Genomic DNA, 83,246 nt, shown 5'->3' on the forward strand with positions numbered 1-83,246 from the left:
CCACAGTGCCCGGTCCACTGAGGCACGTCCGCAGGCGCCCTTGACGTCAAGGGCGAAAGCTAGCCGCGGAGGGAGCGGGTCAGCACCAGGCGGTCCTGCCCCGGCCCGGCGCGGTCGCGCGACAGGTGCGCGCTCGCGCCCAGCGCGGTGGCGAACCCGACCGCGGCGACGTCGTCCGGACGCGCCGTGGCCTGGACGACGCGCGCCCCGGTCTCTCCCGCCAGCCGGTCGAACCAGCCCACCAGGCGGCGGCCCAGGCCGGTCCGCCTCCGGTCGGACCGCACCGCGAGCAGGTGGAGGTAGGCCAGCCGGTCGACGGTGACCACGCCGAGCAGGTAGCCCGCGTCGGTTCCCTCGGCGCTGCGGGCGAGCACGCCGAAACCGCCGAACTGGTCGAACCACACCGGGTCGTGCAGGGCCCGGGTGTCGGTGTCCCAGAAGTGCTCGTGGGCGGCGAGCAGCCGGGCCCGGACGACGGTCGCCGAGAGCTCGGCGAACCCGACGAGGGCCACCTCGTCGGCGGCGGTCACCTGCGGGCTGCCGCCAGCTCGTCGCGGGTCGGTGGGTCGGCGCCCACACGGGTGCAGTTGAGCGCCGCCACCAGCGCGGCGTCGTCGACGATGGGCAGCAGCCGCTCGTCGGGGAGTTCCTGCAGCGCGGTCCGGGTCGTGACGCCGGCGGCCAGGAGCCCGGCGAACAGCCCGGCGGCCAGCGAGTCGCCGGCGCCCACAGTGTCGACGACGTCCACCGGAGGCGGCTCGCGGTGCAGCAGCGCGCGGCCCGGCCGGGCGATCCGCAACGGTGCGCCGCCGTCGGTGAGCACCACCAGCGCCGCTCCACGGTCGGCCCAGCGCAGCGCGGTCGCGTCCAGGTCATCGCCGGCGTCGGGCTCGAGCCAGTGCAGGTCCTCGGCGCTGACCTTGACCACGTCGGCCCGGGCGAGCAGCCGGTCCAGGCGGGCGCGGACCTCGGCGCGGCTGTTGCCCAGCGCGGTCCCGACCGGCCCGTCGGCGAGCATCGGGCGGACGTTGGGGTCGACGCTGATCAGCGCGCGGTCCTCGGCGGCGACCCGCTCGACCAGCCGGGCGATCGCGTCGCAGCCGGGCGGGGTCCAGCTGGAGATGGAGCCGACGTGCAGGATGGCCGTCCCCTCGGGGAGGACGGCGGCCAGCTCCTCGTCGGTCCACTGCCAGTCGGCCGCGCCGAGGACGTGGAAGCCGTAGTCGGGTGAGCCGTCCGCGCCCAGGCCCACGACGGCCAGGCTGACCGGCTCGTCGGCGGCCACGAACCCGCCCGGGTCGACCCCGGACAGCTCCGCGTGCCGGCGCAGCGCCGGGGCGAGGGGGCCGGTGCCGAGCCGGGCCAGCAGCCGCACCGCCACCCCGAGCCGCCCGGCCGCCACCGCGACGTTGAGCGCGTTGCCGCCGGGTCGTGCCACGTACCGCGGCGCGGTGCCCTCCGGCCCGGCGTCCGCCGTGGGATCGGGCAGCAGATCGACGACCAGTTCACCCAGGACGCTCAACACCGGGCTCTCGGTGGACACCCCGAGACCCTAACGGGGGAGGGCCGGGGACGTCCCTGGTGGCTCACGGCCCGGCAGACCTGGGACGATGACGGGGACGACCATCGCTGCGGCCCGCCGGCCGGGGGATGACCGGTGGACGATCCGCGCCGATCAGGAGGACCGATGCCCAACCCGTTCGTGAAGATGTGGAAGTACCTCACGGCCTCCGCCAACGCCAAGATCGACGAGAAGGCCGATCCGAAGATCCAGATCGCCCAGGCGATCGAGGCCGAGCAGCAGCGGCACCAGGCGCTGGCCAACCAGGCGGCCGCCGTCCTGGGCAACCAGCGGCAGCTGGAGATGCGGCTCAACCGGCAGCTCGGTGAGGTGGAGAAGCTGCAGGCCTCGGCCCGCCAGGCGCTGGTGCTGGCCGACCAGACCCGCGCCGCGGGGAACGGGGGCAAGGCCGCGGAGTACGAGAACGCCGCGCAGGCCTTCGCCACCCAGCTGGTGGCCGCCGAGCAGGCGATGGAGGACCTCAAGCGCAGCCACGACGAGGCGCTGCAGGCCGCCGAGCAGGCCCGCGGTGCGGTCGAGCAGAGCCGCATGCGGCTGCAGACGACGCTGGCCGAGCGCACCAAGCTGATGAGCCAGCTCGAGCAGGCCAAGATGCAGGAGCACGTCGCCGCGTCGCTCAAGCAGGTCAACGAGCTGTCGGCACCGGGGAACACGCCCAGCCTGTCGGAGGTCCGCGACAAGATCGAGGCGCGGTACGCCAACGCCCTGGGGCAGGCCGAGCTCGCGCAGACCTCGGTCGAGGGCCGGATGCTCGAGGTGCAGAAGGCCACGCTCGACGTCGCCGGGGCCTCCCGCCTCGACCAGATCCGGGCCTCCATGGGCCAGCCCTCGGGGCCGGCCGCGGTCACCGGCGGATCTGTCGGGCCGGCGCTGGAGAAGGGCTCGCCGACGGTCGAGACCCCGGCATCGCAGCCGGTGGCCCAGCCCGCCGAGCGCCCGGAGCAGCAGTAGAGGACCCCCTCCTACCCACCCCTCGCACGCTCGGGGGGCTGGAGGGGCCGCCTCAGGGCGCGCTGGGCAGCGGTGGTGGCCGGCCGGGCTCGCCGGTGCGCGCGGACGGGTCGATCGGCGAGCGTGCGGCCTGGCAGCGCGGGCACCAGTAGGTGACGCGTTCCTGCAGGTCCGGGCCCTGGTCGCCGCGCAGGATCGCCGTGCCGCAGCGGCGGCACGGGCGGTCCTTGTGGCCGTAGACCCAGTGGTGCCGGCCGCGACGCAGGTCGCCCGTGGTGCTCTGCTCGGGGTGCTCGCGATTGGCCAGCATCAGCGTGCGGGCGCGCTCGACCAGTCCGCCGAGGTCGGCGACGTCGGCCACCCGCGCCCACGGGTGGACGCCGCAGAGGAACAGCGACTCGACCTTGTAGAGGTTCCCGATGCCGGCCAGGTTGCGCTGGTCGAGGAGGGCGACCCCGATCTGCTCGTCGGGGTGGGCCCGGAGCCGCCGCAGCGCCTCCTCGAGATCCCAGTCGGGAGCCAGGACGTCGGGGCCGAGGTGACCGACCAGCTGGTCCTCGTGGGCGGTGCGGACCATGGCGATGTCGTGCAGCCGGTAGCCGACGCACTCCCACTCGTCGGTGGCCAGCACCGCCCGGACGGCGAACGCGGGGCCGCCGCGCCACTTCGCGCCGGGCCGGTAGATGTGCCAGCTGCCGTCCATCCGGAAGTGGGTGCGCAGCGTCCAGCCGTCGGCGAAGCGGACCAGCAGGTGCTTTCCGCGGGGCACGACCTCGGTGACGGTCGAGCCGGCGAGGTCGGTCGCGGCCAGCTGGGGCACGCGCAGCTCGCCGCGGCGCAGCGTCGAGCCGGCGAGGGCGGTGTTCATCCGCTTCGCCGCCAGCCAGACGGTGTCTCCCTCGGGCACGCCGCCAGTGTCCCCTCCGGGCCGGTGAGCTGCTGTGACACCGCCGACAGCCGGGATGACCGGCGGGTCTCTCAGCGCTGAGGTGTCCGTGGCCGTGACAACCCTGCTCCGCTCCCGCCTGTCCCGCCAGGAGGTCGCGGGCCGGACTCCCGAGCCGGTGACCGTCACCGTCGCCCGCGTCGTCCGCCCGCACCGGCGGCAGGCCTTCGAGCGGTGGGCCGCCGACGTCCTCGCGCTGGCCGCGACCTTTCCCGGCAACCTCGGCGGCACGCTGCTCAAGCCCGGGCCGGGCAGCTCGGAGTACCACCTGGTGTACCGGTTCACCGACGACGCCTGCCTGGCCGCGTGGGAGCGTTCCGAGGAGCGCCGGACCGCCCTCGAGCGGATGCAGGAGATGGTCGACGAGGAGCGGTACGCGCGGGTCGCCGGGCTGGACAGCTTCTTCACCCGGCCGGCCGCACCCGGCCCGCGCTGGCGGTCGACGGTGCTCACGATCGCCGCGGTCTTCCTCATCACCTCGACGCTGCAGCTGCTCTTGATGCCGCACCTCGGCGCCTGGCCGTGGCCGGCCCGGCTGCTGCTGTCGGCGTGCCTCGTGGTCGTGCTGCTCGGCTACGTCGTGATGCCGACGCTGACCCGCGTCTTCGCACGCTGGCTGCACCCCGCGCGCGACTGACCGCTGCTCCGGGCCGCATCTGCCGGCCTCGGATCAGGCGCGCAGGCGCAGCCCGCGGGGGGTGGCCGCGAAGCCGGCGGCCTGGAGCGCCGAGGACAGGGGTGTCGTCTCGTGCACCGACGCGCCGTCGGCCTTCTGCACGACCATCCGGCCGAGCGCACCCGCGGAGGCCGCACCGGAGAGCGCCGTCGCGGCCTCCTTGAGCAGCGTCTCGTCCTCGGTCCAGGAGAGCAGCGTCTTGCCGCCCCGCTCCACGTAGAGCACCAGGTCGCCGTCGACCAGCACGACCAGCGCCCCGGCCTTGCGCCCGGCGCGGTGGCCCGCGGCTCGCCGTCCGCCGCCGCTGCCCTCGCCGACGTCGACGGCGTCCTCCGTCCCGGCCGTGCGCTCGGGCCACGGCAGGGCCGCCCCGTACACGTTGGCCGGATCCGTCGCGGCCAGCACGATCGCACCGCCGGGTACCCGGTCCGGTGTGGCGAAGCTGCGCAGCCGGTCGACCGACCCCGGCGTGCCGAACTGCGCGGCGCCGAGGGTCTCGACGAAGTAGCCGCGCCGGGCCCGGCCGTTCTCCTCGAACGCCCGCAGCACCGGGTAGACGGCGGAGAAGCCACCGGGGACCTGCTCGGCCATCACCGCGCCGCGGGTGAGCACCCCGTGCCGTTCCAGCAGGGCCTCGGCGCGGGCGGTCGTCCGCTTCGTGGGGTTGGCGTCGCGATCGGGCAGCCGTGACCAGCGGCCGGCCACCGTCGGCGGACCGGTGCGGGTCGGCATCGCCGGCCGGCCCAGCCGGGTGCGCCCGTACCGCGTGCGGTCCATCCTGGCGCGCGGCGGTGCCGGCTGCCGCTTGTGGGTGCCGCCGCCGGTCAGCCGGGTGCGGAGCGGGGCGAGGGTGTCGTTGGTGAGCACGCCGGCCCAGACGAGGTCCCACACGACGTCGGCCAGCGCGGCGTCGTCGGTGGCACCCACGAGGTCGGACAGCCCGCGGAAGAACACCGCCTGGCCGCCGGCCAGCCGCTCGAGCACGGCGGCCCCGGCGCCGCCCTCCACGGGCAGCTCCAGCGGGTCGGGGAGCAGCAACGGCGCCACGTCGGCCGGCACCAGGGTGATCCACCCGTCCCCGCCGGGCAGGCCCCCGGCCCCGGCCCACAGCACCTCCCCGGCGCTGGTCAGCTCGTCGAGCATCGCCGGGGAGTAGTCGCGGACCCGCGCGGGTAGCACCAGCGACTCCAGGGCGCTCGCGGGCACCAGGGCCCCGGCCAGCTGCTCGACCACGGCCAGCACGCCGTCCGGGCCCCGCATCCGGCTGCCGACCGACTGCCAGGACGGGGTGAACCGGGCGAGGGTGTCGATCGGCACCGGCTCCACCTCCTGGCGCAACCGGGCCAGGCTGCGCCGGCGGATCGACCGCAGCACGTCGGCGTCGCACCACTCCTGGCCGGTGCCGCCGGGGCGGAACTCGCCCGTGACCAGCCGGCCGGTGCCGACCAGCCGCTGCACGGTCGCGGTGACGACGGCGACCCCCAGCCCGAGCCGCTGGGCCACCTCGCCGGGCTGGAACGGGCCGTGGGTGCGGGCGTAGCGGCCGACGAGGTCGCCGAGCGGGTCGGGCACCGGCTCGGTGAAGACCTCGGGCACACCGACCGGCAGCGCGGTGCCCAGGGCGTCGCGCAGCCGGCCGGCGTCCTCGATGGCGACGTGGCGCTCCTCGCCCGCGATCCGCACGACCAGCGCGCGCCGGGCCGCGACCAGCTCCGCCAGCCACTCCCCGGACACGCCGCGGGCGGCGGCCTCGGCCGCGGTGAGGTCGCCGACCAGGCGCAGCAGGTCGCCCGCGCCGTCGAGGTCCCGGGGGTGGCGGGCGGCCGGCAACCGCTGCAGCTCGGCCTCGACCTCGGCCAGCGCCTCGGCGTCCAGCAGCTCCCGCAGCTCGGACCGGCCGAGCAGCTCGGCGAGCAGCCCGGTGTCGAGCGCGAGCGCCTGGGCCCGGCGCTCGGCCAGCGGCGCGTCGCCCTCGTAGAGGAACTGGCCGACGTAGCCGAACAGCAGCGACTGGGCGAAGGGGGAGGCCGACTGCGTCTGCACGTCCACGACCCGCACCCGCCGGGAGCGGACGTCCCGCATGAGCTCCTCCAGCCCGGGCACGTCGTAGACGTCCTGCAGCACCTCGCGGGCTGCCTCCAGCGTGATCGGGAAGCTGGAGAACTCGCTCGCCACCGAGAGCAGCTGGGCGGCCCGCTGCCGTTGCTGCCACAGCGGGGTGCGGCGGCGCGGGTCGCGGCGGGGGAGCAGGAGCGCGCGGGCGGCGCACTCGCGGAACCGGCTGGCGAACAGGGCGGAGCTGCCGACCTCGGCGGTCACCTCGCGCTCCACGTCGTCCGGGTCGAGGACGGCCAGATCGGCCTCGGGTGGCTCCCCGGTCGTGTCGGGGAGGCGGAGCACGATGCCGTCGTCGGAGTGCATGGACGCGACGTCCACGCCGTAGCGCTCCCGCAGCCGGGCGGCCAGCACCAGCGCCCAGGGGGCGTTGACCTGGGCGCCGAAGGGGGAGTGGACGACCAGACGCCAGTCCCCCAGCTCGTCGCGGAAGCGTTCCACGAGGAGCGTCCGGTCGTCGGGGAGGTGGCCGGTCGCCTGCTTCTGCTCGGCGAGGTAGGCCAGCAGGTTCGCCGCTCCCCACTCGTCGAGCCCGGCGGCCCGTGCGCGGTCGAGGCCGGCCTCCGGTGCGGCCGCGCCGACCTCGCGGAGGAAGGCGCCCAGTGCCCGGCCCAGCTCCAGCGGGCGGCCGGGGGCATCGCCGTGCCAGAACGGCATCTTGCCCGGCTGCCCGGGGGCGGGGCTGACCAGGACGCGGTCGTGGGTGATCTCCTCGATCCGCCACGAGGACGAGCCGAGCAGGAAGACGTCGCCGGTCCGGGACTCGTAGACCATCTCCTCGTCCAGCTCTCCGACCCGGCGCCCGCCGGTGCCCTCGCCGCCGACGAGGAAGACGCCGAACAGGCCGCGGTCGGGGATGGTGCCGCCACTGGTGACCGCCAGCCGTTGGGCGCCGCTGCGGGCGGTGAGGGTGTCGGTGACGCGGTCCCACGTCAACCGCGGCCGCAGCTCGGCGAAGGCATCGGAGGGGTAGCGGCCGGCCAGCATGTCGAGGACGGCCTGGAGCGCGGAGTCCGGCAGGGAGGCGAACGCTGCCGACCGGCGCACCAGGTCGGCCACCTCGTCGACCGTGCGCGGCCGTTCGGAGACGATCGCGACCACCTGCTGGGCGAGCACGTCGAGCGGGTTGCGCAGGTAGCGGATCGACTCGATCGCGCCGGCCTTCATCCGTTCCGCGACCAGCGCGCACTGCACCAGGTCACCCCGGTACTTGGGGAACAGCACGCCACGGCTGACCGCGCCCACCTGGTGGCCGGCCCGGCCGACTCGTTGCAGCCCCGAGGCCACCGTCGGCGGCGCCTCCACCTGGACGACCAGGTCGACGGCGCCCATGTCGATGCCCAGCTCGAGGCTGGAGGTGGCGACCACCGCGGGCAGCCGTCCCGACTTCAGCGCCTCCTCGACGACGGCCCGCTGCTCCCGGGACACCGACCCGTGGTGCGCCGCGGCCACCGGCTGCACGCCCTCGGGCACGCCGTCCCCGGAGCCCGCCTGTGCCATCAGGGCGGCGGCGTTCGTGCCCGGTGGGACCGTCTCCCCGGTCGCCCGCTCGTAGGCCAGCTCGTTGAGCCGGCTGGTCAGCCGTTCGGCCAGCCGCCGCGAGTTGGCGAAGACGATGGTGCTGCGGTGCGCCTGGACGAGGTCGAGCACACGTTCCTCGACCGCCGGCCAGATCGACGTCCGGGGCTGGTTGCCCGCCGCGGAGCCGTCCAGCTCACCGGTCGGCTGGCCCAGCGTGCTCATGTCCTCGACCGGGACGACGACCGACAGGTCCCACTGCTTGACCGATCCCGGTGCCACCACCTGCACCGGACGGCCGCCGGCCAGGAAGGTGGCCACCTCCTCGATGGGACGAACGGTCGCCGAGAGCCCGATCCGCTGGGCGGGGCGCTCCAGCAGCTCGTCCAGCCGGTCGAGGGTCACCGCCATGTGCGCGCCCCGCTTGGTGTCGGCGACGGCGTGCACCTCGTCGACGATCACCGTGTCGACACCGCGCAACGCCTCCCGGGCCGCGCTGGTGAGCAGCAGGAAGAGCGACTCGGGAGTGGTGATGAGGATGTCGGTGGGGCGGCGGGCGAACGCACGTCGCTCGTCGGCGGGGGTGTCACCGGAGCGGATGGCGACCTGGATCTCGGGGCGGGGCAGGCCCAGCCGCGCGGCGGCTTGACCGATGCCGGCCAGCGGCGCCCGCAGGTTGCGTTCGACGTCCACCGCCAGGGCCTTGAGCGGGGAGACGTAGAGCACGCGGCAGCGGGCCCGTTCGTCGGCCGGGACCGGCGTGCGGGCCAGCCGGTCGAGGGACCAGAGGAACGCGGCCAGGGTCTTGCCGGACCCCGTCGGCGCCACCACCAGCGCGTGCCCGCCACTGCTGATCGCCTCCCACGCACCCTCCTGCGCGGCAGTGGGCTCGGCGAAGGCGCCGGTGAACCACGCCCGGGTGGGCTCCGAGAACCGGTCGAGTGCGGTCACGGACCCAGTCTCCACAGGGGTACGACAGTCCGCTGGCGTGCGAGGACCACGAGGCCCGGCAGTTCCCCGCCGCCCGGCTTCCGCCGGGGACCGCACCCCGGCGGGTGCGAGGACCGGCGCTCGGGTGAGGACGGTCGCGTCGGGCACACTGACGACCATGCGCCGTTCGCTGTACGAGGCCGAGCACCAGGACTTCCGGGAGATGGTCCGGGCCTGGGCCGAGAAGACGATCGTCCCGTTCCACGCCCAGTGGGAGAAGGACGGCATCGTGCCCCGGGAGGTGTGGACCTCCGCGGGTGCACAGGGCCTGCTCGGCATCGACATGGACGAGGAGTACGGCGGCGGCGGGGTCCGGGACTTCCGCTACCAGGCGGTCATCGACGAGGAGCTGATGCGCATCGGCGCGACCGGCGTCGGGTTCGCGCTGCACAACGACGTCGCCGGGCCGTACCTGCGGGACCTCGGCACCGAGGAGCAGCGGCGGCGCTGGCTGCCCGGCTTCTGCAGCGGCGAGCTGATCACCGCGATCGCCATGACCGAGCCGGCGGCCGGCAGCGACCTGCAGGGCATCCGGACGACGGCCCGCCGGGACGGCGACGCGTGGGTGCTCAACGGCTCGAAGACGTTCATCACCAACGGCATCAACGCCGACCTGGTCATCGTGGTGGCCCGCACGGACCCCGATGCGCCCGGCTCCAAGGGGATCAGCCTGCTGGTCGTGGAGCGGGACATGCCCGGCTTCACCCGCGGTCGCAACCTGGAGAAGGTGGGGCTCAAGGCCCAGGACACCGCCGAGCTGTTCTTCGACGGCGTGCGGGTGCCGGCGGAGAACCTGCTCGGCACGGAGAACCGCGGCTTCTACCACCTGATGGAGAACCTGCCGCAGGAGCGGCTGTCCATCGCCGTCGGCGCGGTGGCCTCGGCCGAGGCGGTGCTCACGCACACCGTCGACTACGTCACCAGCCGGACGGCGTTCGGCAAGCCGGTGAGCAGCTTCCAGAACACCCGGTTCGTGCTTGCCGAGCTGCAGACCGAGGTCACGATCGCGAGGACGTTCGTCGACGAGTGCCTGCGCCTGCTCAACGCCGGCGAGCTCACACCGGTCGATGCCGCGATGGCGAAGTACTGGACCACCGACCTGCAGAACAAGGTCGCCGACCGCTGCCTGCAGCTGCACGGCGGGTACGGCTACATGGACGAGTACTTCGTCTCCAAGGCCTGGCGCGACGCCCGCATCCAGCCGATCTACGGCGGGACGAACGAGATCATGCGGGAGATCATCGGCCGCTCCATGGGCCTGTAGGCGGGGTCCCGCGGTGAGGACCGGGGCGGCGACCGTCCTCGACCCGGTGCGGGTCCAGCGCCGGACCCTCGGCGTGCTGGGCGGCGGAGTGGCGCTCGGAGGCCTCGGCGTGACCGTCGGCATCACCGTGGGCGGTCTCCTCGCGCGGGACGTCGCCGGCACCGACACCGCGGCCGGGCTCGGGCAGACCGCGGGCGTGCTGGGTGCCGCCGTCATCGCCGTCCCGCTCGCCCGGATCAGCGACCGTGCCGGCCGTCGCACCGGGCTGGCCGCCGGGTACGCCGTCGCCGTCCTCGGCTCCGTGCTCACCGTCGTGGCCGCCGTCCTCTCGTCGCTGGCCCTGCTGCTGGTCGGGCTGTTCGCCTTCGGGGCATCCACCGCCTGCGGGCTGCAGGCGCGGTACGCCGCCGCCGACCTCGCCGAACCGGAGCACCGCGGACGGGCGCTGTCCCTCGTGGTGTGGGCGACCACGGTCGGCTCGGTGCTGGGACCCAACCTCGCCGGCCCGGGGGAGGTGCTCGGCGAGGCGCTGGGGCTGCCGCCACTCGGCGGGGCGTTCGCCATCTCGGTCGCCGTCTTCTCCCTCGTGGCGCTCGGCTTCCTCGTTCTGCTGCGCCCCGATCCGCTGCTGCTGGCCCGGCGGTTGCGCGGTGCGGGTGCGGGGTCGGGCGTCCGGGCCCGGCGCGCCACGTCGGCGGCGGTCCGGGCGGTGTGGGCCGACCCCGGGGGTCGACTCGGCCTCACCGCGGTGGTGGTGGCCCACTCCGTGATGGTCGGGGTCATGGTCATGACACCGGTGCACATGGGACACGGCGGCGGGACGGAGGGCGCCACGCTGCGCGTCATCGGGCTGGTCATCAGCGTGCACGTCGCCGGGATGTACCTGTTCTCGCCGCTGGTGGGCCTGCTCGCCGACCGCGCCGGGCGCCGGGCGACGGTCGCGGTGGCCGCCGCCCTGCTGCTCGCCGCGGCCGCGCTCGCCGGAACGGCCCCGCCGGGGGCCGCCGTCCAGCTCGGGGTGGGGCTGCTGCTGCTCGGCCTCGGCTGGTCGTGTGGGCTTATCGCCGGCTCGACGCTCGTCACCGAGGCGGTGCCGGAGGACCAGCGGCCCACCGCGCAGGGAGCGACCGACCTGCTCATGGGACTGGGCGCGGCGCTGGCCGGAGTGGCCGGCGGACCGCTGCTCGCGCTCGGGGGCTACGGCCTGGTCGCGGCCGTCTCCGCCGCCCTGGTCGCCCCGCTGGTCGCGGTGTGGGCCCGGCCGGGTACCGCAGCGGCGGCTCAGCGACCCCGGTAGTTGCGGTACAGGAGCACGAGGGAGACCAGCAGGCACAGCACGATGCCGATCTCGAGGACGAGGTCCCACGTCGACGACCCTGTGCTGGGAAACACGCCGCCAGCGTAGGAGCGGACGGCGTCCCCTGCGGGCGCGTTAACGTCGACGGCGTGCGCCTGCAGGAGTTCTGGTCCCGACTGGCCGACCACTTCGGCTCCATGCGTGCCGAGAGCGTCGCCCGGGACCACGTCTTCGCCTCCCTGGGCGGCCGGACCGCGGTGGAGGCCATCGAGGCGGGCCTGTCGGTGCGACGCGTGTGGCTGGCGATCTGCGAGGAGTACGAGGTGCCACGCAAGGAGCGGTGAGTCGGCAGACCGGGGCGTGTCACGCTGGCAGTCGAACACACGTTCGGGCTAGATTGGACGGCGCAGTCCACAGGCCGGGCGTTCCTCCACAGGTCCACCGCTTCCCCCGGAAGTGTCGGACCTCCGCCCTAGCGTCGACACCGACCCGCTTCCCCGTGATCCGAAGGTGAACACCATGGCAACGCTCGACCGCGACAAGGCCCTCGACATGGCCCTCGCCCAGATCGACAAGCAGTTCGGCAAGGGCTCGGTCATGCGGCTGGGCGACAACCCCGCGCAGGCGATCAAGGTCATCCCGACCGGTTCGATCGCCCTCGACATCGCCCTCGGCATCGGCGGCCTCCCCCGGGGCCGCGTCATCGAGGTGTACGGCCCCGAGGCCTCCGGCAAGACGACGGTCGCCCTGCACGCGGTGGCCAACGCCCAGGCGGCCGGCGGCATCGCGGCGTTCATCGACGCCGAGCACGCGCTCGACCCGGACTACGCCCGGGCCATCGGCGTCGACACCGACGCCCTGCTGGTCAGCCAGCCCGACACCGGCGAGCAGGCGCTCGAGATCGCCGACATGCTGATCCGCTCCGGCGCGCTCGACGTCATCGTCATCGACTCCGTCGCCGCGCTCGTGCCGCGGGCGGAGATCGAGGGCGAGATGGGCGACAGCCACGTCGGTCTGCAGGCCCGGCTGATGAGCCAGGCGCTGCGCAAGATCACCGGCGCGCTGAACAACTCCGGCACCACGGCGATCTTCATCAACCAGCTGCGTGAGAAGGTCGGCGTGGTCTACGGCTCACCGGAGGTCACCACCGGTGGCCGCGCCCTGAAGTTCTACTCGTCGGTCCGGCTCGACGTCCGGCGGATCGAGACCCTCAAGCAGGGCACCGACGCCGTCGGCAGCCGGGTCCGGGTCAAGGTCGTGAAGAACAAGGTGGCCGCGCCGTTCAAGCAGGCCGAGCTCGACCTCATCTGGGGCCTCGGCTTCAGCCGGGAGGGTGGCCTGATCGACGCCGGCGTCGAGCAGGGCTTCATCCGCAAGTCCGGTGCCTGGTACACGTACGAGGGCGACCAGCTCGGCCAGGGCAAGGAGAACGTCCGCACCTTCCTGCGGGACAACCCCGACCTCGCCGACGAGATCGAGAAGAAGGTCAAGGAGAAGCTGGGTATCGGTGCGCAGCTCGACGCGCCCGCCGCCGACCCCACCGACCCCGTCGACTTCTGAGCCGGTGAGCGGTTGGCCCGAGGCGCGCCGGCGTCAGGCTCCCGGCAGCCGACGCGGGCGGCGCTCCGGAACGTCCCCTGACCCGGACGGTCCGGACGTCGCCCCGCCGGACGGCGGTGCAGAGAACGAGGACGAGGCGGGCGATCCCGAGCAGGTCGCTCGGTCGATCTGCCTGCGGGCGCTCACCGGTGCGCCGAAGACCCGTCAGCAGCTGGCCGATCTCCTGGCCAAGCGGGGAGTTCCCGACGACGCCGCCGAGCGGGTCCTCGACCGCTTCGGCGAGGTCGGACTCATCGACGACGCCGCGTTCGCCTGCGCCTGGGTGACGTCGCGGCAGTCGGGTCGCGGCCTGGCCCGGCGAGCGCTCAAGGCCGAACTGCGGGCCAAGGGCGTCGACGGGGAGGTCGCCGAGCAGGCGGTCGCCCTGGTGGACGACGAGGACGAGTGGGCGGCGGCGCGGCGGCTGGTCGAGCGCCGCCTGGGCAGTGTCCGCCGGGTCGACCGCGCCACCGCCGAGCGGCGGTTGATCGGCATGCTGGCCCGCAAGGGCTACGGCTCCGGGCTGGCCGCCTGGGTGGTGCGGGAGGCGCTCGACCAGGACGGGGCCGAGGAGGACGACGACGCCCCGGCGCAGCACAGCGACCTCGGCCTCGACGCCTGGCTTCCGTGAGCGCCTCCTGCGTCGTCGCCGCGCAGGTCAGGTGGGATCGGGGTCGTTCGGGCCCTGGCGGTGCCCCTCGGTGAGGCCGACCTCGCTGACGTACGGCTCGTGCCGCTTGCCGGCGTGCGCCTCCATCTGCAGGCGCTCGACCAGGTGCGGGTAGTGCGCCTCGAACGCCGGCCGCTCGGAGCGGATCTTCGGGATCTCCACGAAGTTGTGCCGCGGCGGCGGTGACGAGGTCGCCCACTCCAGCGAGTTTCCGTGGCCCCACGGGTCGTCGCGTAGCGCCAGCGCACCGTGCCGCCAGGACCTCACCACGTTGTAGAGGAACGGGATGATCGAGGCGCCGAGCACGAACGAGAAGATGGTCGAGACGGTGTTCAGCGTGGTGAACCCGTCACTGGGCAGGTAGTTGACGTACCGGCGCGGCATGCCCTCGTTGCCCAGCCAGTGCTGGATCAGGAACGTGCCGTGGAAGCCGATGAACGTCATCCAGAACTGCAGCTTGCCCAGCCGCTCGTCCATCATCCGGCCGCACATCTTGGGGAACCAGAAGGCGATCCCGGCGTTGGCGGCGAACACGACGGTGCCGAAGACGACGTAGTGGAAGTGCGCGACGACGAAGTACGAGTCGTGCATGTGCCAGTCCAGCGGCGGACTGGCCAGCAGCACGCCGGTCAGGCCGCCCAGCAGGAAGGTCACCATGAAGCCGATGGACCACAGCATCGGCGTCTCGAAGGTCAGCTGGCCCCGCCACATCGTGCCGATCCAGTTGAAGAACTTCAGCCCGGTCGGCACGGCGATCAGGTAGGTCAGGAAGGCGAAGAAGGGCAGCAGCACCGCGCCGGTGGCGTACATGTGGTGCGCCCAGACCACCAGGGAGAGGAACCCGATGGCGAGGGTCGCGCCGACCATGCCCTTGTAGCCGAACAGCGGCTTGCGGCTGAACACCGGGACGACCTCGGTGATGATGCCGAAGAACGGCAGCGCGATGATGTAGACCTCGGGGTGGCCGAAGTACCAGAACAGGTGCTGCCACAGCATCGGCCCGGCCATCTCGTCGGAGTAGACGAGCGCGCCGAGGTTCCGCTCGGCCAGCAGCGCGAACAGCGCGGCGGTGAGGATCGGGAAGACCAGCAGCACGAGCATGCTGGTGACCAGCGCGTTCCAGGTGAAGATCGGCAGCCGGAACATCGTCATCCCGGGGGCCCGGAGGCAGACGATCGTCGCCATGAAGTTGACGCCCCCGAGGATCGTGCCGAGGCCGCTCACGGCCAGCCCGGCCATCCAGAGGTTGCCGCCGACGCCCGGCGAGTGCTCGACGGTCGACAACGGGGCATAGGCGGTCCAGCCGAAGTCAGGTGGTCCGCCGGGGGTGAGGAAGCCCGAGACGACGATCGTGCTGCCGAACAGGAACAGCCAGAAGGAGAACGCGTTCAGCCGCGGGAAGGCGACGTCGGGAGCGCCGATCTGCAGCGGCATGACCAGGTTGCCGAAGGCGAAGAACAGCGGCGTCGCGAACATCAGCAGCATCACCGTGCCGTGCATGGTGAACAGCTGGTTGTACTGCTCGGGGGAGAGGAACTGCAGTCCGGGCCGGGCCAGCTCCCCGCGCATCAGCATGGCCATCAGGCCGCCGAGGATGAAGAACACGAACGAGGCCGCCAGGTACATCAGGCCGATGACCTTGTGGTCAGTCGTCCGCAGCAGAGCGGTCAGGCGGGATCCGCGCTTGGGTGGGGGCAGGTCACTCGGGCGGCTGACGATCGGCTGCGGTGCGAGTGCGGTCATGCCGACTCCCGGGACGCTGACGAGCTCCGCCGGTGGTGGCGCTGCACCGTCCATGGTGGCCCATCGAGGGCCGGGACGGAACGGCTGAGCCGATCCGCCCGTGCGCAGGTCAGCCCGCGGTGCGGGCGACCGCCGACCAGGCGGACACGTCGACGGCCACGCCGTCCGGCGCCTCGTCGTCGGGCACCAGCCAGCTGCCCTCCGTGCCACGTCCGTGCGCGAGCCACGTCTGGATCTGCAGGTCGAAGGCGCGCTCGGAGGAGGCCGCCGAGCGGCTGACCGGGCCGAGGAAGGTCAGGTCCGACTCGTTCCCGCCGGCGAAGCGCAGCACCACGCGGCACCGGGATCGGCGGTGCCGGGCCGGCGGCACGACCTCGCGGACCACAGCGGTGGCGGCGCCCGCGGCGGCGGCGAAGTCGGGAGCGGCGGCGCGCATCCGGGCCACGAACTCCTGGGCGGCGTCCGTGCGACCGTCGGTCAGGCGCGCAACGGCGGGCAGCGGCGGCACGGCGGGTCGGAGAGCGGTGTCCACGTCGCAGATCTCGGCAGTCCGGGCGACGGACGTGACCGCCCGGTGCACAGGAGTCCCACCTGCGTCACGTCACACCGGGACGGCGCCGCCACCCCCGCCCATCTGGACGTCGGCCGGCAGCTCCGGCTCGGCCACGGCGGCCGCCTTGGCACTGCGCCGCGTCCGGCTCTCGACGTACCGCGCCAGGGCGGAGAGCAGCACGTTGACCACGATGTAGATCACCCCGGCCGCCACGTAGAGCTGGAAGGTGTACATGCTGCCGAACTGGAAGTTGAAGAACTCCACGAGGCTGCGCGCGGTCCGCAGCAGCTCCACGTAACCGACGATGAAGCCCAGGGACGAGTCCTTGAGCAGCACCACCAGCTGCGCGACCAGGACCGGCAGCATCCGGCGCACCGCCTGCGGCAGCAGCACGAGCGTCATCACCTGCGTCTTGCGCATGCCGAGGGCGAAGGCTGCCTCCTGCTGCCCGCGGTCCACCGACAGGATCCCGGCCCGGAAGATCTCCGCCAGGACCGCCATGTTGTAGAGCGTCAGGCCGAGGACCAGCGCGCGGAACGCGGTCATGGGGACGCCGATGGTGGGGAGGAACAGCAGGCAGAACAGGATCAGGATCAGCAGGGGAACGGCGCGGAAGAACTCGATCACCACGCCCACGGGGGCCCGGACCCAGGCGTGGTCGGACAGCCGGCCGACCGCGAGCAGCGCACCGAGGACGGTGGCCAGCACCATGCCCACGGCGGCCACCGCGAGGGTGTTGACCAGTCCGTTCCACAGCGCCTGCGGCACACCGGACGCCGGGTCGAACAGGATCGCCCATCGAGCGGGGTCCAGCTGGCCGTTGGTGCCCAGCCGCCACAGGGCCACGCCGATGAGGCCCAGGACCACCAAGGCCCCGATGACGGTGCCGACGCGCTGCCGGCGCCGGGCCTTGGGGCCGGGCAGGTCGAACAGGACGCTCGTGCTGCTCATCGGACGATCGCCACCCGCTTCTCGATGGTCCGGATCACCCAGGCCGAGGGCAGCGTGATGACCAGGTAGCCGAGCACCACCGCGGCGAAGACGGCGAGCAGCTGGTCGGCGTTGAGGTTGGCCAGTCGCTGCAGCGCCGCGGTGAGCTCGGTGACGGCGAAGCCGGCGGCGATCGAGGTGTTCTTGGCCAGGGCGATCCACACGTTGCCCAGCGGCGGGACGACGGTGCGGAAGGCCTGCGGCAGCACGATGGTCCGCAGGGTCTGCCCGAAGTCCAGGCCGAGAGCGCGGGCGGCCTCGGCCTGTCCCGGGGGGACGGAGTTGATGCCGGAGCGCAGCGCCTCGCACACGAACGCGGCGGTGTACAGCGACAGCGCGGCCACCGCCGTGATGAAGCGGGTGGGGAACTGCAGGTCGACGTAGACGAGGCCGAAGAAGAGGAAGAAGAACACCACCGTGAGCGGGGTGTTGCGGAAGACCTCGACGTAGAAGGTGGCCAGCCCGCGCAGCGGCGGCACGGGGCTCACCCGCATGCCGACGAGCACCGTGCCGAGCACGAGCGCGCACACGCCGCTGACGACCGAGAGGGAGAGCGTCGTCAGGAACGCCCGCCACAGCAGGTCGAAGTTGTCGCTGAGGAACTGCACCGCGGCCTCTCCACGTCGGGGACGAGGCGGCGCCGCCGGGCGGGATCGGCCCGGCGGCGCCGCGGGGACTCAGTAGCGGTCGACCGCCGGCGGCTCGGGGGCCTCCTCGCCGGTGATGGCGCCGGCGGTGCGGTCCCAGGCCTCGGCCCAGCGGCCGTCCTCGTAGGCCTCCTCGAGGACGTCGTTGATGAAGTCGCGGAACTCGGTGTCACCGAGCGCCAGCCCGATGCCGTACGGCTCCTCGGTGAACGGGTTCCCGACCAGCTCGAAGCCCTCGGGGTTGCCGGCCACCAGTCCGGTGAGGATGACGTTGTCCGTCGTCACCGCCTGCACGTTGCCGTTGGCCAGGTCGTCGGCGCACTTGGAGTAGACGTCGTAGGTGACCAGGTTGGCCCCGGCGTAGTTGTCGCGGATGTTCTGCGCGGGGGTCGAGCCCTCGACCGAGCAGACCGTCTTGCCCACGAGGTCCTCGGGGCCCTGGATGCCCTCGGGGTTGCCCGCGGCGACCATGATGTCCTGGCCGGCCACGTAGTAGGGCCCGGCGAAGTCGACGACCTGCTTGCGGGTGTCGTTGATGGTGTAGGTCGCCACGACGATGTCGACCTGACCGTTCTGGATGAACGGCTCGCGGTTGGCCGAGACCGTCTCGGTCCACTCGATGGCGTCGGCCTCGATGCCCAGCTCGCCGGCGACGATCTTGGCGATCTCGACGTCGAAGCCCTCCGGGTCCTGGGTCTGCGGGTTGAGCAGGCCGAAGCCGGGCTGGTCGTACTTCGTGCCGACGGTGATCGCCCCGGCCTCGCTGAGCTCGGCCATCGTGGTGCCGGGCTCGAAGTCGACGTCCTCGGCGACCTCGGCGGTGTTCTCGGCGGCGTCCTCGGCCTGCTGTCCGGCCTCGCTGGAGCAGCCCGCGAGGACGAGGCCGAGGGCCCCGACGGCGGCGGCGTAGCGGGTGATGCGCATGTGTGTTCCTTTCCGCCGGGCTCAGTGTTCGAGGATCTTCGAGAGGAAGTCCCTGGCCCGGTCCGACTGGGGGTTGGTGAAGAAGGTCTCGGGGTCGGCGGACTCGACGATGCGGCCGCCGTCCATGAACACGACCCGGTTGGCCGCGCGGCGGGCGAAGCCCATCTCGTGGGTGACGACGACCATGGTCATGCCGTCGCGGGCGAGCGAGATCATGACGTCGAGGACCTCGTTGATCATCTCGGGGTCCAGGGCGGACGTCGGCTCGTCGAAGAGCATGACCTTGGGGTCCATCGCCAGCGCCCGCGCGATCGCCACGCGCTGCTGCTGGCCGCCGGAGAGCTGAGCGGGGTACTTGTCGGCCTGAGCGCTGACGCCCACCCGCTCGAGCAGCTCCCGCGCCCGCGCATCAGCCGCGGCCTTCGACTTCCCGCGCACCTTGGTCGGGCCCAGCGTGACGTTCTGCAGGATCGTCTTGTGGGCGAACAGGTTGAAGCTCTGGAAGACCATGCCCACGTCGCTCCGCAGGCGCGCGAGCTGCTTGCCCTCCTCGGGCAGCCGCTCGCCGTCGATGCTGATCTCGCCCTGCTCGATCTTCTCGAGGCGGTTGATCGTCCGGCACAGCGTCGACTTCCCCGAGCCCGACGGGCCGATCACGACGACGACCTCGCCGCGGTCGACGGACAGGTCGATGTCCTGCAGCACGTGGAGTTCGCCGAACCACTTGTTGACGCCGGAGAGGCGGACGAGAGGTCCTCCCGTGGTGTGGGCGTCGCCCTTCTCGAGGCTGGTCACGCAGGGGACCCTAGGGCCGGGAGACGACGGCGGCCGAACCGAGCGATCACGAAGGCGTAACGAAGCCGCAGGTGGTGTGAGCGGCGGAACACCCGGTGGAGCGGCCGTACCCTCGCAGTCGTCATGGGAACCGATCTGCAGGCTGCCGCGCGGACCTACCGGGTCCGTACCTACGGCTGCCAGATGAACGTGCACGACTCCGAGCGCCTGTCTGGGCTGCTGGAGGCCGCCGGCTACGCCCCCGCCGCCGAGGGGGTGGACGCCGACGTCGTCGTCCTCAACACCTGCGCCGTGCGGGAGAACGCCGACAACCGGCTCTACGGCAACCTCGGGCACCTGCGCCCGGTGAAGGACGCCCACCCCGGCATGCAGATCGCCGTGGGCGGGTGCCTGGCACAGAAGGACCGCGGCGAGATCGTCCGCCGCGCGCCGTGGGTGGACGTCGTCTTCGGCACGCACAACGTCGGCTCGCTGCCGGCTCTGCTGGAGCGGGCCCGGCACAACGCCGAGGCCCAGGTGGAGATCGCCGAGGCCCTCGAGGTCTTCCCCTCCACGCTGCCGGCCAAGCGGGACTCCGCCTACTCCGGCTGGGTCTCGATCAGCGTCGGGTGCAACAACACCTGCACGTTCTGCATCGTCCCGGCGCTGCGGGGCACGGAGAAGGACCGCCGACCGGGAGAGATCCTGGCCGAGGTGCAGGCGCTGGTGGACCAGGGCGTGCTCGAGGTGACGCTGCTCGGCCAGAACGTGAACGCCTACGGCGTCGAGTTCCGCGACCGGGGGGCCTTCGCCGACCTGCTGCGTGCGACCGGCCGGATCGAGGGCCTGGAGCGGGTGCGGTTCACCAGCCCGCACCCGCGCGAGTTCACCGACGACGTCATCGCCGCCATGGCCGAGACCCCGGCGGTCTGCCACCAGCTGCACATGCCGCTGCAGTCGGGGTCGGACGAGGTCCTGCGCCGGATGCGCCGCGGCTACCGGCAGGAGCGCTACCTCGGGATCATCGACCGGGTCCGCGCCGCCATGCCCGACGCCGCGATCACCACCGACGTCATCGTGGGCTTCCCCGGCGAGACCGAGGCCGACTTCGCGCAGACCCTCGACGTGGTCCGCGCCGCCCGGTTCGCCAGCGCCTTCACCTTCCAGTACTCCAAGCGCCCCGGGACACCGGCCGCCGACATGGACGGGCAGGTCCCGAAGGACGTCGTCCAGGAGCGGTACCTGCGGCTGACCGCGCTGCAGGACGAGATCAGCCTGGCGGAGAACCGGGCGCAGGTCGGCCGGACCGTCGAGCTGCTGGTCGCGGCGGGGGAGGGCAGCAAGGACGCCCGCACGGGCCGGCTGTCCGGCCGGGCCCGCGACGGGCGGCTGGTGCACTTCACGGCGGCCGACGGCGTCCGGCCCGGCGACGTGGTCGAGACGGTGGTCACCCACGCGGCGCCGCACCATCTGGTCGCCGACGGCCCGCTGGTCTCGCACCGCCGCACCCGGGCCGGGGACGCCGCCGAGGCCGGTACCCGCCCGACCACCCCCGGCGTCCTGCTGGGCATGCCCCGGATCGGTGCCCCCGCCTGAGGGACCGGCTCCGCGCTACGCCAGCTCGAGCAGCAGCTCGGCGAGCTCCCGGGGCCGGTTCTGCGGCACGAGGTGGGTGGTCGCGATCTCGCGGTAGGCCCAGGCGTCCGACGCCCGCGCCCGGGCGGCGGCGGCCTCGAACGCCGGGTTCGGCGGCACGCCTGGCTCGTCGGCGGTGGCCCGCACGTAGGTGCGCGAGAACGGCCACTCCTGCAGCGGGCGGGACAGCCGCACCGGCTCGGTGAAGCAGCCCACCGGGTGGAGCGTGCGGCGGGGCCGGGAGAACGCCGCCTCGGCGGGGTCCTCGTAGGTGCGCTCGGGGCCCTCGACCAGCCAGACCGTCGCCAGGCCGACCGGGGCCGGGCGCACACCGAGCAGCCCGTACAGCGAGTCGCCGTCCCCCGGCACGAACGCGTCGAGGTAGACCAGCGACCGCACCCGGTCGCCGACGGCGTCGAGCGCGCCGGTGACCACCATGCCGCCGTAGGAGAACCCGAGCAGGACGACCTCGTCGAGGTCCTCGTAGAGGAACTGGTGCACGACGTCGGTGACGTGGGTGGTGAGGTCCACCTGCGGGCTGGCCAGGTGCGAGCGCTCACCGATCCCGGTCAGGCCGGGGGTGAAGACCTCGTGCCCCGCCGCGGACAGCAGCCGGCGCACGTGGCGGAACCCGTGGGCCCCGCCCCAGGCGCCGTGGACGAGGACGTAGGTCGTCACGGTCGGCCGGTCAGCGGCGGGACGCGGCCTTCTCCGCCTCGGCCAGCCACTCCCGGCGGGTGGCGAGGTTGGCCTGCGCGTCGGCGATCCGCCGGGCGTCGCCGGCCGCCTCGGCCTTGGCCAGCTGCTCCTCGGCCTTGGCGACCGCCTGCCGCATCGAGGTGACCATCGGGTTCTCCGGCGCCACCCGGGCCCGCGTGGAGTCGACGGCGCCGCGGATGCGCTGCTCCACGGCTTGCATGCGGTCCTCGAGCTGGCGCATGACCCCGCGCGGCACGTGGCCGATCGCGTCGTAGCGCTCCTGCAGTTTGCGCAGCGAGTTCTGCGCCCCGCGCAGGTCGGACGTGGCGTCCAGCTTCTCGGCCTCGGCGAGGATCTCCTCCTTGGCCTGCTGGTTGGCCACCTGCTCGCTGGTGCGCTGCTTGTCCGACTCCGAGCGTGCGGTGAAGAAGACGTCCTGGGCGGCGCGGAACTGCTTCCACAGGTCGTCGTCACCGTCGCGGCCGGTGCGGGGGACGGCCTTCCAGCGGTCCATCAACGACCGCATCGCCGCGCTGGTGGCGCCCCAGTCGGTGGAGCTCGACAGCCGCTCCGCCTCCTTGATGAGCTCCTGCTTGGCCGCCCGGGCCTCGCCGCGCTGCTGGTCGAGCGCGGCGAAGTGGGCGCCGCGGCGGCGGCCGAAGGCGTCGCGGGCGGCGGCGAACCGGCTCCACAGCGCCTCGTCGGTCTTGCGGTCGATGCCGCGGATGGTCTTCCACTCCTCGACGATGGCCTTCAGCCGGTCACCGGCGGCCTTCCAGGAGGTGGACTCGGCGGCGATCTGCTCGGCCTCCGCGGCGAGCGCTTCCTTGCGGGCGACCTGCGCGGCGCGCGCCGCGGCCTTCTCGGCCCGCGACTCGGCGGCCGCCGAGTCGGCGGTGTCGACCATCGCCAGCGCACGGGCGGCCAGGCCGTCGAGGTCGCCGACCGCGGTGGCGGTCGGGATGGAGTCGGCGAGGGCCTGCGCCTTGGCCTTGATCTCGCTCGGGTTGCCGGTGTGCGCCTTCAGCCGCGCCTCCAGCAGCGACACCTCGGTGGCGAGGTCGTCGTAGCGGCGGGCGTAGTGGGCCAGCCCGGCGGCGGGGTCACCGGCCTGCCAGGACCCCACGACCCGCTCCCCCTCGGCGGTGCGGACGTAGACGGTGCCCTCCTCGTCGACCCGGCCCCACTCGGCCGGGTCGGACGCCGGCACCGACGGCTCGGCGGGCGTGGGGACGGCGTGCTCGCCCGGGGGCGGTGCGGGCACGTTGTGCTCGACCGGGGCGGCGGGCTCGGTCCTGTCGGTGGGCTCTGCCGGGGCGGCGGGCTCGGTCCTGTCGGTGGGCTCTGCCGGGGCGGCGGGCTCGGTCCTGTCGGTGGGCTCTGCCGGGGCGGCGGGCTCGGTCCTGTCGGTGGCCTCGGCCGGCGCGGTGAGCTCTGCCGGCGCGGTGGGCTCTGCCGGGGCAGTGGGCTCTGCCGGGGTGGTCGGTCCTGCCGGGGCGACGACCTCGGGGGCGGTGGCCTCCGGCCGCACCCTGTCCGTGGGGTCCTGCGGTGCGGCGTCCGGCGCGGGAACGGGCGGAGCCGGGTCGGCCGACGGGTCGGCGAGGGCGGCGTCGCCGGGGGTGGGCGCCGCGGCCGTCCCGGCCTCGGGGGTGACCGCCTCGGACCCTGCCGTCTCCGACGAGGGCTGCTGCTGCCAGGGGGTTCCGGCGTTCTCCGTGCTCGACACGTCCCGGAGTGTCCCACGCCGCATCCGGGACACTGCTCCGGTGAGTCCAGTTCCGCCCGTCCACCGCGTCCCGCACGCCAGTCGCCCCGCCCCCGACGCGGGTCGTCCGGTGTCGGTCGCCTTCTGTCCCGGCCCGCCGCTCCTGCTGCCCGAGGTGGCGGGGCGGGCTGCGGCCGACACCGCGGCGCTGCGGGCCGCCTGCGCCGAGGCGGTCGGCGCGATGCTCGGCGTCGGCCCGGACGTGGTCGTCGTCGTGGGCGAGGGCGGCTCCGGGTGGTACGGCGACGGCGACGGCGGCGACCTGCGCGGCTTCGGGGTCGACCTCGACGTCCCGTTCTGCGGCCCCGTCCGGCCCGGCGGGCGGCGCACCCCGCTCGCGCTCACCGTCGGGGCCTGGCTGCTGGACCGGGCGGGGCACACCGGCGCCCGGCTCGGCGTCGTCCCCGGCGACCTGGCCGGCGCGCTGACCGCCCTCCCGGGACCGGTCGGGGTGCTGGCCGTCGGTGACGGCTCGGCGCGGCGCACCCTCAAGGCCCCCGGCTACCTGGACGAGGCCGCGGCGCCGTTCGACGCCGCGGTCGCCGCGGCGCTGGCGGCGGGGGATGCAGCAGCCCTGGCCGGGCTCGACGCCGCGGAGGGTGAGCGGCTCTTGGCCGCGGGCGTGCCGACCTGGCGGGCGGTCGGGGCGGCGCTGTGCGGCCGGCGGGTCGTCGCCCGGCTGCACGCCGACGAGGCGCCCTTCGGTGTCGGCTACCTCGTGGCCGACTGGCTGGCCCCATGAGGTCGTCGCCTCCGGTGGTCGCCCTGGTCGGTCCCACCGCCACCGGCAAGACCGCGCTGGGCGTCGCCCTGGCGCAGCGGCTGGGCGGCGAGGTGGTCAACGCCGACTCGATGCAGCTCTACCGCGGCATGGACATCGGCACCGCCAAGCCGTCGCCCGAGGAGCGGGGCGGCGTGCCGCACCACCTGCTCGACCTCTGGCACGTGCGCGAGGCGGCGTCGGTGGCCGAGTACCGGCGGCTCGCGCGGACCGAGATCGACCGGCTGCGGGCGGCCGGCCTCGTCCCGCTGCTCGTCGGCGGCTCGGGGCTGTACGTGCGCGCCGTCCTCGACGAGCTGGACTTCCCCGGCACCGACCCCGCGGTCCGGGCCCGGCTGGAGGCGGAGCTCGCCGAGGTCGGGCCGGGCGAGCTGCACGCCCGGCTGGCCGCCGTCGACCCGGTCGCGGCCGCGGCGGTGCTGCCCAGCAACGGACGGCGGATCGTGCGGGCCCTCGAGGTCGTGGAGGTCACCGGCGGCCCGTTCCGCGCGACGCTGCCCGAGCCGCGCCCGCACTACCCCGCGGTGGTGGTGGGGCTGGACCGGGACCCGGCCGAGCTCGACGAGCGGGTCGCGGTGCGGGTCCAGCGCATGTGGGCGGCCGGCTTCGTCGCGGAGGTGGCCGCCCTGGCCGCCGACGGGCTGCGGGAGGGCCCCACCGCGTCCCGGGCGCTCGGCTACGCGCAGGTGCTCGCCCAGCTGGACGGCGACCTGGCCGCGGACGAGGCGCGGGAGCGCACGGTGACGGCCACCCGGCGGTTCGTCCGCCGGCAGCGCTCCTGGTTCCGCCGCGACGCCGCCACGACGTGGCTCGACGCCGCCCGGCCGGACCTGGTGGACGCGGCGGCCGGGCTGATTCCCGCGCCTACGATCGTCCGGTGAGCGCGGATCGGGTCCTCGTCGGCCACGGCACGGAGAACGACTTCGTCGTCCTGCCCGACGCCGACGGCCGGTCCTGGCCCGAGGACCGGCTGGACGCGGCGATGGTGCGACGGCTGTGCGAGCGGCGTGCCGGGCTGGGCGGCGACGGGGTGCTCCGCGTCGTCCGCAGCAGGCACGTGCCCGACGCCGCCGCCGTCCTGGGGGAGGGGCTCGCCCACTGCGAGTGGTTCATGGACCACCGCAACGCCGACGGCTCGCACGCCGAGATGTGCGGCAACGGCATCCGGCTGTTCCTGCACGTGCTCGTCACCGAGGGGCTGCTCGACCGGGCCGCCTGTGCCGACGGCGTCTGGATCGGCACCCGCGGGGGGCCGCGCCGGGTCGGCGCCGCGCCGGACGGCGGCTACTGGGTCGACATGGGTCCGGCCCGGCCCTTCGGCACCGGTGAGGCCACCCTGGGCGGGACGGCGTTCCCCGGTCGCGCGGTCTCCATGGGCAACCCGCACCTGGCCTGCCTGACCGGCGTCGACGTCGCCGGCCTCGACCTCGCCACGGCGCCGTCCGTGGACGCGGAGCTGTTCCCCGACGGCGTGAACGTCGAGTTCGTGAACGTGCTCGACCCGGGTGCGCACATCCGGCTGCGGGTGTCCGAGCGCGGCGTGGGGGAGACGCGGTCCTGCGGCACCGGCGCCTGCGCCGCCGCCTGGGCCGCCCTCGAGGACGCCGGCGCGGCCAGCGGGACGGTGGTCGTCGACGTCCCGGGTGGCCGGCTCACCGTGCGCGTGGACGAGCGGACGACGGTCCTCACCGGTCCGGCGGTCGTCGTGGCCGCCGGCGAGCTCACCCCGGAGTGGCTCGGCAGCTGACCCGGGGGCGAGGGTCAGTCCCGCGCGCCGCCGTTCGTGGTGTTCGCCGACTCCTCCGGCGACTCCGGCACCATCGACTCGCCGACGGTCCCCGGACTGCCCTCGGGCTCGCCGCGGCCGCTGTCCTGGTCCGGCCCGCCGGTCGTACTGCCCAGGCCGCCGGACAGCGGGTTGCGCGGCGGGTTGAGCCCCTTCGGGTCGCGGCCCGGGTCGTCGATCTCCTCGTTCGCGCCCAGGCTGCTGCTGCCGGACTCGCTCATCTGTGGCCTCCTCGCGATCGGTCGTCGTCCGCCCCTACCCGGCTGTCGCACGGGCACGCCTGACCGGGATGGACCCGGGGGACCACGGTGTTGTACCGGGCGATGACAACTCAGATGCCCCCTCTCGCGGGGCGTGCAACGCTGGAGACGATGACGACAGCACAGAACGACGCCGCGTTCGACGAGGCGGCGGACCGGGCCCCCGACGAGACCCGCCCCGCGCCGGCCGGCCAGTGGGACGAGGCCGACGACACCACGGGCTCCTACGAGCTCGAGGCGCGCGGCGCACTCCGTCGCGTGGCCGGCCTGTCCACCGAGCTCGCCGACGTCACCGAGGTCGAGTACCGCCAGCTGCGCCTGGAGCGCGTGGTGCTGGTCGGGGTGTGGACCGAGGGGACGCAGGCCGACGCCGACCGGTCCCTCGCCGAGCTCGCCGCGCTGGCCGAGACCGCCGGCTCGGAGGTGCTCGAGGCGGTCAGCCAGCGGCGCGACAAGCCGGACGCCGGCACGTACGTGGGATCGGGCAAGGCGGCCGAGATCCGCGACATCGTCGCGGCCACCGGCGCCGACACGGTGATCTGCGACGGCGAGCTCACGCCGGGCCAGCTCAACCAGCTGGAGAAGATCCTCAAGGTCAAGGTGGTCGACCGGACCGCGCTGATCCTGGACATCTTCGCCCAGCACGCGAGCAGCCGGGAGGGCAAGGCGCAGGTCGAGCTCGCCCAGATGCAGTACATGCTGCCGCGGCTGCGCGGCTGGGGTGAGTCGCTGTCCCGTCAGGCCGGTGGCCGCGTCGCCGGCGGTGGCGGCATCGGTACCCGCGGTCCCGGTGAGACCAAGATCGAGACCGACCGGCGGCGGATCCGCGCGCGGGTCAGCAAGCTGCGCCGGGAGATCGCCGGCATGGCCACCGCGCGCGCCACCCAGCGGGCCAGTCGCGGGCGCAACGCCGTCCCGAGCGTGGCCATCGCCGGGTACACCAACGCGGGCAAGTCCAGCCTGCTCAACCGGCTGACCGGCGCGGGCGTGCTGGTGGAGAACGCCCTGTTCGCCACCCTCGACCCGACGGTGCGCCGCGCGCAGTCCCCGGACGGTCGCGAGTACACGCTCACCGACACCGTCGGCTTCGTCCGCCACCTGCCGCACCAGCTGGTCGACGCCTTCCGGTCGACGCTGGAGGAGGTGGCCGCCGCCGACCTGCTGCTGCACGTGGTCGACGGCTCCGACCCCGACCCGCTGGGTCAGATCGACGCCGTCCGCATCGTCCTCCGGGAGATCGACGCGGCCGCGGTGCCCGAGCTCATCGTCGTCAACAAGGTCGACGCCATGACCGAGGACGACGTCCTCACGCTGCGCCGGGCGCTGCCCGGCGCGGTGTGGGTGTCGGCCCGCACCGGTGAGGGGATCGAGCGGCTGCAGGAGATCGTCGCCGGACGGCTGCCGCACCCGGACGTGGACGTCGACGTCCTCGTCCCCTACGACCGGGGCGACCTGGTCGCCCGGGTGCACCGCGACGGCGAGGTGCTGAACGAGGCCCACGAGGCCGAAGGGACGCGGCTCACGGCGCGTGTCGACGGCGGGCTCGCCGCGGCGTTGGAGCAGTTCAGCGCGCCGGTTGCCTGACCGGTACCGGCCGCGGGGCCGGTCCGGCCGGGGCTGCACCGACGCCCCGGCCGGTACCGTGAGGCGGTGACCAGCGGCGCGGTGCGGCGGCGTCCGGGCGAGCAGGTGCCGCCGGACGACGCCGTCGTGCCCGTCCGTCACGAGCGGGTCGTCTCCAGTGGTCGTCCGTCGTGGTGGCTGCTCGTGGTCGCCCTGCTGGTCACGGTCGGCACCACCGTCGACCTGCTCAGCCGCGGCACGCTGGAGCGGATGGACCTGCGGGTGTCCGAGGCGGTCAGCGCCTGGGACCTCAAGGACTCGGCCGCCTACTGGCCGGTCTGGGCGGTGACCCAGCTCGGCGGTCGCGGGTTCATCCTCATCGTGCTCGCCGGGCTCGTCGGGCACCTGGTCTGGCGACGCCGCAGCGTGGTGCCCCTGCTCCGGGTGATGGTGGCGCTCGCGCTGCTCACCGTCGTCGTCTACGGCTTCAAGTACGGGACCGGCCGCACCGCCCCGGCCTACCCCGGGTCGTTCTTCTACCGGGACGGCGCCTCCTATCCCTCCGGGCACGTGGCCAACGCCGTGCTCATGTGGGGCGTCGCGCGCTGGCAGGCGGTGGAGTTCCGTCTCGTCCCCCCGGTCCAGCGGTCGTTCCGGCTGCTGAGCATCGTCGGCCCGGTGGCGACCGGCGTGGCGATGGTCTCCCTCGACTTCCACTGGGTCACCGACGCCGTCGTCGGCGCCTCCGTCGGCATCCTGCTGTTGGGCGTGGTTCACGCACTGGATGCAGTCGTGCTGTCACGCTGGGTTCGTGCCCGAGCCGGCCGACCGACCGCGTAGCGGCGTCCGAGGGCGACGTCCAGTCGCGGCGATCACGCTGGCGGGGGCAGTCGTCCTCGGTGCCGGCCTGCCCGCGTCGGCGTCGACGGAGGCCCCTGCCGGCCCAGTGACCCGCTGCCAGATCACCGATCCGCGGCTGCCGGAGGTCTCGGGGCTGGTCGTCGTCGGGGACCGCATGCTGGCGATGAACGACGGCGGCGACCAGGTCGACGTCTACGAGCTCGACGGGAACTGCCAGGTGCTCACCGTGCAGTCCGCGCCGATCGATCCCTACGACCCCGAGGACCTCGCCGTCGCCGCCGACGGCACCGTCTGGCTGGCCGACACCGGTGACAACAACGGAGTCCGCGACACGGTGGCGCTGCTGGCGCTCCGGCCCGACGGCGGCTCGGCGGTCTACCGGCTCGCCTTTCCCGACGGAGCCCGGGACGTCGAGGCGCTGCTCCTCGCGCCGGACGGCACTCCCTTCCTCGTGTCCAAGGAGGTCCTCGGTGCCAGCAAGGTGTTCCGGCCCGTGGCCGCGCTGGTCGGGTCGGGCGTCGTCGGGCTGACCGAGGTCGCCGGGGTGGAGTTCACCGTGACCGGCACGCCCGGCGGCCCGGTCGGGAGGGCCGGGCAGCTGATGGTCACCGGTGGCGCGGTCTCGGCGGACGGGCGCCTCCTGGCCCTGCGGACCTACACCGACGCCTACGTCTGGCCGCTGTCCGGGTCCGACGTCGCGGGTGCGCTCGCTGCCGAGCCGACCCGGATCGCACTGCCCGAGTCCCCGCAGGGGGAGGCGATCAGCTTCACGGCCGACGGCAGCGGCGTGGTGGTGGCCAGCGAGGGCCTGCCGAGCGACATCACCGTCGTGCCGTTGGCCGAGCCCCCCAGCCCGGCACCGGCCGGCGACGAGGCAGCCGCTTCGGAGGGACTCGTCGGCGGAGGCGTGTCGCCGATCGCCGCCGGGGTGGTCGCCGCCGTGATCGCGGCGGCAGTGGTCTGGATCGGCGGGAGGCTGCGCCGCCGCGACTGACCCGCGGCTGCGGGCCTCCCTCGTCCCGCCGGTGACCTGCACGGGCGGCGGTCCTCGCCCGTGCCGCCGGTGCCCGACGAGGCCGGCGGTCCTCGCCCGTGCCTCCGGCGGCGGCACGGGCGCGCCGGCGCCGCGTCAGACCCGGCGCAGCACCGTGACGACCCGGCCCAGGATCGTCGCCTCGTCGCCCGGGATGGGCTCGTACGCCGGGTTGTGCGGCATCAGCCACACATGGCCGTCCCGCCGCTTGTAGGTCTTCACCGTCGCCTCGCCGTCGAGCATCGCGGCGACGATCTCGCCGTTCTCGGCGTTGGGCTGCTGGCGCACGACCACCCAGTCGCCGTCGCAGATCGCCGCCTCCACCATCGAGTCGCCGGCGACCTTGAGCATGAACAGGGTGCCCTCGCCGACCAGCTCGCGGGGCAGCGGGAAGACGTCCTCCACGGCCTGCTCGGCCAGCACGGGACCACCGGCGGCGATCCGGCCGACCAGCGGCACGTACGTGGGGGCCGGGACCTGCTCGCCGGCGACGGCCGGGAGGGGGGCCGGCTGCACCGTCTCGCTCGCGGTGTCACCGGGCAGCCGGACGTCGAGCGCCCGGGGCCGGTTCGGGTCGCGGCGCAACCAGCCCTTCTTCTGCAGCACCGTCAGCTGGTGCGCCACCGAGGAGGCGGAGGACAGCCCGACCGCCTCGCCGATCTCGCGCACCGACGGGGGGTAGCCACGCCGCTCGATGGAGTCGCGGATGACCTCGAGCACCCGTCGCTGACGCTGGGTGAGTCCGTCCCCGGCCTCGCCCCGGTCGGGGAAGGTGCGCACGGATGCCGTCTCGGTGGTCGCCGGCGCGCCAGCCGCCCCCCGGCGATTCCCTGACGTCCCGCTCTTCTCCGCCACCGTCGCCTCCTCGCCGGCTGCTGTGCGCAGCGCGTCTCGTCCGTCGGGATGGACCGTAGCGCGCCGGACGCGCTGGATCAAACACATGTTCGAAGTGCGGGTGGAGCGCTGTGGCTTTCGTCGGACCCATCCGGTAGACATCGCACAGACGTTCGAATCGAACAAGCGTTCGATGGTCCGGCAGTTCCCTCGGGAGGAGTGGTCGTGGCACAGGTGCAGCAGGCGGTGTTGGAGTTCGACGACGCGGTCCAGGTGCCCTGGCGGCCCCGTCTCCGGGTGGTCCCGGCGGCGGACGGGCCACCCCGCGAGCACGCTCCGCGTCCTGCGGTGACACGGTCGGGTGAGGCGCGCGTCGGCGCCGCCCGACCGCCCGTGCCGACCGGTCCGGCCCGTCCGGGGGCGGCGCGCGGTGCGCGTCCGGGTGTGCCGGGCGCGCGGTCGGGAGCAGGGCCCGCGCGGCCCGTGACGGCCGGGGCGGCCGTGGACCGCACCGTGCGCGGCGGGTGTGGCCGGCCGGGGCGCCGGGCCACGTCGGGGCTGCGGCTGACCCGGCGAGCGCGCCGGCTGTCCGCGGTCCTGGCGCTCGGCGTGGGGGTGGCCCTGGGCTCCTGGCTGGGGCCGCTGGTGACCGGCGGTCCCGGCGACCTCCAGCTGGTGGGTGAGAGCACGGTCGTCGTCCAGGCGGGGGACACCGTGTGGTCGATCGCGGCGGAGGTCGCCGGGCCGGAGCAGGACGTCCGCGCCGTCGTCGACGCGATCGAGGCGCTCAACGACCTCGACCGCGCCGTCGTCGTCCCCGGTCAGGCGCTGCGGCTTCCCTGAGTCGTCGACACGGCGACACGTCGACCCGGCGACTGGCCACAAGGCCGGGTTCCCATGTTCGTCAACTGTCCGTACCGAGTTGCTAACCGTGAGTGGCGGTCCGGCGACTTACGGTCGACGGGTGTCAGTCACCTCGGAGCCGCGCTCGGCCGCCTTCACCCAGCACTCCCCGGATGTCGAGGTGTACTCGGACGGCGCGTGGTGGCCCGGCGCGATCCTGGGGTGGCGACACGACCAGCGTGGCGCCTGCGAGGTGTCGGTGCGTGCGGTCGTGGCCGGCCGTGAGCGCGCGAGCTGGGTCGACCTGGGTGACCTGCGGCTGCCCGAGCCGGAGCTGCCCGGGGCTGCCGGTGCCGAGCCGGCAACTGCGGACCCCGCTCCGGCGACGACTCTGCTGAGGCTGCCGCTCGGAGCGACGCCCATGGTCACCGTCGACGCAGCAGCGGCCCGCAGGCAACTCGTGGCCGACGTGCTGACCTCGCCCGAGTTCCCCGCGGTGGAGCCCGGCGCCCCCCGTCGGCGTCACGGCGGTGACGTCACGGCCGAGTTCCCCGCGATCCGGGGCGGCCTGCTCGCCGGCCGCCACCGGGCGCCGTCGCCGGCCGGTCGTCACCGCGCCGCCGACGACGACGTCGCCTCTCCGGCCGCCGTCGCGCCCCGGCCGCGGCCGGACGCCGACTGCCTGACCCGGCCGATGCGGTTGACCGACCGGGTGTCCCGTCCCCGGCTCCCGCGGCCGGGCGCCGCTCGCCCCTGATCGCACACCGCGGCCTGAGGTCGACGAACACGACGGACCCCCTGGGGCGGCGCCCCGGAGGCGCCGCCCGCGCTGCGCGGCGGACACGCACTACACCCCCGAGTCGCCCTTCGCGACCCTCCGGCCGCGTGTCGCCGTGACGGGTGGGAGCTGCGCGCAGTTGGTCACGGCAGTGTCTCGACGGAACAGTGGCGGCGTGTCCCGGCTTGCACATCTAGTAGAGGCCGCCCTAGGGTTCCCCTACATCTAGTAGTTGCACCGCTGTAAGCCCGTCCACAGGCCGGTCCCCAGATTCTCCCCGGAACGTCCACCGGATGTCCCCAGGAGGGTCCACAGACCGGCCTCCAGGGGTCCGGTCGACCACCGGCCGTGACCGCTGGCCGGGCGGACGCCGCCGCACACTCCACGAGGGGAGGGGAGACGCCGTGCGCTGCCCCTTCTGCCACAACCCCGACAGCCGCGTCATCGACTCGCGCGAGGCAGACGAGGGGGCCACGACCCGCCGTCGGCGCTCGTGCCCCGCGTGCGGGCGGCGGTTCACCACCGTCGAGGAGGCCGTCCTCGCCGTGGTGAAGCGCAGCGGCGTCAGCGAGCCGTTCAACCGCACGAAGGTCGTCGCCGGCGTGCGGCGGGCCTGCCAGGGCCGGCCGGTCGACGAGGACCAGCTGCAGAAGCTGGCCCAGCAGGTCGAGGACGCGATCCGGGCCACCGGCGCGGCCGAGGTGCCCAGCCACGAGGTCGGGCTGGCCATCCTGCGACCGCTGCGTGAGCTGGACGAGGTGGCCTACCTCCGCTTCGCCAGCGTCTACCGCGCGTTCACCTCGCTCGAGGACTTCGAGAAGGAGATCACCGAGCTGCGGGCCCGGCACATCGCCGCCGGGACCCTGCCGCTCCCTGGGATGCAGAACGACCCGCCGGTCGTGCGCCGGCGGGGTGGGGGGCGGACCCAGGCCGCCTCCGACGGCAGCGTCGCCGGAACGTGAGAACTGTCAGCACCACCCGCTACACACCAATCAGCAGCACCGGACTGCGGCTCTTCCCCAGCCGCCGGACCACCAGATGAGGGAGAGCTCCGTGACCGAGACCGAGGACCGCCTGTCGGGCCGCACGCGTCGCGCCGCCAAGGCGCCGACCCGGGGGAAGGGCCTGAAGATCAAGCGGGTCTTCACCACCGCCGGGGTGCACCCGTACGACGAGGTGACCTGGGAGCGTCGTGACGTCGTCATGACGAACTGGCGGGATGGTTCGATCAACTTCGAGCAGCGCGGTGTGGAGTTCCCCGCCGAGTGGAGCATCAACGCCACCAACATCGTCACGACGAAGTACTTCCGCGGTGCCGTCGGCACCCCGCAACGGGAGAGCAGCCTCCGTCAGCTCATCGACCGCGTGGTGCTCACCTACGGCCAGGCGGGCCGGGAGCACGGGTACTTCGCCACCGAGGGCGACGCGGAGATCTTCGAGCACGAGCTGACCTGGATGCTGCTGCACCAGTACTTCAGCTTCAACAGCCCCGTGTGGTTCAACGTCGGCACCAGCGCCCCGCAGCAGGTCAGTGCCTGCTTCATCCTCGCCGTCGACGACGAGATGGACTCGATCCTGAACTGGTACCGCGAGGAGGGGCTCATCTTCAAGGGCGGCTCCGGTGCCGGCCTCAACCTCTCCCGCATCCGCTCGTCCAAGGAGCTGCTCTCCTCCGGCGGCACCGCCTCCGGCCCGGTCAGCTTCATGCGCGGCGCCGACGCCTCGGCCGGCACCATCAAGTCCGGTGGTGCCACCCGCCGCGCGGCCAAGATGGTCGTCCTCGACATCGACCACCCCGACATCGAGGAGTTCATCGAGACCAAGGCGCGCGAGGAGGACAAGATCCGCGCGCTGCGCGACGCCGGGTACGACATGGACCTCGGCGGCAAGGACATCACCAGCGTCCAGTACCAGAACGCGAACAACTCGGTCCGCGTCTCGGACGAGTTCATGCGCGCCGTCGAGGACGGCACCGACTTCGGTCTCCGCGCGCGCCTGGACGGCGCCGTCATCGAGACCGTCGACGCCAAGACGCTGTTCCGCAAGGTCACCCGTGCCGCGTGGGAGTGCGCCGACCCGGGCATCCAGTACGACGACACGATCAACGACTGGCACACCAACCCCGAGACCGGCCGCATCAACGCGTCCAACCCGTGCTCGGAGTACATGAGCCTGGACAACAGCTCGTGCAACCTGGCGTCGCTGAACCTCATGAAGTTCCTGAAGGACGACGGCACCTTCGACTCCAAGAGCTTCGTGAAGGCCGTCGAGCTGGTGATCACGGCGATGGACATCTCCATCTGCTTCGCCGACTTCCCGACCGAGCCGATCGCGGAGACCACCCGCGCCTACCGGCAGCTGGGCATCGGGTACGCCAACCTCGGCGCGCTGCTCATGGCCACCGGTCACGCCTACGACTCGCGCGGAGGCCAGACCCTGGCGGCGGCCATCACCTCGCTGATGACCGGTACGGCCTACCGTCGCTCGGCCGAGTTGGCCGGCATCGTCGGCGCCTACGAGGGCTACGCCCGCAACGCCGACGCGCACGCCCGCGTCATGCGCAAGCACGCCGCGGCCAACGACGCGATCCGCCCGGTCGGCGCCGACGACGCCGACGTGCTGCGGGCCGCCACCGCGCAGTGGCAGGAGTGCCTGGAGATCGGTGGGGACTTCGGCTGGCGCAACGCGCAGGCCTCCGTGTTGGCCCCCACCGGCACCATCGGCTTCATGATGGACTGCGACACGACCGGCATCGAGCCGGACTTCTCGCTGGTCAAGTTCAAGAAGCTGGTCGGCGGCGGCTCCATGCAGATCGTCAACCAGACGGTGCCGCGCGCGCTCAAGAGCCTGGGATACCAGGAGGAGCAGGTCGAGGCGATCGTCGAGTACATCGCCGAGCACGGCCACGTGGTCAACGCGCCCACCCTGCGTCCCGAGCACTACGAGGTGTTCGACTGCGCCATGGGTGAGCGGGCCATCTCCCCCATGGGCCACGTCCGCATGATGGCCGCGGTGCAGCCGTTCATCTCCGGCGCCATCAGCAAGACGGTCAACATGCCGGAGTCGGCGACCGTCGAAGAGGTCGAGAAGATCTACTTCGAGGGCTGGAAGCTCGGCCTCAAGGCGCTGGCGATCTACCGCGACAACTGCAAGGTCGGGCAGCCGCTCTCCGACGGCAAGGGCAAGAACGACGGCACCAAGACCGAGGCGCCCGTCGAGGCCGCGGCTCCGGCCGCGCTCTCGCACCCGGTGCGCAAGCGGCTGCCGAAGAAGCGGACCAGCGTGACGACGTCGTTCAGCGTTGCCGGTGCCGAGGGCTACATGACCGCGGGCATGTACGAGGACGGCAGCCTGGGTGAGGTGTTCCTCAAGCTGGGCAAGCAGGGCTCGACCCTCGCCGGTGTCATGGACGCCTTCTCCATCTCGCTGTCGATCGCGCTGCAGCACGGTGTGCCGCTGGAGACCTACATCCAGAAGTTCACCAACATGCGCTTCGAGCCGGCCGGCATGACCGACGACCCGGACATCCGGATCGCCCAGTCGGTGATGGACTACATCTTCCGTCGCCTCGCGCTGGACCACCTGTCGGTGGACAAGCGCGCCAACCTCGGCATCTTCAGCGCCGAGGAGCGCGCCGCGCAGGTCTCCGGCTACGGCACCTCCGCGTCGACCGCCACGGTGGCCGAGGAGGAGGAGGTCGACCTCGAGGCGCTGCGCGGCTCGGCGCCGACGGAGGCCCCGACCAAGCCGGCGGTCAAGGCCGAGAAGCCGCTCAAGGAGGCGCACTCCTCGGCCGAGCTCCTCGAGCTGGTCACCGGCACGGCGACCGACGCGCCGCTCTGCATGACCTGCGGCACGAAGATGCGTCCGGCCGGCAGCTGCTACGTCTGCGAGGGCTGCGGCTCGACCAGCGGCTGCAGCTGACAGACAGGCGCCGCCCGCCGGGATGTCAGCGAGATCCTCGACTGATGTCCCGGCGGGCCGGCCACCGGGTCACCATTGCTTGCGGTGACACCGCGTACCTGGTAGCCGCCCCGGCGTGGTGCTCCTCGGGCGCCGACGCTCCACCCGCCCCGGCCGCCTCGCGCGGCCGGGGCGGTGTGCCGTGGCCCCGAGGAACAGACGGGTGGCAGTCTCCCCTCACCGTCGCGCCGCGTCCGGCGTTCACGGGGCCGCGGTATCCGGCCCGCTGCGTCGGGTGGCGAAGCACAGCCGCCTGTGTCGCCCGGCGGTACCGCGGGGGACTGCCCCGGCTCCGGGACAGTCCCCCTCCTTGGATCCACCTCAGCCGCCCCAACCGGGTCCCGCCACCGCGTCCGAGCGGGACGGCCGGCCGAGCCGCTGGAGCCGCCGGCCGGCGTCCGTGCGCGTCAGACGACGACGGCGGCCAGCGACTCCGGCGCGAACAGCTCCTCGGGCTCGTAGCGGCGCGGCGAGAGCCCCTGCTCGTGGTGGTAGCGCAGGAACGTCTCCAGCGTCGTCCGGTTGGCCGCCAGCCCGTAGGGCCACCAGTCCTCGCCCAGCGCATCGCGGGTGCGCTCGACCTCGGCCCACAGCCACGGCAGCGCGTAGCGGAGCGCGGCCGTCTCGCCGATGCCCGCCAGCCCGGCGGTCTTGGCAGCGGCGCAGGCCTTGACCAGCTCCTGGGCCAGCCACCGGTGCTGCTCGTAGACCTCCCGGCGGATGACCAGCGTGTGCATGATCGGGAAGATGCCGGTGCGGGCGTGGTACTCCCGCTCGACGCCGGCCGGATCGGTGAACACCCGCCGGATGCCGCCGCCGCCCGGGGTGTTGTACGGGCCGGGGTTGCGGGCGCTGTAGACGGCGTCCAGCTTCCCGTCGAGCAGCAGCTGCGACAGGGTCGCGCCCGCCCCGATCGGCTCGACCTGCACGCCGGGCGGCAGGTCGAGCGTGACCTTCTCCTCCCGGCCGGGCTCGTCCAGCCCGCCGGTGCGGTAGCGCACCGAGGCGACGTCGAGGCCGTGGTGCTCGGCGAGGATGCCGCGGATCCACACCGAGGCGGTGATCTGGTACTCCGGAACGCCGACGGTCTTCCCGGCCAGCTCGGAGGGGTCCTTGATCGCCGAGTCGCTGCGGACGTAGATCCCGCTGTGCCGGAACGCTCGCGAGGGGAAGACCGGGACGGCGACGAACGGCGCCCCGCGGCCCAGGGTCATGACGTAGCTGGACAGGGACAGCTCGGCGATGTCGAACTCGCCGAACTTCAGCATGCGGAAGAAGGTCTCCTCCACCGGCAGGTCGAGGAAGTTCAGCTGCGCGCCGCCGAGGCGGACGGTGCCGTCGCGCAGGGGCTGCATGCGGTCGTAGGCCTGGCAGGCCATCGTGAACAGGGGTGCGGTCATCGGGTGCTCCAGTTCTGGCGGGCGGTCAGCCCAGCTGGCCGGGTAGGACGAAGAACAGGACCGAGGCCAGCGGTGCGACGACGATCATCGTCCAGCCGAACACCAGCAGCGTGCGGGAGACCGAGCGCTGCTGCTCCTCGGGGGCACTGGCCACGACCAGGGCGCCGACCGAGGAGAACGGGCTGGCGTCCACCACGGTCGCCGAGAGCGCGATGGCGATGAGCAGCCCGGTCGGGGACAGGTGGCCCAGCGCCATCAGCGGGATGGCCAGCGGCACGATCGCGCCGATCACGCCGGTGCTCGACGCGAACGCCGACACCAGCGCCGCCACGCCGCGGAGCAGCAGCGCGCTGACGATGCCGCAGGAGGGCTCCCGCAGCGTCGCCCCGAAGGTGTGCGCGGTGCTCGACGCCATCGGCGCGGCACCGGCCGGCCTGTCGGCCACCGAGGTGAGCCGGCGGACCGGGATGCCGCTGTCCACCGCGCACCGGCTGGTGCAGACCCTGGCCGCCTGGGGTGGGCTCGAGCGTCAGCCCGACGGCCGGTACCGGGCGGGGCTGCGACTGTGGGAGGTGGCGGCCTCGGCACCCCGGGCGAGCGGGCTGCGCGACACCGCGCGCCCCTTCCTCGAGGACCTCTACGAGGCGACGCAGCAGAACGTCCAACTGGCGGTCCTCGACAGCGGCGCCGCCCTGGTCGTCGAGCACTTCGCCACCCGCGTGGCGGTGCCGACGGCGAGCCGGATCGGTGGGCGGCTGCCGCTGCACGCGAGCGGCGTGGGCCAGGTGCTGCTGGCGTTCGCCCCCCGCGAGGAGCAGGACGCCGTCCTGGCCGGGTCCGCTGGAGCGCTACACCGACCGGACGATCACCTCGCGGAGGTGCTGCGCCGGGTCCTCGCCGGCATCCGCCGCACGGGCGTCGCGGTCGCCGCCAGCACGATGCCGCTGCCCGCACTCGCGGTCGCCGCCCCCGTCGTCGGCCGCGGCGGCCAGGTGGTCGCGGCCCTGGCGGTCGTCCTGCCGACGGAGGAGACGTCGGGGCCCGCGTACGTGCCGGCGGTCGTCGCGACCGCACGCGGGGTCTCCCTGCAGCTGGCCGGGGCCCCCATGACCCTGCCTGGCCGAGCAGCCACCGGCGCCGCCCGGCGGGTCGACGGCGGCACCGCGCGGGGCCGGTAGGCGATCGCGAGGCCGGCGGTCAGCGGCATCCAGGCCAGCAGAGGCCACACCCACCAGCTCACGTCATCCCCCTCCGATCGGACGGTCGACGCCGCCCACCCGGTGTCGAGCGGTGACGGCGCGCGTACACACCGTGGCAAGGGAGTCGGCGGGCGTCCATCCCCCCACCGGTGGGGTCGGCGGCCACACCCACCCGGCGGCCGCGATGTACTGGAGCCGGGCGCTGCCCGGTTACCAGGACGCCGTCGACGCGAGAGGGCAGGAGAGGTCGTGACGCAGGCAGCCTCCGCCGCCGTCCAGAAGCAGATCGTCGTCGAGGCGCCGCTCGAGCGGGCGTTCACCGGGGTCAGCGGGTGGCCGTGGCCACCTGCCACACCGCCCCCCGATGGGCGAGGACCGGCGCCAGGCCGCGCCCGGCCAGCACGTCCAGCATCGCCTCGGGTGGGTGCGCGAACGTGCGGAACTCCCGCCCGCCGGCCCGCAGCAGCCGGTTCTGCGTGGCCACCACGGCCCGGGACACGGCGTTGCGCGGCGGGAAGCTGAAGGCCAGCCGGGCCCGCGTGCGGCCGGCCGCGGCACCGAGCAGCTTCGGGTGGTCGGGGTAGCAGCAGACCACCCGGTGCAGCACCACGACGTCAGCGGGGGCCACCGCGGTCGGGTCTTCGGCGATGTCGACCAGGCGGCGGTGCACCCGGCCGCTCAGTCCGGCCTCGGCGACCAGCGCGGCCGCCTGCTGCTCGTAGGCGGGGGAGAGCTCGACGACGGTCGCCGACGTCGCGCCCCGGCCCAGCAGCTCGAGGGAGATCTCGCCGACCCCGCCACCGATCTCGAGCACCGTCGCGCCGTCCAGGCCGCCGGCGGCGAGCAGCTCGACGATCCGGCGGGCGGTCGCGTCCGGCCCCCGCCGCCGGTACCGCGCGGCGCGCCGCCGGGCGAACCGCGCGTCGAACACCCCGTCGCACCCGCGCGGGTCGCAGCAGCCGGCCACCCGGCCACTGTCCCACCGCCCGGCCCGGGTCAGGCGATGATGCCCTCGCTCGTCGAGACGGGGACGGCGCTGGCCTGCTGGGGGTCGTCCACCGCCCCCACCGGGAGCAGGAGCGTGAAGACCGGCGGCGACGGGCGGGTCAGCACCAGCCGGCCGCGTTCGGCCTCCGCGAGCCGGCGGGCGAGGGCGAGGCCGATGCCGTGACCGTCGCGCCGGTCGACCCGCCGGTCGAACAGGGTGCTGCCGCTCCCCGGCACGCCTGGGCCCTCGTCGGAGACGTCGACCGCCACCGCACCGGCGGCTTCGCGGACGGCGACGACGACGCTCCCGCGCCCGTGGGTGGCCGCGTTGTCCAGGAGCACCGCGAGCACCTGGCGGACGGCGGCGGTGGACGCCCACGGGGCCGGGACGTCGGGGTCGACGCGCACCTCCAGGTCGCGGCCGTGCAGGGCGAGGCGCGCACCCCACTCCGGCGAGAGCTCACCGAGCAGCGCGCCGAGGTCGACCGGGCCGACCGCTCCGGCCTGCCCGGCGCGGGCCAGGGTGAGCAGCTCCTCGATGATCGCCTCGAGGCGGTCGGCGTCGGCGAGGCAGGCGGCGATGGCCGGCCGGGGGTCCTGCTCGGGCTGTTCCAGCGCCGCCTCGAGGCGCAGCCGCAGGCCCGCCAGCGGGGTGCGCAGCTGGTGGGAGGCGTCGGCGGAGAACGCACGCTCGCGGGCGAGCAGGTCGTCGAGGCGGGCGGCCGTGGCGTCGAGGGCGGTCCCCACCGAGTCGATCTCCGCGATGCCGCCCGTGCGGCTGCGGACGCTGAAGTCGCCGTCGCCGAGCCGGCGCGCGCTGACCTCCAGGTCCTCCAGCGGCTGCGCCAGCCGGCTGGCCTGTCGCCGCCCGACCAGCCACGCGATGGTCACGGCCACGGCCGCCAGCCCGGCCATGCCGGTCCAGACGAGGACCACCTGCCCCAGCGCGACGCTGCGCGGGGTGGCGACCAGGACCGCGCCGATGACGTCGTCGGAGTGCGTCACGGGGACGGCGGCGACAAGGACGTCGCCGTCGGCACCGGCCTCCACCTCCCCGTCCAGGGCGAGGTCCAGGACGCCCGAGCCCGCGCCGGGCGCGGAGCCGGCCAGCCGCCGACCTCGGACGTCGTACACCGCCACCTCGATGTCGCCCTCGCCGTCCTCCAGGTCCTCGCGCTCGACGGGGTCGTGGTCGTCCACGTCCTCGGACACGGCGATGGCGATGTCGCTGGCGACCTGCACCAGGTGGGCCCGTTCGTGCTGCATGGCGTACTGGAGGACCGCCACCGCCAGCGGCACGCCGAACAGGCAGAGCGCGAGGGCGGAGGCCAGGACGGCCACGCCGATGATCCGAGTGCGCACGAGCGTCGCCTCCGTCCGCAGTCCGCCGTCGGCGTCAGGGTCGCGCGCCGGCGCGGCGCTGTCACCGCGTTCGGGTGCCGTGCGAGTCCGCGGCGCGACGCGGCACACCGGCGCGGCCGGGGCTGCCACCATGGCGCCATGGCCGGCCGGATCCTCCTCGTCGAGGACGACCCGACGATCGGTGAGGTCCTCACGGCCAGCCTGCGCAGCCACGCGTACGAGGTCGCCTGGGCGCGAACCGGCACCGAGGGGCTGGCCCGCGCGGGCACGGGCGACGTCGACCTCGTGCTCCTCGACCTGGGACTGCCCGACCTCGACGGCGTGGAGGTGTGCCGGCAGCTCAGGCGGATCCAGCCCGGGTGCGTGCTGGTCATGCTGACCGCGCGCTCGGCGGAGATGGACGTCGTCGTCGGGCTGGAGGCCGGTGCCGACGACTACCTGGTCAAGCCGGTCCGTCTCGCCGAGTTCCTCGCCCGGGTCCGTGCGCACCTGCGCCGCGGGGGAGCGATCCCGGCCGCACCGGCCGTCCGCACCCTGGGGGACCTCGTCGTCGACGTGCCCCGCCACCGGGTCATGGTCGGACGCCGGGAGCTCCCGCTGCGGCCGAAGGAGTTCGACCTCCTCGCCCGCCTGGCCGCGCAACCCGACGTGGCGCACAGCCGGGAGCAGCTGATGTCCGACGTGTGGGACGAGCACTGGTTCGGCTCGACCAAGACCCTCGACGTCCACGTCGCCGCGCTGCGCCGCAAGATCCAGGAGTGCGCTGTCTCCGGCGACCGCGTCCCGCGGATCGTCACCGTGCGCGGGCACGGCTTCCGGCTCGAGCTGCCGGCGCCAGAGAGTGGCTTCGCGCCGTAGCGGACGACGCGGGAGCGATCTCCCAGGTGCCTACCCGGACGACGGTGTCACGGTCGCCGGGGACGAGGTCGTCCGACGTGCCGAGGAGCCGAGCCGTGATCGAGGCGACGGCCTCGTCCCCGGTGAGGACCTCCTGCAGCAGCCAGAGGACGGCGTCGAGGTTCTCGCGACGCCGGGGATCGGTGCGGCACGTGTGCGCCTCGACCGTGAGCAGCTGGCACCCGGGGCGCGCGCACTGGTCGGCGCTCCAGCTCGGCACGATGAAGCAGGGGGCGGACGCCGCGCCGGGACCGGGGGACGCCTGGACGATGCGGTCGGCGTAGTTCAGCAGCAGCGTGCTGAGCACGGCGTTGCGGGTCAGCAGGCCGCCAACCGCCAGGCGAAGGTCCATCGTCGTCCTCGTTCCCGAGCTCACCACCAGCCGGGGTCGACGCTAGGCCGCCCGCCGCCAACGGTGGCCCAGGGAAGGGCAAGAAATCGGCAAACGTGCCGATCCCGCTCAGACCCGCGTGCCGCGCTTCCCCCAGCCGAGCACCACGGTGACGAGGAAGAACAGGCCGCCGACGACGGCGAGCCAGAACAGCCCCTCCACCACGGCGCCGATGATGGTGACGACCAACCAGATGACCAACAGCAGTCCCAGCAGGCGGAGCACGGTCATCTCCCAACCGCGAGTGGACACCGACGTCCCGACCCTAGGGGGTACCTCCCGTGCCGGACGATCTCGACGACCTCGTCGCCGCCGTTCCCGCGTCGGTGGCCGAGCTGGTCCGCGCCGCCGACGCGCTGGTCCGCCGCACCGACCCGGACGTCGTCCGCGTCGTCTGGCCGCACCAGAAGACGGTCGGGTACGGCGTGGGACCCAGGAAGACGACCGAGCACTACGCCTACCTGGCGGTCTACGGGCAGGTCCTCAACCTGGGCTTCAACCACGGCGCCGCCCTCGACCACGGCGGCCTGCTCGACGGCACCGGACGGTCCTTCCGCAAGCTGCGGGTCCACGGCGTCGAGACGCTCGAGGACCCGCGCCTCGCCGACCTGCTGCGCGCCGCGCGGGCCGAGCGGCTGCGCGCGCTCGGGTGACCGGTCAGCGCGCGGTGCTCTCCTCGTCGCGGCCGACCGTGGGGTCGAGGGTCCGCTGTGCCACCGGCTCCGGGCCGTCGTCCAGCACCTCGGAGGGCACACCCGCCCCCGCCGTCGACTCCGGGGACGGGACCGGGGCCGGCTCCGGCGCCCTGGCCTCCGCCCGCTCCGAGGCCGGAACGGCGACCGGCCCGGGCTTGTCCTCGTCCTGGCCGGTGCGCCCGGCGGCCACCGCGGCACCCACGGCCGCGGCCCCGGCGACTACCGCCGCCGCTCCCGCCGCCACCGCCGTGCCCGACACGCCCGCCTTGCCGCTGTCCCCGCGCGTGGCCCGGGCGTCCTCGACGCCGGGGGTGCCGACGCCGGCGCCCGCGTTGATCGAGCCCCGCCAGACGCCGGTGGGGTAGCCCTCGTCCTCGACCAGTGCCTTGAACCGTTCGAGGTCGGAGCGGACCTGCCGCTCGACGATGCCCAGGGCGTCCCCGACCCGCTCGACGACGCCCTCGGGCTCGTACTCCAGCGTGAGGTGGACGACCGTCGAGTTCGGCCCGGCCGCCTCGAACCGCACGGCGCCGGCGTTGGTCGCCCCGCTCGTGGCCGCCCACGCGATCCGCGTGTCGGGCACCTGCTCGAGGATGGCGGCCTCCCACTCCCGGCGGACGCCGGCGATCTCCGCCACCCAGTGCAGCCGTCGGTCGTCGAGCTGCCGCACCTCGCGCACCCCGCCCATGAAGTGCGGGAAGTCCTCGAACTGCGTCCACTGGCCGTACGCCGTGCGGAGTGGGACGTCGACCTGGATGGCGCGCTCGACCTTCGTCGTCATGGGGACCTCCTCGTCTCGGGACCAGGCGGCCACTACCCCGTCCGCGACGGCTGACGCCCCTGGCTCGGACCGGTCTCCACCAGGGCGGCCAGCCGGGCCAGCGACTGCCGCCAGCCGGTCTCGTTGTCCGCGGGCGGGACGACGTCGGGCACCCCCTCGTGGACGGCCGTCAGGTCGGTGCCGCCGTCGGCGTCGGCCAGGGTGATGGTGATCGTCATCGGGCCGCCGAGGGCGGGGTCGTCGGCCTCGAACCGGTCGACCTCGACCACCCGCTCGTCGGCCACCAGGCTGACGAACCGGCCGCGGTAGGTGTCGGTGTGCGCGGTGGTCTTGCCGGCCCGGTCGGGCGCGTCGTACGTGAGGGAGACGCGGAGGGTGCCGCCCTCCTCGGCGTTCCACTCGTGGACCCGGGAGGTCATCCCCTCGGGCACCCGCCACCGGGCGACCGCCTCCGGGTCGAGGAGCGCGGCGTAGACGCTCGCGCGCGGAGCACGCAGGTGGCGGGTGATCCGGGTCGTGGCCACGGCGTCATCCTGCCCCCGAGTGCTACGAACTCGGGGTGATCGGGAGCCGATCACCCCGGGTTCGCAGGACTCGACGACAGCGAGGGGCGCCGATGGATCTCGACGAGGTCGCCGACGAGCTCTACGAGGTGCCGCCCGACGAGTTCACCGCGCTGCGCACCCAGCGCCAGGGCGACGCCCGTGCCGCGGGCGACCGCGCCCTGGCCAAGGAGATCGGCACGCTGCCCAAGCCGTCGACCGCGGCCTGGGTGTGCAACCTGCTGGTGCGGGGGCACCGCGCGGAGATCGAGGGCCTGGTCGAGCTGGGGAGCCTGCTCCGCGAGGCGCAGGAGAACCTCGCCGGGGACTCCCTCAAGGCGCTCAACCGGCAGCGCTCCCAGCTGCTGACCGCGCTGAGCCGTCAGGCGGCCGCCCTCGCCCGAGAGCAGGGTCACCGCGTCAGCAGCCCGGTGGAGGCGCAGGTCGAGGACACGCTGCGCGCGGCGATGGCCGACCCGGAGGCGGGCGAGGCGCTGCTGACCGGGCGCCTGGTCTCGTCGATGTCCTACAGCGGACTGGGCACGACCGGCACCCGGCCGGCGTTGCGGCTCGTGGCCCCGCCCCGGGCGGACCGGACGTCCCCGGCCGCGAAGCCGGAGAGAGGGGCCCGCCCGCGCGGCGCGGACGCCGCCGAGCTTCGGCGCCGGCGTGAGGAGGAGGCCCGCCGGCGCGAGGAGGAGGCACGCCGGGCCGAGGAGGAGCGGCGCCGGCGGGAGCTGGAGGAGGCGCGCCGCGCGGCCGAAGAGGCGACGACCGTCGCCGACGAGGCGCGGGCCGCCGCCGAGGAGGAGAGCCGACGGGTCGACGACCTCGACGCCAGGCGGGCGGACCTGCAGGCGCGGGTCGCCGAGCTCGCCGACGAGCTGGGCCGGGCCGAGCGGGAGGCCGCGGAGACCGCCGAGGAGCTCAAGCGCGCCGAGCGGCACCGCCGGACCGCCGAGCGGCAGGCCACCGACGCCGCGGCCGCCCGCGACCGGGCGGTGGCCGCCCTCGCCGCGCTGGAGGAGGCCTGACCTGCGACCTCTTGCCCGGCGCGACCCCCGGCACCACACTCCTCGCACCTGCTCGACGACGTGCGGAGGCCGCCGTGGACATCGAGGGACCCGCGACCGAGGACACCTCGCCCGACGAGTCGCGCAGCGGCGCCGACATCGCCGAGGCGATCGAGGTCGCCGAGCGGGGCAGCTCGGTGCAGGAGGTGCACGACCGCCCCGGGGAGACGCGCTCGGGGGAGGCGCCGGTGGAGCGCAGCGCGGGCGACCCGGAGATGACCGAGGGCCAGGTCGTGCTCGGGGACGGTGCCGCCGGCGGGAGCACCGGCGCCGGCCCGGCGGCCCCGGAGGGCGTCTCGGGCGGCGCCCAGTCGCAGCAGGGCGCCCGTGCGTCGGACCGGGCTGCCGCGCAGCCCTCCGACGGCTGACCGCTCAGCACTCCGCCGGCGCCCGCCCGCGGGGGTGAGCTCGATGCCGGTGCCGGTTCGCCGGAACAGCGGGCCGCCGAGATCGTCGCGCCGGGCCGCGACCGCCGCGGAGACCGCCGGCTCACTCACGCCGAGTGCGGTCGCGTTCGCGCGCAGCGAGCCCGGTTCCGCCGCCAGTGCGAAGGCCCGGAGCTGGGTGAACGTCATGGCCGGGAGCCTCGTGAGGGATCGGTTGTCCCGATCTTGACAGGGCTGTGGCGCAGGTCACAAGCTGCTGCGCCACCAGGGGTCCCGCGTGCAGGCCCCGCAGGGGAAGGAGCCCCCGTGCAGGTACCGGCCCCGTTCGACTACACCCGGGCGACCAGCGTCGCCGAGGCGCTCGAGCTGCTCGAGCGCCACGGCCCCGAGGCCCGCGTCATCGCCGGCGGGCACAGCCTGCTGCCGATGATGAAGCTCCGGCTGGCCCGGCCCGAGTGGCTCATCGACATCAACGACGTCGCCGAGCTCGACCACCTCACCCGCGACGGCGAGTGGCTGCACGTCGGTGCGCTCACCCGGCACGCCACCCTGCTGGCGTCCGAGCTGGTGGGGGAGCTGTTCCCGATCGTGCACGACGCCGAGCGGGTCATCGCCGACCCCGTCGTCCGCAACCGGGGGACCATCGGCGGCTCGCTGGGTCAGGCCGACCCGGCCGAGGACCTCACCACCGTCTGCGACGTGCTCCGCGCCCAGGTGGTCGTCGCCGGCCGGGGCGGGGAGCGGGTCGTCGGCATGGACGAGTTCCACCGCGGCCCCTACGAGACCGCCTGCGAGCAGTCCGAGCTGATCACCGAGATCCGCTTCCCGATCCGGCCGCGCTCGGGCAGCGCCTACGAGAAGGTCGAGCGCCGGGTCGGCGACTGGGCGGTCGCCGCCGCCGGCGCCGCGCTGGTGATGGCCGAGGACGGCACCGTCGCCGACGCCACGATCGGGCTGACCGCGCTGGGGCTGGAGGGCTGCGCGGTCGACGCCGCCGCCGTCCTGCTGGGGACGACGCCGAGCGAGGACGTCGTCGCCGAGGCCGGCCGGCTGGCCGCCGCGGCCAGCGCGCCGGTCGAGGACCAGCGCGGCCCGGTCGACTACAAGCGCCACCTCGCCGAGGAGCTGACCCGCCGGGTCCTCCGCACCGCCGCGTCCCGCGCCGGGGCCGGCGCCACCACCGCCGTCCAGGGAGGCTGACCGATGCAGGTCACGATGACCGTCAACGGGGCCGAGGTGACCCGGGACGTCGAACCGCGGTTGCTGCTGGTGCACTTCCTGCGCGACACCCTCGGCCTCACCGGTACGCACTGGGGCTGCGACACCAGCAACTGCGGCACCTGCGTGGTGCTCGTCGACGGCGTCCCGGTGAAGTCGTGCACCACGCTGGCCGCGATGACCGCCGGGCACGAGGTGCGCACGGTCGAGGGGCTGGCGGACGGGGCCACGCTCGACCCGGTGCAGCAGGGCTTCATGGAGGAGCACGGCCTGCAGTGCGGGTTCTGCACGCCCGGGATGATGCTGACCGCCCGCGCGCTGCTCGACCGCGACCCCGACCCGGACGAGGGCACCATCCGCGAGGCCATCTCCGGGCAGATCTGCCGGTGCACCGGCTACGCGACGATCGTCCGCTCGGTCCGCTGGGCCGCCACGCACCCCGCCGGCGAGGCCGCCCCCGAGACGCCCACGGAGGTGCCGGCATGACCGCCGTCGAGGACCGGCAGGTCCACCCGGCCAACCCGGCCGCGAACGACGCCGACCGGCCGATCGGCTTCGGCCGGATCCAGCGCAAGGAGGACCCGCGCTTCATCCGGGGCCGCGGCCGCTACGTCGACGACATCGTGCTGCCCGGGATGCTGCACGGCGCGATCCTGCGCTCGCCGCTCGCGCACGCCCGGATCGTCTCCATCGACACCACCGAGGCCCTGGCCCACCCGAAGGTGCACGCGGTCGTCACCGGCCGGGACCTCGAGGGGCTCAACCTGGCCTGGGCGCCGACCCTCTCCGCCGACGTCCAGGCCGTGCTCGCCACGGACAAGGTCCGCTTCCAGGGCCAGGAGGTCGCCTTCGTCGTCGCCGAGGACCGGTACACCGCCCGCGACGCCCTCGAGCTGATCGACGTCGAGTACGAGGAGCTGCCACCGGTCGTGGACGCCCGCCGGGCGCTGGACCCGGACGCCGCGGTCATCCGCGACGACAAGGAGGGGCAGACCGACAACCACATCTTCGACTGGGAGGCCGGCGACGAGGCGGAGACCGACGCCGTCTTCGCCGGTGCGGAGGTCGTCGTCAGCCAGGAGGTCGTCTACCCGCGGGTGCACCCGGCGCCGATGGAGACCTGCGGGGCGGTGGCCGACTACGACGCGGTCGACGGCCGGCTCACCCTCTACGAGACCACCCAGGCCCCCCACGCCCACCGGACCCTCTTCGCGATGGTCGCCGGCATCCCGGAGCACAAGATCCGCGTGGTGTCCCCGGACATCGGCGGCGGGTTCGGCAACAAGGTCGGGATCTACCCGGGCTACATCCTGGCCGTCGTCGGCTCGATCGTGACCGGCCGGCCGGTGAAGTGGATGGAGGACCGCTCCGAGAACCTCATGTCCACCTCGTTCGCCCGCGACTACATCATGCGCGGGGAGGTCGCGGCGACGCGGGACGGGAAGATCCTCGCCGTCCGGACGCACGTGCTGGCCGACCACGGCGCGTTCAACGCCACCGCCCAGCCGACCAAGTACCCGGCCGGCTTCTTCTCCATCTTCACCGGCAGCTACGACCTGCGGGCCGCGCACTGCACGGTCACCGGCGTCTACACCAACAAGGCGCCGGGCGGGGTGGCCTACGCCTGCTCCTTCCGGGTCACCGAGGCGGTGTACCTGGTGGAGCGGATGGTCGACGTCCTCGCCGCCGAGCTGGAGATGGACCCGGCCGAGCTGCGGCTGCGCAACTTCATCCGCCCCGAGCAGTTCCCGTACAAGAACAAGACCGGCTGGGAGTACGACTCCGGCGACTACGAGCCGACCATGCGCAAGGCCATGACGATGGCCGGCTACGACGAGCTGCGGCGCGAGCAGGCCGAGAAGCGGGCCCGCGGCGAGCTCATGGGCATCGGCGTCTCCTTCTTCACCGAGACCGTCGGCGCCGGGCCGCGCAAGCACATGGACATCCTCGGCCTGGGCATGGCCGACGGCGCCGAGGTGCGGGTGCACCCGACCGGCAAGGCCGTCGTCCGGCTGTCGGTGCAGAGCCAGGGCCAGGGCCACGAGACGACGTTCGCCCAGATCGTCGCCGAGGAGTTGGGCATCCCGCCCGAGGACATCGACGTCGTCCACGGCGACACCGACCAGACGCCGTTCGGGCTGGGCACCTACGGCAGCCGCTCGACGCCGGTCAGCGGGGGAGCGGTGGCGCTGGCCGCCCGCAAGGTGCGGGACAAGGCGCGGGCGATCGCCGCGGCGATGCTGGAGACCCGGCCCGAGGACCTCGAGTGGGAGAAGGGCCGCTGGTACGTGCGGGGCGACCGCGAGGTCGGCCGGACGATGACCGAGATCGCGCTCGGCGCGCACGGCACCGTCGCGCTGCCCGAGGGGATCGACGGCAACCTCGACGCCGAGGTCACCTACGACCCGCCCAACCTCACCTTCCCGTTCGGCGCCTACATCTGCGTCGTGGACGTCGACCGCGGGACCGGCAAGGTGCACGTGCGCCGGTTCGTCGCCGTGGACGACTGCGGCACCCGCATCAACCCCATGATCATCGAGGGGCAGGTGCACGGCGGGCTGGCCGACGGCGTCGGGATGGCGCTCATGGAGTTCATCGGCTTCGACGAACAGGGCAACTGCCTCGGCGGGTCGTTCATGGACTACCTCATCCCCACCGCCATGGAGGTGCCCGACTGGGAGACCGGGCACACCGTCACCCCCTCGCCGCACCACCCGATCGGCGCCAAGGGGATCGGGGAGTCGGCCACGGTCGGCTCGCCGCCGGCGGTGGTCAACGCCGTCGTCGACGCGCTCGCGCCGTTCGGCGTCCGGCACATGGACATGCCGTGCACCCCGGCCCGCGTGTGGGAGGCGATGCAGGGCCGGCCGACCCCGCCGATCTGATGAGCGGGGACCCGACCGTGTCCGCGGAATCCGACGCCGGGGCCCCCGTCGGTTTCCGCGGAAACCGACGGGGGAGCGTGCCCGAACGGGCCGCCGAGCTGGTCCGCAGCCGGGTGCCGTTCGTGCACGCCACCGTGGTGCGGGCGCAGCGGCCGGCCAGCGCGCACGCCGGCGACACCGCGCTGATCAGCGCCGACGGCGTCATCGACGGCTTCGTGGGCGGCACCTGCGCGGAGTCCTCGGTGCGGGAGTACGGGCTGATGACCCTGTCGACCAACGAGCCGCTGCTGCTGCGGATCGTGCCGGGGCAGCCGCCGGCCGACGCCGAGGACGGCGCGGTCACCGTGGCCAACCCGTGCCTGTCGGGCGGGTCGGTGGAGATCTTCCTCGAGCCGCGGGTGCCGGCGCCGCGGGCGCTCGTCGTCGGCGACAGCCCGGTCGCCGAGGCGCTCGCGGCCCTCGGCGCCCCGCTGGGCTTCGCCGTCGAACGGGTGGCCGGGGAGGACGCCGTCCCGGCGGCGGACGACGCCGCGCTGCTGGTCGCCTCGCACGGCCGCGGCGAGCAGCCGGCGCTGACCGCGGCGCTGCGGCTCGGCGTCCCCTACGTCGGGCTGGTCGCCAGCCGGATCCGCGGCGCGGCGGTGCTGGCCGCGCTCGACGTGACCGACGAGCAGCGCTCCCGGGTGCGCAGTCCGGCGGGGCTGGACATCGGCGGCCGTACCGCCGCGGAGATCGCGCTCTCCATCTGGGCGCAGGTGGTGGCCGAGCGGCGGGCCGCCGAGCGCGCCGCGGTACCGCCCCTGACCCCGGCGGCTCCGTCCCGGGCCGTGGACCCCGTGTGCGGGATGACCGTCGCGGCGGTCGACGCCAGCCCGCACGCGACGGTCGGCGGCGTCCGCACCTGGTTCTGCTGCGAGGGCTGCCGCGCCGCCTTCCTCGCCGACCCGGACCGGTATGCCACCGCCTCCTGAGGGCCGAGACGGCCATCCCGGCTCCTCCACGGCGGCGCGAGTCGGGGCGGACGAGCACGTCCGGGACCGGGTGCCGGACGTCGGCGCGCTGGCCGCCGCGCTCGACGACGTCGACTACCTGGCCGACCCCGGGCTGGCCACCGCGCTGTTCCTGGCCGTCCGGCTGCCCCAGCCGCTGCTGCTGGAGGGCGAGCCGGGCGTCGGCAAGACCGAGGCGGCGAAGGCGCTGGCCCGGGTGCTGGACACCCCGCTGTACCGCCTGCAGTGCTTCGAGGGGATCGACGCCGCCGAGGCGCTCTACGAGTGGAACCACCCGCGCCAGCTGCTGGGCATCCGGCTGGCCGAGGCGGCCGGCGCGCCGCTGGCCGAGGACGACCTCTTCGGTCCGGGGTATCTGCTGCGCCGGCCGCTGCTGCAGGCGATCGAGCACGCCGGGCCGCGGCCGGCGGTGCTGCTGCTCGACGAGATCGACCGGGCCGACGCGGAGTTCGAGGCGTTCACCTTCGAGGTGCTCGCCGAGGCCGCGGTGACCGTGCCGGAGCTGGGCACCATCCGGGCGGCCCACCCGCCGGTCGTCGTCCTCACCTCCAACCGGACGCGCGACCTGCACGACGCGCTCACCCGCCGCTGCCTGTACCACTGGATCGACTTCCCGGCTCCGGAGCGGGTCGCCGAGATCGTCCGCCGCCGGGTTCCCGGCAGCAGCGAGCCGCTGGCGGTCGACGCGGCGGCGGCGGTGGGCCGGCTGCGCTCGCTGGACCTGGTGAAGCCGCCCGGGATCGCCGAGGTCATCGACTGGGTGGCCGCCCTCGCCGTGCTGGGCGTGCCCCGGCTGGAACCGGCGGCGGTCGAGGCGACGTGGGGCTCGGTCCTCAAGAACCGCGACGACCAGGTGCTCGTCCGCGGCCGCGGCGCGGCCTGGCTGGCCGGTGCCTGACCCGCCCGTCGCGCCGGGCCCGCTGGCGGTGGGGCTGACCACCGCGCTGCGGCGGGCCGGGCTGCCCACCACGCCGGAGCGCGCCGCCGGGCTGGCCCGGGCGCTGCAGCTGGTGCCGCCGCGGGACCGCGAGGCCCTCTACTGGGTCTGCCGCGTCACGCTGGTCAGCGACCGTGCGCAGCTGCCGCTGTTCGACGCGGTCTTCTCCGCGGTGTTCGACGGCCGGCTCGACCCGGCCGACAGCCGCGGCGACCCGACGGCGCCCCCGGCGGTGGGCAGCGAGCCCCGCACCCGGCCCGCTCCGCCGGACCGCCGTCCGCAGGGTCCGGGGGCGCCCGAGGGCGGGGTGGGGCACGCCGGTGGCGGGGACGACGACGGCGGGGCGGAGCGGGACGTCGTCCTGGCCGCGGCGTCGGCCGAGGAGCGGCTGCGGCACACCTCGTTCGCCGACCTCACCGCCGACGAGCTGACCGGGGTGCGGGAGCTGGTGCGCCGGCTGGTGCTGGTCACCCCGTCGCGGCGCAGCCGGCGGACCCGGCCCACCCGCCACGGGCGGGACCGGATCGACCTGCGCCGCACGGTGCGCTCCGCGCAGCGGTCCGGTGGGGACCCGGTCCGGCTGGTGCACGCCACCCGGCGGACGCAGCCGCGGCGGCTGGTGCTGCTGTGCGACGTCTCCGGGTCGATGGAGCCCTACACCCGCGTCTACCTCTCCCTGCTGCAGGGTGCGGTGGCCGGGGCGCGGGCCGAGGCGTTCGTCTTCTCCACCCGGCTGACCCGGCTCACCCGCCAGCTCGCCGTCCGGGACCCCGACCAGGCGCTCGCCCGGGCCGGGGCCGCGTCCTCGGACTGGGCCGGCGGCACCCGGCTGGCCGCGGGCATCGGCGGGTTCGTCGCCACGCACGGCCGCCGCGGCCTCGCCCGCGGGGCGGTCGTCGTGGTGCTGTCGGACGGGTGGGCCCAGGACGACCCGGAGGACGTCGCCGAGGCGATGCGGAGGCTGCGCCGGCTGGCCCACCGGATCGTCTGGGTGAACCCGCGCAAGGCCGCGCCGGGCTACGCGCCGCTGGTGGGCGGGATGGCCGCGGCCCTGCCGCTGTGCGACGCCTTCGTCAGCGGGCACAGCCTGGCGGCGCTGGAGCAGGTGGTCGCCGCCGTGCGCGAGGCATAGGAAGCTATTCCCACGTCAGCGGCCCCGGTACGTGGGAATAGCTTCCAATACCGCGGTCAGCCCATGGTCTTCTGGCCGTCGAGGGACTCCCGCAGGATGTCGGCGTGGCCGGCGTGCTGGGCGGTCTCGGCGATGATGTGCAGGAACACCCGGCGGGCCGACCGGACCGCGCCCGGCTGGAACCACGGCGCCGGCGGCAGCGGGTGGGCGGCGTCGAGGTCGGGCAGCGTGCGCACCAGCTCGTCGGTGCGCCGGGCGACCTCCTCGTACCGCGCGAGCACGTCGGCGAGGGTCTCGTCCGGGCCCATCCGGAACTCCTCGGCCCACTTCGCCATCTGCTCGGGGTCGTCCGGGCCGGCCATGACGTCCGGGCCCTCCACGATGAAGTCGGCCCACGACCGCTCGGTGCCGGCGACGTGCTTGACCAGACCGCCGAGGGTCAGCTCGCTGGCCGTCGTCCGCTGCCGGGCCTGCTCGTCGGTGAGCCCCTGGACGGTGTAGCGCAGGAAGGCCCGGTGGGCCGTGAGGGCCTCCAGCAGGTCGGCCCGCTCGCCGGTCAGGGTGGTCGTCGCGCTGGTCATCGTGGTCGCCTTCCGTCTCCGGTGGATCCGTCGGGGACGACGCTACGGACCATTGGTGTCAGATCCTGTCCGCGATGTGCGGCAGTCTTCTCCCCGTGGCCGACACCGGGAACCGCACGCTCCGCCTGCTGTCGCTCATGCAGACCCGGCGGCACTGGGGCGGTGCCGACCTCGCCGAACGGCTCGGCGTCTCCGTCCGCACCCTCCGGCGCGACGTCGAGCGGCTGCGCGACCTCGGCTACCCGGTGGAGGCCCAGCCCGGCGTGGACGGCGGGTACCGGCTGGCACCCGGGGCGGCGCTGCCGCCGCTCGTGCTCGACGACGAGGAGGCGGTCGCCCTCGTCGTCGGCCTGCAGGCGGCCGCGCAGAGCGCCATCGCCGGGACGGCGGAGTCGTCGGTGCGGGCGCTGACGAAGGTGGTGCAGGTGCTGCCGCCCCGGCTGCGCCGCCGCGCCGACGCCCTGCGCGCGGTGACCGAGCCGGCCGGGTGGCGGGACGGACCGGCGGTCATCGACCCCGAGGTGCTCACCACGGTGGCCCAGGCCTGCCGGGACACCGAGCGCCTGGTGTTCGCCTACACCGCGGCCGACGGCGCCGCCACCGAGCGGGAGGTGGAGCCCGCGCGGCTCGTGGCGCTGGGCCGGCGGTGGTACCTGGTGGCCTACGACCTGCTCCGGGGGGACTGGCGCAGCTTCCGGCTGGACCGGCTGGCGCGGCCGCGGCCGACCGGCGCCCACTTCGCCCCGCGGCGGCTGCCCGGGGACGACGCCGTCGCCTTCGTACGGGCCGGGACCGGGCCGACCCCGTGGGTGGTGGAGGTGCTGGTGGAGGCGCCGGCCGACCGGGTGCGGGCGCGGATCGGCCGGTGGGCGCGGGTCGAGGACGCCGGGGACGGCCGCAGCCGCGCCCACATGGAGACCGACGACCTGGACTGGCCGGCGTTCGCCCTCGGGTCGCTCGGTGCGGAGTTCACCGTCGTCGCCCCGCCGGAGCTGCGGGACCTGCTGGCCGAGTGGGCCGGCCGGTTCGCCAGGGCCGGGGGTCCCACGATCGATATCGATTCGGTCTCGGCTGCTCCCGCGGCGGGGGACCCCGCAACCCCGGGCTGACAGGCTCGCTGCCTCTCGACCCCCGCGAACGAGGATGGTGCCCTCCATGCGCTCCGCCCGAGTGTTCCTCCGCTCCGTCGCCCTGTCCTCCGTGCTGCTGCTGACGGCCACGGCCTGCGGTGGGGACGACAGCGGGGGCGGTGGAGGAGGCGGCGGTACCGCGGGCGGGGGCGGCGACGCGCCCCGCATCGCCGCGGTCTTCTCGGGCACGACCACCGACGCGGACTACACCTTCCTCGGCCTGGAGGCGCTCCAGGCGGCCGAGGAGGCGTACGACGCGGAGACCACCTTCTCCGAGAGCGTCGCCGTGCCCGACGCCCAGCGCGTCCTGCGCGAGTACGTCGCGGACGGGTACACCGTCATCTGGACGCACGGCAGCCAGTTCTACGACGCGACGGTGGCGGTCGCCGAGGAGGCGCCGGACGTCGTCTTCATCGCCGAGCAGGACACCCAGCCCGAGGGCGTCCCGGACAACGTGTGGGTGCTCGACCGCAACTTCCACCTCGCCTTCTACCCGCTGGGCATCCTGGCCGCGGCCACCACGCAGAGCCAGCAGATCGCCTACCTGGGCGGGGCCACGCTGCCGTTCAGCTACTCCGAGGTGCACGCCGTCGAGCAGGCGCTGGCGGACGTCGGCTCGAGCGCCACCCTGACCCCCGTCTGGACCGGCGACCTCAACGACCCGACGCGCGGGCAGCAGTTCACCAGCCAGCTCATCGCCGGTGGCGCGGACGTCGTCCTGGGCTCGCTGAACCTCGGCATGGTGGGCGCCTTCGAGGCGGTCAAGGCCGAGCCGGCCGGCGCCGTCCGGATCACCGCGAAGTACACCGACAAGTCCGAGCTCGCCCCCGACCACTACCTGACCTCGGTCCTGTACGACTTCGCGGTCATGCTCGAGGAGATCATCGGCCAGGTGCAGGACGGCGAGACCGGTGGCTACCTCGGGATGAGCTTCGAGCAGGGGATCTCGATGCAGCCGCCGACCGGCGTCGACCAGGCGGTCGTGGACCAGGTCGACGAGGTGATCGACGGCCTGACCAATGGCGAGATCGAGGTCGAGCGCGACGTCACCCCGGTCGAGTGACCGCGCCGGGGCAGCCGCCGGCGGGGGAGGCGCCACCTCCGCCCGCGGACCGGGTGCCGCTGCGGATGAGCGGCGTGACGAAGTCCTTCGGTCCGGTCAAGGCCCTGGTCGACGCCGACTTCGAGCTGGCGGCCGGTGAGGTCCACGGCCTCGTCGGCGGCAACGGCGCGGGCAAGACCACGCTGATGAACGTCCTGTACGGGCTCTACCGGCCCGACGCCGGGACGATCGTCGTCGACGGGCGGGAGGTGACGATCCGGTCGCCGCGGGACGCCATCGGGCTGGGCATCGGCATGGTCCACCAGCACCTCCTCCAGGTGCCGGCGTACTCGGTCGTGGAGAACGTCGTCGTCGGCACGAGCGGACGGTCCGGGGGGCTGCGGCGGGCCGGCCGGCGGATCGCCGAGCTCTCCGACCGCTTCGGCCTCGCCGTCGACCCGCGGGCGCGCACCGACCGGCTGTCGGTGGGCGCGCGGCAGCGCGTGGAGATCCTCAAGGTGCTCTACCGCGGCGCGCGGATCCTCGTCCTCGACGAGCCGACGACCAACCTGACCCCGCAGGAGGTCGACGCGCTGTTCGCCTCGCTGCGGGAGATCGTGGCGGAGGGGACCAGCGTCGTCTTCATCTCGCACAAGGTGCGCGAGGTGCTGGCCATCTGCGACCGGATCTCGGTCATGCGCGACGGCCGCCGGCTGACCACCGTCGGCCGCGCGGAGACCGACGCGGCGGGCGTCGCCGGTCTCATGGTCGGCGAGCTGGCCGCCGAGCCGTCGTCCGAGGTCGCCGCCGCGCTCGGCCTGGCGCCGGTGGGTGCGGCCGCAGCCGCCGCCCCCGAGCACCCGGCCGCCGGCGCGGCCGTCCGGCTGGCCGTCGCGGACCTCGGCGTCGACAACGACCAGGGCGTGCCGGCGCTGACCGGTCTGGACCTCACCGTCCGGGCCGGCGAGGTCCTCGGGGTCGCGGGGGTCGCCGGCAACGGGCAGGTGGAGCTCGCCGAGGCGCTGGCGGGGGTGCGGCCGGTGCGCAGCGGCAGCGTGCGGGTGGACGACACCGAGCTCGCCGGCCGGCCGACGCTGCGCTGGCTGGAGGCCGGCATCGCCTACGTGCCGGAGGACCGGCACCGCGACGGCATCCTCGGCGCGGCGTCGGTGACGGACAACCTGCTGCTGGGGGCTCAGCGCAGCGCCGCCTTCCGCCGGGCCGGGCTGATCGACTGGCGCCGGGTGCGGGAGCACAGCCGCCGCACGATCGAGCGCTACTCCATCCGGACGCCGGGCCCGGACGCCCCGGCCGGCAACCTCTCCGGGGGCAACATCCAGCGGCTCGTGCTGGCCCGGGCCTTCGAGCGGGAGCCGACGGTGCTCGTGGTGCAGAACCCCACCCGGGGGCTGGACATCCGCTCCACCCGCTTCGTCTACGACCGCGTCGAGGAGGCCCGGGACCGCGGCTGCGCCGTCGTGCTCATCTCCGAGGACCTCGACGAGCTCAGCCTGCTGGCCGACCGGATGGTGGTGCTCTACTCCGGCCAGGTGGTCGGGGAGCGCGCCCAGGGGGACTTCGACGCCTACGTCCTGGGACGGCTGATGGCCGGCGTGCGGGAGGACGCATGAGTGCCCCGACCGCGCCGACGCAGACCGAGGCGCCGGAGGTGCCGCTGCACGGCGGCCTGCGGCTGCTCCGGGACCTCCTGCCCTACGTGCTCGCCCTGGTGCTGGCGTTCCTCGTCTCGGGCGTGGTCATGGCGGTGCTCGGCTACGACGCCGTCGGTGCCTTCACCACCATCCTGTCCACGTCGTTCGAGACGACGTTCGGGCTCACCGAGACCCTCAGCAAGTGGGTCACCATCGTGCTGCTGGCGCTCGCCTTCACCGTCCCGCTGGCGGTGGGCCGGTTCAACATCGGCGGTGAGGGCCAGTTGCTGGTCGGCGGGACCGCGGCGGCCGGCGTCGGGATCGTCCACGCCGACCTGCCGGCCGTCCTGCTCCTGCCCCTCGTGCTGCTGGCCGGCGTCCTGGCCGGCGCGGTCTGGGCGGGCATCGCGGCGCTGCTCATGGGCCGGTTCGGGGTGAACGAGATCCTGAGCACGGTGCTGCTGAACTTCGTGTCGTTCCAGGTGCTGGACTACGCCGCCACCGAGGTGTGGTCGGACCCGGCGGCCGGTGTAGCGGCCACCCGGCCCATCGGGGAGTCGGCCGAGCTGCCGGTCCTCGGCGGCCCGCCGGGCGTGCACGCCGGCATCCTGCTGGCGGTCCTGGTCAGCCTGGCCAGCATCGTCATCACCCGTCGGACGGCGGCCGGCTTCGAGCTGCGCGCCGCGGGCACCAACCCGCGCGCCGCGGCGATCAACGGCATCCGGGTCGGCCGGGTCGCCGTCGTCGCGCTGGTCGTCGGCGGGGCGCTGGCCGGGCTCGCGGGGGCGATCGAGGTGGCCGGGGTCCACGGCCGCGCGATCGAGGGCATGCAGTCCAACTACCTGCTGCTCGGCATCATCGTCGGACTGATCGCCCGCGGGAACGCCCTGTGGGTGCCCGTGGTGGCCTTCGGCATCTCGATCCTGGAGGTCGGGGCGAGCTCGATGCAGCGCACGGTCGGGGTGCCGGCCGAGATGGTCCTGATCATCGAGGCCCTCATCCTCATCTTCCTGCTCCTGTCCGACGTGATCGCCGGGCGTCTCGCGCGGAGGGCGGCGGCATGACGGAGTTCGAGACCCTGGCCCAGCTCACCGTCGTCGCGACGGTGCCGTACCTGCTCGCCTCGCTGGGCACGATGCTGGGCGGCCTCGCCGGCGTCTTCAGCGTCTCGCAGGAGGGCGTCATGGTCCTCGGCGCCTCGGTCGGCTTCCTCGTCAGCTTCGGCGTCGGCAGCAACACGGTCGGCATCCTCACCGCGGCCGCGGTGGGGGCCCTGGTCGGGCTGGTCCTCGGCTGGTCGACGACGTCCCTGCGGCTGGACCAGTTCGTCATCGGCCTGGCGCTGTTCTTCGCCGCGACGGGCCTGGCCGGGCTGCTGTTCCGGGTGGTCGTCGGGGAGACGGGGTCGCAGCCGCTGATCGAGACGCTGCCCCGGGTGGAGATCCCGCTGCTCAGCGAGATCCCGGTGCTGGGCACGGTGCTGTTCTCGCACAACGTGCTGGTGTACCTGGCCGCGCTGGTCGCCGTGGGGCTGTACGTCTTCCTGTACCGCACCCGCGCGGGCCTGGACCTGCGTGCGGTGGGGGAGAACCCGAAGGCGGCCGACAGCCTGGGCATCGCGGTGGCCCGGACGCGCATCTGGACGGCGACCGCCGGCGGTGCCCTGATGGGGGTGGCCGGCGCGTACCTGCCGATGGTCTACACCGGCACGTTCACCGAGGGGATCGTCGGCGGCCGCGGCTGGCTGGCGATCGCGCTGACCTTCTTCGGTGGTTGGCGGCCGCAGTTCATCGCGGCCGGGGCCCTGTTCTTCGCGGCCATGGACGTGATCGCCCTGCGCGCCGAGGTCGGGGACGTCGGCATCCCCAGCCAGGTGCTGCTCGTCGTCCCCTACGTCGCCACCCTGCTGGTGATGATCTTCGCCTTCCGCTGGGCGCGGGTGCCGGCGTTCCTCGGCCGCAACTACGACCGGGAGAGCCGCACGGCGTGAGTCCACCGGACCGGCTCGGGACGCCGGTCCGGGAGCCCGGAACTGTCGTACCCCCGGCCTAGCGTCCGGGGTGTCCCCAGAGGTGGGGGCGGGTGTCACCCCAGGTCACGGCTGCTCCGGCGGCCGGCGCCGCGGGACCGTGACACCGCACCGGCGTTCCGAGTTCCGGGGAGGTCATCATGACCCGCACCGTCACCAGCCTCGACGACCTCGACCTGGAGATCGCCGTCGCCTACATCGCCCTCGGCGTCGCCCGCAGCACGTGGGCGCACTGTCCGTCGGGGGAGAACACCCGGCTGGTCGAGGAGGCCCAGGCGTCGGTCGACGCGCTCCTCGACGAGCGCCTCGACACCGCCGCCTGAGGGCGCCCTTCACGGCCCGGCCGCGAGCGGGCGAGCGGTGGGCGGCAGGAGGCCGTTTGTCTAGCCTCGGCTCATGACCGACAGCGAGGGCGGGTCCCGGGTCGCGATCATCACCGGCTCCGAGTCGGGCATCGGCCGGGCGACCGCCGTCGCGCTGGCCGAGGGCGGCTGCGACATCGGCATCACCTGGTACCGGGAGAAGGAGGCCGCCGAGGCGACGGCCGGGGAGGTGCGGGCGCTCGGTCGCCGCGCCGAGGTCCGCTACGTGGACCTCACCCGGCTGCCGGAGGCCGCCGACGTGGTCGACGACCTCGCCGCGGCCCTCGGCGGGATCGACGTCCTGGTCAACGACGCCGGCACCGGGCACATGAGCAGCGTCCTCGCCACCGACTACGCCACCTGGCGGGAGGTGCTCGCCACCGACCTCGACAGCGCGTTCCTGTGCCTGCAACGGGCCGCCCGGCGCATGGTCGCCGCGGGCCGCGGCGGGCGGATCGTCAACATCACCAGCGTCCACGAGCACCAGCCGCGGGTCGGCGCCGCGGCGTACTGCGCGGCCAAGGGCGGCCTCGGCCTGCTCACCCGGGTCGCGGCCATCGAGCTCGCCGAGCACGGGATCACCGTCAACGCGGTCGCGCCCGGCGAGATCGCCACCCCGATGACCGGCCAGGAGGACGAGGACCCGACCGCGCCCGGGCACGAACGACCCGGCGTCCCGCTGCGCCGCCCCGGCGACGCCCGGGAGGTCGCCGCGGTGGTCGCCTTCCTCGCCTCGCCGGCGGCCGCCTACGTCACCGGCGCCTCGTGGCCGGTGGACGGCGGGATGCTGCAGATGGGCCCGATGGCCGGCTCGCACCTGACCAGCGACGACTGGCGCCGCCCCTGACCCTCAGCCGGCCAGGAGCGCCAGCAGCCCGGCGCGGTCCGGGCCGGGCGTGGGCGGCGGCGGAGGGGCGTCGGCGAACCGCGCGACCCGCTCGGCCATGCCGGGGCGGGCCATCACCTGCTGCGGCTGGGCGAGGCAGGTGATGATCTCCAGCAGCCCCCGGAACACGTCGGCGTCGTGCATGGCCGCAGTCAGCAGGCCGACCTGCCGGGGGTCGGGTGGCGGTGGTGGCTCGCCGGCGCGGAGCGCGTCCATCTCGGCGATCCGGGCCCGGTCCGCGGCGATCTGGTTGCGGAAGAACGGCGTCACCTCCCGCTCGGTGGCCTCGTCGAAGGCGCCCACCAGCTCCGCCGGACGGTGGAGGTGGTCCCGCGCGGCGAGGCGCAGCTGCTGGGCGTGGGCCATCCCGACCGAGATGCCGCGCCCGGCCGAGGGGTTGGTGCACGCCCACGCGTCGCCGATCGGGACGAAGCCGGTGACGACCGGCTCGCCGTCGACGACGATCCGCCGGTAGCGGTCGAGGATGCCGGCCATCGCCAGCACGTCGGTGATCGGCTTCCCGTCCAGCCAGTGCGCCTGCAGGGGACAGGCCGTCACCAGGCGGGTGAAGACGTCCGGGTCGCGCAGCGCCTTGAGCGGGGCGTCCCGCGTCGGGCCGAACACGGTCACCGACCAGGTGTCGTTGTCCCCGGGCAGGGTGAGGAGCGAGATGCTGCCGAGGGGGGCCAGCGACCGGCCGATCCGCCGCGGCAGCTCCGGCCCGGTGAAGTACCGGGTGTAGTAGACGAAACCGCTGTCCTCGCTCTCCACGTGCGCGGGGCGGGCACCGAGCTCGGCGAGCCAGTCGGCGTTCGGCGTGCGGCGTCCCATCGCGTCGACGACCAGGTCGGCGCGGATCTCCTCCCCGCCGGCGGTCCGCACGCCCACCACGTGGGGGACGCCGGGCAGAGCCGCGGCCCCGGCGACGAGGCCGGTGACGCGCACGCCCCGGCGCAGGGTCAGCCGAGGGTGCTCCTCGGCGGCCGCCGCGACGACCGCCTCGAGGACCGGGCGCCGGCCGGTCACGAACCGGATCCGGTCGTCGTCCGGCCGGGGTTCGCGGTCCTCGATCGACGGCGGCAGCGGGTCCAGGTAGTCCACCCAGGTGCAGCCGGCGGCGAGCATCCGGTCGGTCAGGCCCGGCAGCTCGGCGTCCGCGACGGCACGGAACCGGGCGAACAGGTTGTGCGGCTGGCGGAACTGCGCCACGCCGTGCCGGTTCCAGGAGTCCCAGGCGGCGGCCGTCGTCGGCGGGGCGCCGTCCGGATCGGCCTCCAGCACGGTCACCTCGTGCCCGTCCTCGGCCAGCATCATCCCCGCGCACAGGCCGATGACCCCGCCGCCGCAGACCACGATCGCTGCCATCCCGACCTCCCCGGACGGACCCGGCCACCGTGCTCCCGCCGCAACGGCGGGGACAGGGTCGGACGGCCCCGGTGGGTGGGCTCAGGTGAGGCGGCCGGCGCGCCGCTTGTGCCGGTAGAGGTCGGTGTCCGCGCGCAGGACGAGGTCGGCCAGGGTGTCCCCAGGGCCGGCCGTGGCGGTGCCGGCCGACCACGACGCCGGATGGCTCTCCCGCAGCCGGACCAGCAGCTCGGCGGCCGAGCGGGCGTCGGCCGACGGGAGGCACAGCACGAACTCGTCGCCGCCGTAGCGGCCGAGCAGGTCGGCGGTGCGCAGCTGGCTGCTCCACGCCCGGGCCAGCGACTGCAGCAGCGCGTCGCCGGCGCTGTGCCCCTCCTCGTCGTTGATGGTCTTGAAGCCGTCGAGGTCGATGACCGCCACGGTCAGCGGCTCCTCGCTGCGCGCGGCGTGCGCCAGGCTCCGCTCCGCGCCGGCCTCCCAGGCCCGCCGGTTGGCCAGCCCGGTCAGCGGGTCGGTGCCCGCGGCCCGGTGCAGGGTCGCCGAGATCCGGGTCTGGGCCTCGACGAGGGCGGCGACGGTGATCACGGTGGTCAGCCAGGGCAGGGCGATCCCGGACGGCGCGGCGGCGACCGCGCCCGTGGTGGTGACCGCCAGCAGGTAGACCCCGTGCGCCCGGGCGGCGTTGCCCGGCAGGTAGTGCGCGGCGTAGACCGCCAGCGCCACCATCGACGGGCCCAGGCCCACGACGCCGACCGCGGTCACCGACCGCCAGGCCAGCACGGCGATGAGCGTCGCCATCGTCGCCACCGCGAGGTGCACCGCACGCGGGGTGATGCGGCGCCGGCCCAGCCGGAGCGCGACCGCGCCCCCGCAGCCGACGGCGGCGAGCACCCACAGCAGCCCGACCGGCGTCTCGGGCGTCAGCGGTCGCAGGGCACCGACGAGGCACAGCGCGCCGCTGACGCCGTACAGCAGCGACAGCAGCGCCGTGCCGGCCGGCCGGTCCGCGTGCATGAGAGTCCCCCGTTCGTCCCGGCCAGCATCGGTCGGGACGGTGACGTTCTGCAGCGCGCCCGGACGGCTTGCCCCCAACGGGGGATCCCCACCGGGTGACCCGCCGGCCGGCCGGTCACCCGCCGGTGAGCTCGGTGGGCACCGTGATGACGTCGACCATCGCGCCGCGCCGGGAGACGGTCACCGGCAGCGGTCGCCCGATGGCGTCCTCGAACAGCAGCCGCTGCAGGCTCTGCGCCTCGGCCACCGGCTGCCGGCCGGCCTCGAGCACGAGGTCGCCGGCCTTGAGCCCGGCTCGGTCGGCGGGGGACCCCGCGACCACGTCGACCACCCGCAGCCCCCGCCGGCGGCCGCTGCGCTCGGCGAGTGGAGCGGGCAGCGGCGCGGGCGTGCTGACCAGTCCGAGGAAGGCCCGCCGCACCCGCCCGTCCCGCACGAGCGCGGCGACGATCCGCCGGGTCGTGTCGTTGACCGGAACGGCCAGCCCCAGGCCCCAGCCGGCGACGGCGGTGTTGATCCCGACCACCCGGCCGGTGGAGTCGGCGAGCGCGCCGCCGGAGTTGCCGGGGTTGAGAGCGGCGTCGGTCTGGATGACGTCCTCGACCACCCGCGCCGTCCGGCCGTCGTGCGTCGGCAGCGACCGGCCCAGCCCGCTGACCACCCCGGCGGTCACCGAGCCGGCCAGCCCCAGCGGGTTGCCGACGGCGACCACGAGCTGGCCCACGCGCAGCTCCGCGGCGTCGCCGAGCACCGCCGGCGGCGGGGTCTCCGTGCGGGCGCGCACCACCGCGAGGTCCGACAGCGGGTCGGCGCCCACGACGTCGACGTCGCTCTCGCTGCCGTCGCTGAAGACCGCCCGCCCGTACCGGGCCGGACCCACCACGTGGGCGTTGGTCAGCAGCAGCCCGTCGTCCCGGACGACGACGGCCGACCCCGCGCCTCCGCGGCCGCCGGGCGCGCTGACCTGCAGCGCGGCGACGTGCGGGGTGAGCTCGGCGGCGACGGCGGTGACGATGCGGGAGTAGGCGTCCAGCACCGACTCGGTGTCCGGGTCCGGCAGCAGGCTCATGGCATGCCTCCTGATTACGCGATTACACGTCCAGTGAACTCCTCCGGCGGCCGGTGTGGCGGCGGTCATGCCGTGGGCGAACAGCGCCCCGATACTGGGCCGGTGACGGTCTCGGCGGCCGCGCGCCGGGAGGCGGCGGAACAGGCGTGGGCGGGGCTGCGGCCCCGGATCGAGAAGGAGGCGGTCGCGAGCCGGGGGGAGGCGGAGGCCGACGCGTTCCTGGCCCGCGTCCACCTGGCGCGGTTCGACGTCCACGAGCCCCTGGCGATCCTGTACGGAGCGGCGGCCGACGAGCTGTTCGAGCGCGCGCTGCGCCTCGTCCTCGCCGCCGCGGCGGAGCGGCCGGAGCCGCTGCGCCGGCTGGACCGGCGCCGCGAGATCGACCCGGCGTGGTTCCAGCGGGCCGGGATGCAGGGCTACGTCTGCTACGTCGACCGCTTCTGCGGCACGCTCGACCGGCTGCCCGAGCACCTGGACCACCTCGCCGAGCTCGGCACCACGTACCTGCACCTCATGCCGCTGCTCGAGCCGCGGGAGGGCGAGAACGACGGCGGCTATGCGGTGGCCGACTACCGCGCGGTCGACCCGCGGCTGGGCACGATGGCCGACCTCGAGGCGGTGGCGGCGGCCCTGCACGGGCGGGACATGAGCCTGTGCATCGACCTCGTCCTCAACCACACCGCCCGCGAGCACGAGTGGGCCCGCGGCTGGCTGGCCGGCGACCCCGCGTACGCCGGCTTCTACACCGCCTTCCCCGACCGCACGATGCCCGACGCGTACGACGCGACGATCCCCGAGGTCTTCCCCGACCGGGCACCCGGATCGTTCAGCTGGGTGCCCGAGGCCTGCGGCGGGGCCGGCGGGTGGGTGTGGACGACGTTCTGGCCCTACCAGTGGGACCTCGACTACTCGAACCCCGAGGTCACCCTGGCGATGCTCGGCGAGATCCTCTGGCTGGCCAACCGCGGGGTCGACGTCTTCCGCATGGACGCCGTGCCGTTCATGTGGAAGCGGCTGGGCACCAGCTGCCAGAACCAGCCGGAGGGGCACAGCCTCCTGCAGCTGCTGCACGCGCTGACCCGGCTGGCCGCGCCGGGCGTGGTGTTCAAGGCCGAGGCGATCGTGTCGCCCGACGACCTGGTGCCCTACCTCGGCGGGCACGACCGGTTCCGCCCCGAGTGCGAGCTGGCCTACCACAACCAGCTCATGGTGCTGCTGTGGAGCAGCCTGGCCACCCAGGACGCCCGCCTGGCCCGCACCGCGCTGCGCCGGATGCAGCCCATCCCGCCGACCGCCACCTGGGTCACCTACGTGCGCGGGCACGACGACATCGGCTGGGCGATCACCGACGAGGACGCCGCGGCCGTCGGCGCCGACGGGTTCGGCCACCGGCGGTTCCTCAACGACTTCTACGCCGGCCGCTTCCCGGGCTCGTTCGCCCGCGGCGCGCTGTTCCAGGAGAACCCGGCCACCGGCGACGCCCGCGTCTCCGGCTCCGCGGCGTCGCTGTGCGGCATCGAGGCGGCGCTGGCCGACGGGGACGAGGAGGCGCTGGAGCGGGGGATCCGGCGGCTGGTGCTGCTCTACTCGGTGGCCTACGCCCACGGCGGCATCCCGCTGCTCTACATGGGCGACGAGCTGGCCCTGCGCAACGACACCGGCTACCTCGACGACCCCGCCCGGGCCCCCGACAACCGCTGGATGCACCGCCCGCCCATGGACTGGGCCGCCGCCGCCCGCCGCAACGACGCGGGCACGCTGGAGGGCCGCGTCTTCGCGCGGATCCGGCAGCTGGGGGCGGCGCGCCGGTCGCTGCTGGCGCTGCGCGGCGGCGTCGAGCCGGTCGTGCTGGACGTCGGGGACGACGCGGTGCTGGCGTGGTCGCGCCGGCACCCGCGCAGCGGCACCTTCGTCGGCCTGGCCAACTTCGCCCCGGACGCGCGGACCGTGGACGCGGACACCGTCACCGGCTTCGGCAGCTACGAGCAGGTGCACGGCAGCGACGGTCCGCTGGAGGTCGTCGAGGGCCGGCTGGTGGTGCCCGGCCTCGGCTTCGCCTGGTTCGCCGAGCCGTGAGCGGGCCGGCCGCTCCCCGGCTCCCGCCCGCCGGCGCCACGGTCGGTGTGGAGGAGGAGTTCCACCTCGTCGACCCTGTCACCCTCGAGCTCACCCCCAGCGCCGTCGTCAGCACCGCCGCCCTGCAGGGCACCGCCGGGGAGCACGTGCACGCCGAGATCGTCACGACCCAGCTGGAGACGTCGACAGGGGTCTGCACGACGCTGGGGGAGCTGCGGGCGGAGCTGGTCGCCACCCGGGCCGAGGCCGCGGCGGCGGCGTCCGCGGCCGGGCTGGCCGTCCTCGCCGCCTCCACCCACCCGTTCGCGTCGTGGCGCCAGCAGCGGCTCACCCCGGCGCCGCGGTACCGGGCGATGGTGGACCGCTGGGCGGCACTGGCCGAGCAGCAGGACATCTGCGGCTGCCACGTGCACGTCGGCGTCCCCGACCTGGAGACGGCGGTCGCGGTGATGGACCGCGCCCGGCCCTACCTGCCGGTGCTGCTGGCGATGACCGGCAGCTCGCCGTTCCACGACGGCGTGGACACCGGCTACGACTCCTTCCGCACCCCGTGGTGGTCGCGCTGGCCAACGGCCGGGTCACCGGAGCTCCTCGGGGGTGCCGAGGGGTTCCGTGCCGTCGTCGACGGGCTGGTCCGCTGCGGGGTGATCGCCGACGGCTCGCACCTGTACTGGGACGTGCGGCCCTCGTCGCGCTGGCCGACGCTGGAGTTCCGCCTCGCCGACGTCTGCACCGACCTCGACGCCGCCGTCCTGCACGCCGCGCTCGTCCGCTCGCTGGTGCGGGTGCTCGCCGCTCGGGCCGAGCAGGGCGAGCCCGTTCCGGACCCGCGCCCCGAGCTGCTCCGGGCCGCGCGCTGGCGGGCGGCGAAGGACGGCCTCGGCGGCGAGCTCTTCGACCCCGTGGCCGGCGAGCCGGTGCCCTCGCGGGCCGCCGTCGACCGGCTGGTGGCCGAGCTCGCCGACGACCTGCGGACCGCCGGCGAGGAGGACGCCGTCGCCACGCTGCTCGACCGGCTCTGGGCCCGGGGCACCTCCGCCAGCCGCCAGCGGGACACGTGGGCGCGCACCGGCGACCCCCGCGCGGTGGCCGCGGAGCTGCTGCGCGAGGGCGTGCCGGCGTCCTGACCGGCGCGCGTCGGCCCGCCGCCGCCCGGGTAGTGGGGCCCCCATGACGGAACCGCGTCCCCTCGCCCTCGTGACCGGAGCCTCCAGCGGGATCGGCCTGGAGCTGGCCCGCCAGTTCGCCGGCGCCGGCTTCGACCTCGTCGTCAACGCCGAGGACGCCGAGCTGGCCGCCGCCGCCGAACAGCTGCGCCTGGGCGGGACGACGGTGCAGCCGGTCCAGGCCGACCTGCGCACGCCCGCGGGCGTCGAGTCGGTGTGGGCCGCGGTGCAGGCGACCGGCCGCCCCCTCGCGGCGGCCGCGCTCAACGCCGGGGTGGGCCAGGGCGGCCCGTTCGTCGAGAACGAGCTCGAGAGGGAGCTCGAGATCATCGACCTGAACGTCACCTCGACGGTGCGGCTGGCCAAGCTGGTGCTGCGGGACATGGTGGCCCGCAACGAGGGCCGGCTGCTCATCACCTCGTCGATCGCCTCGACCATGCCCGGCTCGTTCCAGGCCGTCTACAACGCCTCCAAGTCCTTCCTCCAGTCCTTCGCCGAGGCGCTGGTCGAGGAGCTCCGGGACAGCGCGGTGACGGTCACCTCGCTGATGCCCGGGCCCACCGGGACCGAGTTCTTCGACCGCGCCGAGATGCAGGACACCAGGGTGGGGGCCGGGAAGAAGGACGACCCCGCGCAGGTCGCCGAGCAGGGCTTCGAGGCGCTGATGGCGGGCGAGGACAAGGTGGTCGCCGGATCGCTGATGACCAAGGTGCAGGGGGCGGCCAACGCGGTGCTCCCGGACCGGCTGAAGTCGAAGGCGCACCGGCAGATGGCCGAGCCGGGGAGCGCGGAGTAGGGCCATGGACGACGGCGCCCGCGAGCTCGCCCGCCCGCTGCGCGACCCCGCCGACCTCGACCCGCTGCTCGAGCGGGTCGGGGACGCGCGCATCGTGGCCATCGGCGAGGCCAGCCACGGCACGCACGAGTACTACGCCTGGCGGGCGGCGCTGACCCGCCGGCTGGTGGAGGAGCGCGGCTTCGGGTTCGTCGCCGTCGAGGGCGACTGGCCCGACTGCTACCGGGTCAACCGCAGCGTGAAGCTCCGGGCCGGCGCCGACGAGGACCCTCGGGCCGCGCTCGACGCCTACGAGCGGTGGCCGACGTGGATGTGGGCCAACGACGAGGTCGTCGACTTCTGCCGCTGGCTGCGGGGGTGGAACGCCGACCGGCCGGAGGACCGGCGGGTGGGGTTCTACGGACTCGACGTCTACAGCCTCTGGGACTCCATGCACGAGCTGGTCGGCTGGCTGCGCGAGCACGAGCCCGAGCACGTGGACAAGGCGGTCGCGGCGCTGCAGTGCTTCGAGCCCTTCGGTGAGGACGGCGCCGAGTACGCCTTCGCCACCCGCTTGGCGCCCACCACCTGCGAGCAGACCGTCGTCGAGCTGCTGCAGCACCTCTGCGCGGAGCGCGGCCGGCGGGCGCCCGCCGACGACCCCGAGGCGCACTTCGCCGCGGAGATCAACGCCGGGGTGGTCGCCGACGCGGAGCGCTACTACCGGGCGATGGTGGCCGGCTCGGCGCAGTCGTGGAACGTCCGCGACGTACACATGGCCGACACCCTCGACCGGCTCTTGGAGCACACCGGCGCCGGCGCCGTGGTGTGGGAGCACAACACCCACGTCGGCGACGCCCGCGCCACCGACATGGCCGGCGCGGGGATGGTGAACGTCGGCCAGCTGCTGCGCGAGCGGCACGGCGCCGCGGACGTCGTCCTGGTCGGGCTCGGCGGCCACCGCGGCGGGGTGATCGCCGGCGCGGCGTGGGGCGCGCAGATGGAGCGGATGCCGGTGCCCGCGGCCCGGGCCGGCGGCCTGGAGGCGCTGCTGCACGAGCAGGTGGGCCACGACTGCCTGCTCGTCTGGTCACCGGGCGGGCAGCGCCCGGCGTTCCTCGACCGGCGACTCGACCACCGGGCGATCGGCGTCGTCTACCGGCCCGAGCGCGAGCGGTGGGGCAACTACGTCCCCACCGTGCTCGGCGAGCGCTACGACGCCTTCCTCTCCTTCGAGGAGACCCGCCCGCTGCGGCCCCTGCACCTCGAGCGGCCCGACGAGCACGTGCCGCCGCTCGGGCACCCGGTCTGAGTCCCGGCCGCGGCGGGCGGGCTCACGCGGAGCGGCGCTCCGTCGCGTCCTCCGCCGGCGCCGCGTCGTCCTTGGGGCCGCCGCTCTTGGAGACGGAGAACCCCGGGCCGAGGTGTTCGAGCGCCAGGCGGCCGTAGACCTGCTGCTGGGTGGCGACCCGCTGGGAGCGGCCGCGGCCGAGGAAGCTGACCATCCAGTGCAGCACGGTGGTGATGCGGCTCTTGAACCCGACGATGTACATCAGGTGCACGACCAGCCACAGCACCCAGGCGATGAAGCCCTCGAACTTGAGCTTGCCGATGTCGGCGACCGCGGAGAACCGGGAGATCGTCGCCATCGAGCCCTTGTCGAAGTACCTGAAGGGCTCGGCCGGGGGGCGGCCGGCCAGCCGGCGCTTGATGGCGTCGGCGGCGTACTTGCCGCCCTGGATGGCCACCTGCGCGACGCCGGGCAACCGGTCCAGGCTCATCATGTCGCCGACCACGTGCACCTCGGGGTGCCCGGGCAGGGTGAGGTCGGGCTGCACGGAGACCCGGCCGGCGCGGTCGACCTCGGCGCCGGACTGCTCGCCGAGGATCCGGCCCAGCGGCGACGCCTGCACGCCCGCGGCCCAGATCTTGGTGGCCGCCGCGATGCGCCGGGTCTGCCCGTCGGAGTCCTTGACCACCAGGCCGTCGGCGTCGACCTCGGTGACCATCGCGCCCAGCTGGACCTCCACGCCGATCCGGTTGAGCTGCCGGCGGGCGGCGTCGCCGAGCTTCTCCCCGAAGGAGGGCAGCACGGCCGGCGCGGCGTCGAGCAGGATCACCCGCGCCTGGGTGGGGTCGATGGTGCGGAAGTCGCGGCGCAGCGTGCGGTGGGCCAGCTCGGCGATCTGGCCGGCCATCTCCACCCCGGTGGGGCCGGCGCCGACGACGACGAAGGTGAGCAGCCGGTCGATCTCGACCGGGTCGGTGGCCAGCTCGGCCAGCTCGAACGCGCCGAAGATGCGCCCGCGCAGCTCCAGGGCGTCGTCGATGCTCTTCATGCCGGGGGCGAACTCGGCGAACCGGTCGTTGCCGAAGTAGGACTGGCCGGCACCGGCGGCGACGATCAGCTCGTCGTAGGGGTGCACCGTGGTCCGGCCCAGGATCGAGGACGTGACCGTCCTCGCGGCCAGGTCGATGTCGGTGACCTCTCCGAGCACCACCCGGACGTTCTTCTGCCAGCGCAGGATCTCGCGGGTGGCCGGGGCGATCTCGCCCTCGGACAGGATGCCCGTGGCCACCTGGTAGAGCAGCGGCTGGAACAGGTGGTGGCTGGTCTTGGCCACGATCGTGACGTCGACGGGGGCCTTCCGCAGCGCCTGGGCGGTGAACAGTCCACCGAAGCCCGAGCCGACGATGACGACACGAGGCCGGCCGGATCGGGTGGTGCCGACGGGTGCGGTCTCAGGTGATGTCGTCATGATGATTCCAGTCTCCCACTCCGGCGTCTCCTGGCCGTGCACGGCCCCGGGCGATGCAGGCCACAGTCTGGCGCACTACCCGCCGGACGGCGCTCCACGCCGAGGCCGGGGAGACCGTGCGCCCATGACCGTGCGGACGCTCCTCGAGGAGGTCGCCGTCGTTCTCGGGGGCGTGGGCAGCTGAGCGTGTCACGATGGGCGACGTGGCGAACACAACTGCCTCGGCCGGCGCGCTGCTGCGCCACGTGCGCACCGGACGTGCGCGCAGCCGGGCGGACCTCGTGGCGCTCACCGGCGCGTCCCGCAACACGGTGAGCGCGCGGGTGGACCAGCTGATCGCCGCCGGTTTCCTGGAGGAGGGCGGTCCGGGGTGGAGCACCGGCGGGCGCCCGCCCACGCTGCTGCACTTCAACAGCCGCGCGGGCTGCGTGCTCGCCGTCGACCTGGGCGTGACCAGTGTCGACGTCGCGGTCACCGATCTCTCGGCGCGGATCCTGGCCACCGCCGGGCACCCGATCGACATCGCGGAGGGGCCGCAGGCGGTCCTGGCCGAGGTCGACCGGCTGGCCCAGAAGGTGCTCGCCGAGGCCGGTCTCGCCCCGGCCGACGTGTGCGCCGTTGGCGTGGGCGTGCCCGGGCCGGTCGAGTTCTCCAGTGGCCGGCCGTCCCACCCGCCGATCATGCCGGGCTGGCACGACTACCCGATCCCGGACGCCTTCGCCCGGTACGACTGCCCCGTCTTCGTCGACAACGACGTCAACGTCATGGCCCTGGGGGAGATGGGCGTCGGCGGGTCGGTCCAGGATGTGCTCGTCGTCAAGGTCGGCACCGGGATCGGCTGCGGCGTCATCGTCGACGGCCGGGTGTACCGGGGGGCGCAGGGCAGCGCCGGGGACATCGGGCACATCTACGTCGCCCAGCCCGACGGGCGGACGGTGGTCTGCCGGTGCGGCAACGAGAACTGCCTCGAGGCGATCGCCGGCGGCGGCGCGCTGCTCCGTGACGCCGTCGCCGCCGGGCTGCCGGTCAGCACGACGCGCGAGGTCGTCGAGCGGGCGGCGCAGGGCGAGGGTCCGGCCCTGGAGCTGGTGCGCGACGCCGGCCGGACCATCGGCACGGTGCTCGCCGCGCTGGTCAACTTCTTCAACCCGCACCGCATCGTCATGACCGGCGGCGTGGCCCAGGCCGGCGCGCCGCTGCTCGCCGGCATCCGCGAGGCGGTCTACCGCCGCGCGATGCCGCTGGCCGCCCGGACGCTGGAGATCACCGTCAGCGACGCCCCCGACCTCTCGGGCCGGCTGGGTGCGGCGCTCATGGCGATCGAGGGCTTCCTCGACGAGGACGCGGTGCACCAGGCGCTGGCCCAGTAGCCGGCGCGACGACGTCCGACCGCGGCCGCTGGAGGTTGCGGTTCGGTAACTCCCTCGTGCGGCCTTGACCCGGGGTGACCTGGCTCATAGGTTCTCGCCTGAACCGACTAATGGTCAACGGTGAGCAAAAGTCCGGAGGTGGCGGCGTGCCGGTTGGGCGTCTGCTGCTGGCCGCAGCCGTTGGCGCAGCTCCCACCGCCGTCGGAGGCCCGAGGTGACCACCCCGCTGCTCGAGATGCACGGCATCGTGAAGACCTTCCCCGGCGTCCGCGCGCTGGACGGGGTGGACCTCGACGTCCGTCCCGGCGAGGTGCACTGCCTGCTCGGCCAGAACGGTGCCGGCAAGTCGACGCTCATCAAGGTCCTCGCCGGCGCCCACCAGCCCGACGTCGGCCAGATCACCTGGCGCGGCGAGCCGGTCCGCCTGACCGACCCCCAGGCGGCGATGTCGCTGGGCATCGCGACGATCTACCAGGAGCTGGACCTGGTGAACGGGCTGACCGTCGCCGACAACATCTTCCTGGGCCGGGAGAGCTCCCGGTTCGGCATCACCCGGCCCGCTGCGGCGAGCCGGTCCGCCGCGCAACTGCTGACCCGCCTCGGCCATCCGGAGATCCGGCCCACCGCCGAGGTCGGCGCGCTGTCGGCGGCGCAGCAGCAGATGGTCAGCATGGCGCGGGCGCTGTCCCAGGACGCGCAGCTGATCATCATGGACGAGCCGTCGGCCGTGCTCGACAACGAGGAGGTCGAACGGCTCTTCGGCGTCATCCGCGATCTCAGCGCCCACGACGTCGCCGTCGTCTACATCTCCCACCGGCTCGAGGAGATCCGCGAGATCGGCGACCGGATCACCGTCCTGAAGGACGGGCGCACCGTCGCCACCGGGCTGCCGGCCCGGGAGACCTCGACCCGTGAGGTCATCACGCTGATGACCGGACGGACGATCGAGTACGTCTTCCCGGAGCGCCGTGCCGCACCGCACGGCACCGAGGCGCCGCTGCTCGAGGTCGAGGGCCTCGGTCTGGGCGGCCACTTCGAGGGAGTCAGCCTCACGATGCGCCCCGGCGAGATCGTCGGGCTGGCGGGGCTCGTGGGCTCGGGTCGCTCGGAGATCCTGGAGACGATCTACGGCGCTCGTCGTCCCACCGACGGCACCGTCCGCCTGGCCGGCAAGCGGCTGCGCCCAGGCGACGTCGGAGCCGCGGTCGCCGCCGGTGTGGGCCTCGCCCCGGAGGAGCGCAAGAGCCAGGCGCTGCTGCTGGACGACTCGGTCTACCGCAACATCACCGTCTCCTCCCTCGGCCGCTTCGCCCGGGGCGGCTTCCTGTCGGGCGGCGCCGAGAAGGCCGCCGCCCGGGCGCAGACCGAGTCGCTGGACGTCCGCCCGGCCGACGTCACGCGGATCGTGCGGACGCTGTCCGGCGGGAACCAGCAGAAAGTCGTGCTGGCCCGCTGGCTGCTGCGCGACTGCCGGGTCCTCCTCCTCGACGAGCCGACCCGCGGCGTCGACGTCGGCGCCCGCTCGGAGATCTACGCGCTGGTCCGCGACCTCGCCGACCGGGGGGTGGCCGTGCTGATGGTCTCCAGCGAGATCCCGGAGGTGCTCGGGCTGGCCGACCGCGTCCTCGTGGTCGCCGACGGCCGGGTCGTCGCCGAGGCCCCAGCCGACGACCTCGACGAGCACCGGGTGCTCGACCTGATCATGGAAGGCACTCCGCACGCGGGTGCACCGATCGCGACGCAGCACGAAGGGGACGTGGCATGAGCACCAGCGCGACCGAGACGGAGGGGAGCGCCGTCGCTGCGCGGAACTCGTCGGGCAGCGGGAAGGGCAGCTTCCTCTCCGGCCCCGTCGGCCGCAACCTCGGCCTGGTCATCGCCCTCGCGATCCTCTGCATCGTCGGCGCGATCACCGCCCCCGAGCAGTTCCTCGACGTCGACAACGTCCTGACGATCCTGCGGCAGGCATCCGTCATCGGCGTGGTCAGCATCGGGATGACGTTCGTGATCATCGGTGGGGGCATCGACCTGTCGGTCGGCGCGCTGGTCGCCCTCTCCTCGGTCTGGGCCACGACGCTGGCCACCCAGGCGATGGCTGAGGACTTCCACTGGATCGTCATGGTCTTCACGGCGCTGGCCGTGGGCGCCGGTGCGGGCCTGGTCAACGGCATCGTCATCGCCTACGGCAAGCTCGTCGCCTTCATCGCGACGCTGGCCATGCTGGCCGCGGCCCGCGGTCTGGCGGAGATCATCGCCAACCGGCGCACCCAGATCGTCCAGGACCGCGACTTCCTCGCGTTCTTCTCCAGCGACGTCCTCGGCATCCCGACGCTGGTGATCATCTTCGCGCTGGTCGCGATCGCCGGGTGGGTCCTGCTCAACCGGACGACGTTCGGCCGGCGCACCTTCGCCGTCGGCGGCAACGCCGAGGCCGCCCGGCTGGCCGGCATCCGGGTGCAGCGGCACACCATGTGGCTCTACGTCCTGTCCGGCCTCACCTGCGGCATCGCCGCGGTCATGCTCATGGCCCGGACGACGACCGGCAGCTCCACCCACGGCACCCTCTACGAGCTCGACGCGATCGCCGCGGTGGTCATCGGCGGCACCCTGCTCATCGGCGGCCGCGGCACGATCGTCGGCACCGTCCTGGGCGTGCTGATCTTCACCACGCTCGGCAACGTCTTCACGCTGAACAACCTGTCCAGCTCCGCGCAGGCGGTCGCCCGCGGCGTCATCATCGTCGTCGCCGTCCTGCTGCAGATGCGGATCGCCACCGGCAGCTTCAGCCTCGGCCGTCTCGGCCGGGGCGGTGGCTCCGGCGCACCGCCGGCCACCGCGGGCTCGCCCGCCGGCACCGTTTCCGGGGGCTCGATCCCCGGTGGGCCCGGTGGCACCCCGCCCGGCAGCACCGACCGGCCCCCGACCTGACCCGGACGGGGGCGGCCGGCCGTCCCCGTCGGATCAGCACCACCCCTCCGGGCCGCGGGTCCGCGAGGAGCACCACCGACGCACCACCACCTGGCCGAGCCGCCAGGGAGGCGATACCCGAGGAGAGATCATGTCTGCAGCGAGGCAGCGCCCCTACCGCCGTCTGACGTCCACCGCGGTGGCCCTCGTGGGTGCCGGCGCCCTGATCGCCGGCTGCACGAGCAACACGCCCGAGGAGTCGGGCGGCGGTGGCGGCGGCACCAACGTCGCCAGCTCGAACGACGAAGAGGGCGAGACCGTCCGCATCGGCTTCTCGGCCCCGGCCGCCGACCACGGCTGGATGGCCGGCATCACCGAGGCCGCGCGCGCCGCGGCCGAGGAGTTCGGGGACGTCGAACTCACCGTCGCCGAGGGCACCAACGACGTGGGCACCCAGATCAGCCAGGTCGAGACGTTCATCAACGACGGCGTCGACGCCATCGTGCTGCTGCCCTTCGACGGCGCCGCGCTCACCCCGGTCGCGCTGCAGGCGATGGAGGCCGGCATCACGGTCATCAACGTCGACCGCGAGTTCAACAGCCCCTTCGCCGCGCGCGCCACCATCCTCGGCGACAACTACGGCATGGGCGTCTCGGCCGGCACCTACGTCTGCGAGCAGGTGGGCGACAACCCCAACGCGATCGTCGCCGAGATCGCCGGCATCGACTCGCTGCCGCTGACCCAGGACCGCAGCCAGGGCTTCGCCGACGCGCTCAGCGAGTGCGGGCTGACGGTCGCCAACCGCGTCGCGGCCGACTTCACCGTCGAGGGCGGCGAGGAGGCGGCGGCCAACCTGCTCCAGGCCGCACCGCAGATCGACGCCCTCTGGAACCACGACGACGACCAGGGCGTCGGCGTCCTGGCCGCCATCAACAACGCCGGCCGCAGCGAGTTCATCATGGTCGGCGGTGCTGGCTCGGCCAACGCGATGCGCGAGATCGAGTCCGGCGACTCGGTCCTGAAGGCGACCGTCATCTACCCGCACACCCAGGCCGCCGACGGCATCCGCCTCGCCCGCCTGATCGCGCAGGACAAGTCGCTCTCCGACCTGGTCTCCCCGGAGGTCCCGCGCGAGATCGTGCTGAACGCCCCCGTCGTCACGGCGGACAACGTCGACCAGTACATCGACCGCGCCTTCGAGTCCTGACCGGCGTGGAGTCGCCGGGTGACGGTTCGCGTCACCCGGCGACTCCGCCTTCCCGAGGAGCCCTCCGGATGACCCCCACCCTCGGCGTCGGCCTGATCGGCTACGCCTTCATGGGCGCCGCGCACTCGCAGGCCTGGCGCACCGCCCCCCACTTCTTCGACCTCCCGCTCCGGCCCGAGCTGGCGGTGCTCGCGGGCCGTGACCCCGCCCGCGTCGCCGCGGCCGCCGAGCGGCTGGGCTGGGCCGGCACCGAGACCGACTGGCGCCGGGTGCTCGAGCGCGACGACGTCGACCTGGTCGACGTGTGCACCCCCGGCGACACGCACGCCGAGATCGCCATCGCCGCGCTCGAGGCGGGCAAGCACGTGCTGTGCGAGAAGCCCCTGGCCAACACCGTCGCCGAGGCCGAGGCGATGGCCGAGGCCGCCGAGCGGGCCGCCGCGCGTGGCGTGCGGTCGATGGTCGGCTTCACCTACCGGCGGGTGCCGGCGATCGGGCTGGCCCGGCAGCTGGTGGCCGAGGGTCGGCTCGGGCAGCTCCGGCACGTCCGCGCGCAGTACCTGCAGGACTGGATCGCCGACCCGGCCGCGCCGATGTCCTGGCGGCTGGAGAAGGACAAGGCCGGGTCGGGCGCGCTGGGCGACATCGGCGCGCACATCGTCGACCTCACGCAGCACATCACCGGGCAGCTGGTCACCGGGGTCAGCGCGGTGCTGGAGACCTTCGTGACCGAGCGGCCGCTGCCGGCCGAGACAGGCAAGCTGTCGGGCGTGGGCGGCTCGGAGATGGGTACGGTGACCGTGGACGACGCGGCGCTGTTCCTCGGCCGGTTCAGCGGTGGCGCGCTGGCCACCTTCGAGGCCACCCGGTTCGCCCTGGGCCGCAAGAACGCCATCCGGATCGAGGTCAACGGCTCGGCCGGCAGCCTGGCCTTCGACTTCGAGGACATGAACGTGCTCGAGTTCTTCGACGGCGACGAGCCGGCCGAGACCGCCGGTTTCCGCCGGGTCATCGTGACCGAGCCCGAGCACCCCTACGTCGGCGCCTGGTGGCCGGCCGGGCACGGGCTGGGCTACGAGCACGGCTTCACCCACCAGGTGGTCGACCTGGTCACCGCGATCGCCAAGGGCGAGGACCCCACGCCGTCCTTCGCCGACGGACTGCAGGTGCAGCGGGTGCTCGACGCCGTCGAGCGCAGCGCTGCCGCGAACTCCACCTGGACGGAGATCTCCCCATGACACCCACCCCGACGAAGGCCGACCGCTTCAGCTTCGGGCTGTGGACGGTCGGCTGGCAGGGCGTCGACGTCTTCGGCGGCGCGGTCCGGCCGCGGCTGGACCCGGTGGAGGCGGTGCACCGGCTGGCCGAGCTCGGCGCGGCCGCGATCACCTTCCACGACGACGACCTGGTCCCCGACGAGTCGACCCGCGAGAAGGAGCTGGCCCGGTTCCGCGACGCGCTGGGCGAGACCGGGCTGGGCGTGGAGATGGCGACCACGAACCTGTTCTCCCACGCGGTGTTCAAGGACGGCGGGCTGACCGCCAACGACCGCGACGTCCGCCGGTACGCCCTGGCCAAGGTGCTGCGCAACCTCGACCTGGCCGCCGAGCTCGGCGCGAAGACCTACGTGCTGTGGGGCGGGCGCGAGGGCGCGGAGTCCGGTGGGTCGAAGGACGTCGCCGCCGCGCTGGACCGGTACAAGGAGGCGCTGGACGCCCTCTGCGGCTACGTCCGCGAGCGGGGCTACGACATCCGGTTCGCCCTCGAGCCCAAGCCGAACGAGCCGCGCGGGGACATCCTGCTGCCCACCGTCGGACACGCGCTGGCGTTCATCGGCGCGCTGGACGAGCCCGACCGGGTCGGCCTGAACCCCGAGGTCGGGCACGAGGAGATGGCCGGGCTGAACTTCGCCCAGGGCATCGGCCAGGCGCTGTGGCACGGCAAGCTGTTCCACGTCGACCTCAACGGCCAGCACGGCCCCCGCTTCGACCAGGACCTGCGCTTCGGCGCCGGCAACCTGCGCGGCGCGTTCTGGACCGTCGACGTGCTCGAGGGCGCCGGCACCGGCCGGGCCTACGACGGCTACCTGCACTTCGACTACAAGCCGCCGCGCACCGAGGACATCGACGGCGTCTGGGGGACCGCGGCCGCCTGCATGCGCAACTACCTGATCCTGCGGGACAAGGTGCGGGCCTTCCGCGCCGACCCGGAGGTGGCCGAGGCGCTGGCGGCGTCCCGGGTCGACCAGCTCGCCGTCCCGACCGTCGGGGAGGGGGAGTCCCTGGCCGACCTGCGCGCCGAGGCGCACGACCCCGAGGCGATGGCCCGCCGTGGCATGCACTTCGAGCACCTGGACCAGCTGGCCATGGAGCACCTGCTCGGCGTCCGCTGACCCCCGTTTCCGGACCTTCCGCGCCGAACGTCCGCCCACCCGTTCCGGACTCTCCGCGCGGAGAGTCCGCTCCTGACCGAGGAGGACCCCGCATGCCCCGTCCCGTCACCCTGTTCACCGGCCAGTGGGCCGACCTGCCGTTCGAGGAGATGTGTCGGCTGGCCTCGCAGTGGGGCTACGACGGCCTGGAGATCGCCTGCTGGGGTGACCACCTCGACGTCGAGCGGGCCGCGAACGACGACTCCTACGTGCAGGAGCGGCTCGAGCTGCTCAAGCGGCACGACCTGCAGGTGTTCGCCATCTCCAACCACCTCAACGGCCAGGCCGTCTGCGACGACCCGATCGACGAGCGGCACCGCGGCATCGTGCACCCGCGCGTGTGGGGCGACGGCGACCCCGAGGGCGTCCGGCAGCGGGCCGCCGAGGAGATGAAGACGACCGCCCGCGCCGCGGCGAAGCTGGGTGTGCAGACGGTCGTCGGGTTCACCGGCAGCAAGATCTGGAAGACCGTGGCGATGTTCCCGCCGGTGCCCGAGTCGATGATCGAGGACGGCTACGCCGACTTTGCCGCCCGCTGGAACCCGATCCTGGACGTCTTCGACGAGGTCGGGGTGCGGTTCGCGCACGAGGTGCACCCCTCGGAGATCGCCTACGACTACTGGACGACGGTCCGCACCCTCGAGGCGGTCGGGCATCGCGAGGCCTTCGGGCTGAACTGGGACCCCAGCCACTTCGTCTGGCAGGACCTCGACCCGGTCGGCTTCCTCTGGGACTTCAAGGACCGGATCTACCACGTCGACTGCAAGGACGCGAAGAAGCAGGTCGGCAACGGCCGCAACGGCCGGATGGGCTCGCACCTGCCCTGGGCCGACCCGCGGCGCGGCTGGGACTTCGTCTCCACCGGCCACGGCGACGTCCCGTGGGAGGCCTGCTTCCGGATGCTCAACACCATCGGCTACGACGGGCCGATCTCGGTGGAGTGGGAGGACGCCGGCATGGACCGCCTGCTCGGCGCCCCCGAGGCGCTGGAGTTCGTCCGGCGGCTGGCGTTCGACCCGCCGGCCGCGGCGTTCGACGCCGCCTTCGCCAGCGGGAACTGACGAAGGACCCCGTCCTCCTCACCGCTCGCAGGCTCGCGGCGAGCCTCTGGACGGGGCCTCCCCGGGACGGGTTGTGACGGGACAGGACCCTTGGGGGGCGACCGGGGGGTGGGCGGCGAGCGGGGGGTCCCGCCGCCCACCCCCCGGGGTCGGGGGCCGGCGCTGGGCCGGGCGGTGTGGACCGCGGTCAGGCGGTCACGGTGACGGGGACCTCCATGCCGTTGGCCCGGTGCTGGCCGACGGCGCAGTAGAAGAAGTAGTCGCCCGCCTCGAGGGTCGCCTCGAGGGTCGCGGTGCCGCCGGGCTGGAGGACCTCGGTGGCGGCGACGGTCTCGCCGTCCCGCTCCACGGCGAAGTTGTGCGGCATCTGGCCGCTGTTGGTCACGTCGAAGGTGTACGTGCCGGCGGCGTAGGAGTCCTCCGACAGCTCGAAGGAGAAGTCGACCGCGTTCACCGTCACCGCCTCGGACTCCGCCGGCGCCGACGTCGCCGCCGCGCTCGACGAGGTCTCGGCCGCGCTCGACGACGTCGTGCTCTCCGTGGCCCCGGTGTCCCCGCCGTCGTCCCCACCGCAGGCGCCCAGCAGGCCGGCCACCGCGACGAGCGCGAGGGCGGCGGTGCGCCGTCGGACCGGCGCGGTCGAGCGCGTGCGATGGGACACGGGTCCTCCTCGGGAGGTCTGCGGTCACATCACCGGGCCGGCGGGAACCGCTTCGCCGGAGATACTGCAACTTTGTAGGAGATCGGGGAAGCCCCCTTCACAGGGGGTTTCCAGCCGAGGAGCCGACGGAGCACACCCGGCGGCACCAGCCGACCACCGTCTCGAGCACCTCGCGGTCGACCGGCTGGAGCAGCTCGGCGCGGTAGGCGCGCAGCGACGGCGGGCCGGGCTGGCGCCGCAGCGTGTGGGTCAGGTCGGGCACGAGCTGGGTCTCCACCGGGCCCGGCACGGTCGCCGCGATCACCGCGAGGTCGCCGGCGGGCACCTGGAGGTCCTTGGCCCCCGTCAGCGCGAGCACCGGGACGGTCAGCCGCTCGAGGTCCGTGCGCGGGTCGAGCGCGAGGAACTCCCGCAGCCAGCGGGCGTTGAGCCGGGCGCCACCGACCCACGCCGTGTCGGTCGTCGTCGCCCTGATCCGGGCGTGGTTGGCCGCCACCTTGGCCTCCAGGTCGGTGCGCAGCAGGCGGAGCAGCGCGCGCACGGGGGCCGGCAGCGTCGGGGTGATCTGCCGCGCCTGCCAGAGCAGCAGCTCGTCGCCCCGGGTGGCGCTGGCGGACAGCAGGACGACGCCGGCGATGTCGCTCCGCGCCCGCCGGGCGCCGCGAGCGGCCAGCGCGGCGCAGAGCAGGGCGCCCTCGCTGTGCCCGGCCAGCAGCAGCCGTGCCGGGTCGACCTCTGGTCGGGCGGCCAGCGCGTCGAGCGCGCGGCCGAGGTCGTCGACGTTCTCGGTGACGCCGGCGGTCCGCCAGTCGCCCGGGCTGACGCCGACGCCCCGCTTGTCGTAGCGGAGCGAGGCGAGACCGCCCGCGGCGAGGGCGTGCGCCAGCTGTCGGGCGACGTCGAAGCGGGCCCGCCGGTGGTTGGAGTCCCGGTCGAGCGGACCCGACCCGCTCGCCAGCACCACCGCCGGTGCCGGGCCGGGCGTCGCCGGGAGGGTGAGCGTGCCCGCCAGGGGCGGTCGGCCGGGGATCTGCACCTGGAGCTCCCGCACGGTCAGCGCGCCCCGGTCAGGTCGCCGGCGACCGCGGCGGCGTCGTCGGTACCGACGAGCAGGGTGTCGAACCGCTGGCCGGTGAGCCGCACCAGCACGGCCGGCTGCCCGCGGCGGACCGACACCAGCGACTTCCCGCCTCGCCGGCGCCACGTCCCGATGTGCCGGATGCCGGGGAGGCCGAGGCCGGGAGCGCGCAGCCCGCGGGTGGCGGCGAGGCCGTCGGGGAGGACCTCGACCGACGCCACGGCGGAGCGGGGCACCTCCAGGTCGCGCAGCAGGCCGAGCAGCTTCTCGCTCCGGGTGAGGGTGACGGAGAGGGTCTGCGGGGTGGTGGTCATCGTCGCCATGCGCCTATCATTCTCAATCGCGATACTAATGTCAAACATGAGAACGGTGGTGAGCCATGGCGTCCGCGGACCTGCTGCTCCACCCGGTGCGGCTGCGCATCGTCCAGGCGTTCCTCGGGAACCGGACGCTGACCACCACCGACCTGCGCGGCGAGCTGGCCGACGTCCCGGCGGCCACGCTGTACCGGCACGTCGGGACCCTCGCCGACGCCGGCGTGCTGGCGGTGGTGGGGGAGCGGAAGGTGCGCGGCGCGGCCGAGCGCAGCTACCGGCTGGTGACCGAGGCGGCGTCCGTGGGCGGGGACGAGGCGGCGGCGATGACCGCCGAGGAGCACCGCCGGGCGTTCGGGACCTTCGTCGCCGCGCTCCTGGCCGACTTCGACCGCTACACCGCGTCGGCTGGCAGCAGGGGGCTCGACCCCGCCCGCGACGGCGTGGGCTACCGCCAGGTGGCGCTGTGGCTCACCGACGAGGAGTTCGGCGAGCTGGTCGCCGACCTGCGGACGGTCCTCTCCGCGCGCACCGAGCTGCCACCCGACGGCGCCCGCCGGCGGCGGATCGTCAGCCAGGTGTTCCTGCCGGGGTGATCCTCCGGGCCGGGACGGCGCCCCGGCGGGGGGTCACTCGGCCCGGCGCGCGGCGCGGGTGGCCTTCCGGTTGGCCCTGGCCAGGGTCTTGGCGGCCTTGCGGACCCGTCGCGGCTCGCGGTCGATCGTGCCGCGGGTCAGCAGGCCGACGCCGATGCCGAGCAGCCACACGTCCTTGGCCACGGCCAACCCGTCCTGCGTGGGGGCCAGGCTGCCCGGCTTCCGCATGCCCGGGGTGTTCAGGTAGAGCCCGAGCAGCCCGCCGGAGAAGGCGGTGAGCGCCGCGCCGGCGACCGCGGTGGGCACGAACGGTGCCAGCAGGAGGCCGCCGATCGCCATCTCGCCGTAGGCCAGGCCCTTGGCGAACTGCTGGGGCGGGACGTTCTTGAGGAACGGGTAGGTCCCGGCGGCGAAGCCGTGCAGCCCGGCCGCGGTGCCCTCGTCGGCGCCGCGCTTGCCGAGGCCGCTGTTGAGGATGAAAGCGCCGGCCGAGATCCGGGGACCGATCTCGGACAGGGTGATGGGCAGACGCATCGTGCACCTCGCTGGTCGGAGTCGGTGGTCCAGGGCTCGACGGAACTCTGGCCGACTCCGGCTGTGCCCACCACCCCGGGCGTCAACCGCCCGGGGTGGTCGGGCTCAGCGGCCGCCGCGGCGGGAGCGGCCGCTGAAGGTGCTGGCGGAGTGCGTCCCGGCGCGGGCGGCGAGCTCGGCGCGGGTGCGCGCCGGGCCGGCCGGGCGCCCGGAGCCGCCGCGGGCGGCGGTGCTGCCGGAGCC

80 protein-coding genes and 1 pseudogene are annotated in these 83,246 nt (G+C 74.3%); 48 read left to right on the forward strand and 33 right to left on the reverse strand.

Annotated elements, in window-relative coordinates:
* Positions 1-59: 59 nt before the first annotated feature.
* On the reverse strand, positions 60-530 hold the full coding sequence (locus tag MY526_RS14205; protein ID WP_436704158.1) for a GNAT family N-acetyltransferase: 471 nt from the start codon (positions 528-530) through the stop codon (positions 60-62).
* Positions 527-1,543, reverse strand: a complete 1,017-nt coding sequence (locus MY526_RS14210; RefSeq protein WP_436704160.1) for a carbohydrate kinase family protein — start codon at positions 1,541-1,543, stop codon at positions 527-529. The genes MY526_RS14205 and MY526_RS14210 overlap by 4 nt, the downstream gene beginning before the upstream one ends.
* 144 nt (positions 1,544-1,687) lie before the next feature.
* Here MY526_RS14210 and MY526_RS14215 point away from each other — a divergent pair, with 144 nt between their 5' ends.
* Entirely contained in the window at positions 1,688-2,533 is an 846-nt protein-coding gene (locus MY526_RS14215; protein WP_436691243.1) for a PspA/IM30 family protein, read from the forward strand.
* Positions 2,534-2,585: 52 nt separating this feature from the next.
* Here the strand turns inward: MY526_RS14215 and MY526_RS14220 are convergent, their stop codons facing one another.
* Complete coding sequence (locus MY526_RS14220; protein WP_436704162.1) at positions 2,586-3,440, reverse strand: DNA-formamidopyrimidine glycosylase family protein; 855 nt, start codon at positions 3,438-3,440, stop codon at positions 2,586-2,588.
* Positions 3,441-3,534: 94 nt separating this feature from the next.
* Here MY526_RS14220 and MY526_RS14225 point away from each other — a divergent pair, with 94 nt between their 5' ends.
* A complete protein-coding gene (locus tag MY526_RS14225) occupies positions 3,535-4,116 on the forward strand; it encodes an antibiotic biosynthesis monooxygenase (RefSeq protein ID WP_436691247.1) in 582 nt (193 codons plus the stop codon).
* A 33-nt stretch (positions 4,117-4,149) separates the two neighbouring features.
* Here MY526_RS14225 and MY526_RS14230 read toward each other — a convergent pair whose 3' ends face one another.
* Entirely contained in the window at positions 4,150-8,739 is a 4,590-nt protein-coding gene (locus MY526_RS14230; RefSeq protein WP_436704164.1) for an ATP-dependent helicase, read from the reverse strand.
* A 157-nt stretch (positions 8,740-8,896) separates the two neighbouring features.
* On the opposite strand from MY526_RS14230, the gene MY526_RS14235 reads away from it, so the two are divergent.
* Complete coding sequence (locus MY526_RS14235) at positions 8,897-10,042, forward strand: acyl-CoA dehydrogenase family protein (RefSeq protein ID WP_436704166.1); 1,146 nt, start codon at positions 8,897-8,899, stop codon at positions 10,040-10,042.
* Between the two features lie 13 nt (positions 10,043-10,055).
* On the forward strand, positions 10,056-11,339 hold the full coding sequence (locus MY526_RS14240) for an MFS transporter (RefSeq protein WP_436691250.1): 1,284 nt from the start codon (positions 10,056-10,058) through the stop codon (positions 11,337-11,339).
* Here MY526_RS14240 and MY526_RS14245 read toward each other — a convergent pair.
* Positions 11,324-11,434, reverse strand: a complete 111-nt coding sequence (locus tag MY526_RS14245) for an LPXTG cell wall anchor domain-containing protein (protein WP_436691251.1) — start codon at positions 11,432-11,434, stop codon at positions 11,324-11,326. The two genes, MY526_RS14240 and MY526_RS14245, sit on opposite strands and share 16 nt — an antisense overlap.
* 54 nt (positions 11,435-11,488) lie before the next feature.
* Here MY526_RS14245 and MY526_RS14250 point away from each other — a divergent pair, with 54 nt between their 5' ends.
* The 3 genes from MY526_RS14250 (at position 11,489) to MY526_RS14260 (ending at position 13,569) form a co-directional block, all read left to right on the forward strand.
* On the forward strand, positions 11,489-11,683 hold the full coding sequence (locus MY526_RS14250; protein ID WP_436691252.1) for a DUF3046 domain-containing protein: 195 nt from the start codon (positions 11,489-11,491) through the stop codon (positions 11,681-11,683).
* Positions 11,684-11,858: 175 nt separating this feature from the next.
* Positions 11,859-12,899 carry a recombinase RecA gene (gene recA / locus MY526_RS14255; protein WP_436691253.1) on the forward strand — a complete coding sequence of 347 codons (1,041 nt, stop codon included), beginning with the start codon at positions 11,859-11,861 and terminating at the stop codon, positions 12,897-12,899.
* Positions 12,900-12,903: 4 nt separating this feature from the next.
* Entirely contained in the window at positions 12,904-13,569 is a 666-nt protein-coding gene (locus tag MY526_RS14260; protein WP_436704168.1) for a regulatory protein RecX, read from the forward strand.
* A gap of 27 nt (positions 13,570-13,596) precedes the next feature.
* On the opposite strand, the gene ctaD is transcribed toward MY526_RS14260, so the two are convergent.
* The 6 genes from ctaD to MY526_RS14290 all read right to left on the reverse strand — a co-directional run bounded on the left by ctaD (position 13,597) and on the right by MY526_RS14290 (position 19,260).
* Positions 13,597-15,351, reverse strand: coding sequence for an aa3-type cytochrome oxidase subunit I (gene ctaD / locus MY526_RS14265; RefSeq protein ID WP_436704170.1), 1,755 nt, complete (start codon positions 15,349-15,351; stop codon positions 13,597-13,599).
* Between the two features lie 109 nt (positions 15,352-15,460).
* A complete protein-coding gene (locus MY526_RS14270; protein ID WP_436704172.1) occupies positions 15,461-15,883 on the reverse strand; it encodes a hypothetical protein in 423 nt (140 codons plus the stop codon).
* Between the two features lie 69 nt (positions 15,884-15,952).
* A complete protein-coding gene (locus tag MY526_RS14275) occupies positions 15,953-16,855 on the reverse strand; it encodes an amino acid ABC transporter permease (protein ID WP_436691257.1) in 903 nt (300 codons plus the stop codon).
* Positions 16,852-17,502 carry an amino acid ABC transporter permease gene (locus tag MY526_RS14280; RefSeq protein ID WP_436691258.1) on the reverse strand — a complete coding sequence of 217 codons (651 nt, stop codon included), beginning with the start codon at positions 17,500-17,502 and terminating at the stop codon, positions 16,852-16,854. The genes MY526_RS14275 and MY526_RS14280 overlap by 4 nt, the downstream gene beginning before the upstream one ends.
* A gap of 69 nt (positions 17,503-17,571) precedes the next feature.
* Entirely contained in the window at positions 17,572-18,465 is an 894-nt protein-coding gene (locus MY526_RS14285) for a glutamate ABC transporter substrate-binding protein (RefSeq protein WP_436704174.1), read from the reverse strand.
* Positions 18,466-18,486: 21 nt separating this feature from the next.
* Positions 18,487-19,260, reverse strand: a complete 774-nt coding sequence (locus MY526_RS14290; protein ID WP_436691260.1) for an amino acid ABC transporter ATP-binding protein — start codon at positions 19,258-19,260, stop codon at positions 18,487-18,489.
* 123 nt (positions 19,261-19,383) lie between these two features.
* Here MY526_RS14290 and miaB point away from each other — a divergent pair, with 123 nt between their 5' ends.
* On the forward strand, positions 19,384-20,835 hold the full coding sequence (miaB, locus tag MY526_RS14295; RefSeq protein ID WP_436704176.1) for a tRNA (N6-isopentenyl adenosine(37)-C2)-methylthiotransferase MiaB: 1,452 nt from the start codon (positions 19,384-19,386) through the stop codon (positions 20,833-20,835).
* A 15-nt stretch (positions 20,836-20,850) separates the two neighbouring features.
* On the opposite strand, the gene MY526_RS14300 is transcribed toward miaB, so the two are convergent.
* A complete protein-coding gene (locus tag MY526_RS14300; RefSeq protein ID WP_436691262.1) occupies positions 20,851-21,552 on the reverse strand; it encodes an alpha/beta fold hydrolase in 702 nt (233 codons plus the stop codon).
* Positions 21,553-21,562: 10 nt separating this feature from the next.
* On the reverse strand, positions 21,563-23,302 hold the full coding sequence (locus tag MY526_RS14305; protein WP_436704177.1) for a DUF349 domain-containing protein: 1,740 nt from the start codon (positions 23,300-23,302) through the stop codon (positions 21,563-21,565).
* Positions 23,303-23,342: 40 nt separating this feature from the next.
* Here MY526_RS14305 and MY526_RS14310 point away from each other — a divergent pair, with 40 nt between their 5' ends.
* The 3 genes from MY526_RS14310 to dapF are packed head-to-tail and all read left to right on the forward strand — an operon-like array spanning position 23,343 to position 25,869.
* Positions 23,343-24,083 (forward strand): hypothetical protein, encoded by a 741-nt coding sequence (locus MY526_RS14310; protein ID WP_436691264.1) that lies wholly within the window; start codon positions 23,343-23,345, stop codon positions 24,081-24,083.
* Positions 24,080-25,003 carry a tRNA (adenosine(37)-N6)-dimethylallyltransferase MiaA gene (gene miaA / locus MY526_RS14315; protein ID WP_436704179.1) on the forward strand — a complete coding sequence of 308 codons (924 nt, stop codon included), beginning with the start codon at positions 24,080-24,082 and terminating at the stop codon, positions 25,001-25,003. Before MY526_RS14310 ends, miaA begins: the two co-directional genes overlap by 4 nt.
* A complete protein-coding gene (dapF, locus tag MY526_RS14320; RefSeq protein ID WP_436691266.1) occupies positions 25,000-25,869 on the forward strand; it encodes a diaminopimelate epimerase in 870 nt (289 codons plus the stop codon). Before miaA ends, dapF begins: the two co-directional genes overlap by 4 nt.
* Positions 25,870-25,883: 14 nt before the next feature.
* On the opposite strand, the gene MY526_RS14325 is transcribed toward dapF, so the two are convergent.
* Positions 25,884-26,129, reverse strand: a complete 246-nt coding sequence (locus tag MY526_RS14325; RefSeq protein WP_436691267.1) for a hypothetical protein — start codon at positions 26,127-26,129, stop codon at positions 25,884-25,886.
* Positions 26,130-26,279: 150 nt separating this feature from the next.
* On the opposite strand from MY526_RS14325, the gene hflX reads away from it, so the two are divergent.
* The 3 genes from hflX to MY526_RS14340 all read left to right on the forward strand — a co-directional run bounded on the left by hflX (position 26,280) and on the right by MY526_RS14340 (position 29,586).
* Complete coding sequence (gene hflX / locus MY526_RS14330) at positions 26,280-27,752, forward strand: GTPase HflX (protein ID WP_436691268.1); 1,473 nt, start codon at positions 26,280-26,282, stop codon at positions 27,750-27,752.
* Between the two features lie 66 nt (positions 27,753-27,818).
* Positions 27,819-28,571, forward strand: a complete 753-nt coding sequence (locus MY526_RS14335) for a phosphatase PAP2 family protein (RefSeq protein ID WP_436691269.1) — start codon at positions 27,819-27,821, stop codon at positions 28,569-28,571.
* Between the two features lie 106 nt (positions 28,572-28,677).
* Entirely contained in the window at positions 28,678-29,586 is a 909-nt protein-coding gene (locus MY526_RS14340; RefSeq protein WP_436704180.1) for a hypothetical protein, read from the forward strand.
* A 135-nt stretch (positions 29,587-29,721) separates the two neighbouring features.
* Here MY526_RS14340 and lexA read toward each other — a convergent pair whose 3' ends face one another.
* Positions 29,722-30,405 carry a transcriptional repressor LexA gene (gene lexA / locus MY526_RS14345; RefSeq protein WP_436691271.1) on the reverse strand — a complete coding sequence of 228 codons (684 nt, stop codon included), beginning with the start codon at positions 30,403-30,405 and terminating at the stop codon, positions 29,722-29,724.
* A gap of 537 nt (positions 30,406-30,942) precedes the next feature.
* Here lexA and MY526_RS14350 point away from each other — a divergent pair.
* The 4 genes from MY526_RS14350 (at position 30,943) to MY526_RS14365 (ending at position 36,004) form a co-directional block, all read left to right on the forward strand.
* Entirely contained in the window at positions 30,943-31,302 is a 360-nt protein-coding gene (locus MY526_RS14350; protein ID WP_436704182.1) for a LysM peptidoglycan-binding domain-containing protein, read from the forward strand.
* 121 nt (positions 31,303-31,423) lie between these two features.
* Positions 31,424-32,059 carry a hypothetical protein gene (locus MY526_RS14355; RefSeq protein ID WP_436704184.1) on the forward strand — a complete coding sequence of 212 codons (636 nt, stop codon included), beginning with the start codon at positions 31,424-31,426 and terminating at the stop codon, positions 32,057-32,059.
* 425 nt (positions 32,060-32,484) lie between these two features.
* Positions 32,485-33,042, forward strand: coding sequence for a transcriptional regulator NrdR (gene nrdR / locus MY526_RS14360; RefSeq protein ID WP_436691274.1), 558 nt, complete (start codon positions 32,485-32,487; stop codon positions 33,040-33,042).
* A gap of 91 nt (positions 33,043-33,133) precedes the next feature.
* Positions 33,134-36,004 (forward strand): vitamin B12-dependent ribonucleotide reductase, encoded by a 2,871-nt coding sequence (locus MY526_RS14365; RefSeq protein ID WP_436704185.1) that lies wholly within the window; start codon positions 33,134-33,136, stop codon positions 36,002-36,004.
* A gap of 446 nt (positions 36,005-36,450) precedes the next feature.
* Here MY526_RS14365 and MY526_RS14370 read toward each other — a convergent pair whose 3' ends face one another.
* A complete protein-coding gene (locus tag MY526_RS14370; RefSeq protein WP_436704186.1) occupies positions 36,451-37,443 on the reverse strand; it encodes a hypothetical protein in 993 nt (330 codons plus the stop codon).
* 25 nt (positions 37,444-37,468) lie between these two features.
* Positions 37,469-37,858 (reverse strand): hypothetical protein, encoded by a 390-nt coding sequence (locus MY526_RS14375; protein ID WP_436704187.1) that lies wholly within the window; start codon positions 37,856-37,858, stop codon positions 37,469-37,471.
* Here MY526_RS14375 and MY526_RS14380 point away from each other — a divergent pair.
* Positions 37,845-38,621, forward strand: a complete 777-nt coding sequence (locus tag MY526_RS14380) for an IclR family transcriptional regulator (RefSeq protein WP_436704189.1) — start codon at positions 37,845-37,847, stop codon at positions 38,619-38,621. The two genes, MY526_RS14375 and MY526_RS14380, sit on opposite strands and share 14 nt — an antisense overlap.
* A 346-nt stretch (positions 38,622-38,967) precedes the next feature.
* Here the strand turns inward: MY526_RS14380 and MY526_RS14385 are convergent, their stop codons facing one another.
* Entirely contained in the window at positions 38,968-39,573 is a 606-nt protein-coding gene (locus MY526_RS14385; protein ID WP_436704191.1) for a class I SAM-dependent methyltransferase, read from the reverse strand.
* Positions 39,574-39,638: 65 nt separating this feature from the next.
* Positions 39,639-40,991: a histidine kinase dimerization/phospho-acceptor domain-containing protein gene (locus tag MY526_RS14390; protein ID WP_436691317.1), complete on the reverse strand. Its 1,353-nt coding sequence runs from the start codon at positions 40,989-40,991 to the stop codon at positions 39,639-39,641.
* A gap of 138 nt (positions 40,992-41,129) precedes the next feature.
* On the opposite strand from MY526_RS14390, the gene MY526_RS14395 reads away from it, so the two are divergent.
* Positions 41,130-41,849 (forward strand): response regulator transcription factor, encoded by a 720-nt coding sequence (locus MY526_RS14395; protein ID WP_436691318.1) that lies wholly within the window; start codon positions 41,130-41,132, stop codon positions 41,847-41,849.
* Here MY526_RS14395 and MY526_RS14400 read toward each other — a convergent pair.
* Positions 41,785-42,240, reverse strand: coding sequence for a hypothetical protein (locus MY526_RS14400; RefSeq protein ID WP_436691319.1), 456 nt, complete (start codon positions 42,238-42,240; stop codon positions 41,785-41,787). The two genes, MY526_RS14395 and MY526_RS14400, sit on opposite strands and share 65 nt — an antisense overlap.
* 108 nt (positions 42,241-42,348) lie before the next feature.
* Entirely contained in the window at positions 42,349-42,510 is a 162-nt protein-coding gene (locus tag MY526_RS14405) for a hypothetical protein (RefSeq protein ID WP_436691320.1), read from the reverse strand.
* Positions 42,511-42,560: 50 nt separating this feature from the next.
* Between MY526_RS14405 and MY526_RS14410 the strand changes: the two genes are divergently transcribed.
* Positions 42,561-42,932 (forward strand): hypothetical protein, encoded by a 372-nt coding sequence (locus MY526_RS14410; protein WP_436691321.1) that lies wholly within the window; start codon positions 42,561-42,563, stop codon positions 42,930-42,932.
* A 4-nt stretch (positions 42,933-42,936) separates the two neighbouring features.
* Here the strand turns inward: MY526_RS14410 and MY526_RS14415 are convergent, their stop codons facing one another.
* Together MY526_RS14415 and MY526_RS14420 are read right to left on the reverse strand one after the other, a co-directional pair.
* Entirely contained in the window at positions 42,937-43,755 is an 819-nt protein-coding gene (locus tag MY526_RS14415) for an SRPBCC family protein (protein ID WP_436704193.1), read from the reverse strand.
* A gap of 32 nt (positions 43,756-43,787) precedes the next feature.
* Entirely contained in the window at positions 43,788-44,279 is a 492-nt protein-coding gene (locus MY526_RS14420; RefSeq protein WP_436691323.1) for an SRPBCC family protein, read from the reverse strand.
* Positions 44,280-44,371: 92 nt separating this feature from the next.
* Here MY526_RS14420 and MY526_RS14425 point away from each other — a divergent pair, with 92 nt between their 5' ends.
* Together MY526_RS14425 and MY526_RS14430 are read left to right on the forward strand one after the other, a co-directional pair.
* Entirely contained in the window at positions 44,372-45,331 is a 960-nt protein-coding gene (locus tag MY526_RS14425; RefSeq protein ID WP_436691324.1) for a hypothetical protein, read from the forward strand.
* Positions 45,332-45,405: 74 nt separating this feature from the next.
* Entirely contained in the window at positions 45,406-45,738 is a 333-nt protein-coding gene (locus MY526_RS14430) for a hypothetical protein (protein WP_436691325.1), read from the forward strand.
* Between the two features lie 36 nt (positions 45,739-45,774).
* Here MY526_RS14430 and MY526_RS14435 read toward each other — a convergent pair.
* Positions 45,775-45,945: pseudogene (locus MY526_RS14435) on the reverse strand (LysR family transcriptional regulator); the annotation flags it as partial.
* 117 nt (positions 45,946-46,062) lie between these two features.
* Here MY526_RS14435 and MY526_RS14440 point away from each other — a divergent pair.
* From MY526_RS14440 to MY526_RS14465, 6 genes are all read left to right on the forward strand, one after another.
* The gene (locus tag MY526_RS14440) at positions 46,063-46,956 is read left to right on the forward strand and encodes an FAD binding domain-containing protein (RefSeq protein WP_436691326.1); all 894 of its coding nucleotides are present in this window, start codon (positions 46,063-46,065) and stop codon (positions 46,954-46,956) included.
* 3 nt (positions 46,957-46,959) lie between these two features.
* On the forward strand, positions 46,960-47,460 hold the full coding sequence (locus MY526_RS14445; RefSeq protein ID WP_436704195.1) for a (2Fe-2S)-binding protein: 501 nt from the start codon (positions 46,960-46,962) through the stop codon (positions 47,458-47,460).
* Positions 47,457-49,859 carry an aerobic carbon-monoxide dehydrogenase large subunit gene (locus tag MY526_RS14450; protein WP_436704197.1) on the forward strand — a complete coding sequence of 801 codons (2,403 nt, stop codon included), beginning with the start codon at positions 47,457-47,459 and terminating at the stop codon, positions 49,857-49,859. The genes MY526_RS14445 and MY526_RS14450 overlap by 4 nt, the downstream gene beginning before the upstream one ends.
* 77 nt (positions 49,860-49,936) lie before the next feature.
* Positions 49,937-50,830, forward strand: coding sequence for an XdhC family protein (locus tag MY526_RS14455; protein WP_436704199.1), 894 nt, complete (start codon positions 49,937-49,939; stop codon positions 50,828-50,830).
* Between the two features lie 70 nt (positions 50,831-50,900).
* A complete protein-coding gene (locus MY526_RS14460) occupies positions 50,901-51,767 on the forward strand; it encodes an AAA family ATPase (RefSeq protein ID WP_436704201.1) in 867 nt (288 codons plus the stop codon).
* The gene (locus MY526_RS14465) at positions 51,760-52,938 is read left to right on the forward strand and encodes a vWA domain-containing protein (protein ID WP_436704203.1); all 1,179 of its coding nucleotides are present in this window, start codon (positions 51,760-51,762) and stop codon (positions 52,936-52,938) included. The genes MY526_RS14460 and MY526_RS14465 overlap by 8 nt, the downstream gene beginning before the upstream one ends.
* A gap of 56 nt (positions 52,939-52,994) precedes the next feature.
* Here MY526_RS14465 and MY526_RS14470 read toward each other — a convergent pair whose 3' ends face one another.
* Positions 52,995-53,519 (reverse strand): DinB family protein, encoded by a 525-nt coding sequence (locus MY526_RS14470; protein ID WP_436691332.1) that lies wholly within the window; start codon positions 53,517-53,519, stop codon positions 52,995-52,997.
* Positions 53,520-53,614: 95 nt separating this feature from the next.
* On the opposite strand from MY526_RS14470, the gene MY526_RS14475 reads away from it, so the two are divergent.
* The 7 genes from MY526_RS14475 (at position 53,615) to MY526_RS14505 (ending at position 60,581) form a co-directional block, all read left to right on the forward strand.
* The gene (locus MY526_RS14475; RefSeq protein ID WP_436691333.1) at positions 53,615-54,628 is read left to right on the forward strand and encodes a helix-turn-helix transcriptional regulator; all 1,014 of its coding nucleotides are present in this window, start codon (positions 53,615-53,617) and stop codon (positions 54,626-54,628) included.
* A gap of 46 nt (positions 54,629-54,674) precedes the next feature.
* Positions 54,675-55,712: a BMP family protein gene (locus tag MY526_RS14480; protein WP_436704205.1), complete on the forward strand. Its 1,038-nt coding sequence runs from the start codon at positions 54,675-54,677 to the stop codon at positions 55,710-55,712.
* A 65-nt stretch (positions 55,713-55,777) separates the two neighbouring features.
* Positions 55,778-57,322, forward strand: a complete 1,545-nt coding sequence (locus MY526_RS14485) for an ABC transporter ATP-binding protein (protein WP_436704207.1) — start codon at positions 55,778-55,780, stop codon at positions 57,320-57,322.
* Positions 57,319-58,407: an ABC transporter permease gene (locus MY526_RS14490; RefSeq protein WP_436691336.1), complete on the forward strand. Its 1,089-nt coding sequence runs from the start codon at positions 57,319-57,321 to the stop codon at positions 58,405-58,407. The genes MY526_RS14485 and MY526_RS14490 overlap by 4 nt, the downstream gene beginning before the upstream one ends.
* Positions 58,404-59,333, forward strand: coding sequence for an ABC transporter permease (locus tag MY526_RS14495; RefSeq protein ID WP_436691337.1), 930 nt, complete (start codon positions 58,404-58,406; stop codon positions 59,331-59,333). Before MY526_RS14490 ends, MY526_RS14495 begins: the two co-directional genes overlap by 4 nt.
* Before the next feature lie 179 nt (positions 59,334-59,512).
* Positions 59,513-59,695: a hypothetical protein gene (locus tag MY526_RS14500; protein ID WP_436691338.1), complete on the forward strand. Its 183-nt coding sequence runs from the start codon at positions 59,513-59,515 to the stop codon at positions 59,693-59,695.
* Between the two features lie 73 nt (positions 59,696-59,768).
* A complete protein-coding gene (locus MY526_RS14505; protein ID WP_436691339.1) occupies positions 59,769-60,581 on the forward strand; it encodes an SDR family oxidoreductase in 813 nt (270 codons plus the stop codon).
* A 3-nt stretch (positions 60,582-60,584) separates the two neighbouring features.
* Here the strand turns inward: MY526_RS14505 and MY526_RS14510 are convergent, their stop codons facing one another.
* The 3 genes from MY526_RS14510 to MY526_RS14520 all read right to left on the reverse strand — a co-directional run bounded on the left by MY526_RS14510 (position 60,585) and on the right by MY526_RS14520 (position 64,068).
* A complete protein-coding gene (locus MY526_RS14510; protein ID WP_436704209.1) occupies positions 60,585-61,985 on the reverse strand; it encodes an FAD-dependent oxidoreductase in 1,401 nt (466 codons plus the stop codon).
* 81 nt (positions 61,986-62,066) lie between these two features.
* Positions 62,067-62,999, reverse strand: a complete 933-nt coding sequence (locus tag MY526_RS14515; RefSeq protein ID WP_436691341.1) for a GGDEF domain-containing protein — start codon at positions 62,997-62,999, stop codon at positions 62,067-62,069.
* A gap of 115 nt (positions 63,000-63,114) precedes the next feature.
* The gene (locus MY526_RS14520) at positions 63,115-64,068 is read right to left on the reverse strand and encodes a S1C family serine protease (protein WP_436691342.1); all 954 of its coding nucleotides are present in this window, start codon (positions 64,066-64,068) and stop codon (positions 63,115-63,117) included.
* A gap of 102 nt (positions 64,069-64,170) precedes the next feature.
* Here MY526_RS14520 and MY526_RS14525 point away from each other — a divergent pair, with 102 nt between their 5' ends.
* From MY526_RS14525 to MY526_RS14540, 4 genes are all read left to right on the forward strand, one after another.
* Complete coding sequence (locus MY526_RS14525) at positions 64,171-66,144, forward strand: alpha-amylase family protein (protein ID WP_436691343.1); 1,974 nt, start codon at positions 64,171-64,173, stop codon at positions 66,142-66,144.
* On the forward strand, positions 66,141-67,271 hold the full coding sequence (locus tag MY526_RS14530) for a carboxylate-amine ligase (RefSeq protein ID WP_436691344.1): 1,131 nt from the start codon (positions 66,141-66,143) through the stop codon (positions 67,269-67,271). Before MY526_RS14525 ends, MY526_RS14530 begins: the two co-directional genes overlap by 4 nt.
* 70 nt (positions 67,272-67,341) lie before the next feature.
* A complete protein-coding gene (locus MY526_RS14535) occupies positions 67,342-68,106 on the forward strand; it encodes an SDR family NAD(P)-dependent oxidoreductase (protein WP_436691345.1) in 765 nt (254 codons plus the stop codon).
* A gap of 4 nt (positions 68,107-68,110) precedes the next feature.
* The gene (locus MY526_RS14540) at positions 68,111-69,397 is read left to right on the forward strand and encodes an erythromycin esterase family protein (RefSeq protein ID WP_436691346.1); all 1,287 of its coding nucleotides are present in this window, start codon (positions 68,111-68,113) and stop codon (positions 69,395-69,397) included.
* A 22-nt stretch (positions 69,398-69,419) separates the two neighbouring features.
* Here the strand turns inward: MY526_RS14540 and MY526_RS14545 are convergent, their stop codons facing one another.
* Positions 69,420-70,844: an NAD(P)/FAD-dependent oxidoreductase gene (locus tag MY526_RS14545; protein ID WP_436704211.1), complete on the reverse strand. Its 1,425-nt coding sequence runs from the start codon at positions 70,842-70,844 to the stop codon at positions 69,420-69,422.
* A 194-nt stretch (positions 70,845-71,038) separates the two neighbouring features.
* Here MY526_RS14545 and MY526_RS14550 point away from each other — a divergent pair, with 194 nt between their 5' ends.
* The 7 genes from MY526_RS14550 (at position 71,039) to MY526_RS14580 (ending at position 79,820) form a co-directional block, all read left to right on the forward strand.
* Positions 71,039-72,214 carry an ROK family protein gene (locus MY526_RS14550; RefSeq protein WP_436691348.1) on the forward strand — a complete coding sequence of 392 codons (1,176 nt, stop codon included), beginning with the start codon at positions 71,039-71,041 and terminating at the stop codon, positions 72,212-72,214.
* Between the two features lie 214 nt (positions 72,215-72,428).
* The gene (locus tag MY526_RS14555; RefSeq protein WP_436691349.1) at positions 72,429-73,979 is read left to right on the forward strand and encodes a sugar ABC transporter ATP-binding protein; all 1,551 of its coding nucleotides are present in this window, start codon (positions 72,429-72,431) and stop codon (positions 73,977-73,979) included.
* Positions 73,976-75,142: an ABC transporter permease gene (locus MY526_RS14560; RefSeq protein WP_436691350.1), complete on the forward strand. Its 1,167-nt coding sequence runs from the start codon at positions 73,976-73,978 to the stop codon at positions 75,140-75,142. The genes MY526_RS14555 and MY526_RS14560 overlap by 4 nt, the downstream gene beginning before the upstream one ends.
* Positions 75,143-75,272: 130 nt before the next feature.
* Positions 75,273-76,328, forward strand: a complete 1,056-nt coding sequence (locus tag MY526_RS14565; protein WP_436691351.1) for a substrate-binding domain-containing protein — start codon at positions 75,273-75,275, stop codon at positions 76,326-76,328.
* 68 nt (positions 76,329-76,396) lie between these two features.
* Entirely contained in the window at positions 76,397-77,566 is a 1,170-nt protein-coding gene (locus MY526_RS14570; protein WP_436704213.1) for a Gfo/Idh/MocA family protein, read from the forward strand.
* Positions 77,563-78,720, forward strand: coding sequence for a xylose isomerase (gene xylA / locus MY526_RS14575; protein ID WP_436691353.1), 1,158 nt, complete (start codon positions 77,563-77,565; stop codon positions 78,718-78,720). The genes MY526_RS14570 and xylA overlap by 4 nt, the downstream gene beginning before the upstream one ends.
* A 92-nt stretch (positions 78,721-78,812) precedes the next feature.
* Entirely contained in the window at positions 78,813-79,820 is a 1,008-nt protein-coding gene (locus MY526_RS14580; protein ID WP_436691354.1) for a sugar phosphate isomerase/epimerase family protein, read from the forward strand.
* Between the two features lie 187 nt (positions 79,821-80,007).
* On the opposite strand, the gene MY526_RS14585 is transcribed toward MY526_RS14580, so the two are convergent.
* From MY526_RS14585 to MY526_RS14595, 3 genes are all read right to left on the reverse strand, one after another.
* Positions 80,008-80,481 (reverse strand): cupredoxin domain-containing protein, encoded by a 474-nt coding sequence (locus MY526_RS14585; RefSeq protein ID WP_436691355.1) that lies wholly within the window; start codon positions 80,479-80,481, stop codon positions 80,008-80,010.
* A gap of 97 nt (positions 80,482-80,578) precedes the next feature.
* Positions 80,579-81,517 (reverse strand): alpha/beta hydrolase family protein, encoded by a 939-nt coding sequence (locus MY526_RS14590; RefSeq protein WP_436704215.1) that lies wholly within the window; start codon positions 81,515-81,517, stop codon positions 80,579-80,581.
* A gap of 17 nt (positions 81,518-81,534) precedes the next feature.
* Positions 81,535-81,882: a hypothetical protein gene (locus MY526_RS14595; RefSeq protein WP_436691357.1), complete on the reverse strand. Its 348-nt coding sequence runs from the start codon at positions 81,880-81,882 to the stop codon at positions 81,535-81,537.
* Between the two features lie 56 nt (positions 81,883-81,938).
* On the opposite strand from MY526_RS14595, the gene MY526_RS14600 reads away from it, so the two are divergent.
* On the forward strand, positions 81,939-82,469 hold the full coding sequence (locus MY526_RS14600; protein WP_436704218.1) for a helix-turn-helix domain-containing protein: 531 nt from the start codon (positions 81,939-81,941) through the stop codon (positions 82,467-82,469).
* A gap of 33 nt (positions 82,470-82,502) precedes the next feature.
* Here MY526_RS14600 and MY526_RS14605 read toward each other — a convergent pair whose 3' ends face one another.
* On the reverse strand, positions 82,503-83,003 hold the full coding sequence (locus MY526_RS14605) for a hypothetical protein (protein WP_436691359.1): 501 nt from the start codon (positions 83,001-83,003) through the stop codon (positions 82,503-82,505).
* Positions 83,004-83,246 lie beyond the last annotated feature (243 nt).

It is taken from the genome of Geodermatophilus sp. CPCC 205761 (assembly GCF_051383655.1).
In the GTDB taxonomy this organism is placed as follows: domain Bacteria; phylum Actinomycetota; class Actinomycetes; order Mycobacteriales; family Geodermatophilaceae; genus Geodermatophilus.

What these genes read in the sequence shown, in the direction of transcription:
- MY526_RS14215 (WP_436691243.1), top strand. Translation starts at nt 1,688, where the DNA reads ATGCCCAACCCGTTCGTGAAGATGTGGAAGTACCTCACGGCCTCCGCC.
- MY526_RS14235 (WP_436704166.1), top strand. Translation starts at nt 8,897, where the DNA reads ATGCGCCGTTCGCTGTACGAGGCCGAGCACCAGGACTTCCGGGAGATG.
- recA (WP_436691253.1), top strand. Translation starts at nt 11,859, where the DNA reads ATGGCAACGCTCGACCGCGACAAGGCCCTCGACATGGCCCTCGCCCAG.
- ctaD (WP_436704170.1), bottom strand. Translation starts at nt 15,351, where the DNA reads ATGACCGCACTCGCACCGCAGCCGATCGTCAGCCGCCCGAGTGACCTG.
- MY526_RS14275 (WP_436691257.1), bottom strand. Translation starts at nt 16,855, where the DNA reads ATGAGCAGCACGAGCGTCCTGTTCGACCTGCCCGGCCCCAAGGCCCGG.
- MY526_RS14285 (WP_436704174.1), bottom strand. Translation starts at nt 18,465, where the DNA reads ATGCGCATCACCCGCTACGCCGCCGCCGTCGGGGCCCTCGGCCTCGTC.
- miaB (WP_436704176.1), top strand. Translation starts at nt 19,384, where the DNA reads ATGGGAACCGATCTGCAGGCTGCCGCGCGGACCTACCGGGTCCGTACC.
- miaA (WP_436704179.1), top strand. Translation starts at nt 24,080, where the DNA reads ATGAGGTCGTCGCCTCCGGTGGTCGCCCTGGTCGGTCCCACCGCCACC.
- MY526_RS14325 (WP_436691267.1), bottom strand. Translation starts at nt 26,129, where the DNA reads ATGAGCGAGTCCGGCAGCAGCAGCCTGGGCGCGAACGAGGAGATCGAC.
- hflX (WP_436691268.1), top strand. Translation starts at nt 26,280, where the DNA reads ATGACGACAGCACAGAACGACGCCGCGTTCGACGAGGCGGCGGACCGG.
- MY526_RS14370 (WP_436704186.1), bottom strand. Translation starts at nt 37,443, where the DNA reads ATGACCGCACCCCTGTTCACGATGGCCTGCCAGGCCTACGACCGCATG.
- MY526_RS14375 (WP_436704187.1), bottom strand. Translation starts at nt 37,858, where the DNA reads ATGGCGTCGAGCACCGCGCACACCTTCGGGGCGACGCTGCGGGAGCCC.
- MY526_RS14395 (WP_436691318.1), top strand. Translation starts at nt 41,130, where the DNA reads ATGGCCGGCCGGATCCTCCTCGTCGAGGACGACCCGACGATCGGTGAG.
- MY526_RS14400 (WP_436691319.1), bottom strand. Translation starts at nt 42,240, where the DNA reads ATGGACCTTCGCCTGGCGGTTGGCGGCCTGCTGACCCGCAACGCCGTG.
- MY526_RS14405 (WP_436691320.1), bottom strand. Translation starts at nt 42,510, where the DNA reads ATGACCGTGCTCCGCCTGCTGGGACTGCTGTTGGTCATCTGGTTGGTC.
- MY526_RS14415 (WP_436704193.1), bottom strand. Translation starts at nt 43,755, where the DNA reads ATGACGACGAAGGTCGAGCGCGCCATCCAGGTCGACGTCCCACTCCGC.
- MY526_RS14425 (WP_436691324.1), top strand. Translation starts at nt 44,372, where the DNA reads ATGGATCTCGACGAGGTCGCCGACGAGCTCTACGAGGTGCCGCCCGAC.
- MY526_RS14445 (WP_436704195.1), top strand. Translation starts at nt 46,960, where the DNA reads ATGCAGGTCACGATGACCGTCAACGGGGCCGAGGTGACCCGGGACGTC.
- MY526_RS14450 (WP_436704197.1), top strand. Translation starts at nt 47,457, where the DNA reads ATGACCGCCGTCGAGGACCGGCAGGTCCACCCGGCCAACCCGGCCGCG.
- MY526_RS14470 (WP_436691332.1), bottom strand. Translation starts at nt 53,519, where the DNA reads ATGACCAGCGCGACGACCACCCTGACCGGCGAGCGGGCCGACCTGCTG.
- MY526_RS14480 (WP_436704205.1), top strand. Translation starts at nt 54,675, where the DNA reads ATGCGCTCCGCCCGAGTGTTCCTCCGCTCCGTCGCCCTGTCCTCCGTG.
- MY526_RS14485 (WP_436704207.1), top strand. Translation starts at nt 55,778, where the DNA reads ATGAGCGGCGTGACGAAGTCCTTCGGTCCGGTCAAGGCCCTGGTCGAC.
- MY526_RS14490 (WP_436691336.1), top strand. Translation starts at nt 57,319, where the DNA reads ATGAGTGCCCCGACCGCGCCGACGCAGACCGAGGCGCCGGAGGTGCCG.
- MY526_RS14495 (WP_436691337.1), top strand. Translation starts at nt 58,404, where the DNA reads ATGACGGAGTTCGAGACCCTGGCCCAGCTCACCGTCGTCGCGACGGTG.
- MY526_RS14500 (WP_436691338.1), top strand. Translation starts at nt 59,513, where the DNA reads ATGACCCGCACCGTCACCAGCCTCGACGACCTCGACCTGGAGATCGCC.
- MY526_RS14505 (WP_436691339.1), top strand. Translation starts at nt 59,769, where the DNA reads ATGACCGACAGCGAGGGCGGGTCCCGGGTCGCGATCATCACCGGCTCC.
- MY526_RS14510 (WP_436704209.1), bottom strand. Translation starts at nt 61,985, where the DNA reads ATGGCAGCGATCGTGGTCTGCGGCGGCGGGGTCATCGGCCTGTGCGCG.
- MY526_RS14515 (WP_436691341.1), bottom strand. Translation starts at nt 62,999, where the DNA reads ATGCACGCGGACCGGCCGGCCGGCACGGCGCTGCTGTCGCTGCTGTAC.
- MY526_RS14520 (WP_436691342.1), bottom strand. Translation starts at nt 64,068, where the DNA reads ATGAGCCTGCTGCCGGACCCGGACACCGAGTCGGTGCTGGACGCCTAC.
- MY526_RS14540 (WP_436691346.1), top strand. Translation starts at nt 68,111, where the DNA reads ATGGACGACGGCGCCCGCGAGCTCGCCCGCCCGCTGCGCGACCCCGCC.
- MY526_RS14545 (WP_436704211.1), bottom strand. Translation starts at nt 70,844, where the DNA reads ATGACGACATCACCTGAGACCGCACCCGTCGGCACCACCCGATCCGGC.
- MY526_RS14550 (WP_436691348.1), top strand. Translation starts at nt 71,039, where the DNA reads ATGGGCGACGTGGCGAACACAACTGCCTCGGCCGGCGCGCTGCTGCGC.
- MY526_RS14560 (WP_436691350.1), top strand. Translation starts at nt 73,976, where the DNA reads ATGAGCACCAGCGCGACCGAGACGGAGGGGAGCGCCGTCGCTGCGCGG.
- MY526_RS14565 (WP_436691351.1), top strand. Translation starts at nt 75,273, where the DNA reads ATGTCTGCAGCGAGGCAGCGCCCCTACCGCCGTCTGACGTCCACCGCG.
- MY526_RS14570 (WP_436704213.1), top strand. Translation starts at nt 76,397, where the DNA reads ATGACCCCCACCCTCGGCGTCGGCCTGATCGGCTACGCCTTCATGGGC.
- xylA (WP_436691353.1), top strand. Translation starts at nt 77,563, where the DNA reads ATGACACCCACCCCGACGAAGGCCGACCGCTTCAGCTTCGGGCTGTGG.
- MY526_RS14580 (WP_436691354.1), top strand. Translation starts at nt 78,813, where the DNA reads ATGCCCCGTCCCGTCACCCTGTTCACCGGCCAGTGGGCCGACCTGCCG.
- MY526_RS14595 (WP_436691357.1), bottom strand. Translation starts at nt 81,882, where the DNA reads ATGGCGACGATGACCACCACCCCGCAGACCCTCTCCGTCACCCTCACC.
- MY526_RS14600 (WP_436704218.1), top strand. Translation starts at nt 81,939, where the DNA reads ATGGCGTCCGCGGACCTGCTGCTCCACCCGGTGCGGCTGCGCATCGTC.
- MY526_RS14605 (WP_436691359.1), bottom strand. Translation starts at nt 83,003, where the DNA reads ATGCGTCTGCCCATCACCCTGTCCGAGATCGGTCCCCGGATCTCGGCC.